The organism is Pseudomonas brassicacearum (genome assembly GCF_009601685.2).
GTDB lineage: Bacteria > Pseudomonadota > Gammaproteobacteria > Pseudomonadales > Pseudomonadaceae > Aquipseudomonas > Aquipseudomonas kilonensis_B.
On the sequence record NZ_CP045701.2, the window covers coordinates 2121817 to 2233784 of the forward strand.

At 59.6% G+C, this 111968-nt stretch carries 104 protein-coding genes, 3 tRNA genes and 5 pseudogenes (2 of these 112 only partly in view); 53 read left to right on the forward strand and 59 right to left on the reverse strand.

Annotated features, from left to right (window positions below; all coding sequences use genetic code 11):
* Positions 1 to 1666, reverse strand: the beginning of a protein-coding gene (mfd, locus tag GFU70_RS09250; RefSeq protein ID WP_153387907.1) for a transcription-repair coupling factor. The gene continues 1784 nt to the left of window position 1, outside the view; only the first 1666 of its 3450 coding nucleotides appear in the window; the start codon lies at positions 1664 to 1666; the stop codon falls past the left edge of the window.
* Between the two features lie 168 nt (positions 1667 to 1834).
* Here mfd and GFU70_RS09255 point away from each other — a divergent pair, with 168 nt between their 5' ends.
* Positions 1835 to 3298 (forward strand): glyceraldehyde-3-phosphate dehydrogenase, encoded by a 1464-nt coding sequence (locus tag GFU70_RS09255; RefSeq protein WP_058544124.1) that lies wholly within the window; start codon positions 1835 to 1837, stop codon positions 3296 to 3298.
* A gap of 105 nt (positions 3299 to 3403) precedes the next feature.
* On the opposite strand, the gene GFU70_RS09260 is transcribed toward GFU70_RS09255, so the two are convergent.
* The gene (locus tag GFU70_RS09260) at positions 3404 to 4702 is read right to left on the reverse strand and encodes an MFS transporter (RefSeq protein WP_058544123.1); all 1299 of its coding nucleotides are present in this window, start codon (positions 4700 to 4702) and stop codon (positions 3404 to 3406) included.
* 286 nt (positions 4703 to 4988) lie between these two features.
* On the opposite strand from GFU70_RS09260, the gene GFU70_RS09265 reads away from it, so the two are divergent.
* Together GFU70_RS09265 and sthA are read left to right on the forward strand one after the other, a co-directional pair.
* Positions 4989 to 5978, forward strand: coding sequence for an FAD:protein FMN transferase (locus GFU70_RS09265; protein WP_153387908.1), 990 nt, complete (start codon positions 4989 to 4991; stop codon positions 5976 to 5978).
* 211 nt (positions 5979 to 6189) lie between these two features.
* A complete protein-coding gene (sthA, locus tag GFU70_RS09270; RefSeq protein WP_058544121.1) occupies positions 6190 to 7584 on the forward strand; it encodes a Si-specific NAD(P)(+) transhydrogenase in 1395 nt (464 codons plus the stop codon).
* A gap of 42 nt (positions 7585 to 7626) precedes the next feature.
* On the opposite strand, the gene GFU70_RS09275 is transcribed toward sthA, so the two are convergent.
* Together GFU70_RS09275 and GFU70_RS09280 are read right to left on the reverse strand one after the other, a co-directional pair.
* A complete protein-coding gene (locus tag GFU70_RS09275; RefSeq protein ID WP_058544120.1) occupies positions 7627 to 8349 on the reverse strand; it encodes a glycerophosphodiester phosphodiesterase in 723 nt (240 codons plus the stop codon).
* Positions 8346 to 8942 (reverse strand): PilZ domain-containing protein, encoded by a 597-nt coding sequence (locus GFU70_RS09280; RefSeq protein WP_058544119.1) that lies wholly within the window; start codon positions 8940 to 8942, stop codon positions 8346 to 8348. The genes GFU70_RS09275 and GFU70_RS09280 overlap by 4 nt, the downstream gene beginning before the upstream one ends.
* Positions 8943 to 9036: 94 nt before the next feature.
* Between GFU70_RS09280 and GFU70_RS09285 the strand changes: the two genes are divergently transcribed.
* The 3 genes from GFU70_RS09285 to GFU70_RS09295 all read left to right on the forward strand — a co-directional run bounded on the left by GFU70_RS09285 (position 9037) and on the right by GFU70_RS09295 (position 12286).
* The gene (locus GFU70_RS09285; RefSeq protein ID WP_003199675.1) at positions 9037 to 10287 is read left to right on the forward strand and encodes a lipoprotein-releasing ABC transporter permease subunit; all 1251 of its coding nucleotides are present in this window, start codon (positions 9037 to 9039) and stop codon (positions 10285 to 10287) included.
* Positions 10280 to 10978: a lipoprotein-releasing ABC transporter ATP-binding protein LolD gene (gene lolD, locus GFU70_RS09290; RefSeq protein WP_058544118.1), complete on the forward strand. Its 699-nt coding sequence runs from the start codon at positions 10280 to 10282 to the stop codon at positions 10976 to 10978. The genes GFU70_RS09285 and lolD overlap by 8 nt, the downstream gene beginning before the upstream one ends.
* Positions 10979 to 11041: 63 nt before the next feature.
* Positions 11042 to 12286, forward strand: coding sequence for a lipoprotein-releasing ABC transporter permease subunit (locus GFU70_RS09295; protein ID WP_058544117.1), 1245 nt, complete (start codon positions 11042 to 11044; stop codon positions 12284 to 12286).
* A 193-nt stretch (positions 12287 to 12479) separates the two neighbouring features.
* On the opposite strand, the gene GFU70_RS09300 is transcribed toward GFU70_RS09295, so the two are convergent.
* Both GFU70_RS09300 and GFU70_RS09305 read right to left on the reverse strand, forming a co-directional pair.
* A complete protein-coding gene (locus GFU70_RS09300; RefSeq protein ID WP_153387909.1) occupies positions 12480 to 13832 on the reverse strand; it encodes a heavy metal sensor histidine kinase in 1353 nt (450 codons plus the stop codon).
* Positions 13829 to 14509 (reverse strand): heavy metal response regulator transcription factor, encoded by a 681-nt coding sequence (locus tag GFU70_RS09305; RefSeq protein WP_153387910.1) that lies wholly within the window; start codon positions 14507 to 14509, stop codon positions 13829 to 13831. The genes GFU70_RS09300 and GFU70_RS09305 overlap by 4 nt, the downstream gene beginning before the upstream one ends.
* Before the next feature lie 157 nt (positions 14510 to 14666).
* On the opposite strand from GFU70_RS09305, the gene GFU70_RS09310 reads away from it, so the two are divergent.
* Positions 14667 to 15197 carry a plastocyanin/azurin family copper-binding protein gene (locus GFU70_RS09310; protein WP_116643797.1) on the forward strand — a complete coding sequence of 177 codons (531 nt, stop codon included), beginning with the start codon at positions 14667 to 14669 and terminating at the stop codon, positions 15195 to 15197.
* Positions 15198 to 15258: 61 nt separating this feature from the next.
* On the forward strand, positions 15259 to 16089 hold the full coding sequence (queF, locus tag GFU70_RS09315) for an NADPH-dependent 7-cyano-7-deazaguanine reductase QueF (protein ID WP_058544114.1): 831 nt from the start codon (positions 15259 to 15261) through the stop codon (positions 16087 to 16089).
* A gap of 106 nt (positions 16090 to 16195) precedes the next feature.
* On the opposite strand, the gene GFU70_RS09320 is transcribed toward queF, so the two are convergent.
* Together GFU70_RS09320 and GFU70_RS09325 are read right to left on the reverse strand one after the other, a co-directional pair.
* Complete coding sequence (locus GFU70_RS09320) at positions 16196 to 16459, reverse strand: DUF4404 family protein (protein WP_058544113.1); 264 nt, start codon at positions 16457 to 16459, stop codon at positions 16196 to 16198.
* A 109-nt stretch (positions 16460 to 16568) separates the two neighbouring features.
* The gene (locus tag GFU70_RS09325) at positions 16569 to 17189 is read right to left on the reverse strand and encodes a hypothetical protein (RefSeq protein WP_064106772.1); all 621 of its coding nucleotides are present in this window, start codon (positions 17187 to 17189) and stop codon (positions 16569 to 16571) included.
* A 201-nt stretch (positions 17190 to 17390) separates the two neighbouring features.
* On the opposite strand from GFU70_RS09325, the gene GFU70_RS09330 reads away from it, so the two are divergent.
* The 3 genes from GFU70_RS09330 (at position 17391) to rssC (ending at position 20089) form a co-directional block, all read left to right on the forward strand.
* Positions 17391 to 18080, forward strand: a complete 690-nt coding sequence (locus tag GFU70_RS09330; protein WP_058544994.1) for a VacJ family lipoprotein — start codon at positions 17391 to 17393, stop codon at positions 18078 to 18080.
* A 345-nt stretch (positions 18081 to 18425) separates the two neighbouring features.
* Positions 18426 to 19607: a two-component system response regulator RssB gene (rssB, locus tag GFU70_RS09335; protein WP_058544995.1), complete on the forward strand. Its 1182-nt coding sequence runs from the start codon at positions 18426 to 18428 to the stop codon at positions 19605 to 19607.
* A complete protein-coding gene (gene rssC, locus GFU70_RS09340) occupies positions 19607 to 20089 on the forward strand; it encodes an anti-sigma factor antagonist RssC (protein WP_058544996.1) in 483 nt (160 codons plus the stop codon). Before rssB ends, rssC begins: the two co-directional genes overlap by 1 nt.
* 186 nt (positions 20090 to 20275) lie before the next feature.
* Here rssC and tal read toward each other — a convergent pair whose 3' ends face one another.
* The 3 genes from tal to GFU70_RS09355 form a co-directional block, all read right to left on the reverse strand.
* Positions 20276 to 21202 (reverse strand): transaldolase, encoded by a 927-nt coding sequence (tal, locus tag GFU70_RS09345; protein ID WP_153387911.1) that lies wholly within the window; start codon positions 21200 to 21202, stop codon positions 20276 to 20278.
* A 178-nt stretch (positions 21203 to 21380) separates the two neighbouring features.
* A complete protein-coding gene (gene dusA, locus GFU70_RS09350; protein ID WP_153387912.1) occupies positions 21381 to 22367 on the reverse strand; it encodes a tRNA dihydrouridine(20/20a) synthase DusA in 987 nt (328 codons plus the stop codon).
* A 139-nt stretch (positions 22368 to 22506) separates the two neighbouring features.
* A complete protein-coding gene (locus tag GFU70_RS09355; RefSeq protein WP_116642820.1) occupies positions 22507 to 22770 on the reverse strand; it encodes a CopG family ribbon-helix-helix protein in 264 nt (87 codons plus the stop codon).
* Positions 22771 to 23040: 270 nt separating this feature from the next.
* Between GFU70_RS09355 and GFU70_RS09360 the strand changes: the two are divergent.
* From GFU70_RS09360 to GFU70_RS09370, 3 genes and pseudogenes are all read left to right on the forward strand, one after another.
* Positions 23041 to 23812, forward strand: a pseudogene (locus GFU70_RS09360) (DNA adenine methylase).
* Positions 23813 to 24048: 236 nt separating this feature from the next.
* Positions 24049 to 24963, forward strand: a complete 915-nt coding sequence (locus GFU70_RS09365) for a hypothetical protein (RefSeq protein WP_153387913.1) — start codon at positions 24049 to 24051, stop codon at positions 24961 to 24963.
* Complete coding sequence (locus GFU70_RS09370; protein ID WP_153387914.1) at positions 24939 to 25499, forward strand: AAA family ATPase; 561 nt, start codon at positions 24939 to 24941, stop codon at positions 25497 to 25499. The genes GFU70_RS09365 and GFU70_RS09370 overlap by 25 nt, the downstream gene beginning before the upstream one ends.
* Here GFU70_RS09370 and GFU70_RS09375 read toward each other — a convergent pair.
* The 8 genes from GFU70_RS09375 to GFU70_RS09410 all read right to left on the reverse strand — a co-directional run bounded on the left by GFU70_RS09375 (position 25496) and on the right by GFU70_RS09410 (position 32360).
* On the reverse strand, positions 25496 to 26236 hold the full coding sequence (locus GFU70_RS09375) for a methyltransferase domain-containing protein (RefSeq protein WP_153387915.1): 741 nt from the start codon (positions 26234 to 26236) through the stop codon (positions 25496 to 25498). The two genes, GFU70_RS09370 and GFU70_RS09375, sit on opposite strands and share 4 nt — an antisense overlap.
* An 18-nt stretch (positions 26237 to 26254) precedes the next feature.
* Positions 26255 to 27439 carry a DNA methyltransferase gene (locus GFU70_RS09380; RefSeq protein ID WP_193034285.1) on the reverse strand — a complete coding sequence of 395 codons (1185 nt, stop codon included), beginning with the start codon at positions 27437 to 27439 and terminating at the stop codon, positions 26255 to 26257.
* A complete protein-coding gene (locus GFU70_RS09385; RefSeq protein ID WP_193034286.1) occupies positions 27426 to 28730 on the reverse strand; it encodes an HD domain-containing protein in 1305 nt (434 codons plus the stop codon). The genes GFU70_RS09380 and GFU70_RS09385 overlap by 14 nt, the downstream gene beginning before the upstream one ends.
* A 746-nt stretch (positions 28731 to 29476) precedes the next feature.
* Positions 29477 to 30184, reverse strand: coding sequence for a hypothetical protein (locus GFU70_RS09390; RefSeq protein ID WP_153387918.1), 708 nt, complete (start codon positions 30182 to 30184; stop codon positions 29477 to 29479).
* Positions 30185 to 30281: 97 nt separating this feature from the next.
* Positions 30282 to 30497 (reverse strand): hypothetical protein, encoded by a 216-nt coding sequence (locus GFU70_RS09395; RefSeq protein ID WP_153387919.1) that lies wholly within the window; start codon positions 30495 to 30497, stop codon positions 30282 to 30284.
* Between the two features lie 278 nt (positions 30498 to 30775).
* Positions 30776 to 31498, reverse strand: coding sequence for a metallophosphoesterase (locus GFU70_RS09400; protein WP_153387920.1), 723 nt, complete (start codon positions 31496 to 31498; stop codon positions 30776 to 30778).
* 92 nt (positions 31499 to 31590) lie between these two features.
* Positions 31591 to 32190, reverse strand: coding sequence for a putative adenosine monophosphate-protein transferase Fic (locus GFU70_RS09405; protein WP_116642818.1), 600 nt, complete (start codon positions 32188 to 32190; stop codon positions 31591 to 31593).
* Positions 32190 to 32360: a YhfG family protein gene (locus tag GFU70_RS09410; protein WP_003199786.1), complete on the reverse strand. Its 171-nt coding sequence runs from the start codon at positions 32358 to 32360 to the stop codon at positions 32190 to 32192. Before GFU70_RS09410 ends, GFU70_RS09405 begins: the two co-directional genes overlap by 1 nt.
* Positions 32361 to 33002: 642 nt before the next feature.
* Here GFU70_RS09410 and GFU70_RS09415 point away from each other — a divergent pair.
* The 3 genes from GFU70_RS09415 (at position 33003) to GFU70_RS09425 (ending at position 34654) form a co-directional block, all read left to right on the forward strand.
* Entirely contained in the window at positions 33003 to 33278 is a 276-nt protein-coding gene (locus GFU70_RS09415; RefSeq protein WP_018610006.1) for a hypothetical protein, read from the forward strand.
* Between the two features lie 238 nt (positions 33279 to 33516).
* Positions 33517 to 33804: a metal-sensing transcriptional repressor gene (locus GFU70_RS09420; RefSeq protein WP_058542815.1), complete on the forward strand. Its 288-nt coding sequence runs from the start codon at positions 33517 to 33519 to the stop codon at positions 33802 to 33804.
* 7 nt (positions 33805 to 33811) lie between these two features.
* A complete protein-coding gene (locus GFU70_RS09425; protein ID WP_153387921.1) occupies positions 33812 to 34654 on the forward strand; it encodes a nickel/cobalt efflux transporter in 843 nt (280 codons plus the stop codon).
* A gap of 10 nt (positions 34655 to 34664) precedes the next feature.
* Here the strand turns inward: GFU70_RS09425 and GFU70_RS28700 are convergent.
* The 5 genes and pseudogenes from GFU70_RS28700 to GFU70_RS09445 all read right to left on the reverse strand — a co-directional run.
* Positions 34665 to 34802, reverse strand: a pseudogene (locus GFU70_RS28700) (LysR family transcriptional regulator); the annotation flags it as partial.
* Between the two features lie 125 nt (positions 34803 to 34927).
* Positions 34928 to 35068: pseudogene (locus GFU70_RS09430) on the reverse strand (AraC family transcriptional regulator); the annotation flags it as partial.
* A gap of 103 nt (positions 35069 to 35171) precedes the next feature.
* Positions 35172 to 35312 (reverse strand): annotated as a pseudogene (locus GFU70_RS09435) (AraC family transcriptional regulator); the annotation flags it as partial.
* A 103-nt stretch (positions 35313 to 35415) separates the two neighbouring features.
* Positions 35416 to 35556 (reverse strand): annotated as a pseudogene (locus GFU70_RS09440) (AraC family transcriptional regulator); the annotation flags it as partial.
* A 103-nt stretch (positions 35557 to 35659) separates the two neighbouring features.
* Complete coding sequence (locus GFU70_RS09445) at positions 35660 to 36568, reverse strand: AraC family transcriptional regulator (protein ID WP_153387922.1); 909 nt, start codon at positions 36566 to 36568, stop codon at positions 35660 to 35662.
* A gap of 186 nt (positions 36569 to 36754) precedes the next feature.
* Here GFU70_RS09445 and GFU70_RS09450 point away from each other — a divergent pair, with 186 nt between their 5' ends.
* From GFU70_RS09450 to GFU70_RS09460, 3 genes are all read left to right on the forward strand, one after another.
* Positions 36755 to 37804: an NAD(P)-dependent alcohol dehydrogenase gene (locus tag GFU70_RS09450; protein WP_116642813.1), complete on the forward strand. Its 1050-nt coding sequence runs from the start codon at positions 36755 to 36757 to the stop codon at positions 37802 to 37804.
* A gap of 128 nt (positions 37805 to 37932) precedes the next feature.
* Complete coding sequence (locus GFU70_RS09455; protein WP_153387923.1) at positions 37933 to 39150, forward strand: MFS transporter; 1218 nt, start codon at positions 37933 to 37935, stop codon at positions 39148 to 39150.
* 153 nt (positions 39151 to 39303) lie between these two features.
* Positions 39304 to 39540: a hypothetical protein gene (locus GFU70_RS09460; protein ID WP_175360461.1), complete on the forward strand. Its 237-nt coding sequence runs from the start codon at positions 39304 to 39306 to the stop codon at positions 39538 to 39540.
* Between the two features lie 46 nt (positions 39541 to 39586).
* On the opposite strand, the gene GFU70_RS09465 is transcribed toward GFU70_RS09460, so the two are convergent.
* The 3 genes from GFU70_RS09465 to GFU70_RS09475 all read right to left on the reverse strand — a co-directional run bounded on the left by GFU70_RS09465 (position 39587) and on the right by GFU70_RS09475 (position 40820).
* Entirely contained in the window at positions 39587 to 40075 is a 489-nt protein-coding gene (locus tag GFU70_RS09465; RefSeq protein ID WP_116642811.1) for a hypothetical protein, read from the reverse strand.
* A 140-nt stretch (positions 40076 to 40215) separates the two neighbouring features.
* Positions 40216 to 40503: a helix-turn-helix domain-containing protein gene (locus GFU70_RS09470; protein WP_058545613.1), complete on the reverse strand. Its 288-nt coding sequence runs from the start codon at positions 40501 to 40503 to the stop codon at positions 40216 to 40218.
* Positions 40504 to 40505: 2 nt separating this feature from the next.
* Positions 40506 to 40820, reverse strand: coding sequence for a type II toxin-antitoxin system RelE/ParE family toxin (locus tag GFU70_RS09475; RefSeq protein WP_114731147.1), 315 nt, complete (start codon positions 40818 to 40820; stop codon positions 40506 to 40508).
* A gap of 131 nt (positions 40821 to 40951) precedes the next feature.
* Here GFU70_RS09475 and arsN2 point away from each other — a divergent pair, with 131 nt between their 5' ends.
* Positions 40952 to 41383: an arsenic resistance N-acetyltransferase ArsN2 gene (gene arsN2 / locus GFU70_RS09480; RefSeq protein ID WP_153387924.1), complete on the forward strand. Its 432-nt coding sequence runs from the start codon at positions 40952 to 40954 to the stop codon at positions 41381 to 41383.
* Here arsN2 and chrA read toward each other — a convergent pair.
* On the reverse strand, positions 41380 to 42738 hold the full coding sequence (gene chrA, locus GFU70_RS09485) for a chromate efflux transporter (protein WP_153387925.1): 1359 nt from the start codon (positions 42736 to 42738) through the stop codon (positions 41380 to 41382). The two genes, arsN2 and chrA, sit on opposite strands and share 4 nt — an antisense overlap.
* A 195-nt stretch (positions 42739 to 42933) precedes the next feature.
* On the opposite strand from chrA, the gene GFU70_RS09490 reads away from it, so the two are divergent.
* The 6 genes from GFU70_RS09490 to GFU70_RS09515 all read left to right on the forward strand — a co-directional run bounded on the left by GFU70_RS09490 (position 42934) and on the right by GFU70_RS09515 (position 51788).
* Positions 42934 to 43593: a ribonuclease T2 family protein gene (locus GFU70_RS09490; RefSeq protein ID WP_058545617.1), complete on the forward strand. Its 660-nt coding sequence runs from the start codon at positions 42934 to 42936 to the stop codon at positions 43591 to 43593.
* A gap of 389 nt (positions 43594 to 43982) precedes the next feature.
* Entirely contained in the window at positions 43983 to 45554 is a 1572-nt protein-coding gene (locus tag GFU70_RS09495; protein ID WP_058545618.1) for a GGDEF domain-containing protein, read from the forward strand.
* Between the two features lie 207 nt (positions 45555 to 45761).
* The gene (locus GFU70_RS09500; protein ID WP_153387926.1) at positions 45762 to 48338 is read left to right on the forward strand and encodes an EAL domain-containing protein; all 2577 of its coding nucleotides are present in this window, start codon (positions 45762 to 45764) and stop codon (positions 48336 to 48338) included.
* 69 nt (positions 48339 to 48407) lie between these two features.
* A complete protein-coding gene (gene xth, locus GFU70_RS09505) occupies positions 48408 to 49202 on the forward strand; it encodes an exodeoxyribonuclease III (protein ID WP_153387927.1) in 795 nt (264 codons plus the stop codon).
* A 117-nt stretch (positions 49203 to 49319) separates the two neighbouring features.
* Positions 49320 to 50144 (forward strand): arylamine N-acetyltransferase family protein, encoded by an 825-nt coding sequence (locus tag GFU70_RS09510; protein WP_153387928.1) that lies wholly within the window; start codon positions 49320 to 49322, stop codon positions 50142 to 50144.
* Between the two features lie 123 nt (positions 50145 to 50267).
* Positions 50268 to 51788, forward strand: a complete 1521-nt coding sequence (locus GFU70_RS09515) for a nucleobase:cation symporter-2 family protein (RefSeq protein WP_058545622.1) — start codon at positions 50268 to 50270, stop codon at positions 51786 to 51788.
* 288 nt (positions 51789 to 52076) lie between these two features.
* Here the strand turns inward: GFU70_RS09515 and GFU70_RS09520 are convergent, their stop codons facing one another.
* Complete coding sequence (locus tag GFU70_RS09520) at positions 52077 to 52427, reverse strand: hypothetical protein (RefSeq protein ID WP_058545623.1); 351 nt, start codon at positions 52425 to 52427, stop codon at positions 52077 to 52079.
* Positions 52428 to 52688: 261 nt separating this feature from the next.
* Between GFU70_RS09520 and GFU70_RS09525 the strand changes: the two genes are divergently transcribed.
* Positions 52689 to 53510: a shikimate 5-dehydrogenase gene (locus GFU70_RS09525; RefSeq protein WP_153387929.1), complete on the forward strand. Its 822-nt coding sequence runs from the start codon at positions 52689 to 52691 to the stop codon at positions 53508 to 53510.
* Positions 53511 to 53647: 137 nt separating this feature from the next.
* Here the strand turns inward: GFU70_RS09525 and GFU70_RS09530 are convergent, their stop codons facing one another.
* Entirely contained in the window at positions 53648 to 54295 is a 648-nt protein-coding gene (locus tag GFU70_RS09530) for a YceH family protein (protein ID WP_058545625.1), read from the reverse strand.
* 130 nt (positions 54296 to 54425) lie between these two features.
* Here GFU70_RS09530 and GFU70_RS09535 point away from each other — a divergent pair, with 130 nt between their 5' ends.
* A complete protein-coding gene (locus tag GFU70_RS09535; protein ID WP_058545626.1) occupies positions 54426 to 54935 on the forward strand; it encodes a DUF1993 family protein in 510 nt (169 codons plus the stop codon).
* Between the two features lie 137 nt (positions 54936 to 55072).
* Here GFU70_RS09535 and sstT read toward each other — a convergent pair whose 3' ends face one another.
* A complete protein-coding gene (gene sstT, locus GFU70_RS09540) occupies positions 55073 to 56305 on the reverse strand; it encodes a serine/threonine transporter SstT (RefSeq protein WP_058545627.1) in 1233 nt (410 codons plus the stop codon).
* Between the two features lie 280 nt (positions 56306 to 56585).
* On the opposite strand from sstT, the gene GFU70_RS09545 reads away from it, so the two are divergent.
* Entirely contained in the window at positions 56586 to 57737 is a 1152-nt protein-coding gene (locus GFU70_RS09545) for an MFS transporter (RefSeq protein ID WP_058545628.1), read from the forward strand.
* On the opposite strand, the gene nhaR is transcribed toward GFU70_RS09545, so the two are convergent.
* Positions 57734 to 58630 (reverse strand): transcriptional activator NhaR, encoded by an 897-nt coding sequence (gene nhaR, locus GFU70_RS09550; RefSeq protein ID WP_153387930.1) that lies wholly within the window; start codon positions 58628 to 58630, stop codon positions 57734 to 57736. The two genes, GFU70_RS09545 and nhaR, sit on opposite strands and share 4 nt — an antisense overlap.
* 139 nt (positions 58631 to 58769) lie before the next feature.
* On the opposite strand from nhaR, the gene GFU70_RS09555 reads away from it, so the two are divergent.
* Positions 58770 to 59021, forward strand: a complete 252-nt coding sequence (locus GFU70_RS09555) for a hypothetical protein (RefSeq protein ID WP_058545630.1) — start codon at positions 58770 to 58772, stop codon at positions 59019 to 59021.
* Positions 59022 to 59048: 27 nt separating this feature from the next.
* Positions 59049 to 59798 carry a TerC family protein gene (locus GFU70_RS09560; RefSeq protein ID WP_116642804.1) on the forward strand — a complete coding sequence of 250 codons (750 nt, stop codon included), beginning with the start codon at positions 59049 to 59051 and terminating at the stop codon, positions 59796 to 59798.
* A gap of 68 nt (positions 59799 to 59866) precedes the next feature.
* Here GFU70_RS09560 and GFU70_RS09565 read toward each other — a convergent pair whose 3' ends face one another.
* Positions 59867 to 60031, reverse strand: coding sequence for a hypothetical protein (locus tag GFU70_RS09565; RefSeq protein ID WP_003199851.1), 165 nt, complete (start codon positions 60029 to 60031; stop codon positions 59867 to 59869).
* A 222-nt stretch (positions 60032 to 60253) separates the two neighbouring features.
* On the opposite strand from GFU70_RS09565, the gene GFU70_RS09570 reads away from it, so the two are divergent.
* Both GFU70_RS09570 and GFU70_RS09575 read left to right on the forward strand, forming a co-directional pair.
* The gene (locus tag GFU70_RS09570; protein WP_058545632.1) at positions 60254 to 60931 is read left to right on the forward strand and encodes a hypothetical protein; all 678 of its coding nucleotides are present in this window, start codon (positions 60254 to 60256) and stop codon (positions 60929 to 60931) included.
* Between the two features lie 101 nt (positions 60932 to 61032).
* Positions 61033 to 61233 carry a DUF6021 family protein gene (locus GFU70_RS09575; RefSeq protein WP_058545633.1) on the forward strand — a complete coding sequence of 67 codons (201 nt, stop codon included), beginning with the start codon at positions 61033 to 61035 and terminating at the stop codon, positions 61231 to 61233.
* 180 nt (positions 61234 to 61413) lie between these two features.
* On the opposite strand, the gene pbpG is transcribed toward GFU70_RS09575, so the two are convergent.
* Both pbpG and folD read right to left on the reverse strand, forming a co-directional pair.
* Complete coding sequence (gene pbpG, locus GFU70_RS09580) at positions 61414 to 62352, reverse strand: D-alanyl-D-alanine endopeptidase (protein ID WP_116642803.1); 939 nt, start codon at positions 62350 to 62352, stop codon at positions 61414 to 61416.
* A gap of 314 nt (positions 62353 to 62666) precedes the next feature.
* Positions 62667 to 63521 (reverse strand): bifunctional methylenetetrahydrofolate dehydrogenase/methenyltetrahydrofolate cyclohydrolase FolD, encoded by an 855-nt coding sequence (gene folD, locus GFU70_RS09585; RefSeq protein WP_039589132.1) that lies wholly within the window; start codon positions 63519 to 63521, stop codon positions 62667 to 62669.
* A 281-nt stretch (positions 63522 to 63802) separates the two neighbouring features.
* Between folD and GFU70_RS09590 the strand changes: the two genes are divergently transcribed.
* The 10 genes from GFU70_RS09590 (at position 63803) to GFU70_RS09635 (ending at position 74352) form a co-directional block, all read left to right on the forward strand.
* Positions 63803 to 63879 (forward strand) — tRNA-Arg (locus tag GFU70_RS09590).
* Positions 63880 to 63920: 41 nt separating this feature from the next.
* A tRNA-His gene (locus GFU70_RS09595) sits at positions 63921 to 63996 on the forward strand.
* Between the two features lie 58 nt (positions 63997 to 64054).
* Positions 64055 to 64139: transfer RNA gene (locus tag GFU70_RS09600), tRNA-Leu, on the forward strand.
* A gap of 422 nt (positions 64140 to 64561) precedes the next feature.
* Positions 64562 to 65872 (forward strand): trigger factor, encoded by a 1311-nt coding sequence (tig, locus tag GFU70_RS09605; RefSeq protein ID WP_116642801.1) that lies wholly within the window; start codon positions 64562 to 64564, stop codon positions 65870 to 65872.
* A gap of 93 nt (positions 65873 to 65965) precedes the next feature.
* Complete coding sequence (gene clpP, locus GFU70_RS09610) at positions 65966 to 66607, forward strand: ATP-dependent Clp endopeptidase proteolytic subunit ClpP (RefSeq protein WP_003183177.1); 642 nt, start codon at positions 65966 to 65968, stop codon at positions 66605 to 66607.
* A gap of 107 nt (positions 66608 to 66714) precedes the next feature.
* Positions 66715 to 67998: an ATP-dependent Clp protease ATP-binding subunit ClpX gene (clpX, locus tag GFU70_RS09615; RefSeq protein ID WP_024778305.1), complete on the forward strand. Its 1284-nt coding sequence runs from the start codon at positions 66715 to 66717 to the stop codon at positions 67996 to 67998.
* 161 nt (positions 67999 to 68159) lie between these two features.
* Complete coding sequence (lon, locus tag GFU70_RS09620) at positions 68160 to 70556, forward strand: endopeptidase La (protein ID WP_058545636.1); 2397 nt, start codon at positions 68160 to 68162, stop codon at positions 70554 to 70556.
* A 148-nt stretch (positions 70557 to 70704) separates the two neighbouring features.
* Positions 70705 to 70977, forward strand: a complete 273-nt coding sequence (locus GFU70_RS09625) for an HU family DNA-binding protein (protein ID WP_002552737.1) — start codon at positions 70705 to 70707, stop codon at positions 70975 to 70977.
* Between the two features lie 224 nt (positions 70978 to 71201).
* A complete protein-coding gene (locus GFU70_RS09630) occupies positions 71202 to 73073 on the forward strand; it encodes a SurA N-terminal domain-containing protein (RefSeq protein WP_153387931.1) in 1872 nt (623 codons plus the stop codon).
* Positions 73074 to 73473: 400 nt separating this feature from the next.
* The gene (locus GFU70_RS09635; protein ID WP_153387932.1) at positions 73474 to 74352 is read left to right on the forward strand and encodes a DUF2242 domain-containing protein; all 879 of its coding nucleotides are present in this window, start codon (positions 73474 to 73476) and stop codon (positions 74350 to 74352) included.
* 304 nt (positions 74353 to 74656) lie between these two features.
* Here GFU70_RS09635 and GFU70_RS09640 read toward each other — a convergent pair whose 3' ends face one another.
* From GFU70_RS09640 to GFU70_RS09650, 3 genes are all read right to left on the reverse strand, one after another.
* The gene (locus GFU70_RS09640) at positions 74657 to 75694 is read right to left on the reverse strand and encodes an AraC family transcriptional regulator (protein ID WP_153387933.1); all 1038 of its coding nucleotides are present in this window, start codon (positions 75692 to 75694) and stop codon (positions 74657 to 74659) included.
* Between the two features lie 2 nt (positions 75695 to 75696).
* Positions 75697 to 76827 carry a carbon-nitrogen hydrolase family protein gene (locus GFU70_RS09645; protein ID WP_116642798.1) on the reverse strand — a complete coding sequence of 377 codons (1131 nt, stop codon included), beginning with the start codon at positions 76825 to 76827 and terminating at the stop codon, positions 75697 to 75699.
* A gap of 172 nt (positions 76828 to 76999) precedes the next feature.
* On the reverse strand, positions 77000 to 78217 hold the full coding sequence (locus tag GFU70_RS09650) for a DUF3422 domain-containing protein (protein ID WP_058544050.1): 1218 nt from the start codon (positions 78215 to 78217) through the stop codon (positions 77000 to 77002).
* Positions 78218 to 78451: 234 nt separating this feature from the next.
* Between GFU70_RS09650 and GFU70_RS09655 the strand changes: the two genes are divergently transcribed.
* A complete protein-coding gene (locus GFU70_RS09655) occupies positions 78452 to 80491 on the forward strand; it encodes an FAD-dependent oxidoreductase (protein ID WP_153387934.1) in 2040 nt (679 codons plus the stop codon).
* A 126-nt stretch (positions 80492 to 80617) separates the two neighbouring features.
* Positions 80618 to 81526, forward strand: a complete 909-nt coding sequence (locus GFU70_RS09660) for a 1-aminocyclopropane-1-carboxylate deaminase/D-cysteine desulfhydrase (RefSeq protein WP_153387935.1) — start codon at positions 80618 to 80620, stop codon at positions 81524 to 81526.
* 6 nt (positions 81527 to 81532) lie between these two features.
* On the opposite strand, the gene GFU70_RS09665 is transcribed toward GFU70_RS09660, so the two are convergent.
* Positions 81533 to 82081 carry a cytochrome b gene (locus tag GFU70_RS09665; protein WP_153387936.1) on the reverse strand — a complete coding sequence of 183 codons (549 nt, stop codon included), beginning with the start codon at positions 82079 to 82081 and terminating at the stop codon, positions 81533 to 81535.
* Between the two features lie 126 nt (positions 82082 to 82207).
* Positions 82208 to 83614: a type VI secretion system Vgr family protein gene (locus GFU70_RS09670; RefSeq protein ID WP_153387937.1), complete on the reverse strand. Its 1407-nt coding sequence runs from the start codon at positions 83612 to 83614 to the stop codon at positions 82208 to 82210.
* A gap of 219 nt (positions 83615 to 83833) precedes the next feature.
* On the opposite strand from GFU70_RS09670, the gene GFU70_RS09675 reads away from it, so the two are divergent.
* Positions 83834 to 84538 carry a YebC/PmpR family DNA-binding transcriptional regulator gene (locus tag GFU70_RS09675; protein WP_058544045.1) on the forward strand — a complete coding sequence of 235 codons (705 nt, stop codon included), beginning with the start codon at positions 83834 to 83836 and terminating at the stop codon, positions 84536 to 84538.
* Between the two features lie 191 nt (positions 84539 to 84729).
* On the opposite strand, the gene GFU70_RS09680 is transcribed toward GFU70_RS09675, so the two are convergent.
* The 8 genes from GFU70_RS09680 to GFU70_RS09715 all read right to left on the reverse strand — a co-directional run bounded on the left by GFU70_RS09680 (position 84730) and on the right by GFU70_RS09715 (position 93048).
* Positions 84730 to 86073, reverse strand: a complete 1344-nt coding sequence (locus GFU70_RS09680; protein WP_153387938.1) for a leucine-rich repeat-containing protein kinase family protein — start codon at positions 86071 to 86073, stop codon at positions 84730 to 84732.
* A 303-nt stretch (positions 86074 to 86376) separates the two neighbouring features.
* Positions 86377 to 87438 (reverse strand): ABC transporter substrate-binding protein, encoded by a 1062-nt coding sequence (locus GFU70_RS09685; RefSeq protein ID WP_058544043.1) that lies wholly within the window; start codon positions 87436 to 87438, stop codon positions 86377 to 86379.
* An 18-nt stretch (positions 87439 to 87456) separates the two neighbouring features.
* Positions 87457 to 88572: an NAD(P)/FAD-dependent oxidoreductase gene (locus GFU70_RS09690; protein ID WP_116642792.1), complete on the reverse strand. Its 1116-nt coding sequence runs from the start codon at positions 88570 to 88572 to the stop codon at positions 87457 to 87459.
* Complete coding sequence (locus tag GFU70_RS09695) at positions 88569 to 89924, reverse strand: NAD(P)/FAD-dependent oxidoreductase (protein WP_153387939.1); 1356 nt, start codon at positions 89922 to 89924, stop codon at positions 88569 to 88571. Before GFU70_RS09695 ends, GFU70_RS09690 begins: the two co-directional genes overlap by 4 nt.
* Positions 89925 to 90057: 133 nt before the next feature.
* A complete protein-coding gene (locus tag GFU70_RS09700; RefSeq protein WP_058544040.1) occupies positions 90058 to 90348 on the reverse strand; it encodes a (2Fe-2S)-binding protein in 291 nt (96 codons plus the stop codon).
* Between the two features lie 7 nt (positions 90349 to 90355).
* Entirely contained in the window at positions 90356 to 91150 is a 795-nt protein-coding gene (locus GFU70_RS09705; RefSeq protein WP_058544039.1) for an ABC transporter permease, read from the reverse strand.
* A 6-nt stretch (positions 91151 to 91156) separates the two neighbouring features.
* Entirely contained in the window at positions 91157 to 92026 is an 870-nt protein-coding gene (locus tag GFU70_RS09710; protein ID WP_116642790.1) for an ABC transporter permease, read from the reverse strand.
* On the reverse strand, positions 92023 to 93048 hold the full coding sequence (locus GFU70_RS09715; RefSeq protein ID WP_116642789.1) for an ABC transporter ATP-binding protein: 1026 nt from the start codon (positions 93046 to 93048) through the stop codon (positions 92023 to 92025). Before GFU70_RS09715 ends, GFU70_RS09710 begins: the two co-directional genes overlap by 4 nt.
* A 244-nt stretch (positions 93049 to 93292) precedes the next feature.
* On the opposite strand from GFU70_RS09715, the gene GFU70_RS09720 reads away from it, so the two are divergent.
* Complete coding sequence (locus GFU70_RS09720; RefSeq protein WP_116642788.1) at positions 93293 to 94129, forward strand: IclR family transcriptional regulator; 837 nt, start codon at positions 93293 to 93295, stop codon at positions 94127 to 94129.
* Between the two features lie 76 nt (positions 94130 to 94205).
* On the opposite strand, the gene GFU70_RS09725 is transcribed toward GFU70_RS09720, so the two are convergent.
* Together GFU70_RS09725 and GFU70_RS09730 are read right to left on the reverse strand one after the other, a co-directional pair.
* Entirely contained in the window at positions 94206 to 94958 is a 753-nt protein-coding gene (locus GFU70_RS09725; protein WP_058544035.1) for an anti-sigma factor family protein, read from the reverse strand.
* Positions 94955 to 95461, reverse strand: coding sequence for a sigma-70 family RNA polymerase sigma factor (locus GFU70_RS09730; protein WP_058544034.1), 507 nt, complete (start codon positions 95459 to 95461; stop codon positions 94955 to 94957). Before GFU70_RS09730 ends, GFU70_RS09725 begins: the two co-directional genes overlap by 4 nt.
* A 168-nt stretch (positions 95462 to 95629) precedes the next feature.
* Between GFU70_RS09730 and GFU70_RS09735 the strand changes: the two genes are divergently transcribed.
* Both GFU70_RS09735 and GFU70_RS09740 read left to right on the forward strand, forming a co-directional pair.
* Positions 95630 to 96712 (forward strand): catalase family peroxidase, encoded by a 1083-nt coding sequence (locus GFU70_RS09735; RefSeq protein WP_058544033.1) that lies wholly within the window; start codon positions 95630 to 95632, stop codon positions 96710 to 96712.
* Positions 96709 to 97245, forward strand: a complete 537-nt coding sequence (locus GFU70_RS09740; RefSeq protein WP_058544032.1) for a cytochrome b — start codon at positions 96709 to 96711, stop codon at positions 97243 to 97245. The genes GFU70_RS09735 and GFU70_RS09740 overlap by 4 nt, the downstream gene beginning before the upstream one ends.
* Before the next feature lie 193 nt (positions 97246 to 97438).
* Here the strand turns inward: GFU70_RS09740 and GFU70_RS09745 are convergent, their stop codons facing one another.
* Complete coding sequence (locus GFU70_RS09745) at positions 97439 to 98590, reverse strand: M14-type cytosolic carboxypeptidase (protein WP_058544031.1); 1152 nt, start codon at positions 98588 to 98590, stop codon at positions 97439 to 97441.
* A 491-nt stretch (positions 98591 to 99081) separates the two neighbouring features.
* Entirely contained in the window at positions 99082 to 99423 is a 342-nt protein-coding gene (locus GFU70_RS09750; protein ID WP_058544030.1) for a DUF6124 family protein, read from the reverse strand.
* A gap of 131 nt (positions 99424 to 99554) precedes the next feature.
* Here GFU70_RS09750 and GFU70_RS09755 point away from each other — a divergent pair, with 131 nt between their 5' ends.
* Positions 99555 to 100202: a LexA family protein gene (locus GFU70_RS09755; RefSeq protein ID WP_058544029.1), complete on the forward strand. Its 648-nt coding sequence runs from the start codon at positions 99555 to 99557 to the stop codon at positions 100200 to 100202.
* A 29-nt stretch (positions 100203 to 100231) separates the two neighbouring features.
* On the opposite strand, the gene GFU70_RS09760 is transcribed toward GFU70_RS09755, so the two are convergent.
* Genes GFU70_RS09760 through GFU70_RS09775 form a run of 4 tightly spaced genes read right to left on the reverse strand, consistent with a single transcriptional unit; the run spans position 100232 to position 105792 of the window.
* Entirely contained in the window at positions 100232 to 102181 is a 1950-nt protein-coding gene (locus tag GFU70_RS09760; RefSeq protein ID WP_153387940.1) for an acetyl/propionyl/methylcrotonyl-CoA carboxylase subunit alpha, read from the reverse strand.
* A complete protein-coding gene (locus GFU70_RS09765; protein ID WP_027912592.1) occupies positions 102178 to 102996 on the reverse strand; it encodes a gamma-carboxygeranoyl-CoA hydratase in 819 nt (272 codons plus the stop codon). The genes GFU70_RS09760 and GFU70_RS09765 overlap by 4 nt, the downstream gene beginning before the upstream one ends.
* A 13-nt stretch (positions 102997 to 103009) precedes the next feature.
* Positions 103010 to 104617 carry a carboxyl transferase domain-containing protein gene (locus GFU70_RS09770; RefSeq protein ID WP_153387941.1) on the reverse strand — a complete coding sequence of 536 codons (1608 nt, stop codon included), beginning with the start codon at positions 104615 to 104617 and terminating at the stop codon, positions 103010 to 103012.
* 11 nt (positions 104618 to 104628) lie between these two features.
* On the reverse strand, positions 104629 to 105792 hold the full coding sequence (locus tag GFU70_RS09775) for an isovaleryl-CoA dehydrogenase (protein WP_013692666.1): 1164 nt from the start codon (positions 105790 to 105792) through the stop codon (positions 104629 to 104631).
* Between the two features lie 372 nt (positions 105793 to 106164).
* Here GFU70_RS09775 and GFU70_RS09780 point away from each other — a divergent pair, with 372 nt between their 5' ends.
* Positions 106165 to 107862 carry an AMP-binding protein gene (locus GFU70_RS09780; protein ID WP_058544026.1) on the forward strand — a complete coding sequence of 566 codons (1698 nt, stop codon included), beginning with the start codon at positions 106165 to 106167 and terminating at the stop codon, positions 107860 to 107862.
* A 654-nt stretch (positions 107863 to 108516) separates the two neighbouring features.
* Here GFU70_RS09780 and GFU70_RS09785 read toward each other — a convergent pair.
* The 3 genes from GFU70_RS09785 to GFU70_RS09795 all read right to left on the reverse strand — a co-directional run bounded on the left by GFU70_RS09785 (position 108517) and on the right by GFU70_RS09795 (position 111051).
* Positions 108517 to 109416: a hydroxymethylglutaryl-CoA lyase gene (locus GFU70_RS09785; RefSeq protein WP_058544025.1), complete on the reverse strand. Its 900-nt coding sequence runs from the start codon at positions 109414 to 109416 to the stop codon at positions 108517 to 108519.
* Between the two features lie 92 nt (positions 109417 to 109508).
* The gene (locus tag GFU70_RS09790; protein ID WP_057447765.1) at positions 109509 to 109910 is read right to left on the reverse strand and encodes a MerR family transcriptional regulator; all 402 of its coding nucleotides are present in this window, start codon (positions 109908 to 109910) and stop codon (positions 109509 to 109511) included.
* 208 nt (positions 109911 to 110118) lie between these two features.
* Positions 110119 to 111051 (reverse strand): LysR family transcriptional regulator, encoded by a 933-nt coding sequence (locus GFU70_RS09795; RefSeq protein WP_018611524.1) that lies wholly within the window; start codon positions 111049 to 111051, stop codon positions 110119 to 110121.
* Between the two features lie 177 nt (positions 111052 to 111228).
* On the opposite strand from GFU70_RS09795, the gene GFU70_RS09800 reads away from it, so the two are divergent.
* Positions 111229 to 111968, forward strand: partial view of an acyl-CoA dehydrogenase gene (locus tag GFU70_RS09800; protein ID WP_058544024.1) — the 5' portion only. It continues 490 nt past the right edge of the window; only the first 740 of its 1230 coding nucleotides appear in the window; the start codon lies at positions 111229 to 111231; its stop codon lies beyond the right edge, outside the window.

The following is a 111968-nucleotide window of genomic DNA, read 5'->3' on the forward strand; positions in this document are numbered from 1 at the left end:
TGGCTTTCTGCCAGGTTTCCGAACCCAGGCGATGCAGCGGGGCCAGGGCGTCGTCGCTGCCGGTGTAGCGGGCGATCAGGTGCAGGTTCGCCACCGGTACATAGAGCTTGGCACCCTCGGCGTATTCGAGGGTCAGGAACTCGGCGGCCTGGTTGTCGATTTCCAGTGTCGCCAGGCCCAGGTAGCGGCCCACGCCGTGGTCGATGTGCACCACGGGCGCGCCTTCGCGCAGTTCGGTGAGGTTCTTGATGACCGCGTCGTTGGCGGCGTCGGCGCGTTTCTCGCGACGACGGCGCTGCATGACGCGCTGGCCGAACAAAGGACTTTCGGCCACCAGTGCCAGGGCCGGGTCATCCAGGACCAGCCCGTCGTTCAGTGGCGCGATGGTAATCGCCAGGCGATCCTTGCCGGCGACGAAGTCCGGCCAGCTGTCCACCGTCTTCGGTCGCAGCTTCAGGCGCTCAAGCAGCTCCAACAGCACTTCGCGACGACCTGCGGATTCAGCGGTGAACAGCACGCGGCCGGGGAATGCATCGAGAAAGCCTGCCAGCGCCGCCAGGGGCTGCGTGGCCTTGGCTTCGATGGCCAGGTCCGGCAACGCCTTGGCCGGGAAACGTTCACGGCCGACGCCGGTTTCCACGTCTTGCTGGCTGGCCACCACTCGTGGCCAGCCCTTGAGGCGGGCAAAGCAGTCTTCCACCGGCAGGAACAGTTCGGCCGGAGGTAATAAAGGACGGGAAGGATCGACGCGACGCTCTTCGTAGCGGTTGCGCACGTCGTTCCAGAAGTTTTCCGCCGCCTGCTCAATGCCCGGCAGGGAAAACACCTGGGTGTCCTGGGGCAGGTAGTCGAACAGGGTGGAGGTTTCTTCGAAAAACAGCGGCAGGTAGTACTCGATGCCGGCGGGGGTGATCCCGCTGCTCAGGTCCTGGAAGATCGGGCAGCGCCGGAAATCCACATCGAAGCGCTCGCGAAAGCGGGCCTTGAAGCGGGTCACGGCGTCTTTCTGCAGCGGGAACTCCTTGGCCGGCAACAGGCGGATCGACTGCACTTTGTCGATGGAGCGCTGGTTTTCCGGGTCGAAGGTGCGCAGGGTTTCGATTTCGTCATCGAACAGGTCGATGCGATACGGCAGTTTGCTGCCCATCGGGAACAGGTCGATCAATGCGCCGCGTACCGCGAACTCGCCGTGTTCGTAAACGGTGTCGACACAGCGATAGCCGCTGGCCTCAAGGCGGGTGCGCATTTGCTCGACATCGAGCTTCTGGCCGATGTCCAGCACCAGGCTGCTGCCAAGCAGGAATTGGGTCGGTGCCAGGCGATGTAGGGCCGTGGTGATCGGCACTACCAAAACGCCATGACTGAGCTCCGGTAGCCGATAAAGGCTGGCGATTCGCTGGGAAATGATGTCCTGGTGCGGCGAAAACAGATCGTAGGGCAGGGTTTCCCAGTCCGGAAAATGCAAGACCGGCAAATCCGGAGCGAAGAAACTCAGCTCCTGTTCCAGCCGCTCGGCGCTTTGGCTGTCGGCGGTCAGCAGCAGGGTGAAGCGCTTTGCAGCGCTGGCAGCCTCGGCGATGGCCAGGCTCAGGGCGGCACCGGGCAGGTTGCCCCAGTGCTGTTTACCTGCCGCGGCAGGGAGAAGCGGAAGACGCAGAACGGGCACGGAAGGTTGAGCTCCAGCGTTGCGACAAAGTCGACAATTGTAGCGGGGGAAGGGGGCTGCTGTCAGTTGCAGACTACCCAGGCCGACAGGAAAACCACGGTGCGACAGGCGCGCATTGCTCCGCCGAGGACTCGGCGGCATAATGTAGCCCCTTTTTTCAGCCCCTACATGTGGAAGGTTACCGTGACTCAGAAGCCCGACCAGTGTCTTGGTGAATGGATTGATCGTGAAGCTCTCGCAGAAGCGATGATCCCTCTCATCGGTCAGCTCTACCGCAATAACAACGTGGTGAGCTCGATCTATGGCCGCAGCCTGATCAACCAGTCTGTCATCGCGATCCTCAAAGCCCACCGCTTTGCTCGCCACCGTTCTTCCGACGACAGCGAACTCTCCGTCCACGAAACATTCCCCCTGCTCAAAGCCATGAGCGAGCTCAAGCTCGGCGCGGCTTCGGTGGACCTGGGCAAACTGGCATTCAAATTCCGCAACGAAGGCAATGGCCGTAGCGCCGAGCAGTTCGTCCGTGAAGAGATGGCTGATGTGGTTGGCCAACAGAACGCTTCGCCTCGCAAAGGCACTGACGTGGTCCTGTACGGCTTCGGTCGTATCGGCCGTCTGCTGGCGCGCATCCTGATCGAAAAAACCGGTGGCGGCGATGGCCTGCGCCTGCGTGCCATCGTGGTGCGCAAGGGCGCCGAGAACGATCTGACCAAGCGCGCCAGCCTGCTGCGTCGTGATTCGGTCCATGGTTCGTTCAATGGCACCATCATCATCGATGAAGAAAACAACACCATTCTCGCCAACGGCAACCTGATCCAGGTGATCTACGCGAAGAACCCGACCGAGGTGGACTACACCCAGTACGGCATCAAGGACGCGCTGCTGGTGGACAACACCGGCGTATGGCGTGATGCCGAGGGCCTGGGCCAGCACCTGGCCTGCCCGGGCATCGACCGCGTCGTGCTGACTGCGCCTGGCAAGGGCAAGCTGAAGAACATCGTTCACGGCATCAACCACGGCGAAATCACCGCTGACGACAAGATCATCTCCGCCGCTTCTTGCACCACCAACGCCATCGTGCCGGTGCTCAAGGCCGTGAACGACAAGTTCGGCATCATCAACGGTCACGTCGAAACCGTTCACTCGTACACCAACGACCAGAACCTGATCGACAACTTCCACAAGGGCGACCGCCGTGGCCGTAGCGCCGCGCTGAACATGGTCATCACCGAGACCGGTGCTGCCACCGCCGCTGCCAAGGCCCTGCCTGAGCTGGCTGGCAAGCTGACCGGCAACGCGATCCGTGTGCCGACGCCAAACGTGTCGATGGCCATCCTCAACCTGAACCTTGAGAAAGCCGCCACTCGCGAAGAGATGAACGAGTACCTGCGCTACATGGCGCTGCATTCCGACCTGCACAAGCAGATCGACTTCGTTAATTCGCAGGAAGTGGTGTCCACCGACTTCGTGGGCTCGCGCCACGCCGGTGTAGTGGATGCTGAAGCAACCATCTGCCAAGACAACCGCGTTGTTCTGTACGTCTGGTACGACAACGAGTTCGGTTACAGCTGCCAGGTGGTTCGCGTGATGGAAGACATGGCCGGTGTAAACCCGCCTGCATTCCCGCGCTAAGCCTTAGCTGCTTATGAAAACGCCCCGACTTGTCGGGGCGTTTTTGTATCTGGAGTTTGTGCTGCCTGGGCTTGCTCCGGGCGGCGATCCGACGAAGGCAATCTATCAGGCGCCGCTCACCATCGAAGCTTGCGCGGTCCGCAGTTCATGACGATTACCCTTGAACAACACCAAGGTAGCAATCAACCCCAATATGGCCGCGCCACTGAGCCAGATCCCCGGCGCGGCCTTGTTATCCAATACATGAATCAGATAGGTACAAGCCGCCGGGGTAAACCCGCCGAACGTCGCTGTCGCCAGGCTGTAGGCCAGGGAGAAACCGGTGGTGCGCACCTCGATCGGCATGATTTCCGTCAAGGCCACGACCATTGCACCGTTGTACGATCCATACAGGAACGACAACCACAGCTCGACGATCAGCAAATGGCTGAAGCTGGGATTCGCCACCAACCAGGACAGCGCTGGATAGGCGGTGAGGATCGCCAGGACAGTCGCACCGAGCAGCAGGGGTTTGCGTCCGATCTTGTCGGAAAACGCCCCCATCACGGGCAGCCAGAAGAAATTCGACAAACCGATGCACACCGTGACCAGCAGCGCATCGAGGTCTGAGAGGTTCAGCTCGGCCTTGCCGAAGGTTGGTGTGTAAGCGGTGATCAGGTAGAACGACACGGTGGTCATCACCACCAGCGCCATACCGGCCAAGACAATGCCGAAGTTCTGACCGATGGAGCGGACAATGTCCGACAGGCTGGGACGATGTTTCCTTGCTTGGAACTCGGGTGTTTCCTCCAATGAGCGACGGATCACGAATATCGCCGGCACAATCATGCACCCCACCAGGAACGGTACGCGCCAGCCCCAGTCGCCCATTTCCTGGGGGCTCAGCCAGTGATTGAGGCCCACCCCCAGCAGGCCGGCAAACACCACGGCAGCCTGTTGGCTGGCGGATTGCCAACTGACAAAGAAACCCTTGCGCCCCGGTGTGGAGATTTCCGCCAGGTAAACCGACACGCCGCCCAGTTCCACGCCCGCGGAGAAGCCTTGCAGCAAACGACCGAGCAGCACCAGCAAGGGAGCCGCCACGCCCAGGACGGCGTAGCCCGGCACGCAGGCGATCAGTATCGTGCCCATGGCCATCATCGCCAGCGTGATGATCAAGCCTTGGCGACGACCGTGGCGGTCGATGTAGGCACCGAGAAAAATCGCCCCGAGGGGACGCATCAGGAACCCGGCACCAAACGTGGCCAGGGACAGCATCAGCGAGGCGAAAGCGCTGTCGGCAGGAAAGAACGTCTTGGCGATGGCCGTGGCGTAGAAGCCATAGACCATGAAGTCGAACATCTCCAGGAAGTTGCCGCTGACAACGCGAAAAATCGCCTTGCCGTTGCTCGTTTGGGAAGACATGGGTAGCTACTCGTTCTGGTAAATCTTGTATGAAGGTGCTGCACCCCTGTGGGAGGCTTGCAGGAACCTTGGAACCTTGGAACCTGTGGGAGCAAAGCTTGCTCGCGATGAACGATGACTCGGTCTTGCAGTTGAACCGTATCGCCTGGATCGCGAGCAAGCTTTGCTCCCACAGGGCTCCATTGGCTGGCTCCCACAGGGTTTTTTGCGTGCGCTGGCGTTCATAATGGCGGGCGCGGTTTTGAGGGGGGATGAAGATTTGTTAACTGGACGATGGATTGGGCTTATGGTGCTGGCCGGTGTGTTGTCGGGTTGCGGCAACGGCGACACCCTGGAGCGCTTCGACGGCCCGACCATGGGCAGCCACTATTCGATTCAATACGTCAGACATTCCGCCGGCCCCGCTGCGAAAACGGTGCAGACCGAGGTGGAAATCATCCTCGCCGAAGTGGATCGGCAACTCTCGACCTATCGCAGCGACTCGGACATCGAGCGTTTCAATGCGCTACCGGCCAACAGCTGTCAGGTCATGCCTGGCCCGGTCCTGGAGTTGGTCCGCGTAGGTGAGCGGTTGTCGGTTCAAAGCGACGGCTCGTTTGACCTGACCGTGGAGCCGCTGCTGAACCTGTGGGGCTTCGGGCCCCAGTCCCGAGAAGAGAAAGTGCCGACTGCAGAAGATTTGGCCCTGATGCGGCAACGCGTCGGTCATGGTCATTTGCGCATCGAGGGCGAGCGGTTGTGCAAGGACGCCGCGGTGGAAGTCGACTTCAACAGCGTCGCCGCCGGTTATGCCGTCGACCGCATCGCCACCAGGCTACAAGCCCTGGGCATCGACAGTTACCTGGCCGAAGCTACCGGTGAACTCAAGGCTGCGGGGCGCAAGCCAGATGGTTCGGCCTGGCGTATCGCCTTGGAAGAGCCCCGGGACGACCGGCAAGTGGCCGAGCGTGTCATCGAGGTCAACGGCTACGGGGTTTCCACCTCGGGCGACTACCGTAAATATTTCGAACAGGGCGGCAGGCGTTATTCCCACACGTTTGACGCCCGCACCGGCACGCCGGTCCTACATAACCTGGCGTCAGTCACGGTGATTCATCCTTCGGCGTTGATGGCCGATGGACTATCGACGCTGTTGCTGATTCTGGGGCCTGAACGGGGTTGGGACTATGCCCAGAAACATGACGTCGGGGTATTTTTCGTGTTGCGGGAGGGGGAGCGGTTCGTCGTTCGCACCAATGAAGCATTTGAACGGATGACTGGCGGAAAAACCCAATGATGACAGCGCTGTGAAAGCATACCTGTGGCGAAATAGCACAGGCAAAACTAGCCTACGACGCGACCAAGGGGTAATGTGCGCGGCGTTGACGCTTCTATAGACTGTGGCCGGGCTCGTGAACCGGCCCCAAATTGTTCCTTCATGCCGCAGGCCGGCATGATTTAGCCGTCGGTGCCAAGTGAGGCGCCACGGCCTGTTCTGAGGAGTACGCATGGCTGTCTACAACTACGACGTGGTGGTACTGGGCTCTGGCCCAGCGGGGGAAGGCGCGGCAATGAACGCGGCCAAGGCAGGGCGCAAGGTGGCGATGGTCGACAGCCGTCGGCAGGTCGGCGGCAACTGCACCCACTTGGGTACCATCCCGTCCAAGGCCTTGCGTCACTCCGTCCGGCAGATCATGCAGTTCAACACCAACCCGATGTTCCGGGCCATCGGCGAGCCGCGCTGGTTCTCCTTCCCGGACGTGCTCAAGAGCGCCGAGAAGGTGATCTCCAAGCAGGTGGCCTCGCGCACCGGCTACTACGCCCGTAATCGCGTTGATGTGTTCTTCGGCACCGGCAGCTTTGCCGACGAGCAGACGGTCGAAGTGGTCTGCGGCAATGGCGTGGTCGAGAAGCTGGTGGCCAAGCACATCATCATCGCCACCGGTTCGCGCCCGTATCGTCCAGCCGATATCGATTTCAACCATGCACGTATCTACGACAGCGACACCATCCTGAGCCTGGGTCACACCCCGCGTAAGCTCATCGTCTATGGCGCCGGCGTGATCGGTTGCGAATACGCCTCGATCTTCAGCGGCCTGGGTGTGCTGGTGGAACTGGTGGATAACCGTGGCCAGTTGCTGAGCTTCCTGGATTCGGAAATCTCCCAGGCCCTGAGCTATCACTTCAGCAACAACAACATCACCGTGCGCCACAACGAAGACTACGACCGCGTCGAAGGCGTCGACAATGGCGTGATCCTGCACCTCAAGTCCGGCAAGAAGATCAAGGCCGACGCCTTGCTCTGGTGCAACGGCCGTACCGGCAACACCGACACCCTGGGCCTGGAAAACATCGGCGTGAAGGTCAACAGCCGCGGTCAGATCGAAGTCGACGAGAACTACCGTACTTGCGTGACGAACATCTACGGCGCCGGTGATGTGATCGGCTGGCCGAGCCTGGCCAGTGCCGCCCACGACCAGGGCCGTTCGGCCGCCGGCAGCATTGTCGACAACGGCAGCTGGCGCTTCGTCAACGACGTGCCGACCGGCATCTACACCATTCCGGAGATCAGCTCGATCGGCAAGAACGAGCAGGAGCTGACCCAGGCCAAGGTGCCGTACGAAGTGGGCAAGGCCTTCTTCAAGGGCATGGCGCGGGCGCAGATCGCCGGCGAGCCGCAAGGCATGCTGAAGATCCTGTTCCACCGCGAGACCCTGGAAGTGCTGGGCGTGCACTGCTTTGGCTACCAGGCGTCGGAGATCGTGCACATCGGCCAGGCGATCATGAACCAGCCGGGCGAACTGAATACGTTGAAGTACTTCGTCAACACCACGTTCAACTACCCGACCATGGCAGAAGCCTATCGGGTAGCGGCCTATGACGGGCTCAACCGGCTTTTTTGAGCGGCTCCGGCCGGTGGCCTGAGCCGGCCGGGGAGACCGATTTCAGCCATTCTCGAGCGTGGCGGTGGCCAAACCGGGAAAGTCTGTAATCAGGCTGTCAGCGCCAAAGTCGGCGAGCCTGCGCATCAGCGCGGGCTCGTTGACGGTCCACACCGACACATGCAGCCCCTGTCGCTGCGCCTTGATCAGGCGTTCCGGCGTGCACAGGGTCCAGTTCAGCGCCAGAATCTCGCAGCCGTAACTCTGGGCGACCTTCAACGGATCGAGCCAGGCGTATTCGGCCACCAGCCCGCGGGAGATATCCGGGGTCAGGTCCAGGGCGGCCTTGAGCACTTCCCGGGAACTGGACGTGATGGTGATCTTGTCCAGTAGCCCGAAACGCTGGGCCATTTCGCGGATGCCCAGCACCGTGGCGGCGGCGCGGGTGCGCGAGGCGCTCTTGACTTCCAGTTGCCAGTGCTCGAAATCACACTTCTCGAACAGCTCCTCCAAGCGTGGGATCGGGCACGGCTTGATCCAGCCCGGGCCACCCTTGCGCGCATCGTAGGTCACCAACTCGGCGGCGGAATGCTCCACCACCTTGCCGCGCCGGTCCGTGGTGCGCTTGAGGGTCGGGTCGTGGATCACCATCAACTCGCCGTCCATGGACAGGTGCAAGTCCAGCTCGCAACGGCGTACGCCGTGCTTGAGGCACTCCTGAAAACCGGTCAGGGTATTTTCCGGCGCTTCGCCCTTGGCGCCGCGGTGGCCATAAATGAGGGTCACGGTTCTTCCTTATCGATACCTGATTCGTTCTGTTCCCGGGCCAGGCGCCGCTCTTGCGCCTGTTTCTGCAGGATGTAGCGGGCCAGCAACTGGCGCTGGGCGTCGGTTGGGCGTTCGAACTCGGTGCCCACGTCGTAGCCGTCGCCCTTGGGGTCGCAGTGGGTGACCCGCGCGCGAAGCAACAGGCCGAGGGCCTGGGGCATCAGCACCAGTTTGATTGACAAGTGGCTGCCGACCGCGATCGGCGTAGGGTGTTGGAAGTCGACGCCGCCTTCGGAAATGATCACCGGCTGCGGTTCGCCGATTTCGCCGAGCACCGTCAGGGCAATGACCTGGCTGAGCAGGTCGATGCGTTTGTTCATTGCCTTGAGATACGCCACGATGCTGCGTTCGCGCTCGCTGATCTGGCGCAGCAGGTGCTGTGACTCGAATTCGCTCAGGTGCAATTCACTGAGCAGATTGAACAATGGAGATGCATCCTGCAACACATCCTGGCCAGCAGCTTCAGGAATGGACAGGGGCCGAATTTCCAGTGCGATCGTGTCCTCGATACGGTAGTATTCGCGGCGATCTTCTTCATCTAATGTCGACATGGCGAACCCATGGTAGCGGCGGTGGTCTGAGTGTAAAGCTGGTTTGTGACCCCCGCCACAAGGACGTTCCTTTTCCCTCCGAACAAGCCCCGACATGTTCAGACCTCTCTTCGTATTTATCGGCACGCGTTATACCCGTGCAAAGCGTCGCAATCATTTCGTATCGTTCATTTCCCTGACGTCCATCATCGGGCTGGCCCTTGGCGTGGTCGTGATGATCGTCGTGCTTTCGGTGATGAACGGCTTCGACCATGAGATGCGCACCCGCGTGTTGGGCATGGTGCCCCACGCGACCCTCGAATCCGGCGAAGCCATCAGCGACTGGCCGAGCCTGGCCGCCAAGGTCAAGCAGAACCCGCAGGTGCTGGCCGTTGCGCCGTTCACCCAGATGCAGGGGCTGCTGACCAACGACGGCAAGGTGTCCAAGGTCTTGCTCAATGGCATCGACCCCGGGCTCGAGCGGCAGGTATCGATCATCGATAACTTCATGCAGCAGGGCAAACTCGACGACCTGGCGCCAGGCAGTTTCGGCATCGTCATCGGCGACAAGGCCGCGGCCAAGCTCGGCGTTGCCATTGGCGACAAGCTGACGTTCGTCGCCCCGGAGGTCACCGTGACCCCGGGCGGCATGTTCCCGCGCATGAAACGCTTCACCGTGGTCGGCATTTTCCATGTCGGCGCCGGCGAGCTGGACGGTTACCTGGGCGTCACCAACCTCCAGGACCTGGCACGCCTGCATCGCTGGAAGCCGGATCAGGTCCAGGGCCTGCGGTTGAAGTTCGATGACCTGTTCCAGGCACCGCGCGTTGCGTGGACCATCGCCCAGCAACTCGGCGAAGATCGTTACTACGCCCGGGACTGGACCCGTACCCACGGCAACCTGTACCAGGCGATCCGCATGGAAAAAGCCATGATCGGCCTGCTGCTGTTGCTGATCGTTGCCGTGGCGGCGTTCAACATCATCTCCACGCTGGTGATGGTGGTGAACGACAAGAAGGGCGACATCGCGATCCTGCGCACCCTCGGCGCCACGCCGGGGCAGATCATGCGCATCTTCATGGTCCAAGGCACGGTCATCGGCGTGATCGGTACGTTCGTCGGCGCCCTGGTCGGGATGTTCGCCGCGCTGAATGTCAGCGCCGCGATTGCCGCCCTCGAAGGCCTGATCGGGCACAAGTTTCTCAACGCCGACGTGTACTTCATCGATTACCTGCCATCGCAATTGCAGGCCGATGACGTGTTGATGGTCTGCGGCGCCGCGTTGGTCCTGAGTTTCCTCGCCACCCTGTATCCTGCCTGGCGTGCCGCGCGCACCCAGCCTGCGGAGGCGTTACGTTATGAGTGAGTCGGGCATGAGTGAACAAGCAATCTTGAGCTGCCGCAACCTGGGCAAATCCTACGAGGAAGGTCCTGAGTCGGTGGTGGTGTTGTCGGGCCTGCAGCTGGAGCTGCATCCTGGTGAGCGCGTGGCGATTGTCGGCACTTCCGGGTCGGGCAAGAGTACCTTGCTCAACCTGCTGGGCGGCCTGGATACGCCGACCGCCGGCAGCGTCTGGCTGGCGGGCGAAGAACTTTCGGCGTTGAACGAGAAGGCCCGTGGCCTGCTGCGCAACCGATCCTTGGGCTTCGTCTACCAGTTCCACCATTTGCTGCCCGAATTCACCGCGCTGGAAAACGTCTGCATGCCGCTGTTGATCGGCCGCACGGCGATTCCAGAGGCCCGACAGCGGGCCACGGCGTTGCTGGAGCGGGTAGGGCTGGGGCATCGCCTGGAGCACAAGCCGGCCGAACTGTCCGGTGGTGAGCGCCAACGCGTAGCGATTGCCCGGGCCCTGGTCAACAAGCCTGGCCTGGTGATGCTCGACGAGCCGACCGGCAACCTCGACGCCCACACGGCCCAGGGCATCCAGGATTTGATGCTGGAGCTCAGCACGTCGATGCGCACCGCGTTCCTGGTGGTGACCCACGACATGAACCTGGCCCGGCAGATGGACCGTGTCCTGCACTTGCAGGAAGGTTGCCTGACGCCCATCTGACCAACCGAAACCCGGTGCTTGAAACAAGTGCCGGGTCTTTTATTTTCATACGGTGCCCCGCGAATGTTCAGACCGTTATCGATCTTTATCGGCACGCGCTATACCCGCGCCAAGCGCCGCAATCGCTTTGTTTCGTTCATCTCCATGACCTCGATGATCGGCCTCGCCCTGGGTGTGCTGGCGATGATCGTGGTGTTGTCGGTGATGAACGGCTTCCAGCGCGAAATGAGCTCGCGCATCCTCGGCATGGTGCCCCACGCCACTATCGTCGGCGTCAATCCGATCGACGATTGGCAGCCGGTGGCCGCCGCGGCGCTGAAAAACCCTGAAGTCACCGCCGCCGTACCTTTCACCGAGATGGAAGGCATGCTCAGCTATAAGGGTTCGATGCAGCCGATCCAGATCAGCGGCGTTGACCCGGCCCAGGAAGGCAAGGTGTCCATCGTCGCCCAGCATATCGTCCAGGGGCGTCTGGATGCCTTGAAACCCGGAGAGTTTGGCGTGGTGATCGGTGAAATCACCGCCCGTCGCTTTCGCCTGAACGTCGGCGACAAAATCACCTTGATCGTGCCGGAAATCAGCAGTGCCCCTGGCGGCATTACCCCACGGATGCAGCGGCTGAACGTGGTAGGTGTGTTCAAGGTGGGTGCCGAGCTGGACGGCTCCATGGCGCTGATCCACCTGGCCGACGCCGCGCAGATGCAGCAGTGGCAGCCCAACCAGGTGCAAAGCGTGCGCCTGGCGGTGAAAGACTTGTACGCGGCGCCGAAGGTCTCCGCTGATATCGCCGCCAGTCTTGGCGCGGCCTACAAAGCCGACGACTGGACCCACACCCAGGGCAGTCTGTTCAGCGCCATGAAAATGGAAAAAACCATGATTGGCTTGCTGTTGCTGATGATCGTCGCGGTGGCGGCGTTCAACATCATCGCCACGCTGATCATGGTGGTGAATGACAAGGGTGCGGACATTGCGATCCTGCGCACCATCGGCGCCACGCCGCGGCAGATCATGGCGATCTTCATGGTCCAAGGCACGGTGATCGGCGTCGTCGGCACGCTGATTGGCGGCGTGCTGGGGGTGATCGCAGCGCTGAACGTCAGTGCGCTGGTGGGCTGGCTGGAACGGGTCAGCGGCCAGCACATTTTCAGTTCCGATGTGTACTTCGTCAGCAACCTGCCCTCGGAGCTGCAGCGCGGTGATGTGCTGCTGATCTGCTCGGCCGGGTTCATCCTGAGCTTCCTCGCCACCGTGTACCCGGCGTGGCGTGCGGCGAAGGTCGAGCCGGCGCAGGCGTTGCGGTATTCCTGAGGTTGTCGCGGACTCTGAATCCCCCTGTGGCGAGGGAGCTTGCTCCCGCTGGGCTCTGTAGGAGCTGGCGAAGCCTGCGATCTTTTGATCTTGATCTTGATCTTTCGCTTGAGACTCAAATGTCTGGGGAAAGATCGCAGCCTCGTTGCACTCGTCAGCTCCTACAGGACTCTCCCCACCGGGGGCGTCGGGCTCAATCCCCCTTCGGCAATTCGATCAGGAATCGCGTCCAACCATCGGCCGACTCACAGCGGATCTGCCCGCCGTGGGCGCGGATGATCGAGCGGGTGATGGCCAGTCCGAGCCCCGCGTGTTCGCTGCTGCCCTCCTGGCGGGCCGGGTCGGCGCGGTAGAAGCGGTCGAACAGTCGCGGCAGCAAATCCGCTGCAATCCCCTCGCCACTGTTCTCCACGCTTATGTTCACCCCTTGAGCCTCATCGATAATGCGCACCCGCACTTCGCCGTCAATCGGGGTGAAGCGCAGCGCATTGTCCAGCAGGTTGGAAAGGGCCCGGCGCAGCATGTTGCGGTCACCCTCGATGCGGCTCTCGCCCTCGCGGCTCAGGCGTACGTTGGCGTCTTCGGCCAGGGGCGCGAAGAAGTCCAGCAGCGCGTCCACTTCTTCGGCCAATTGCAGCGGTTCGCGATTGAGCGCCAGCAGGCCGTGGTCGGCCTTGGCCAGGTACAGCATGTCGTTGACCAGTTGCGCCATCCATTGCAGTTCTTCGAGATTGCTGTGCAGCGCCTCGCGGTAATCCTCCAGCGGGCGTTCGCGGGTGAGCGTGACCTGGGTGTGGGTCAGCAGGTTCGACAGCGGCGTGCGCAATTCATGGGCGATGTCGGCAGAAAACGCTGAGAGCCGCTGAAACGCATCGTCGAGGCGTCCGAGCATGGCGTTGATGCTGTGGGCCAATTCCGCCAGTTCGGCGGGCATTTGCTCTTCGGGCAGTCGAGCGTTGAGGGAGCGGGCCGAGACGCTGCCGGCAATGGCACCCATGCGTCGCAAGGGGCGCAAGGCCCGCCGGGCGGCCCAGGCGCCAAGCAGGGCGGTGGCCAGGGCCGAGAGGCCGACGGTCAGCCAGATCAGGCGCTGCATGCGTTGCAGGAAGTGCTGGTGGTGGGTGATGTCGAGCAACAGGGTCAGCTGCGGCGAATTGGTTCGATCGGGATACAACGGCGCATTCAACACCCGGTAATCGGTGTCGGCATCGCTGAGGGTCGACAGGCCGGGACGCTCCGGCAATTGAGCTGGAATCCGGATCGAGCTGTCGTACCAGCGCACACCATCGCTGCCCTTGATGCGCAGCGCCAGGTCGGCCTGACGGCTCAGTTCATCTTCCAGGCGAGCCTGGGTCTGCTCGGCGTCGAGGTCTTGCAGGGCTCGGCGCAGGCCGATCAGCTTGCCTTCGAGCAGTTGCTGGTCCAACTCGATGAAATGCGCCTCGCTGCCACGGCTGAACAACACCCCGGCGAACAACGACACCACAGCGGTGCAGGCGGCGAACAGCAGCGCCAGGCGACTGCTCAGCGACCACCGGCCCCTCACAGGCTGCGCTCTTCAAGCACATAGCCCATGCCCCGCACGGTGTGGATGAGTTTGCTGGGAAAGTCATCGTCAATCTTGATTCGCAGGCGTCGTATCGCGACTTCGATGACGTTGGTGTCGCTGTCGAAATTCATGTCCCAGACCTGGGACGCGATCAGCGATTTGGGCAGTACTTCGCCTTGGCGGCGCAGGAGCATTTCCAGCAGGGCGAATTCCTTGGCGGTGAGGTCGATGCGCCGACCGCTGCGTTCGACGCGACGGCGGATCAGGTCCAGGCGCAAGTCGGCCAGTTGCAGGCTGGTTTCCTGTTGCGTCGAACTGCCTCGACGCAACAGGCTGCGCACTCGCGCCAGCAGCTCGGAAAAAGCAAAGGGCTTGACCAGGTAGTCATCGGCGCCCAGCTCCAGGCCGTGTACCCGATCCTGTACCGCATCCCGCGCGGTGAGAAACAGCACCGGTGTATCCAGCCCGGCGCCGCGGACCGCTTGCAGGATCTGCCAGCCATCGCGGCCGGGCAACATCACGTCGAGGATCAGCAAAGCGTATTCACCGCTCAAGGCCAGTTGCTGGCCGGTGACGCCATCGGCCACCAGGTCGGCGTTGAACCCGGCTTCACCCAGGCCTTGGCGCAGGTATTGGCCGGTTTTGGTTTGGTCTTCGACGATCAGCAGTTTCATGGGCAGCTCAAGGCATGGTTTGAACGTGGGCGTTATACCGCGACGGCCGTGGCCGTGGCACAACCTGACAGAGTTGTAATGCAGTTGTCAGTCAATTGGCAGCCGCACCCATCTAGAGTCCTGGGCAAGTTGAACCTTACCTTGTCGGAGTATGAACATGTTGATGGTAAACCGTCTGATCCTGGCCGCCTCTGCGTGGGTATTGAGTACCGCGTTGTGGGCATCGCCCGGTGAGCACTTTGATTTCGGCCAGCCCACGCCAGCGGCCAAGGCCAGTCGCACCATCGAGGTGGTGATGGGCGACATGTCGTTCAATCCCGGCGCGCTGGATATCAAGGCGGGCGAGACGGTACGGTTCGTACTGATCAATAAAGGCCAGTTACTGCACGAATTCAACCTCGGTAACGCTGCGATGCATGCCCAGCACCAGCAGGAAATGCTCAAGATGCAACAGAGCGGCATGTTGACGCCGACCGGGATGAAGCCAGGAATGGAGCATGCCTCGATGGGGCACGGTGGCAAAGGCGGCATGATGCGCCACGACGACGCTAACAGCGTGCTGGTTGAGCCGGGTAAGTCCGCGGAGTTGACCTGGGCTTTTGACAAGGCCACCCGGCTGGAATTTGCCTGCAATGTCCCCGGTCATTACCAGGCCGGGATGAAGGGCGACCTGACAGTCAGTCAGTAAGCACTCAAAGGCTGCGGCAAAGGCTGATAGAATCGGCTGATTCTTCAGTCAGGTTTCCGTCATGCATCCCGCAGCCGAACATTCGCCGCTGGGCAAATCCAGCGAATACATCGCCACGTACACGCCGTCACTGCTGTTCCCGATCCCGCGCGCCGCGAAATGGGCGGAACTGGGCCTGACGGCCGAGACCCTGCCGTACAAGGGCGTGGATTTCTGGAACTGCTTCGAGCTGTCGTGGCTGCTGCCGTCCGGCAAGCCGGTGGTGGCCATCGGTGAGTTCGCGATCCCGGCGGATTCGCCGAACATCATCGAGTCCAAATCCTTCAAGCTGTACCTCAACTCCTTGAACCAGACGCCGTTCGCCGATACCGCGAGCCTGGAAACGACCCTGCGCCAGGACCTGTCGGCGGCTGCCGGCAAAGCAGTGGGTGTGCGGATCCGCAGCCTCAAGGACGTGGAGCGTGAAGGCATCGTGGCGCTGCCCGGTACGTGCATCGACGATTTGGACATCAGCGTCGACTCCTACGCGCACCCGCGTCCGGAGCTGCTGCGCTGCGATGCTTCACGCATTGTCGAGCAAAGCCTGCACAGCCACCTGCTCAAGTCCAATTGCCCGGTGACCAGCCAGCCCGACTGGGGCAGCGTGGCGGTGGAATATCGCGGCGCGGCCCTGGACCCGGCCAGCCTGCTGGCCTACATCGTCAGCTTCCGCCAGCATTCCGATTTCCATGAGCAATGCGTGGAGCGGATCTTTCTCGACCTGCAGCGCTTGCTCAAGCCGGAAAAACTGACGGTGTATGCACGGTATGTGCGTCGGGGCGGGCTGGATATCAATCCGTATCGCAGTACTGAAGACGTTCAACTGCCGAACCATCGCCTGGTCCGCCAGTGAGTCTCTGATGTGGGAGCGGGCTTGCTCGCACAATGGATTGCATTTCAGATTGCCGACATTAAAAAGCCCCGCTAGCGATAGCAGGGCTTTTTTGCATTTGAAGGGTTCAGATCCCCATGTTGCCCAAGGCTTGCACGATGTTGCGCAAGGTCCCGGCAAGGGTGGGGTGTTCCACCTCGAAGCGCTCGACAGCCAGGTTCACATTGTCGGCGAGGTTGTTGTCCGGCGTTTTGGTTTCCAGCTCAAGTTCAAACTCGATCTGTTCCATCAGCGTCCGTAGATCATCACGCTCGGCTTCGGAAAGCGGCGGGTTCTGGTCCAATTGCTCGCGCAGTGTATTGAGCTGTTCTTGCAATTCGCGGGCAGGCATTGGCGTACTCCCTTTATTGATAGGCACAGCCATGGACCGCGACAGCGTGTCAAAAGTCCGTGGCTTACCTTAAGAGTAATCTACCCTCGCGCTCCCTGCATGATCCCGGTCATGGCTTCTCGCCTTTGAGTCGGCGCAGGCTGATGTCCGCCAGGCAAGTATCAAGTTCGCCCAGGTGATCGATCACTGAATGCACCCCCAGGCCGAACAATTGCACGGTGGCCTTGGCACGCTTGGTTTCCCGTTCCTGTTGGCTCAGCGCTTGCCATTCGTCAGGCGCCAGGCCACACAGCGAGCCGCAGGACGCCAGGCCGATGGTCCACAAACCGGCGTTGAGGCCTGACTGCAACAACCGGGGTTCGCCACTGACCAACACGCAACCGTCCAGTTGCTGGACGTTCAGCGCCATCAGGGCCTGCCAGCAGGCATGCGGTGCCGGCCAAGGATTATTTGTTGCGGGAAGTTGCGGTGGTTTGATCCACGTTGGCAATGACGCCGCCAAGGCATGGCTGACGGCAGGTGGCAATTCGTCGAGCCAGGCGCAAGGGATTTCCTGGCGCTGCAACTGGTGCAAGCTCTCAAGGGCGCCAGGTGTTGGCTGTGCATGCTCGACGGGCTCTGCGCCTGGCTGACGGATGCGCGCGCCGAAATCCACCAGGCATCCGCTCAGGCCAAACAGTACGGCGGTCAGGCTAGGGGCGGGGAGGGGCAGGGCTTCGGGGCGGGGCATGGGAACATCCTTGAAATAACCACCAGCCTAAAGGGCCTCGATGACAGTCCGGTGACAGTGAAATGAAGGACGCCGGTCGTGGAAACGTCCTACAGCCTACGTGTTTTTCGGTGCTGCCTATCCACGCGTTCCGTCTTATACTAGCCAGCTTACCGCCTGGGCTCGGCGCCCTTGCCTGAACAATCCAAGGAGTTTCCCCCTATGCGCTGGAGCCATCGTCTAGCTCAGCTATGTTTGTCTGCCAGCGTCCTGCTGGTTCCGTTCGTTGCCCAGGCCGCGACGGAAGAAGATCCTTGGGAAAGCATCAACCGTCCAATCTTCATCTTCAATGACACCATTGACACCTATGCGCTCAAGCCACTGGCCCAGGGTTATCAATACGTGACGCCGCAGTTCCTTGAAGACGGCATCCACAACATGTTCCGCAACATCGGCGACGTGGGCAACCTGGCCAACAACGTGCTGCAGGCCAAGCCGGCCGCGGCCGGGGTCGACACTGCCCGGTTGATCTTCAACACCACCTTCGGCCTGCTGGGCTTCTTTGATGTGGGCACCCAGATGGGCCTGCAGCGCAGCGACGAAGATTTTGGCCAGACCCTGGGCTACTGGGGCCTGGACAGCGGGCCGTATGTGATGTTGCCGCTGCTGGGGCCAAGCACCCTGCGTGACGCGCCGGCCAAGCTGGTCGATGACTACACGGCCCCGTATCGTTATATCGATAACGTCTCGGTGCGTAACTCTATTCGAGGCCTGAACATCGTCGACACCCGCGCCAGCCTGTTGTCGGCCGAGAAGATGGTGCGTGGCGACAAATACGTCTTCATCCGCAATGCCTACCTGCAAAACCGCGAATTCAAGGTCAAGGATGGCCAGGTCGAAGACGATTTTTAATTTCGACCTGTAAAACCAGGAAGGCGGCCCAGAAGGCCGCCTTCTGTGCTTTGGCGTCGTGTTTGAACAGGTTTGATCCTTCCATTGAGTTACGCTTCGCTCGGTTCTTATAACTCTCTGTGCTTTGACAAATAAAGACGGCAAGCGGCTATCTGCATGAGCTTGAAACGCCCCGCGGATGGGAGTACCGTCTGCGCCTTAGAAGGGCACCTCTGATGTAGTTGCGTGTAGGGCAAAGACCTGAAACCTGTACGACAGAGAGGCTAGAAAGCGAATCCAGTAGTGCGTGCAAGGCCAGACGGCCCAGCCCGCTACGCCAACCTAATTCTGGCGCCGTTTGCCCACATGCCAAAAACCAGTGCCACGCTGCTGATAATCGATGATGACGAAGTGGTGCGAGCCAGTCTCGCAGCCTACTTGGAAGACAGTGGTTTCAGCGTCCTGCAGGCCAGCAATGGCCAACAGGGTCTTCAGGTATTCGAGCAAGACAAGCCCGACCTGGTCATCTGCGACCTGCGCATGCCGCAGATGGGCGGACTCGAACTCATTCGCCAGGTCACCGAGATTTCCGCGCAGACCCCGGTGATCGTGGTTTCGGGCGCCGGCGTGATGAACGACGCGGTCGAGGCATTGCGCCTGGGCGCGGCAGATTACCTGATCAAGCCCCTTGAAGACCTCGCGGTGCTCGAGCACTCGGTGCGCCGGGCCTTGGACCGTTCGCGGCTGTTGTTGGAAAACCAGCGCTACCGCGAAAAGCTGGAGACCGCCAACCGCGAGCTGGAAGCCAGCCTGAACCTGTTGCAGGAAGACCAGAACGCCGGGCGCCAGGTGCAGATGAACATGCTGCCGGTCAGCCCCTGGGCCGTCGACGATTTCCGTTTTGCCCACCAGATCATCCCGTCGTTGTACCTGTCGGGCGATTTCGTGGACTATTTCCGGGTCGATGAGCGGCGAGTGGCGTTCTACCTGGCGGATGTTTCCGGCCATGGTGCTTCTTCGGCATTCGTGACGGTGCTGTTGAAGTTCATGACCACGCGCCTGTTGTTCGAGTCCAAGCGCAACGGCACGCTGCCAGAGTTCAAGCCTTCGGAAGTCCTTGGGCATATCAACCGAGGCCTGATCAGTTGTAAGCTGGGCAAACACGTCACGATGGTCGGTGGAGTCATCGACGAGGAGACGGGTTTGTTGACCTATAGCATTGGCGGTCACCTGCCTTTGCCTGTGTTGTATACGCCAGACAGTGTGCGTTACCTGGAAGGACGTGGTTTGCCGGTGGGCCTGTTCAACGAGGCCACCTACGAAGACCACGTACTGGAATTGCCGCCGACATTCAGCCTGACGCTGATGTCTGATGGCATTTTGGACCTTTTGACAGAACCTACACTCAAAGAGAAAGAAGCGGCCTTGCCTGAACGGGTGAGAGCAGCGGGCGGCAGCCTGGAAGGCTTGCGTCAAGTGTTTGGATTAGCCACGCTAGGGGAGATGCCGGATGATATCGCCCTGTTAGTGTTGAGCAGGAACCTTTGATGAGTACCGGTAGAATCCAGTTCGCCGAGCAGGACGGCACCTTTGTCCTGAAGTTTGTCGGTGAAGTGCGCCTGACCCTGTGTTCGGCGCTGGATGCGACGATTGAGCGGATCTTCACTGCGCTGAACTTCAGCGCCATCGTGATCGACCTGACCGAAACCCGCAGCATCGACAGCACCACATTGGGCCTGCTGGCCAAACTGTCGATCCTGTCGCGGCAAAAGGTCGGTCTGCTGCCGACTGTCGTCACCACCCACAACGACATCACCCGTCTGCTGCAATCGATGGGCTTCGACCAGGTGTTCAACATCGTGAGCGACCCTGTGCCGTGCCCGGAATGCCTGGACGACCTGCCTGACCAGGACCAGTCCGAAGAAGAAGTGCGGATCAAGGTGCTCGAAGCCCACAAGATCCTGATGGGGCTCAACGATTCCAATCGTGAAGCCTTCCATGACCTGGTGAATGCGCTAGAGGGGCCTTGATCCCTGGGTTTTGCTTAGGCTGACCGCCCTCATCGCGAGCAAGCTCGCTCCCACATTGGAATGCATTCACCTGTGGGAGATTGCTCGCGATAGTGTCTATCGATCCGCCACATCCCTCAGGCCAAGCCACATAAAAAAGGGCGAACCCACCAAGGTTCGCCCTTTTTGCATGCCTTGTGAATCAGCTCAAAGCTTGGCTTGCAGCAACGCCTCCAGTTTCTCCTGGTCCCGGGCAAACTGACGAATACCTTCGGCCAGTTTCTCGGTCGCCATGGCGTCCTCGTTGGACAACCAGCGGAACTGCGCTTCATTGAGGTTCAAGCGCGCCTCCCCGGCTTGCCCTGGCGCCAACTTGCGCTCCAGCTTGCCTTCGTCGGCGGCCAGTTTTTCCAGCAGGTCCGGGCTGACGGTCAGGCGGTCGCAGCCGGCCAGTTGCTCGATCTGGTTGAGGTTGCGGAAGCTCGCGCCCATGACCACGGTCTTGTAGTCATTGGCCTTGTAGTAGTTGTAGATGCGCGTCACCGACTGCACGCCCGGATCATCCGCGCCGGTGTAGTCGTTGCCGTTGGCTTTCTTGTACCAGTCGTAGATACGGCCCACGAACGGCGAAATCAGGAACACCCCGGCATCGGCACAGGCAGCGGCCTGGGCGAAGGAGAACAGCAGTGTCAGGTTGCACTGGATGCCTTCACGCTCCAACTGCTCGGCAGCGCGGATACCTTCCCAGGTGGAGGCGATCTTGATCAGCACGCGCTCGCGGCCAATGCCGGCCTTTTCGTACAGATCGATCAGACGATGCGCACGCTTGAGCATGGCCTCGGTGTTGAACGACAGGCGCGCATCCACTTCAGTGGAAATGCGCCCTGGGATCACTTTCAGGATTTCTTGCCCAACCGCCACGGCAAAACGGTCGCTGGCCAGGCCCACGTCGCCCTTGCAGTCCGCCACGCAGGCGTTCAGCTGCTCGGCATAACCTTGAATGGCCGAAGCCTTGAGCAGCAGGGAAGGGTTGGTGGTAGCGTCCACGGGCTTGACGCGGGCGATGGCCTCGAAGTCGCCGGTATCGGCCACGACGGTGGTGAATTGCTTGAGTTGTTCCAGCTTGGAAGTCATGAGTATGCTCTGTCCTATGGGTCCGTTGACATTACCCGAGGGCCGGCAGCCACTCAAGGGCGCGAAGGGGGATCGACGGGCCCCAGCGGCAACAACCTGAAAACGGTTGTTTGAAAGGCCGGGGCGGTATCGGTAGATACGATGCCAAAACAGCGTGCAGGTTCAAAGCAAGTGACGGTTAACGCCCTTCCAGCAGTTGCCCCGCCTGATCCAGCAGCGCCAATGGGTCCTTGGTCTTGTGGATGTCCACCGACAACAACTGCCGAAACCGCCGCGCTCCCGGGAAACCGGTGCCCAGCCCCAACACGTGACGGGTGATGTGATGCATCGCGCCGCCAGCGGCCAGGTGATCGGCGATATAAGGTCGCAACTGCGCCAGCGCCTCGGCCCGGGTGATGACCGGCGCGGTGCTGCCGAACAATTGCTGATCCACTTCAGCCAGCAGATATGGGTTGTGATAAGCCTCGCGCCCCAGCATCACACCGTCGAAGGTCTGCAGATGTTCGTGGCACGCCTCCAGCGTCTTGATCCCGCCGTTGAGCACAATCTCCAACTCCGGAAAATCCGCCTTCAACCGCGCGACCACGTCATAACGCAGCGGCGGGATGTCGCGATTCTCCTTCGGCGACAACCCCTCCAGAATCGCAATCCGCGCATGCACGGTAAAACTCGTACACCCGGCCTCACGCACCGTCCCGACAAACTCACACAATTGCTCGTAACTGTCCCGCCCATTGATCCCGATGCGATGCTTGACCGTCACCGGAATCGACACTGCATCGCGCATGGCTTTCACGCAGTCAGCCACCAACCCCGGATGCCCCATCAGGCAGGCGCCGATCATATTGTTCTGCACCCGATCGCTGGGGCAGCCGACGTTGAGGTTCACTTCGTCGTAACCATGCTCCTGGGCCATACGGGCGCAGGCGGCCAGGTCGGCCGGGACACTGCCGCCTAGTTGCAGGGCTAGCGGGTGTTCGGCTTCGTGGTGGCGCAGGAAGCGTTCGTGGTCACCATTGAGGAGCGCGCCGGTGGTGACCATTTCGGTGTAGAGCAGCGCGTGCTTGGAGAGGATGCGTAGGAAGAAGCGACAGTGGGCGTCGGTCCAATCCATCATCGGGGCGACGGAGAAGCGGCGGGAGAGCGGGGCAGTTTGTAAGGGCATTGGGAATCTGAATCAGCGAGGCGGATGGCACAGTTTATCAGGGAAGGGCAGGAGGTGTTGGGAGAGCAATATTGCGCCGACTTCACCATTTGTGCGGGGACATTGTCGAGTGAGAAATACGCCGAGGATTTGAAGGCGATTACCGTGTACGCGATACGGAGTCCGCGCCAATTTGATTCCCTCGCCGGGCACGCATCGCTGCCACTTGGTCATCGGAAGCGAATTTGCCTTGGTCAGCTTCCTTTACCGCAAGTTCGATCTTTGTGGTCATCGCTTTTTCACGTTCGATGTAGTCGCGAAGAACGTCCATTGCCAGGTAGCTCGCACTTTGCCCGTTGGTCTTGGCCAGGTCGGCGAGGGAGTTCGATAGGTCTTCGGGCAGATTCAGGGATATGCCGGACATGGCAGCCTCGATGGTGGACGTTTTCGGGCATCTTACACCGTTGACCGAGCGCTTGAATCAGCAGGCCTTCGCAAGGTGTGTCTCGACGTGAATTGTTTCCCTCCTGCACAGATCTGAAAAGCCTCACCGACGCCGCCGTCGAAGGGTACATTTCTGCGGGTGAATCTGGTTTGGGCTAGGCCTGTGCAGTGACTACAAATTGCTCGGCTCTTACTCTTATTGCCTTCTTGATAGAAAATTTAATGAATCTGTCCCATTTCTTTCGCATGGATGGGCGGAAAATACCGTCTAGCCGACCCGCCTCATTCCGCTTTTTCCGCCTCACGAATGCTATGTCGAAGTCTTTGCCGGCGGTGCCGCGCTTTACTTCATTCGACCCCAGGCCTCCCCGGTTGAAGTCCTGAATGACATCAACGGCGACTTGGTGACGCTCTATCGCGTCGTGCAGAACCACCTGGAAGAATTCGTGCGCCAGTTCCAATGGGCGCTCAGCTCCCGTCAGGTGTTCGAGTGGCAGAAAATAACCCGTCCCGAAACCCTCACCGACATCCAGCGCGCCGCCCGGTTCTTCTACCTGCAGCACCATGCCTTCGCCGGCAAGGTCACCGGGCAGACGTTCGGCACCGCGACCACTGGTCCGGCCATCAACCTGCTGCGAATCGAGGAGAACCTCTCGGCCGCGTGGCAGCGACTGTCCGGCACCTACGTCGAAAACCTCCCCTGGCTTGAATGCGCTGAACGCTACGACCGTGCCCACACCTTCCACTACATGGACCCCCCTTACTGGCAGACCGCGGGCTACGGTGTGGACTTTCCGTTCGAGAACTACGAGCGGATTGCCGACTTCATGCGCCGCTGTAAAGGCAAGGTGATGGTCAGCATCAACGACCACTCTGACATCCGCCGTGTGTTCAAGGGCTTTCACTTCGAGACTTTGGACATCCGCTACAGCAGCACCAATCAGCGGCAAGGGAAAACTGAGATCAGTCAAGAACTGGTGATCATGAATTGGGATCCGGTATCCTCTGGAGGATTATTTTAGAAGGCGTAACCAGGGTGGTTGGGCACGCACCGTGCATGACCGGCAACCAGTGAATACGGTGCCTGGAGGCTAATTGCGTTCGCAAAGAAGATCGGCATCCGGTAATGTTAGATAAGCATTGCCTGCCATCGCAGTCGTATTGGATGCATGAGTTTCGATGAAGCACTGTGTGGCGGCTCAATACATTAGCCAGCCAAAGCTATTTGTATAATTCTAGCTAATTCAAAGGAATGTCTATGAGTAATTCGGCCCAAAGTGGTAATGCAAACTTGAATAATGGTACTAGTCAAAATGAACTTAGACGAACATTCATTGCAATGTTGTTTGCCCTGGTTGCAGCGACAATAGCTCAGCAAATAGCTGAGCTATTATTTGTAGTTACCGGCGGTTGGGATTTGGCTTCTAGTCCACCGAAGATGTGGGAAAATTTACTTTCCGGCAATGGGCTGCTTTTTGCATCGCTTACGCACTCTTTTCTGGCGTTGCTTATGGTATCAATGAGCTGGGTTATGTGGTCTAAGTCTCAAGCTGCCGGCCATAAGACTGAGATTGCACATATTTTTTCAAAGGAGTTTGTGCTTTTATTAATCGAAGTATTTCTTGTTGTTCTGTATTTTGCTATTGCCAAAACAATGGAGCAAAATTTTACGGAGTATATGAAGGATAAGCAGATATCTAAATATGTTGGAGTGGCGTCTGCTCGTCCCGAAGCACTCCAAATGATGTGGGTGTTTTCCGTCTTCTTTGTCTGGGACGTGATTGTAGATGTTATCTATAGTCCACGCACCCCCCATCCTGTTCTTATCCGCGAAAGGTTTTACTCTTTCATTCAAGGGCTTTTGACATACTGCTCTATCTCATTGCTCTGTGTTTTCGCTGCTTGGATGGTTAGCCGGGCAGCGCCATCTGCGGGTACTCCATACGAAGCTCTATGGGGCGACATATCGCTAATTGCTCTTCTTTTGTTTTTCGCATTGGGTAAACAGCTCGAATACTTCGCGATCAAATTTTTCCCAGGCGAAGATAGCCGGAAAAATACTAGGCGTGACCATCCGCCTTCAACTAAGGCGGCGGTAATGATGGTTTTCCTTTCTGCCGTTTATATTTATTCGATGATGGTGTTGATATGGCCGCCGAGCTTCCTCAAATAATTGGCTTAGTAGGGCCTATCAGGGCCGGTAAAACGACGATTACAAAATACCTGGTTGAGAAATACGGGTATATATCCGCTTCCAACTCTGACGTGCTTAGGGAAATATTAGAAGGTATGGGGATACCTTCTGATCGGGAAAGATTGGGAAGGTTGGGTAACTCGATTTTTAAAGTTTTGGGGAACGACATTATCGCAAGGTATCGCCTCGATAACCTTCACTTGGGGCGGATAGTTGTCGATGGCATTCGCTATCCAGAGGAGATAAAACGGTACTCTGAAGTTGCGAGTTTTAAACTTTTGGCTGTCACAGCAGATCCGGATGTGCGTTTTGATAGGACCTTAAGAGACCGGACAGAATTGAAGGATGTAGGAATTTCTCGTGAAGCGTTTGATGGTTTAGTACTGTCGAGAAGTGAACTAGATGTTCCTCAGCTCGTGTCAATAGCGGATGAGGTAATTGTAAATGAAAAAGGTTTTGAGAGTCTAAAGCAAAGAGTTGATCAGATTCTGAAAAAATGGAGTTCTGACTCTTAAGGAAGGCCTAGAAGTTGTTTTAAAGTGTTTGCGCAGGCCTCCATCTGCGCATCGCTTTTACCAAATATCCAATATTCGTGATTTAGACATAAATCACTTGAGTCATGGATTCTAAGTATCTTAAAACCGCAGTCTTGTATGTCTGAAGCGAGCTTTTCTCTGGCAGCGATGCTGCGCCGATATACGTTGGCGACAATGACTCCCGTTGCTTTCAAGGTCCTGCTTAGCTCGGTTAGTTGAGCTTTGTAAAATGGGAAGTGCAATACAAATACGGCAATCACCATTTCGAAATAGCCCTCTTCATAAGGAAGAGTGTATGTGGTGTCAGAGAAAACATAGCAGTCGAGATCGTTGCTCGAATGGGATTTGACTACTATCTCATCTGCATCTGATAGGACGTAATGCATTCCCAGCGTAGCATTGACTTTAAATACCGGGTTTTTGCCTGCGCCGATTTCTAGAAGGCTGGAGGGTGCGATTTTAATAGCTAACGATTCAAATAAAGAGCGGACTTTACCATTTGCGGGGCTTATTAATTCAGGGAATTGGGCGCGAGCGCGGCATAGATTGCTGACTTCTATTGGCTTCAGCTCGTCGAGGTGTTCAATATGAGTGTAGAAGTAATCCATGAATCTGAAATATTTGGTTCCTTGATATATCGTCTCACTTGGTCCTTTCTCATTTTTTTTATATTTGAGAACACCAGGTTCGATCATCTCAAAATCTTCTTCGTTCATGCTCCACTCCCTCGGATCCTAATTTTTTATAAATACTAGAATGTCTTCGCATTTAACTTTTGCCATTAAGCGTCTGCGACTTATTTTTATGTTTCTTTCTTTCCTTAGCGCGAGAGTGAACCCCTGATTGATTGCAGAAAATATTAAATCGTCAGTAGTTGAGGCTCTTGCCTGAGATTCACCCACTACTAATGCCATAGATGAGCCTTGTTTAAGTATGCGAAAGCTCTGTTTGAAAAAGCTAGCCATGAAGCTCATATATAATTCATGGCTGTTTTTTCTAGAACGATTTGACCTGGCCCCAGACTCGGCTGAGCGAAGCTTCTCAAAATCTCTAAAGCCCAGCCGTTCAGCAGCAAGCTCGTCTTTATCAAACCACAAGTAACTGAGTCGTTGTGACTTTACATAATCGGCCACGCCGTAATAAGGCGGGGAGGTCATGATGAAGTCAATGTGATCGTTCGGAATAGACTCCATGTTCGCTACGCAGTCACCGGCAAGCAGTTTGTAACGAGATCGAGTTTGTTTTCTCGTTTCCTTCTCTACGTGAACTTGTACCGCCTTGTGAGAAAGCTGAGTTAATTTAAGATATTCGTTAGTAGCATTGCGAAATGTTAATAGTGCATCTTTTGGAACTATTTCGGACGGCTTTGGTTTTACGTTATCGCAAACCCATCCCCAATGACGACCCTGTGAAGAGGTGTTTTTCAGTATTCCGGAGAAAATCGCAAGCAAACATTTTTTAAGTTGAAGGCTTTTGGTTTCAAGTATGGAAGATAATAAACGGTTTAATGTGAAAAGTGTGTCCGGGTGATACCAAGCACGAAGTTCCTCTTCATGAGGATGAGGTTCTGCTAGTTTTGTTCCAAAAAGATTTTCCGATTCGTTGATAATAATATCAATTTGCTTTCGAAGGCTGTTTGGGTCAGGGAAGTAGAGCTTTGCTTCGCTCATAAGTAACGCAATTGGGTTTGTGTCTATCCCAATAAAATTTCTACCTAGTCTAACTGCCTCTACTCCAGTTGTTCCGGACCCGTTAAAAGGATCTAAAACAATATCGCCTTTTTGCGTAAAAGCAGGAATTAGCGTGCCGGGAATCGCTGCAATATAGGTTGCTGGATACCAATGGAGTGAGTGGATTCCCGAATTGCTGAGATTTGGGAAAGACCAATCTATATTTTCTAGATGCTCAGTTAAGTTCAAATGGGAATTCATCCGTTTCGGCGTAGAAGCTTCCTTTATATGTTTCCGGGAATTCAGCTTCAAAAATATCGACTTCAAAAAGGTCACAGAATGCAGTCGTAACCTTTTTTCTCCATTCGATTATATCTGGCAATAACATTTTAGGTTTGCCTGGTGTCTTCTTAATCAGCGAAATCATACAGCTAGTAGAGTTTTCGCCGAGAATTACTGTCCCCTTGTCATTGTCAAGAGGGACCTTAATTTCACGGCAAATTAGACCTTTTTCATTCCATACGAAATAGGTCGGATCATTGAACGGTACATCCACACGATGTGAAATGTATTCAGCAATCTCCGCGTTCTTAAGTTTTTTTGAAGTGTGAAAGTTTTTAAACCATACGTAATCAATAAGATGATATTCGCATCCGGAAATGAGCTGCTGTGCCAAAGTTGCTGTGCTCGGGTGTTTGCGAAGTTTCTCTTCAAACTCCGGCTCAGTCATATGCCAATTTTCAAGTGTGATAACTTCATTCTCAACTGCTCGACGAACTAAATCCGTTTGGAGCGCGTTGTATGGAATGCATTCAGGGTGTGCAATTATCATTGTGTAGATGCGCTGCCTGAAATCTATCCACTTTTTTAGCGGTTCAATAGCTGCTTCGCTAAAGATAAGTCCAGATTTTTCGTTCAACTTCATGCATTTGCGCAGTTTAACTATGTTTTCTCTAGCATAGTCCCATCCAAGCATCGCTGCCATTCGATGAACGTTGTCGATGTTATCGATATCAATGTCCGCAGACACAGCGCTGTGGAGTCCAGGTTTCGGACAAACTAGATTAATCACCGCATCTTGATTGACGTTGTGTTTGCGCAAAATCTTCTCAAGTTGCAACTGCTTGCCTGGAACAATTTCTAGATACGCATTATCTTTGTTGAGCGTTCCGCTAATTAAAGCTGACAGCGTTTCTTCATGATTAAAGTTAGGGGCGACACGTTTGAGTTCCGATTCCACGAGATGGCCATACGGTGGAATGGCTGCATCATGTAAAATCGCTGCGGCGAGTAGTGCCTTTGTTGCATCTATACTTAAATTGCTTTTGTGTGCTAATTCTACAGCAAGATAAGTTACCCCAATCGAGTGAGGGAGGCGTCTGGATCTTCCGAGTTCTTGGATAAGAGGCACATCAAAATTCATTTGACGCATGTTTCGTAGCCGGTGAATCTCCGGGCTATCTATGAGATCGGCGAGTAACGAAGTTAGGCTTTCATCTGAAAACCTCATGAGCCCATGCAAGATGTCGTGGAATTCCATATGGCCCTTCATTTCAAACGTAGCGGGGCGTAAACCCAAATTGGTCAATTGTACACGCTAACGGTGCGTATATCACATGCCACTCAAGCGATCCCCATGCTGCCAGGGACGCTGCACCCATGACTGACCGATTTGCACCCTTGATTTCGACATCTTTGGTCAGCACTGTCAGTGCCAGACCAAGCAAGGCCCGCCTGAACAAGGGTCTGTAAATCCTTCCAGATATCTAGGTGGCTTTTCCCCGGCAGCGGCAGACCGCATAGAGGCCGTACCTTCGTAGATGAGACGTTGAAGTCCAAGCGCCCGAATGTCTACCCGGTCAAGATCACCTCGCAAGCTTGGAGGGCCGAGCGCCCTTGACGGCGACTTAGCTGCAGTTGCTCGCCTATACAAGATACTTTTTTCATCGGGATGCATTGCGCTCCGGTGAGGGGACACCACCAATCGAGGGGCCTCAGATACCCAAATGTTTCGTTTAAGCAGAGTGACTGGCTGATTTTTTAGCGCAAATTTAGGGCGAAACGCAGGCCGTTATAGGCCCTTGCCGGCCTTTCAAATGAGGCATTAACCTCATCAATAGTGGGCTATAGCGGCCTGCGGTCTCGCCTGATCGGGTTCGAGTCCCTAACCATAGCGACTGAATTGCTGTAGTGGACAAAATACTGCCATTTGCAATAGGCAGCTATCACCACTAAATGGACATCTGGCTTTTGAAGTTTGTGTGATTTGGCTAGCGGCCTGCTACGTCAACGGCTCCAGAACGCCGCGCTCGCATTTTTCAGTTGCGCATCGAGCGATTCCCATGCGAACCCGGCGTTTCGGGTAAGCATCTCGATGATCTCCACGAGGCGTTGCATCTGCTCTACAGTTGTTTTGATGTCACCCCATTTGATGCCTAACGTGCTGATGTCAACAAACTGGTATTTATCTGCTAAATAGCGCACTTCTGTATGTGCAGATACCTTGTCACGAATGGTTCTGAATGACTTAATTGTTGCACTAGTTGATAACACCGCCCATAGTTTGCTGGCCTCGCAATACAATTCATCGAATTGGGATCCAAGCTGAGCTTCTTCGCGCAGCTCCAAGCGTCTCAGGGCCTCAAGTATTTCGGTGTCGGTCACATCTTTGTCGTTAGGTATTTTCCAGTTAGCAAACTGTTCACGTAGTGTTTGTCGAAGAGCGTCGTCAGTCAGTGCTTGAATACTATTGTTTAAGCTTGGTGTTCGCGGATCATCATCGAACGTCAGTTTTGCTATGTCCTGCGCACATGAGAGGAATAATGAGTGCTTAAGAATGCTAAACCCCATAGCTCGTTCTCCGGAGCCAAGGGTGGTCACGACAGTTTCATCGAAAAGCATCGGGTCTAGGATCGAATACCTCTGACGCATTTCAATAAATGCATCGAGTAAATGAGATGCATGAGCCTGAATTTTTTCAAGCGAGGTAGGCATGATTTGTGCCTCTATTAACCTTGTAAAACAGATCCTGCCGTCTTCGTCCAAGAGCGGCCCAAAAACTTGAATTCGGAAACGGCATAGCCGATCGACTCTAGCCAGCGGTCTTTCCCTTCAGCCTGGCCAACCCCTGCGTTATGTGCCCGGCGTTCTCACCAATCGTCCATAAAGCCCCGCGAACGTTTTCCCCAACCTCTGCCAGACGTTGCTTTTCAGCATGAAGCGTCAGCTCCATCAGGGCACCCTCCAATCCGAGCTGATTTTCATACACCCTTTCCAGCACGTCCGCTAGCGAATATTTGTCTGACATGGCATCGACTTCTTTCGAAAAAGGAAAGAGTAGTACCGGTAGTGCATCTCGTAGGCGGTAATCGCTGCATGCTTAGAAATTGCTACAAAGCAATGTGTTCTCGAGCGGGTGGCCAGACTGGTCGGGGTTCAACGTGCCGGCTACGCCCAATCCATCATCGGTACGACGGAGAAGCGGCGGTAGAGCGGGGCAGTTTGTAGGGGCATTGGGAGTCTGAATCAAAATAGCATGACGTTGAGCTCACACCGAGGATCAAAGCAAATGCGACTGCCCCATTCTCACTGCCCCATGCTTACGCTGATTATGGTTTCGGTTTGGATGTCTACCAAGCTCAATGCACCGTCGGAAAATGAGCAGCCAGTGTCGATATAAACGACGTTGCCCAGGCGTATGATGCTGGGTACTGTTGAGTGCCCAACATAGAGCCGGTCTATTCCTCTGATGGAAGTGTGGTCTTGTTGCTCGATTTTCTCTCTTGCATACAGTGCTGTTTTCAAGGCGTGCCGCTGATGTGGCTCCCCAGAACTTCCAGTGATAGCGTCTTTGGCTTCCTGCCAGCCATCGTCACTTCGGATGACAGGAACTTCGGCATGGACTATTCCAATTGTTTGATCGCTTGGTAAATTGATTTCGATGATCAATGGAAGTGCTTGCAAGGCTTTTAAAAGCTCATGCTGGATGGTGGGCTGTAATTCGTACAACCAGGCTCCACCATTTCGGATATGTCGGGGTATGTCGCCATGGCCGGAGATACAGTCAATAAGCATCTGCTCATGATTGCCGCGCACGGCATGGAACCACGGTTTCTCTAGCCAGTTCAATACGTCTATGGAGTCGGGACCTCGGTCGATGAGGTCTCCCACGGAAAAGATGCGATCCAGCTCTGTGTTGAAGTCTAGTTCGTTTAAGGCTGCTGTTAGAAGTTTGAAGTGTCCGTGGATGTCGCCCACCACAAAGTCGCGACCTTTTTTATTGGGTGGGAATGATTTCGTCTTGTACATTTATAGTGCTTCAACAGATGTTGAGTGGCGGTGACTGTATCACTTGGCGAAATGAACGGTAAGACGCTGAGTGGGGGGATAACGTTGTACGGTCAAGCTTGAATCGCCTGCCCAATACACTTCTCAAAAACCTGCTCCATAGGCTCCATAACGCAGTTGTAAGCCGCGATATTGGCATAGATCCACTCGTCCTTTTCAATCCCCCACCAACTGATCTCAAACCCGGCATTCATGATGAGGTGTTCAAACAGGATGCGCTGGGCACGGCCATTGCCTTCGCGGAAGGGGTGTACGACGTTGATGTCGGAATAGGCCTCTGCCACAGCGACTATCAGCTCAACCCGCTCCATGCCCTCGAACCAGTTTGCCGCGGCCATGTTGGCGAAGATCTTATTGGCTTCTTTCTCCATGTACTCAGGTTGGCAGAAGCGGGTGGCTTGTTTGGACATTCCAACGGTACGCAGCTCTCCGGCCCATTCGAACAGGTCGGAAAAGAGAATTCGATGAATGTTTTGAAGGTAAGCCAGGCTGTAGGGAGGAGGGCTGAATTCGACGTTGTCCGCGGCGATGGCCGAGAGTTGTTGTTCGGCTTCGCTTAGGGTCGGTTCGTCTCGAATATCGAGTTTGTTGCGAAGGACGGTGGAGCCGGGATAGCAATAAGCGTCCTCGCCGACTCCATATTTGTCAGGCATCAGGTTCTGGTCTGGGTGAAGGCCTTCAAGACCTCTTCACGCGTTGGCATTTTGCGTTCGCCGTCCGCGAAGGTCGTTTTGAAACCTTCCAGACGGAGGCTGGCCGCGTAGTTGGATCTACGCGTCCTGGCGGCATAGGCCTTTTTGGTTTCAAGGCTGACATTGCCCATGGGCTGGACCTCAAATCGCGCTGGTGGGCGGATTATAGCCCATCCTGTTGGCGTGGCCTATGTTGCGGCCTGGACGAAAAGCGTTGGGCGCATTCGTTTCGAGATTTGTCCTTGTCGCCCATAGCTGCGCTGCCCAATCCATAGCCGGACACTCTCATCGGAAATTTCCCTCAAGCCGCGTCGCTCCCCGCTGACTATCCACCCAGTCACCCCGTGCGCTAAGTTTTCTCCGTCGCTGCAAATTCAGCGGCAGGGTGTGGAAGCCCTTACTCAAAGGCGCGTAGCGCCGCAAAATTTAAAGCAGACACTTTTCTTATGTCTGCTGTTAAATTACGGCGGCTGTACGCGGGGCGTCCTAGGGCGCGCCGGGTTCCTGAGTGCCGGTCTTCCACACCCGCGTACAGCTGCCACCCATCATGTGGAAGTGATGCTGGCAGATATTTCTCTTACTCAGGAAGTTAGCCAATGAAAAAGCTCACCCCCAACCCTCCGAAAACCACAGCCAATCCAAGGTGGTTTTCGTCTAGCGTCACCCAAGAATATCTCCTGCCAAATATCCGAATCTCGATCCCTGATTCGCTCCCTTTGCCTGCGGCATCCCAATCCGCCACTGGCCTTTCATCCCCGCAGGAGTAACCCCTCATGTCCCGCTACATGCCTATCACTGGTATCGAAAACAATTTCCACGCGCTCCTGATCGACACAGAAGCGCCGCTGGACGTGCTGCACGACACCGCCGCTTACCGCATCGCCGCTGTCACTCAGTTGCTGGAAAACCTCGCCATGCGTTCCGACATCAGTACGGACGCCGTGATACTTCATGATTTTGCCCAAGTGCTAGCGATCCCCCTGCGCGATGGGTGTGATTTGCTGGATGTGATTGGGCGGCGATTGCAGGCGCAGGTCTTGGCTTTGTAATGGAAGTGGGCGATCTCATAAGGTCGCCTGCCTGACTCATCATCCCTTGCAGCCAGCGATTGTGGGAGCGAGCCTGCTCGCGATAGCGGTGGGTCAGTTTGCAGGATGCTGGCCGTGCTGATGCCTTCGCGAGCAAGCCCGCTCCCACAGGTTAGTCGGCGTTTCGATGAGTTTGCTTATATCCCCCCTGGGGGGATAGGATGGCGGGGTAAATTCATCGAAACCCAAGGCTCAAACCATGACTGAGCACGACCACGAACATCCCCACCAAAGCCATGCGGCGATCATCAAGCGGCTCAAGCGCGCGGACGGTCATTTACGCAGCATTATCACGATGATCGAAGAGGGGCGTGAGTGCGTGGATATCGCCCAGCAGTTGCATGCGGTGGAGAAAGCGGTGTGCCAGGCCAAGCGGACGTTGATCCAGGATCACATCGATCACTGCCTGGAGGACACCGTTTCGTCGTTGCATAAAGGCGAGCGCGCGCCGCTGGAAGCCTTCAAACAAATCACCAAGTATCTCTAGGCCCGACATGCCCAATTTTGCTGAATTGCTGCAACAGGGTGGCACTCACGCCTGGTTGTATTTCCCCAGCGCTATCTTGCTGGGCGCCTTGCATGGCCTGGAACCGGGTCATTCGAAAACCATGATGGCGGCGTTTATCGTGGCCATTCGGGGCTCGGTCAAGCAGGCGGTGTTGCTGGGCTTGGCGGCGACGCTGTCCCACACCGCGGTGGTGTGGTTGGTCGCCATCGGCGGCATGTACCTGGGCCAGGGGTTGGACGCCGAAACCTCCGAGCCATATTTCCAGCTGGCCTCTGCCGCGCTGATCATTGCCATTGCGCTGTGGATGCTGTGGCGTACCTGGCGCGGCGAGCAGATGTTCAGGTTCGCGCAAAGTCATGAACACCATCATCACGATCACGATCATCACCACCACGAACATGACCACGGGCATCCCGAACCCAAAGGCCTGGTGCTGTCGCTGGAGGGTTATCAGGACGCCCACGAACAGGCGCATGCCAACGACATCCGCAAGCGCTTCACCCATCGGGAGGTCAGTACGGGCCAGATCATAATGTTCGGCCTGACGGGCGGCCTGATTCCTTGCCCCGCGGCCATTACCGTGCTGCTGCTGTGCCTGCAAGTCAAAGAGGTCGCGCTGGGCGGCCTGCTTGTTCTGTGCTTCAGCATCGGCCTGGCGATGACCCTGGTGACCGTGGGGGCTGCAGCGGCCATTGGTGCAAGGCAGGCGTCCAATCGCTGGCCTTGGCTGGGCACCGTTGCGCGTCGGGCACCTTACCTGTCCAGCGTGTTGATCATCGGCGTCGGTCTCTACGTGGGTTTCCACGGCTGGATCGGCTTGAGCGCGTAGCCTCCACCGATCAGTTCGCACCTTCTGGCGCAGAGGGTGCGCTGCCCAGCCGCTGCAAAGAAGCGCCTTCCAAGGTCTTCCACAGCTTACGCATCGTTGGGTTGCGATTGGCAATCGCACAGTACGAGCGAATCTCCAGGCGCGTTGAAGTGCGTTGCGTTGGCGCAAAAGGCACCGCTCTGTGGGAGCAAGGCTTGCCCGCGATGAAGCTGACGCGGTCTTCCGAAGGCCAAGGTGTCTGCATCGCGAGCAAGCTTTGCTCCCACGGATGAATCAACCAGCCTTGGCCGGCCTGCGCAATGCCGCAATGTCCCGCTTGGGCGGCACGCCAAACAAGCGGGCATATTCGCGGCTGAACTGGGAAGGGCTTTCATAACCCACCTTGAAGGCGGCACTCGCCACGTCCATGTGCTCGGCACCGCTCTGTGGGAGCAAGGCTTGCCCGCGATGAAGCTGACGCGGTCTCCCGAAGGCCAAGGTGTCTGCATCGCGAGCAAGCTTTGCTCCCACGGATGAATCAACCAGCCTTGGCCGGCCCGCGTAATGCCGCAATGTCCCGCTTGGGCGGCACGCCAAACAAGCGGGCATATTCGCGACTGAACTGGGACGGGCTTTCATAACCCACCTTGAAGGCGGCACTCGCCACATCCACGTGCTCGGCACCGCTCTGTGGGAGCAAGGCTTGCCCGCGATGAAGCTGACGCGGTCTCCCGAAGGCCAAGGTAACGGCATCGCGAGCAAGCTTTGCTCCCACGGATGAATCAACCAGCCTTGGCCGGCCCGCGCAATGCCGCAATGTCCCGCTTGGGCGGCACGCCAAACAAGCGGGCATATTCGCGGCTGAACTGGGAAGGGCTTTCATAACCCACCTTGAAGGCGGCACTCGCCACGTCCATGTGCTCGGCACCGCTCTGTGGGAGCAAGGCTTGCCCGCGATGAAGCTGACGCGGTCTCCCGAAGGCCAAGGTGTCTGCATCGCGAGCAAGCTTTGCTCCCACGGATGAATCAACCAGCCTTGGCCGGCCCGCGCAATGCCGCAATGTCCCGCTTGGGCGGCACGCCAAACAAGCGGGCATATTCGCGGCTGAACTGGGACGGGCTTTCATAACCCACCTTGAAGGCGGCACTCGCCACGTCCACGTGCTCGTTGAGCATCAAGCGTTTTGCTTCGTTCAACCGCAGCCACTTCTGGTATTGCAGCGGGCTCATCGCCGTGAGCTGGCGGAAGTGATGGTGAAACGTCGGCGCGCTCATTTGCACCCGCGCCGCGAGGTCGTCTACGCGCACGGGTTCGGTGTAGTTCAATTTCAACCAGTCGATGGCCTTGGCGATCCGGTAGCCCTGGCTATCGACCGAAACGATCTGCCGCAGTCGGGCGGCCTGGTCGCTGAGCAGCAGCCGGTAGTGAATCTCACGCTGGATCAACGGCGCCAGTATGGGGATGGCTTCGGGTTCATCCAGCAGCCCCAGCAGGCGTGCGAATGGCGCCAGCAGGTCAGGCGTCGCGGTGCCGATTCCCGCGCCGATCCCGACCGCTCGATCACGCGGCGGCGGCAGGCTGCCTTGGGCGATCAGATCGGCCACCATGCGCAAGTCGAGCCTCAGGACCAGGCCCAGGCAGGGCTGTTCGGGGCTGGCCTGCATCACCTCGGAATTGGCCGGGATGTCCAGGGAAGTCATGAGGAATCGCCCGGTGTCGTAGCCATAGGCTTCGCCACCGATCCACACCTGTTTCTCGCCTTGAGCCACCAGCACGATGCTCGGTTCGATCATGCAAATCACTGGCGGCGCCGGGGCGTCACGCCGAAAGAAGACGAGGCCGGCGATGGGCGTTTCAAAGTCGCCCGGCTGTGAGGTCCGGGCGCCGATGATGGCGGCCAGAGTCTCTTGTACGGATCTGCGTTGGGTGGCCATGTCGGTTCCGGGTGTCATCTCGGCTCAAGCGCTATAGGCAGAACATTAACTCGCCAAGCGAAGCGCTGCCTATACGCGATAGAAACACTCATAGGATCAGGCAAGCATCTCAGCGTAATGCACTACCGGCCGGCTGGGCCGAGCCCTGAAGATACAACCTCATTCAATCCAGCAAGGAGTCCTCTGATGCGTGTACAAGCCTATGGCGCTCACGCGGGCGACAAGCCCCTTGAACCCCTGCAGATCACTCGTCGCACGCCGGGCGCGCACGACGTCCAGATCGACATCGCTTTTTGTGGTATCTGCCATTCGGACCTGCACCAGGTGCGTGCCGAGTGGGCGGGTACCCAGTTCCCTTGCGTGCCGGGCCACGAAATCGTCGGCCGGGTCGCGGCGGTCGGCGCCCATGTGTCCGGCTTCAAGGCCGGCGACCTGGTGGGCGTTGGCTGCATTGTCGACAGCTGCAAGCACTGCGACGACTGCAACAGCGGCCTGGAAAACTATTGTGACGGGATGATCGGGACCTACAACTTTCCCACCCCGGATGAGCCCGGTTGGACGCTGGGTGGCTATTCGCAGAACATCGTGGTGCATGAGCGCTATGTGTTGCGCATTCGTCACCCCGAAGCCCAGCTTGCCGCCGTCGCGCCGCTGCTCTGCGCAGGCATCACCACCTATTCGCCGCTGCGCCACTGGAACGTCGGGCCGGGCAAGAAAGTCGGCGTGGTCGGCATCGGCGGCCTGGGCCACATGGGCATCAAGCTCGCCCATGCGATGGGGGCTCACGTCGTGGCATTCACCACGTCCGAGTCCAAGCGCGAGGATGCCAGGCAGTTGGGGGCCGACGAGGTCGTCGTGTCGCGCAATGCTGAAGAAATGGCCGCGCACACCAAGCGTTTCGATTTCATCTTGAACACCGTGGCGGCCCCTCACGATCTGGACGCATTGCTGGTACTGCTCAAGCGCGACGGCACGATGGCCCTGGTGGGCGCCCCGGCAACTGCGCATCCTTCGCCGAATGTCTTCAACCTGATCATGAAGCGGCGCACCCTGGGCGGGTCGATGATCGGCGGCATCCCCGAGACCCAGGAGATGCTCGATTTCTGCGCAGAACACGGCATCGTCGCCGACATCGAACTGGTCCGGGCCGAGCAGATCAACGCGTCCTACGAACGCATGCTCAAGGGCGATGTGAAGTATCGCTTCGTGATCGATAACGCGACTTTGGCCGGCTGAAGACAGACGTCAACGGCCCGCTTGCCAACTGCTCGCGAAAGCGGTCTGCCAGAGACGGTGATGTTGGATGAGCTGCCGTCATCGCGAGCAAGCTCGCTCCCACACAAGAAACACAGGATTGTCCTCCAATGACCGATAACCCCTTGCCACAAGGCCAGCCCGCCTGGGGCGCGGTGCTTGCCATGGCCCTCGCCGCATTCGTGCTCGTTGCCTCGGAGTTCATGCCAGTCAGCTTGCTGACGCCGGTAGCGGCCGATCTTCACGTCAGCGAAGGGCAGGCCGGCCAAGGCATTGCCGTCTCTGGCGCCTTTGCGCTGATCACCAGCCTGTTCATCGCATCGCTCGCCGCCCGGGTCGACCGCAAATGGCTCCTTCTGGGGCTGACATTGCTGATGATCGTTTCAGGCACCGTGGCGGCGTTTGCACCAAACTATGCGGTATTCATGCTCGGTCGCGCGTTGATCGGCGTGGCGATTGGCGGCTTCTGGTCGCTGTCGGCAGCCACCGCCATGCGGCTTGTGCCGGACGATCAGGTTCCGCAGGCACTGGCCATCGTCAATGGCGGCAATGCCTTGGCGACGGTGGTCGCTGCGCCGCTGGGCAGTTTCCTGGGGGCGATCATCGGTTGGCGTGGCGCGTTTTTCTGCATCGTGCCCGTCGCCGCCATCGCCCTGGTCTGGCTGCTGTTACGCCTGCCCTCCATGCCTTCGCAGGGGAAGCAGGGCAGCACCAATGTCTTCAAGTTGATGACCCGGGCACCGGTCGCACTCGGCATGCTGGCGGTCAGCACGTTTTTCATGGGCCAGTTCATGTTGTTCACCTACCTGCGACCGTTCCTTGAAACGGTGACGCAGGTGAACGTTTCCATGCTGTCCTTCATGTTGCTGGTGATCGGTGTGGCGGGTTTGCTGGGCACCTTCCTGATCGGCGCCTGCTTGAAAAACAACCTCTATCGGACGCTCATCGTCATCCCGCTGTTGATGGCCGCGATTGCCATTGCCCTGGTGGTGTTCGGTGGCTCGGTAACGATCACGACCGTCCTGCTCGGCCTTTGGGGCTTGGTGGCCACGGCGGCGCCCGTAGGTTGGTGGACCTGGCTTTCGCGGACGCTGCCGGAAGATGCCGAAGCCGGCGGCGGCCTGATGGTGGCGATCGTCCAACTCGCCATCGCCGCGGGCGCGACAGTGGGTGGCCTTCTGTTCGACCTGAGTGGCTATCGCGCGACCTTTGAAACCAGCGCGGCGGTGTTGGGCGTTGCCGCTGTTCTTGCGGTGCTGGCTGCTCGGTCAGCGCTCCGGGAATCTTCATCGACTACGCAAGCAACGCCCTATGGCTCGGTGGGTTGAGGCGAGCCGTGTAAGCCAAAGAAGGTTGAAAGGACGACCGTTGGGCGCTTCAGGTTGGTGGCATATTGATGGCTTGTTATGCTCTTGGTTTGTTATCCATCACGTTGGTTGATTGTGACTACCGAGCGAATTTCCCAATTAGAGCAAGCCCTTATGGCCGTTATCGCCGCCGCCGGGAAGAGGGGGATCAACAGCGATGAACTGTGTGCACACGCCGTGGGCGGGCTGATCTCCGATCCGTACTGGAGCTGGGCGGATACCCGATACGCGCAAGGTGCGGCTGACGAAATCGACAATGCCTTGCATAAACTCGTGGGCAGACCGGCGCAAGAACTGACGCCACCGGTGCCCGGGAACGATCCAACACTCGAATCAGCGCCGCAGTTCTAGTGTGTTCTCCAACGAAATGGGCGACCTCAAGGGTCGCCCATTTGCGTTAAAGCCCCAGGCCTTGCTCTACCAGCGCGAGCAAGGTGTCCTCGTCCAGCATGGCGGGTTCAGGATGCGGTTGTGCGGACAGGCGCAGTGCCTGGATATGCCAGAGCGATTCACCATGTTCGCCGAGTGTGCGCACGATGCAGTGTTCCTGCCCCTTCATATGGACTTCAATGCAGCCTTCGCCCTTGGACGAGAAACGCGCAATCGGGTCGAATGAAATGCGCTGGTGATTGCCTTCGATCACCAGTTGATCGATGGCGTAGCTGTACGTCGAACCGCTGGAATGACTTTCAAATACATGGGTGGGGTTACGCCGAATGTCCAGGCCTGCCTCGCACACGGGCGCCAACCAGGTTTCGATCTGGCGATACAGTTCGTAGACCTGGGCGGGCCAGTGCTCGATCGCCAGGTCGGCGCAGTTGTCGGTATCCGCGCGGGTTTGCTGGGTTTTCCTCAGTTTGGCCGCTAGCTCGTCTGCCTTGCTCATGTCGATTCCCTGTCGTGATGATAGGTTGAGCTTAGCTGATGGGCTGGGGTGTTCATTTGCGCTGGGTCATGGGGTGGGGGAGCAAGCGCCTTCACAACATGGAAGCGGTGCCTGAGAGGTTCTGTTCATTTCGGTAACGCTTAAACTGCCAAGGCGCTGATCACGTGTTTCGGATCATTATGAATCGCCCGCAACAGCGCTTTAGCGGGACCGGTTGGCTCGCGTCGTCCTTGCTCCCAATTGCGAAGCGTGCCCAATTGGACGTCGATCAGTGCTGCAAATTTGGCTTGGGTCAGGCCGGTAGCCTTGCGTATTTCTTTCACCTGCAGCGCATCGACGATGAACTCCCGGGACGGCTGGCGCTCGCCTCGAACGATTTCATCCATCTGTTGTACGCTTTCCATCAGCTCATCGAAAAATTTGCTCATGGTTATCTCCAGTGCTCGACAATCATTTTTAATGCTTTGCGTTGATCGACAGTCAAATCTTGCTGTTCATTTTTCGGGTATATCATCAACAGCGCGATCCGCGAAGCATGGACGAAGTGGTAGTAGATCACCCTGGCCCCACCCCGTTTGCCATGGCCTTTGGCTGCGATGCGGATCTTTCGGATCCCCCCGGTGGCTTCCATAACATCACCAGCGGAGGGGTTGCACACCAATAGTTTCTGTAGGACAGCGAAATCATCGTCATCCATCAGTTCTTTGACTCGCCGGGTAAAAATTGGAGTTTCAATAAAAATCATTGCTAATGTACGCCAGTGGCTTACTTTTGAGCAATCCTATTGAACTTCACCTTCCGATTCACCCCGTGAGTTGTAACCAAATTCGGGAATGCCCCGATGATCAGGACAGGACACAGGACCGAGCACCAACCATGCGCATGACAACACTGAGCAATAACGACCTGGGACCGTTGCGCGATGCGCTCACCCTGGCCGGTCTTCCCGTGGACGACCTGACGTATCCCGGTCGACAGTTCTTCAGCTTCAGCCACCAAGATGTTGTTGTGGCGTTTGGTGGCATCGAGGGGGAGGGGGCTGACCGGTTGCTGCGCTCACTGGTTGTTCTTGAGGGGCAGCGGGGGAAGGGCGCTGGCTCGGCGGTGCTGGCCGCTATCGAAGCGTTTGCCAAACGTGAGGGTGTAGAGCAGCTCCATCTGCTGACCGACAGCGCCGCCGTGTTTTTTACCGGCCAGGGCTATCAGGCACAGGACCGCTCGCTGGCGCCTGCTTCGATCAGTGCGACGGCCCAATTCAAAACCTTGTGCCCGGCTTCTGCGACGTACCTGAGCAAACGCCTCGTCTAGCGCAGCAGGTGCACCGCCAGCCCAGCCAGCCCGCACGCCAGCAACACCTGGATCACCCCCAGCTTGTAGCGAAACAGCGCAACGGCCGCCCCGATGGCGATGATTGCCGACGGCCAGTCCAGAGCACCGGCAAAACCGTTGGGCCAGAGTACGTGGTAACCGAAGAAGCACGCCAGGTTGAGGATCACCCCGACCACCGCCGCGGTGATCGCCGTCAGTGGCGCGGTGAATTTCAGCATGTTGTGCGTCGATTCCACCAGCGGGCCGCCGGCGAGGATGAACAGGAACGAGGGCAGGAACGTGAACCAGGTCACCAGCGTGGCCGCGACGGCCCCGGCGAGAAAGGCCTGTTCGGGACCAAACACCTGCATCACGTAGCCTCCGACGAAACCGACGAAGGCCACGACCATGATCAGCGGCCCGGGGGTGGTTTCGCCCAGGGCCAGGCCGTCGATCATCTGTGCCGGCGTCAGCCAGCCGAAGTGTCCGACGGCACCCTGGTACACGTAGGGCAAAACCGCATAGGCGCCGCCGAACGTCAACAATGCAGCCTTGGTGAAGAACCAGGCCATTTGCGTCAGCGTGCCTTCCCAGCCGAACACCGCGGTCAGCAGGCCCATTGGCAATGTCCACAACAGGACGCCGATGATCGCCAGCCGGGCGAGCCTGAAGGTGCTGAACCGGACGTGGTCCGGGGGTGGGGTGTCATCGTCGATTAATGCCGGGCCGAAGGATTGGTGCTTGCCATCATGGCCGCCCAGGCTGAATTTTTCCGGTATCCAGCGACCGCCCAGGTAACCGATGAGGGCGGCACCCAGCACGATCAGCGGAAAGGGCACGTTGAAGGCAAATATTGCGGTGAACGACGCTGCGGCGATCGCCCACAGCCAATTGTTCTTGAGTGCGCGGGAACCGATCCGGTGGGCGGCATGCACGACGATTGCCGTCACGGCCGGCTTGATGCCATAGAAAATGCCCGCCACGACCGGCACTTCGCCAAAGGCGACGTACAGCCAGGACAATGCGATGAGAATGAACAGCGAAGGCAGCACGAACAGCGCCCCGGCGATCACCCCGCCCCAGCTTCGGTGCATCAGCCAACCCAGGTACGTGGCCAGTTGCTGGGCCTCTGGCCCCGGCAGCAACATGCAGTAATTAAGCGCATGCAGGAATCGTCGCTCGGAAATCCAGCGTCGGCGCTCTACCAGCTCCTGATGCATGATCGAGATCTGCCCCGCAGGGCCGCCGAAGCTGATGAAGCCCAATTTGAGCCAGAACCAGAAAGCCACGCGCAGGCTGACGGCGACGGGTCTGGTCAGGGGCTGTTCGTCGTCGGTTGGGGTCGGTTTGCTCATGGGGGACGGGGCACGTAGAAGTCAAAGGCGATCTACGGTATGGGGCGTTACGCAATTTGGATAGCCCCCCGGCAAGGTTTGCTTGTAAAAAGGTTTGCTTGTAAAAAACAGCCCTTCAAACAGTTGAAACACAAGGTTGAAACAATCATCGCCGGATCATTGCGCTTTCGCACAATCGCCCCAAGGAGTGGGTCAATGAAACAACGTCTTGCCATTGTCGTGCTGATCGTACTGGCATTGGGTTCCATGGGCGCGGCCAATGCCCGCCAGTCCGGTGACGCACGGGCGCAATCCGTGGCCGGGGTGTTCGACTACTATTTGCTGGCGCTGTCCTGGTCACCGACGTTCTGCCTGACTCACCAGGCGGATGCGCAGTGTTCCGGCAAAGGCTACGGCTTTGTGCTCCATGGCCTCTGGCCGCAATACACCCGCGGCGGCTGGCCGCAATCCTGTGCGCCCCAGGTGCCGTTGACGGCGGCGGAGCAGAAGAAGGGGTTGGCCTTGTTTCCTACTCGCAAGTTGATGGCGCATGAGTGGTACAAACACGGCACTTGCAGCGGCTTGGGCGCCATGGGCTACCTGGAGGTTGCCGACAAAGCCTTGGGCGCGGTGAAAATTCCATCGCAGTTGCAGCCGTTCAATTCCTCGTATTATTTCCAGGCGGATGAAATTGTCCGGTTGTTTCGCCAAAGCAATCCAGGCATCGGGCCTGACGGCATTGCGGTGATTTGCAGCGGGCCGCAACTGTCGGAAGTGCGGGTGTGCATGGACAAGGATTTAGAGTTCGCCGCGTGTGGCAGGGGCGTCAGGACACAATGCCGAGCCGGGGAGATCCGGGTGCCGCCGGTACGGTGAGGGCCATAACCTGACCCGTGGCCGAGGGACCTGGCTCCCGCTCGGCTGCGCTGTAGGAGCTGTGTAGGAGTTGTGTAGGAGTTGTGTAGGAGCTGTGTAGGAGCTGTCGAGTGCAACGAGGCTGCGATCTTTCCCCAGACACTTGAATCCCAAGTGAAAGATCAGATCAGATCAAAAGATCGCAGCCTTCGGCAGCTCCTACATGGGTAATTTCATCGTTCTGATGAGGGTATTTTTGTTGGCTCCTGGGCGGGTTTTTGGATCCACTGCAGCCACCCATCGGCTCTGCTGCATAGGCAAATTGCCGCCTCACAAGCGGTAGGCTAAGCTCACGAATATTAGGGGCTTTGAGCGAATTCGCTCATGTTTTGCCCCCTTCAGGAATTCGCTTGCCTATCCCTATTTTCGATCCTTTCCATGTCCCGGGTGGTGCCTTGAAGCGCCTGCCGTTGCTCAAGGCAGCGGTGACGTTTATCGCGGCGGTGTGCCTGTGCCTGTGCGGTTTGCTTTACCTGCAACTGCAGCAGTCGCGCAGTCACGACCTGGAGTCGGCCCGCGTCGCTTCGGCGACCCTGACCCGGGCCATGGCCCAGCAGGCCCAGGACACCTTCCTCCAGGCTGATCTGGTGTTGGCCAGTCTGGCAGATTGGATCCAAATAGATGGCCTCGGCCCCGCCGTACAGCCGCGCTTGCAGCAAACCTTTGCCCGACGTGTGCAATCGCTTGAGCAATTGCATGGCCTGTTCCTGTTCGACAAGCACGGTCACTGGGTGGTGACCTCCTTTGACGACCTGCACAGGGGCGCGGGGGTGGCGGATCGGGAGTATTTTGCTTTCCATCAACAGAATGCCTCCTTGGTCGCCCATATCGGCCCGGCGATCCGCAGCCGGCAAAACGGCGAATGGATCATTCCCGTTTCCCGGCGTTTGAATGATCAGGATGGCCACTTCCAAGGCGTGTTGATGGCCGGCATCAAAATGTCGTACTTCGACCGATTCTTCAAAAGCTTCAGCCTGGATGAGCAAGGCGAGATGGCCCTGGCTTTGTCTGACGGGACACTCTTGGCCCATCGCCCCTTCGATGAGGGGCGGATCGGTCACCCCTTGGCCCAGGAAAGTATTTACAACCATGCCCTGGCCAGCGGGATGTCTGGCGATGCACTCATTCGTTCGGCCTTCGACGGTGTCGTCAGGCTGTATGGGCACCAACATCTGCAGGCTTATCCGCTGGTGGTCACTGCCGCGATGTCTGAAGATGCGATCCTGGCGGGGTGGCATGACAGGGCTTTCCAATCCAGCCTCATTGTCGGCCTGGTGGTGCTGGGCATTTGCTTGTTCGGCTGGGTATTCGTGCGCCAGGTACGTACCAGCGAACGGATCGAGGCAGACTTGCGCAAGGCTCAAGAAGCGTTGGAGCTGATTGCCACCCATGACAGCCTCACCGGGCTGGCGAACCGGCGTCTGTTCGAACGGGCCCTGGACATTGAGTTCGGCCGGGGGGCTCGTCAGCGCAGCCCCTTGAGCCTGATCATGCTCGATATCGATTGCTTCAAGCGCTACAACGACGCCTATGGGCACGTGGCAGGCGATCATTGCCTGGCGGAAGTGGCCAAGGTGCTCAAGAGCTGCTGTCATCGCAAGGCCGATCTGGCGGTGCGTTATGGCGGCGAAGAGTTTGCGGTCCTGTTGCCCGATACCAATATTTCGGGGGCCATGGCGTTGGCCGAGCAGATCCGCCGCAGCGTCATCGACAAGCACATCACCCATTCCGGTTCCCCGACCGGCTACCTCACGGTGAGCCTGGGCTGCTATGCCTTTGTGCCCAGCAGCCTGGACAGCATCGAGGTCTTCATCCAGCGGGCCGATGCGGCGCTTTACCAGGCCAAGCACAGCGGCCGCAACCGTGTGGCGGTGTTATCGACGGAAAGTGGGCTCGATACGCTGGCGCGCTCGGATCGTTGAAGATCGGTTGGAATCATCGGCAACGTGTCACGGTCCATTGTTCAGACACTGCGCTGGCGGCATACACGAGGTGCGTAGGTTCTTTCGCAAAAAGCCGTGGGCTCGCCAACCGATCAGGTAGCGGGTGCTAAGGTTGGGAACACGACTGGCTCTGGATCTCACCGTTCTCGACACCGAAGCCAGCGTTGACAGGATAGGAGCAGGTCAATGGATTCCACTGCCGATAGCCCTTCGAACACTGCGCGTCACACACCGATTACCCGTCGCCTGGTCGTGGCGCTCGGGGCGATGTTTGTCCTGGGCGTCCTGGTGGCGGTTGCCGCATTGTTCAATATTGCGCAAAAGCTGGACGCCGAGGATGTGCGCAAGACGCATTTCTATATCGAGCGCGCCCTCGAGAATCGCATCACCGCCTCAAAAAACTACATCGCCAGTTACGCCTATTGGACCACGGCCTACGACCACCTCAACGGCGAGGTCGACGTGCAATGGGCCTACGCCGAACAGAACATGGGCAAGACCCTGTTCACCAATGATGAATACGAGGGTGTGTTTGTCATTGATCGGCAACGCACCAAATATGCCGTGGTGCGCGGGCGCAATGTCCAGGATGAAGCTGCGGTTTATATGAATGCGCCGCTGACGGACCTGGTGGACCAGCTCCAGGCGCAGCCTGACCTGACAAAGTCGACGATCCGCTACACGTTGTTCGAGGGCTGGCCGGCCATCGTCACGGCTTCGGTGATTCTGCCCAACGACGAACGGCCCCAGGTCGAGTCCAAAGGCACCTCGGTCCTGCTGTTCGTCGACCAACTGACGCCCGTCAAGCTGCGCAAGCTGGGCAAGAGTTATGGCCTCACCGACTTGAATCTCAAGAAAGACACCGCGCTTGAGCCCGGCCAGCCGGCGGTGCCGCTGGACAGTACTGGCTTTAGTCTGGTGTCGCGCCTGGAGCGACCGGGCCAGCAATTGCTCTGGTCCCTGGTGCCGCCGTTGGGTGGTGCATTGCTGATTCTGGCACTGCTGACTGCCTACTTTTTTCGCTATGCATTGCGCACGGCACGGCATGTGGACGCCAGTTACGACAGCCTGGAACAGTCGGCGCATGCCCTCGAGGCCAGCGAAGAGCGCTTCCGGGCCGTGGCCGAGGCGGCCTCCGACTGGATATGGGAAATCGACGGCCAGCAACGCATCACTTATCTGTCGGGGCGTTTCAATACGGTCACCGGTTTTTCCGACCAGCAATGGCTGGGGCAGGACATCGAGCAACTGCTGTATTGCGACACCACGCCGATTGCCCGCTGGCTGGGCAAGTTGACGGAGGAACAGAACAACAGCAACTTGCGCTGTTCCTACCGCGATTACTCCGGGCAATTGCGCTTCTGCCGTGTATCGGCACGCCCGATCTACAACAAGACCGAGGTGGTGGGCTATCGCGGCACCGCCAGCGACATCACCGATGAAGTGGCGGCCCATGCCCAGGTCCAGCATCTGTCGATGCACGATGCGCTGACCGGCCTGCCGAACCGTAACAAGTTGGCGCGGCACCTGGATGATGCGCTGGTGGCCAAGGAGCATTCCGCGCCGCTGACCTTGCTGATGGTCGACCTGGACAACTTCAAGCCGATCAACGACTCCCTCGGCCACCCGGCCGGCGACGCGGTGCTGCTGGAAGTGGCCCAGCGACTGCGCGACTGCACCCGTGAGCAAGACCTGGTGGCGCGCCTGGGGGGAGACGAGTTCGTGTTGGTGCTCAACGGGATGGAGCACACCACTGAGATCGATCGATTCTGTGAGCGGCTGATCGACAGCCTGCAGCAGCCGATCCTCTACGAAACCCATTCGTTGCACATCGGCGCCAGCATTGGTATCGCTGTCAGCCGTCGCCAGGGTTATGTGCCCGGAGAACTGATCCGCTGCGCTGACATTGCCTTGTACCAGGCCAAGTCCGAGGGCAAGAAAACCTGGTGCTATTTCGCCTCGCAGATGAACGATCAGATCCAGCACCGGCGCCAACTGGAAAGCGACCTGCGCCAGGCTGTGAAGAAAAACGAATTCGTCCTGCATTTCCAGCCGCGCTACACCGTCGATGGTCGGGAGATCGTGGCGGTCGAGGCGTTGGTTCGCTGGCAGCATCCGACCCAAGGCTTGTTGAGCCCCGACGCCTTCATCCCATTGGCCGAGCAAACCGACCTGATTGTCCCGCTTTCGCGATGGGTATTGCGCGAGGCCTGCGAAACCGCACTGACCTGGCCGGGACAATTGATGGTCTCGGTGAATCTGTCACCGGCGCAGTTCGAGCGCAGCGATGTCGTGGAGGATGTGCGACAGGTGTTGGTCGAAACCCGTTTCCCGGCGAGTCGCCTGGAACTGGAGATCACTGAAAACGTGATGCTCAATGACGTTGATGGCGCTCTGCAGGTCATGAATGCCCTCAAGGAGCTGGGCGTGCGCTTGAACATGGACGATTTCGGTACCGGTTATTCGTCCCTCGGTTATCTGCGCACCTATCCATTCGATGGCATCAAGATCGACAAGCGCTTCATTGCTTCGATGAGCAACAGCAGCAACGACCGCGCCGTGGTACAAGCGATCATCAACCTGGGCAAGGCCATGGGGCTGACTGTGACTGCCGAGGGCGTGGAGACCCTGGCCCAGCTCGGTTCATTGGGCTCGGACCAATGCCACGAAGTGCAGGGTTATTTCCTCAGCCGGCCGATCGACAAGCAAGCCTTTGCGCGCTTGTTGGAGAAAGGCCAGCCCTTGTCGAAAACGGGTTCCTGAAAACCTGTTGCAACCACCCAGCCCGTTTGTCGGTCTCAACTGTGACTTGGCCTTTCGAGTTCTGGCGCTATGAAAAACCTTCGGATCGCGACCTTCAACATCAATGGCATCCGGGCCCGGCTGCCCAACCTGCTGGATTGGTTGGAGCGGGAAAAGCCCGACATTGCCTGCTTGCAGGAGCTCAAGGCCGTGGACAAGGATTTCCCGGCGGCGGAGCTGGAGTCGGTGGGGTATGGGGCGATCTGGCATGGACAGGCGTCCTGGAACGGTGTCGCGATCCTGGCCCGTGACGCGCAGCCGCTGGAGAGCCGCCGAGGCCTGCCCGGCGGGGAGGATGACAGTCACAGTCGCTATCTGGAGGCGGCGGTGCATGGCGTGCTGGTGGGCTGCCTGTACCTGCCCAACGGCAACCCCCAACCGGGGCCGAAGTTCGACTACAAGCTGGCGTGGTTCGAACGGCTCATTGAATACGCCCAAGGGTTGCAGGCCAGTGATCATCCCGTGGTGCTGGCCGGTGACTACAATGTGGTGCCCACCGACATGGACATCTACAACCCGCGCTCCTGGCTCAAGGATGCGCTGTTACAGCCCGAAAGCCGCGCGTGCTATCAGCGGCTGCTGGACCAGGGCTGGACCGATTCGTTGCGCCACCTGTATCCGGACGAGCGGATCTACACCTTCTGGGATTACTTTCGCCAGCACTGGCAGAAAAACTCCGGGCTGCGCATCGATCACCTGCTGCTCAACCCGGTGGCCAGCGCCTACCTGAGCGAGGCCGGTGTGGACGCCTGGGTCCGGAACCAACCCCACCCCAGCGACCATGCGCCTACGTGGATCCGGCTGGCGTCACGCAAGCGGCGGTGACCAGGCGAGGCATCTCGGTCGATTGTTGTCTCTGTGAGGGGAATGCCTTATATCTGGCGGCCAATAGCCGTGCGCTTGTCGTGAGCGCAGCGCCGACCCTGGAAAAGGACACCCCTCATGAGTCATCCCCAACTGAGCGACACGGCCCGCTATCTGCGGCGCCTGGGTTTCGACGCCCCCCCAGCGCCGACCCTCGACACGTTGCGTCAACTGCAGCAGCGCCATACCGCCGAATTCCCTTTTGAAACCCTGTCGACGTTGCTGCGTCAACCCGTGCCCATCGATCTTGAATCGGTCGAACGAAAAATTTTCGAACAAGGGCGCGGCGGCTATTGCTATGAACTCAACCAATTGTTCCTGGCGTTGTTGCAGGCGCTGGGTTTCGACGCTCGCGGCATCACCGGGCGCGTGGTGATGAACGCGCCCGAAGGCACCTGGGCTGCCCGAACCCATCGGTTGAGCCTGGTGACGTTCGACGGTGTGCGCTACATCACCGACGTCGGCTTTGGTGGCATGGTGCCCACTGCGCCGTTGCTGCTGGACAGCCGTGAAGCACAAGTCACGCCCCATGAGCCGTACCGCATCGATACCCATGCGGACGGTTACCTGTTGCGCGCCAACGTCGCCGACGAATGGCGGCCGATGTACTTGTTCGATCTGCAACGCCAGGAAGACATCGACTACACCCTCGGTAATTGGTACGTCAGCAGCCACCCGGAGTCCCCGTTCATGGGGCGGTTGATGGTCGCCCGCACCGGCGATGGGCTGCGCAAGACCCTGAACGGCAACAGCTATGCGGTGCACCGGATGGGGCAGGAAAGCGAGCGCCGGTTGATCACCGACACCGATGAGTTGATCGACTTGCTGGAACAAGAATTTGGCTTGCGCGTACCGCCGCGCGAGCTGTTGCAGCTGGCGATCGTGGGGTTGCTCCAGGCATAGAAAACAGTTGGCCGGGGGATCCTGTTCCTGCGAATGGCAACAAGTTGTATACAACTCTATGGACATTTGTCCTGAGTTTTGAATACAGTGTGCCCATAACAAAAAACAGGGAATCCCCGAACCATGAAAACGCCCCATGTTTCACTCCCACGGCCCGAGGACGAAAACCTTGGCGTCGGCGCGAATATGGCTTACGGCCTGCAACATGTGTTGACCATGTACGGTGGCATCGTCGCCGTGCCATTGATCATCGGCCAGGCGGCCGGGCTCTCGCCCGCGGACATCGGTCTGTTGATTGCCGCGTCATTGTTCGCGGGGGGCCTGGCAACGTTGCTGCAAACCCTCGGCCTGCCGTTTTTCGGCTGCCAGTTACCCTTGGTGCAGGGCGTATCGTTCTCGGGCGTCGCGACCATGGTGGCGATTGTCGGCAGCGGCGGGGAGGGCGGCTTTCAAGCCATCCTCGGCGCGGTGATCGCCGCGTCCCTGATTGGTCTGCTGATCACCCCGGTGTTTTCCCGCATCACCCGGTTCTTTCCGCCACTGGTCACTGGCATCGTGATCACCACCATCGGCCTGACCCTGATGCCGGTGGCGGCGCGATGGGCCATGGGAGGTAACAGCCACGCCGCTGATTTCGGCAGCATGGCCAATATCGGCCTGGCCGCGGTGACCCTGGTGCTGGTGCTTGTGCTGAGCAAAATGGGCAATGCAACCATCTCGCGGTTGTCGATTTTGTTGGCGATGGTCATTGGTACTGTCATCGCCGTGTTCCTCGGCATGGCGGACTTCTCATCGGTCAGCCAAGGCCCGATGTTCGGCTTCCCGACACCGTTCCATTTCGGTATGCCGACTTTCCACATCGCCGCGATCCTGTCGATGTGCATTGTGATCATGGTGACCCTGGTGGAAACCTCCGCCGACATCCTGGCCGTGGGCGAGATCATCGACACCAAAGTCGACTCCAGGCGTCTGGGCAACGGTTTGCGGGCCGACATGCTGTCGAGCATGATCGCGCCGATCTTCGGCTCCTTTACCCAGAGTGCCTTTGCCCAGAACGTCGGGCTGGTGGCGGTGACCGGGATCAAGAGCCGTTTCGTAGTGGCGACTGGCGGGGTATTCCTGGTGGTGCTCGGCCTGCTACCGTTCATGGGCCGGGTGATCGCGGCGGTGCCGACCTCGGTACTGGGCGGTGCCGGCATCGTGCTGTTCGGTACGGTGGCTGCCAGTGGTATTCGCACGCTGTCGAAGGTCGATTACCGCAACAACGTCAACCTGATCATCGTCGCCACCTCCATTGGCTTTGGCATGATTCCTATCGCCGCACCGAACTTCTATGACCACTTCCCGAGCTGGTTTGCGACCATCTTTCATTCGGGCATCAGTTCTTCGGCAATCATGGCGATCACGCTGAACCTGGCGTTCAACCACTTCACCGCGGGCAACTCCGACCAGCAATCGGTTTTTGCCGCTGGCACCGAGCGGGTGCTGCGCTACCAGGACCTGGCTGCGCTGCGTGAAGGTGATTACTTCAGCGATGGCAAGCTGCACGACTGCGATGGCAACGAGATTCCCGTGGTGGCTGAGCCTGTTCACGGGGCGGCGGAGCATGCGCCGGTACGACTCAAAAGCAGCGAGCACGTCTGACGAGTACACCGTGGCGAGGGGAGCTTGGTCCCGCTGGGCTCTGTAGGAGCTGGCGAAGCCTGCGATCTTTTGATCTTGATCTTGATCTTGATCTTGATCTTTCGCTTGAGATTCAAGTGTCTGGGGAAAGATCGCAGCCTCGTTGCACTCAACAGCTCCTACATAGCTCCTACATAGCTTCTACGGCGTAGACCAGGAGCAGGCGCCCTCGCCACAGGGTTAGCCAGCGAATACAAAAAAGCCTGTGATCATTGATCACAGGCTTTTTTGTAGCACGCGGGAGGCTGATTACCAGCGACCGTAATGACCACGAGGCGGGCCATAGTAGTAGCCTCGTGGTGGCCCGTAATACACCGGCGCTGGGCGATAGTAGATCGGCCGCTCCACGTAAACCGGCTGTGGCTGGTAATAGACCGGCGGTGGTTGTTGCACATAGACCGGCTGTGGCTGGACGTAGACCGGTTGCTGCACATACACCGGACGATCACGGTTGATGAGGGCCGAGCCAACGATGGCCGAACCGACAATGGCGCCAAACACTGCGGGCCCCTCCCAACCACCACGACCGTGGGCGGATGCCTGGCCGGTGACCGCGAGTGCCCCCATGAGCAGGGCGATGATGGGAAGTTTACGATTCATGGCTGTTCCTCGTTTCGGCCCCGACGCTTGTGGCCTGCAACAGACCCGATGAGGGTCGCGGGGATACTTGCTCTGACAACGATTTTCTCAGGATTTGCGGCGCCGTTGGGTAAATATTGTGTAAGGTCTGTAGCGCTTTTCTTTACCGCACCGCGTTATCCAGGCGCCTTAGACCTGGCTGGGGCTGGCGGTATCATCATCGAATAAAGCCTTCGCAGCGGTGATTCCGTCTGTCCGAAAGTGAATTGCAAGGAGACACGCATGCAGATCAATCCCAACAAAGACACCCAATTGTGCATGTCGCTATCGGGGCGTCCCGGAAACTTCGGCCTGCGCTTTCATAATCACCTGTATGAACAATTGGGCCTGAATTTCTATTACAAGGCGTTCAGCAGCCAGGACCTGCCTGGCGCCGTGGGCGGTATCCGCGCCCTGGGTATTCGTGGATGCGGCGTGTCGATGCCGTTCAAGGAAGCCTGCATTGCCCTGGTGGACGAGCTGGACCCTTCCGCCGCCGCGATCCAGTCCATCAACACCATCGTCAATACCAACGGCCATCTGAAGGCCTACAACACCGACTACATCGCTATCGCCCAGTTGTTGCAAAGCCACGCCGTGCCCAAGGAATCGACCTTTGCCCTGCGCGGCAGCGGCGGCATGGCCAAGGCTGTGGCCAGTGCCTTGCGCGATGGCGGCTACAAGAACGGGCTGATCGTTGCCCGCAATGAAGCCGCCGGGCAGGCCCTGGCCGAGTCCCTGGGGTATGAATGGCAAGCTGACCTGGGTACCCGACGGCCACAGATGCTGATCAACGTCACGCCGATCGGCATGACTGGCGGCCCGGAGGCCGACCAGTTGGCGTTTGAGCCCCAGATCATCGCCACGGCCGAGACCGTGTTCGATGTCGTGGCGATCCCGTCGGAAACGCCACTGATCGTGCGCGCCCGGGCCGAAGGCAAACGGGTCATCACCGGGCTGGAAGTCATTGCGATCCAGGCCTTGGAACAGTTCGTGCTGTACACCGGCGTGCGGCCCAACCTGGAGCAATTTGAAAAAGCCGTGGCCTTCGCCCGGTCCATGTAGCAGCTGTCGAAGGCTCGGGCCGCGTTCGGACGATCTTTTGATTTTGATCTTTCGCTCTCGACTCAATTGTCTGGAACAAGATCGCAGCCTCGTTGCTCTCGACAGCTCCTACACAGCGCTACTGGCGATTCCAGCAATTATTCCAGCCGCGCCAGGCGTTCTTCCAGGGCCGCGATCCGGGCTTCGAGTTCTTCGATGCGTTCGAGCGAGACACCGCTGCCGGCACCGCGCTCCACCGGGTGCTGGCGGGCGGCGAGAATCGCTTCGATGTCCGCCGGGTCGCCCATGGCGTGCACATAGCGGTCTTCGCGCTGGCCGGCCTGGCGTGGCACCAGCAGTGCCAGCCCACGGGCGATCAGGCGTTCAAGTTGGTGCACCACTTGTTCGGCGTCTTCGAAGTCGTGCATCCGCCCGCTACGGGTCAGTAGCTCATTGACCGTTTGCGGACCACGCAGGAACAGCAGGCCCATCAGGACCACCTGGGCGGGTACCAGCTCCAGGGCTTTGTCGACCCGATGCTCCCAGCGGTCGGCGCGGCTGCCCATCACCAGTTTGGTAAAGCCGCGACCTTCCAGTGCCCGCAGGCTCTGGCCGACCTGGCCCGGATTGAGGTTCATCACCGGTTCGCGGCTGGTTTTCTGGTTGCAGGCCAGTACCAGGGCGTTGAGGGTCAGCGGGTAGGTCTCGGGGTTGGTGGCCTGCTTCTCGACCAGCGCGCCGAGGATGCGGATTTCCGTGCTATTGAGCCGCGGTTCTTCAGCCTGGTGTTGTTCTTCGATGCTCATCGCGCGTTCCCTATGCTGTGGAAGCCGCCTAGCCTAATCCTTGCGCAATAAAAGACAAGCCGTGCAACACGCCGTGGCTATAATCGCAGCCGTTTGATTGATTCTTTCCTGTCACCTGCAAGAGATCGCCATGACTATTTCCCTGTACGCCGCTTCCGTCCCGGTTTTCAAGCAGATGCTCAACGCGTTGAGCGACGTTCTGAACAAGGCCGAAGCCCACGCCACCGCGAAGAACATCGACCCGAACGCCTTCCTGCAAGCTCGCCTGTACCCGGACATGTTCCCGCTGGTGCGCCAGGTGCAGATCGCGGTGGACTTCGCCAAAGGTGTGTCTGCACGCCTGGCCGAGATCGAAGTGCCGAAGTATGACGACAGCGAGACCACGTTCGCCGAGCTGCAAGCCTTGATCGCCAAGGTCCTGGCTTTCATCGACGGCATCCGCCCTGAGCAGATCGATGGCAAGGAAGGCATCGAAATCGTTACCCGTCCAGGCACGCCGAAGGAAAAGCGCTTCAGCGGCCAGAACTACCTGCTGACCTACGGCCTGCCGCAGTTCTTCTTCCACGTCACCACCGCCTACGCCTTGCTGCGCCACAATGGCGTGGAAGTGGGCAAGCGCGACTACATGGGCGCGTTCTAACCCCGCAGGCATGAAAAAGCCCGGGACGGTGTGGGCCGTTCCCGGGCTTTTTTGTGGCTGTCTGGCACATCCTTGGCCGATGTGCCACCGCTATCGCGAGCTTGCTCGCGATAACAATCCAATAGCCACCGCAGTTGTTACGCCGTACGCGCGAGCTTCTCTTCCTCACCCAGGCATGCCGCCGCCGTGAACAGCACATCCGTAGACGAGTTCAGCGCCGTCTCCGCCGAGTCCTGCAGGACGCCGATGATGAAACCTACCGCGACCACTTGCATGGCGATTTCGCTGGGAATGCCAAACAGGCTGCACGCCAGGGGAATCAGCAGCAGCGAACCGCCGGCCACCCCGGAGGCGCCGCATGCGCTAACGGCTGCCACAATGCTCAACAGCACAGCCGTTGGCATATCCACTGCAATACCCAGGGTATGCACGGCCGCCAGGGCCAGCACGGTGATGGTAATGGCGGCGCCTGCCATGTTGATGGTCGCGCCCAGCGGGATCGACACCGAATAGGTGTCCTCGTGCAGGCCCAGGCGTTTGCTCAGTTCCAGGTTCACCGGAATGTTCGCCGCCGAGCTGCGGGTGAAAAACGCCGTGATGCCACTCTCGCGCAGGCAGGTGAATACCAGCGGATAGGGGTTGCGACGCAGTTTCCAGAATACGATCAGTGGGTTGACCACCAACGCCACGAACAGCATGCAGCCGATCAGCACGGTGAGCAGGTGCAGGTAACCGAGCAGCGCGCCGAAGCCGGAGGTGGACAGCGTCGAGGCGACCAGCCCGAAGATCCCCAGCGGTGCGAAGCGGATCACCACGCGCACGATGACAGTCACGCCGTGGGACAGGTCTTCGAGCACGGTACGGGTGGTCTGGCCGGCATGACGAATGGCGACGCCCATGCCGATGGCCCAGGCCAGAATGCCGATGAAATTACCGTTGAGCAGGGCCCGGACCGGGTTGTCCACCACGCTCAGCAGCAGGCTTTGCAGCACCTCGCTGATGCCGCCAGGTGCCGTGATCGCGACGTCTTGGGTCGACAGCACGAGGCTGGATGGAAACAGCGTACTGGCAACCACCGCGACCACCGCCGCGGCGAAAGTGCCCAGCAGGTAGAGGAACAGAATCGGCCGGATATGGGTTTGCTGGCCATGCTTGTGGTTGGCGATCGAGGCCATGACCAGCACGAACACCAGGATCGGTGCCACGGCCTTGAGCGCGGACACGAAGACCTTGCCGATGAATTCGGTGGACTTGGCCAGGTCGGGCGCCAGCCATGCCAGGACGATACCGGCGATCAGACCGATGATGATTTGCGTCACCAGGCTGGTGCGTTTGAGGCGTTGCATAGGGGTAACGGACGAAGCTGTCATAGCGGCATCTCTGATTTTATTGTGTGCGACGGTCGACGAGTCAGGGCAACAAGCGGGCAGGCCACATGAGCGGACCGAGAGAAAGTACGGCGTTTGCAGGCCGCGGACTTTATCACAGCCCGATGAAAAATCTGACGGACCTGTGACGATCCGTCACTCGGGTGTTCAAGCGCGTTTTGTCTGGTGAACGCATTCTGTTAGGCTTGCCGTCATCACCTTTCTATATCCGCCAGCGAGCCCTTGGGCTGACGCTGGTGTCGTCGTTTTGCCGGAGTTCTGCATGTTGTTACCCATTTTCCTGTTGTCGGCCGCCGGTTTTACCGTGCTGACCACGGAATTCGTCATCGTTGGCCTGTTACCTTCCATCGCCCGCGACCTGCACGTCAGCATTCCCCAGGCCGGGCTGCTGGTGACATTGTTCGCGTTTACCGTGGCGGCGTTCGGACCATTCCTGACGGCCTGGTTCGCCCGCTTCGAGCGGCGCAAGTTGTTTATCAGCGTGCTGGTGATGTTCGGCCTGGCCAACATGCTCGCTGCCTTCGCCCCCAACATCTGGGTGATGGCCGTTGCCCGGTTGATTCCGGCCCTGGGCCTGCCGGTGTTCTGGGCGCTGGCCAGCGAAACGGCGGTGGACATTGTCGGGCCCCAGTTGGCCGGGCGGGCCATTGCCCGGATCGGCTTCGGCATCGTCTGTGCCACGGTGTTCGGCATTCCCGTGGGCACGTTGATTTCCGATGCGTTTGGCTGGCGCAGCGCGTTTGCGATCCTGGCAGTCATCGCCTTCGCCAAGGCGTTGCTGCTGTTTATCTACTTGCCGAAAACCAACCTGCACCAGCATCAGGTGAGCTTTCGTTCGCAATTCAAGATCCTGCGCAGCCCGTTGATGCAAGGGCATGTGCTGTTATCGATCCTGGTGTTCAGCGGCATGTTCACCGCCTACACCTATCTGGCGGACATCCTCGAACGCCTCGCCGGGTTCGATGGCACCCTGGTGGGGTGGTGCCTGATGGGCTTCGGCGCCGTCGGGCTGCTGGGCAACTCCCTGGGCGGCCGGGCGGTGGACCGGCATCCGTTGATTGCGTCGATGGTGTTCTGCCTGTTCCTGATCGGCGGCATGGTGGCGTTGGTGCCGAGCATTCATTCGCCTCTCGCGCTGGCGGCGGCGATGGGCATTTGGGGCGTGACCCAGGCGGCCTTGTTCCTGGTCAGCCATGTGCGGCTGATGAAGGCGGCCCCGCAGGCCCCGGCCTTTGCCGCTTCGTTGAACATTGCCGGGGCCAACCTGGGGATTGGCTTGGGGGCGATGGTCGGTGGCCGGGTCATCGATACCCTGGGCCTGGGCAGTGTCGGGTTTGCGGCGGCCGGGTTCATCTTCGTATCGATCCTGCTGGCGTTGCTTTTGATGACCTTCAAACCTCGTGTCACCTGCTAAGCGCTGAACAACTCGCGACGCGCGCCTTCGGCAATCGCGACGATGCCAGGGTGGCTGACCTTGCGCTCCACGGAAATGGCGTAGAAGGATTCGCTCACCGCATCGGTCTGGCCAATCACCTCTACGCCGCATTGGCGCTTGACCTCTTCGGCGATCACGCTTGGGCCGATGAAAATCCCGCTGCCTGATTGACCGAAGGCCTGCATCAATGCGCTGTCGTCGAACTCGCCGATGATGCGCGGCTGGATCTGTTGCTCGGCGAACCAGCGCTGCAAGCGGCTGCGCACGACAGTTTCCGGCCCGGGAATCAGCAGCGGAGCGTCATGCAGGCCATGGGGAAAATCCGGCCCGTAGCGTTCGGCCAGCGCGGCGGTGGCGAAAAAGCTGATCCCGCATTCCCCCAGCTTCTGGCTGTAGCCCTTGATGTCCAGGTGAGTTGGCATCGGGCTGTCGGAAATCACCAGGTCCAGACGCTGGATCGCCAGGTCCGCCAGCAACCGTTCGAGCTTGTCCTCGCGGCAGGTGATGCGCAGCGGCTCACTCAACTCCATGGTCGGCGCCAGCAGCCGGTAGACAATGGATTTGGGCACCACATCCGCCACCCCGACCCGAAACAGGGTTTGCTGCTCGTTGGGCTGGGCTCGCAGCATCAATTCCAGCTCACCGCCCAACTGGAACATGTGTTCGGCGTAGGGCAAGGTCTGGCGGCCGGCCTCGGTCAGTTCCAGCTGTCGTCCGACGCGGCGAAACAGCTTGATGTTATAGGTCTGCTCGAACAGGGAGATCTGCCCGCTGATGGTCTGTGGGGTCAGGTTCAACTGCTCGCACGCGCGCACGATGCTGCCGGTTTTCGCTACCACCCAGAAGTAATGCAATTGTCGGTAATTGAGCATGGGTTCACGCGGATTCGTAAAAACCGAAGTATAACCGCTGAAAATACGAATTTTCCTGAAGTATCCGCCTCTCTAGAATGCCTGGCCATTGGCGGGCCACTTTCGTGCGCCTTCTATTCTCTCAAGAGGCATTGATTCCATGACGTACAAATCCCTGGGGCTTGCAGCTCTGTTGGTGATATCTGCAGCGACACTGGTGGGCTGTGAACAGGCTGAAAAAAGTGCCCAGCAATTGATGGGGCAGGCAGCACAAACCGCCAAGCAGGCCATCGACGACACCCACAAGGCCGCCGAACAGGCGATCAGCGAAGCCTCCGGCGGGTTGATCAGCCCGAAGAAAGAGCCAGCGGACGAAGCTGACGAAACACAAACCCCGACCAAAACCATCTAACGCGTCACATTCAGTCAGGACTGACCCATGGATTATCTTTTACAGCTCGCCGCCAGCCCCACCGCGTGGATCGCCCTGGCGACTCTGGTCGTGATGGAAATCGTGCTTGGCATCGATAACCTGATCTTCATTTCGATTCTGACCAACAAGCTGCCCCAACAGCATCGTGCCAAGGCGCGGCGCGTCGGTATCGGCATGGCGCTGATCCTGCGCCTGGGCTTGTTGAGCACCATTGCCTTCATTGTGCAGTTGACCGAACCGGTCATCGAAATCTTCGGCCAGGCGTTCTCTTGGAAAGACATGATCCTGATCGCCGGTGGCCTGTTCCTGCTGTGGAAAGCGACCACTGAAATCCACCACAGCATGGACCCCGCACCGGACGACCCCAAGTCGGCCACGTCCGGCGTGACCCTGGGTTTTGCCGCGGCAATCGGTCAGATCCTGATGTTGGACCTGGTGTTCTCCATCGACAGCATCATCACTGCCGTAGGCATGACCGAGCATTTGCCGATCATGATCATCGCGGTCGTCGTGTCGGTGCTGGTGATGTTGTTGGCGGCCGAGCCGTTGTCCAAGTTCATCAATGACAACCCGACGGTGGTGATGCTGGCCCTGGGCTTCCTGATCATGATCGGCATGACGCTGATCGCCGAAGGCTTCGGTGCCCATGTGCCCAAGGGCTATATCTACGCGGCCATGGCGTTCTCGGCGGCGATCGAGGTGTTGAACATGTTGTCCCGTCGGGCCAGGGAAAGGGCGTTGGCTGACAACGCCTGATACCAGGCAGACAGAAGCCACCCGGGTCGAGGCCCGGGTGGCTTTTTTTTCGATTGAATAGCGAGTGGTCAGTGTGCGGTGGCGTGGCGTCGGGCGGATTTCGTGGTTTTTTCCGATTGCGCAGGTGGCGCGTGATGATGGCGCCGAGTGATCCGAAGCACCCCCCACAGCATGGCCGTGGCTACGCTCAGCCAGCCGAATATCAGCATCAGAATTGTCGTTGTCAGGCTCATCTGTGCCTCCTTTTATCCCAATCCGGGATAACGCACCTAATACATGGACAGTCTAGTCGCTCAAGTGTTTCAGGCAATTGATCCGTAGCGGTTGGGCACGGATCGGTTCGCTCTATCGCGCTCGTAAAACTGTCTTTATGGCTATACCCAGGACTGTGCGCACCTTATGATCGTCGACCCAAGCCTGGCCCGGATGCCGGGCGCCTGAACAAGAGAGTCATCATGTCGCCAGTCATTTCATTTTTTCGATCACTGGTCCTGACGCTGTCCTGCCTCGTCGCCCTGGTGGGGTGTGCCGGTAGCGTGTCGCCGCAGATCCAGCGCCTGCCCGAGCGGGTGGAACTCAACAGCGTGCCGTTCTTTCGTGGCGAAATGTACCAGGGCGCCCCGCAGTCCCTGGCGGCCCTGCTGACGCTGCAAGGCACGGTGATCACGCCGGGGCTGCTGGAAAAGCCGTTGCACCTGCCGGGTGGCGAAGCCGGTTTGCAGCAGAATATGCAAACCCTGGCGCGCGAATACGGGCTGTTGGTGTATCCGCTCGACGCCAGGCTGCCCGCGTTATTGGAACAGGTTGCGGCAGGCTATCCGGTGCTGGTGCGCTATATCGACGGTTCGGCGTTCTGGGCCGAGCCTCGGTATGGGATTGTCGCCGGCTACAATCGTCAGAAGCAGACGGTATTACTACGCTCGGGCATGAGCCGGCGGCAGTCGATGAGCTTCAGTGCCTTCGAATCGGCCCTCAAGAGCGCGGGCGGCTGGGCGGTGCTGGTCCAGCGCCCCACGCAGCTTCCGGCCAATGTCGACTCGCAGCGGTGGCTCAAGGCTGCGGCAGAATTGGCTGGGGCAGGGCAGGAGCAAGCGGCGGCACGGGCCACCAAGACCTTGGGCGCGGCGCATTGATCGTTCATCCCGTTCGTCACTTGCCGGGCACAACCCGGAAGGCCTGAGGCTCTTATCGTCAGGGTTGGGCATTTTCCGACCGTGATTGGAGGAGGACACGCATGGCACAGTCGAAAACACCTACGGGGCCACATTCGTCAGAGCATTCCAGCGGTGATGACTTGGGGTTTGATCCGGATTCGCCGGACCTTGAGGATCCTCAGGTTGATCCGGTAGGGCCGGCCAAGGCGCCGCTGGACAAGAAGGATGAGCGCAAGCCTGAGCCCAAGCCTTATGATCCGCTGGGTGACCTGAAGGTCTAGGGATTATCTGTTCCGAGAGGTGTGGGTTGGTGTGTATATCCGTTACCGCAGCAACGGATATACACACCAAAACAAGTACCGCAAAAAACCAAAAAAACGGCGCTTCCCATTTCTGAAGAAGCGCCGCTTTTTCTAAGTGAACAGCATCACGAACGAGTCAGGGCTTTTAGGGTTCGTGGATTACTTGGAAGCTTCCACCACACCACTCTGGCGGCTCTTGAGATTCTTGGCCGCCTTGTATTGCAGGGCCACCGCCGGCACAGCGGCGCTTTTTCCGGTTTCCACCCAGCTACGAATCCGGCTGGCATCGGCGAAGTGCGTGTACTTGCCGAACGCGTCGAGGATCACCAGCGCCATCGGGCGGTTGCCCATCTTCGTCACCAGCACCAGGCAGTGGCCGGCCTCGTTGGTGAAGCCGGTCTTGGTCAACTGGATATCCCAGTTGGCCTTGTGGACCAAGTGATCGGTGTTGCGAAAACCCAGGCTATACACAGGCTTGCGGAAGGTAACGGTCTTTTCCTTGGTGGTGCTCAGCTCGCTCAGCAGTGGGTACTTGCGCGCGGCGATCAGCAGCTTGGTCAGGTCCCTGGCGGTCGAGACGTTGTGGATCGACAGGCCCGTCGGTTCGACGTAATGGGTGCTGGTCATGCCCAGCGCCTTGGCCTTGGCGTTCATGGCGGCAATGAACGCCGCGTAGCCGCCCGGATAGTGGTGGGCGAGGCTGGCGGCGGCACGGTTTTCCGAAGACATCAGGGCGATCAGCAGCACGTCCCGGCGCGACAGTTCGCTGTTGAGCTTGACCCGGGAAAACACGCCCTTCATCTCTGGGGTGTTGGCGATGGTGATGGAGATGTATTCATCCAGGTTCTGTTTGGCATCCAGCACGATCAGGCCGGTCATCAACTTGGTCACCGACGCGATGGGTACCACCACATCCGGGTTGCTCGAATAGACGACTTTATCTGTCTGCAGGTCCAACAACATCGCGCTGCCTGAGGCGACTTGTAGCTTGGCTGTATTCCGTGGGGGCGCGATGGTTTCCTGTGCTGCGACATTTTGCGTGATAAAGCTGCCTGTGAAAGCGATGAACAGGCTGATGATCGAAAGACGGATTTTCACGCGAGTAGGCTCGATAGAGTTAAAGGTGCCGTTGAGCAACGACTTTTAAAAAAACGTCGCATTCTAGGAGTATGGGCGACAGCAGCGCTATATGCCTGTGCCGCCAAGGCTTGCGAATAAATAAAGTTTAATGAAAGGGGGATTTTGGCGAGGCGAATCTGAGGAATTTGTAATTTGGCGGCTAAAGTCCGGTCGCCAGAAACACCTGTGGGAGCGCGCTTGCTCGCGATAGCGGTGTGTCAGTCAACTGGATGTTGGCTGGTCCATCGCTATCGCGAGCAGGCTCGCTCCCACAGGGTTTTTGTTGACGTGTATCAGCTGTGCAGCGTTTCGGCCGCATACAACGTGTTTTCCAGCAGGCAGGCGCGGGTCATCGGGCCTACGCCGCCGGGCACCGGCGTGATCCAGCCAGCGCGGGGCAGGGCGGTCTCGTAGACCACATCGCCCACCAGCTTGCCGTCATCCTGGCGATTGATGCCCACGTCGATGACGATGGCGCCTTCCTTGATCCACTCGCCCTTTACCAGGCCGGGTTTGCCGGCGGCCACCACCACCAGGTCCGCGCGACCGACATGGCCGGCCAGATCCTTGGTGAAACGATGGGTCACGGTCACGGTGCAGCCGGCCAGCAGCAGCTCCATGGCCATCGGCCGGCCAACGATGTTGGACGCACCCACCACTACGGCGTCCAGGCCATACAGGTCAACGCCAGTACTTTCCAGCAGCGTCATGATGCCTTTCGGGGTGCAGGGACGAAGCAACGGGATACGCTGGGCCAGGCGACCGACGTTATAAGGATGGAAGCCATCGACGTCTTTGTCCGGGCGGATACGCTCCAGCAGCTTGGAGGCGTCGAGGTGTTCAGGCAGCGGTAGCTGGAGCAGAACGCCGTCGATGTTCGGGTCATCGTTCAGGCGATCGATCAGATCGGCCAACGCTTGCTGGGTGGTTTCGGAAGGCAGGTCGTAGGCCTGGGAAAGGAAGCCGACCTCTTCACAGTCTTTACGCTTGTGCGAGACATAAACCTGAGAGGCAGGATCGCTGCCGACCAGGATCACCGCAAGGCCGGGCGTGCGCAAGCCTTGCTGGCGGCGCTCGGTGACTCGTTGGGCGATCTGCTGGCGCAGGCTGGCGGCGATCGATTTGCCGTCGATAAGTTGTGCAGTCATTGCGCGTGGTTAACCATCGAGAGGGGAAAAAAAGAGAACGTATTCTCGCATGCCGGGGCGTGAGGGCAAAGGCGCTTGGTCTGCAAATTCCCCTAACCCCTTTAATTAAATGAATTTTTTTTAAAAAAGAGTTGACGACCTATCAGGCCGTCTATAACATTCGTCGCACTTGTCGGGCACAGCCTAGCACTGGTTAAGAAGGTGGAGCAGAGTTGGTTGTTTCAACTCGGCAAAACTGAAAGCACTTAGTTTGTAATCGTCCAAGAATACAGATTAAAAAGGCGCCCGTAGCTCAGCTGGATAGAGCATCCGCCTTCTAAGCGGATGGTCGCAGGTTCGAGTCCTGCCGGGTGCGCCAATTAGGCAGCTTTGGCACAAGTAAGGCAACAAGGCAATATGGTGGGCGTAGCTCAGTTGGTAGAGCACGGGATTGTGACTCCCGTTGTCGTGGGTTCGATCCCCATCGTCCACCCCATATTCTAGAGAGGCGCCAGATCTAACAATCTGGCGCCTTTGCTTTAAAAGCTTGATACGCGGATGTGGTGGAATTGGTAGACACACTGGATTTAGGTTCCAGCGCCGCAAGGTGTGAGAGTTCGAGTCTCTCCGTCCGCACCATACAAGTCGCTATTTAAATAGCAAAAAACGGCGCAGTACCTGAAAAGGGCTGCGCCGTTTTTGTTTTCAGTGGTTCTGTGTTTGGCGTCGGCGCTGTTCTTGGGGTTGTGTGCCGCGCTCGGTTCGTCGCGAATGTGTTTCGTGATGATGCGCGACATGTCCGTCGGTCTCCTTGTGGGGGCGGGCGTCGCGCGATCGGACAAGTCGCTTCTATATATAGAAGCGTCGGTGCAGAGCCCTGGGATGAATCGACTGTATTTGCAATCCGGGTGGGGCATGACCGTTTGTCCCGTCCTAAATCCGGCGCCTGTTTCCAGCGCGTTTTCAGTAGGGTGACTTCTTGAGTTTGACCTACTAGAATGCATGCCCTTGATTCTGGGGTCGGAAACGCCCGGCCAACGTCTGTGCAACGAGGAATATCCATGCAAGTTTCTGTTGAAAATACTTCTGCTCTTGAGCGCCGCATGAGCATCACCGTGCCGGCTGAGCGCATCGAGACTCAGGTCAACAAGCGTCTGCAGCAGACTGCCCAAAAGGCCAAAATCCCAGGTTTCCGCCCAGGCAAAGTGCCAATGAGCGTGATCCGTCAGCGTTACGAAGCTGATGCGCGTCAGGAAGCCGTGGGCGACGTGATCCAGTCTTCGTTCTACGAAGCGGTCGTCGAGCAAAAGCTGAACCCGGCCGGTGCTCCGTCCGTCGAGCCTAAAGTGCTGGAAAAAGGCAAGGACCTGGAATTCGTCGCCACGTTCGAAGTGTTCCCTGAGTTCACGGTTGCCGGTTTCGAATCCATCGCCGTCGAGCGCCTGAGCGCTGACGTGTCGGATGCCGACCTGGACAAGATGCTGGACATCCTGCGCAAGCAGAACACCCGTTTCGAAGTGACTGAGCGTGCTGCCCAGAACGAAGATCAACTGAACATCGATTTCGTCGGCAAGGTCGACGGTGAAGTGTTCGCGGGCGGTTCCGCCAAGGCTACCCAGCTGGTGCTGGGCTCCGGTCGCATGATTCCTGGTTTCGAAGACGGCCTGGTTGGCGCCAAGGCCGGTGAAGAGCGCGTTCTGAACGTGACCTTCCCTGAGGACTACCAGAACCTGGACCTGGCTGGCAAAGCCGCCGAGTTCACCGTGACCGTCAACACTGTTTCCGAGCCGAAACTGCCTGAGCTGAACGAAGAGTTCTTCGCCCAGTTCGGCATCAAGGAAAGCGGTCTGGAAGGTTTCCGCACCGAAGTTCGCAAGAACATGGAGCGTGAACTGCGCCAAGCCATCAAGTCCAAGGTCAAGAACCAGGTCATGGACGGTCTGCTGGCGTCCAACCCGATCGAAGTGCCAAAGGCCCTGCTGGACAACGAAGTGAACCGTCTGCGCGTGCAGGCCGTTCAGCAGTTCGGTGGCAACATCAAGCCGGATCAACTGCCTGCCGAACTGTTCGAAGAGCAAGCCAAGCGCCGCGTCGTGCTGGGCCTGATCGTCGCCGAAGTGGTCAAGCAATTCGAGCTCAAGCCTGACGAAGCCCGCGTTCGCGAGCTGATCCAGGAAATGGCCTCGGCTTATCAAGAGCCTGAGCAAGTCGTGTCCTGGTACTACAAGAACGACCAGCAACTGAACGAAGTCCGTTCGGTTGTGCTGGAAGAACAAGTTGTGGATACTGTTCTGCAGAAAGCTAGCGTGACCGATAAAGCGGTCTCTTACGAAGAAGCGGTCAAGCCGGTGGAAGCTCCACAAGCCGATTGATGGTTCTGCGGTAAGAAATAAACACCCATAAGCCAGCCTTCGCGCTGGCTTATGCGTATTCAAGACATAACTATTTGGGAGTGACTGCGAGACATGTCCCGCAATTCTTTTTATCAGCAGAGCTCTGACATCCAGGCCGCAGGCGGCCTGGTCCCGATGGTTATCGAGCAGTCCGCCCGCGGCGAACGTGCCTATGACATCTACTCGCGTCTGCTCAAGGAACGCGTCATCTTCCTGATCGGCCCCGTTGAAGACTACATGGCCAACCTGGTCGCGGCGCAGCTGTTGTTCCTTGAAGCGGAAAACCCGGACAAGGATATCCATCTGTACATCAACTCACCTGGCGGTTCGGTGACTGCGGGCATGTCGATCTACGACACCATGCAGTTCATCAAGCCTGACGTTTCCACCATCTGCATCGGCCAGGCCTGCAGCATGGGCGCCTTCCTGCTCGCCGGCGGCGCAGCGGGCAAGCGTCACTGCCTGCCTAACTCGCGGATGATGATTCACCAGCCATTGGGCGGCTTCCAGGGCCAGGCGTCGGATATCGACATCCATGCCAAGGAAATCCTCCACATTCGTTCGCGCCTGAACTCGTTGCTGGCCCATCATACCGGCCAAAGCCTCGAAACCATTGAGCGTGACACCGAGCGTGACAACTTCATGAGCGCCGAGCGTGCAGCCGAATATGGCCTGATCGACTCCGTGATCAACAAGCGTCAAATGCCTGCCTAAGCCGCTCAAAATGCAGGTGGTTGGGATGACCGGCCGCCTGCGGGCTTGAAAAAGCCCGCAATTGCCTTCATCTTGTGTTGCAAGCCTATCGGATTTGGATCGATCGAATGACTGACACCCGCAACGGCGAGGACAACGGCAAACTGCTTTATTGCTCCTTCTGTGGCAAAAGCCAGCATGAAGTGCGCAAATTGATTGCCGGCCCCTCGGTCTTCATTTGCGACGAGTGCGTCGACCTGTGCAATGACATCATCCGCGAGGAGGTGCAGGAAGCCCAGGCCGAGAGCAGCGCGCATAAATTGCCTTCGCCTAAAGAAATCAGCGGCATCCTTGATCAGTATGTGATTGGTCAGGAACGTGCAAAAAAGGTACTGGCCGTAGCGGTGTACAACCACTACAAGCGCCTGAACCAACGTGACAAGAAGAATGACGAGGTCGAACTCGGCAAGAGCAACATCCTGCTGATCGGCCCGACAGGCTCGGGTAAGACCCTGCTTGCCGAAACCCTGGCCCGCTTGCTGAACGTTCCGTTCACCATCGCCGACGCAACCACCCTCACCGAGGCTGGTTATGTAGGTGAAGATGTCGAGAACATTATTCAGAAGTTGTTGCAGAAGTGCGACTACGATGTGGAAAAGGCCCAGATGGGCATTGTCTACATCGACGAAATCGACAAGATTTCCCGCAAGTCCGACAACCCGTCCATCACCCGGGATGTTTCCGGTGAGGGCGTGCAGCAGGCCTTGCTCAAGTTGATCGAAGGTACGGTCGCTTCCGTTCCACCCCAAGGTGGTCGCAAGCATCCGCAGCAGGAATTCCTGCAAGTCGACACCCGTAACATCCTGTTCATCTGCGGTGGTGCGTTCTCCGGCCTGGAAAAGGTTATTCAAAACCGTTCCACCCGTGGTGGCATCGGTTTCAACGCCGAAGTGCGCAGCAAGGAAGAAGGCAAGAAAGTCGGTGAATCCCTGCGTGAAGTCGAGCCTGACGATTTGGTCAAGTTTGGCCTGATCCCGGAATTCGTCGGTCGTCTGCCGGTCCTGGCGACGCTGGACGAGCTGGATGAAGCGGCGTTGATGCAGATCCTGACCGAGCCGAAAAACGCCCTGACCAAGCAGTATGCCAAGCTGTTCGAAATGGAAGGTGTAGACCTGGAATTCCGTTCCGACGCGCTGAAATCGGTCGCAAAACGTGCCCTGGAGCGCAAGACCGGTGCCCGTGGATTGCGTTCGATTCTCGAAGGCGTATTGCTCGACACGATGTATGAGATCCCCTCGCAGTCCGAGGTGAGTAAAGTCGTGATCGATGAAAGCGTTATAGAAGGCAAGTCCAAGCCACTGTATATCTATGAAAACAGTGAGCCGGCTGCCAAGGCCGCACCGGACGCTTAAGCGTCCCGCTGCCGGAACAAAGAAGGGGCCTTCGGGCCCCTTTGCTTTTAGCGCGTTTTAGACGTGTCTTAGCGCTTGTTTTTTTTCAAGGCTGCCCCCATCTTGGTTTCAAGCTTACTTCCATCTGTTTCCGGCCCGAGGGCCGCCGTAGAGGCGAAATCATGAAGACAACCATCGAATTGCCTCTCCTGCCATTGCGCGATGTCGTGGTGTATCCGCACATGGTTATCCCGCTGTTCGTGGGGCGCGAGAAGTCCATCGAAGCCCTTGAGGCTGCGATGACGGGTGACAAGCAGATTCTGCTGCTGGCTCAGAGAAATCCAGCCGACGATGATCCCGGCGAAGACGCACTGTATCGCGTAGGTACGATTGCAACGGTTCTGCAATTGCTCAAGCTGCCCGACGGCACCGTCAAGGTCTTGGTCGAAGGCGAGCAGCGCGGTGCTATCGAGCGTTTCAGCGAAGTGGACGGCCATTGCCGGGCCGAGGTGTCGCTGATCGAAGAGGTCGATGCGCCCGAGCGTGAATCAGAGGTGTTTGTCCGCAGCCTGCTGTCGCAGTTCGAACAATACGTGCAACTGGGCAAGAAGGTGCCTGCAGAGGTCCTGTCGTCGCTTAACAGCATCGATGAGCCGGGACGGCTGGTTGATACGATGGCGGCCCATATGGCCCTCAAGATCGAGCAGAAGCAGGAAATTCTCGAAATCATTGATTTGTCGGCCCGTGTCGAACACGTGCTGGCACTGCTCGACGGCGAAATCGATCTGTTGCAGGTCGAGAAACGCATTCGCGGTCGTGTGAAGAAGCAAATGGAGCGCAGTCAGCGCGAGTACTACCTGAATGAGCAGATGAAGGCCATTCAGAAAGAGCTGGGCGATGGCGACGAAGGCCACAACGAAATCGAAGAGCTGAAAAAACGCATCGATGCCGCCGGCTTGCCCAAGGATGCACTGGCCAAGGCCCAGGCCGAGCTGAACAAGCTCAAGCAAATGTCGCCGATGTCTGCTGAGGCCACCGTGGTGCGCTCCTACATCGACTGGTTGGTCCAGGTGCCGTGGAAAGCCCAGAGCAAGGTGCGTCTTGACCTGGCGCGTGCCGAAGACATCCTCGACGCCGACCATTACGGCCTGGAAGAGGTCAAGGAGCGCATCCTTGAATACCTCGCCGTGCAGAAGCGCGTGAAGAAGATTCGTGGCCCGGTCCTGTGCCTGGTCGGTCCTCCCGGGGTTGGTAAAACCTCCCTTGCGGAGTCGATTGCTCACGCAACCAACCGTAAATTCGTACGCATGGCCCTTGGCGGCGTGCGCGACGAGGCGGAAATTCGTGGTCATCGCCGGACCTACATCGGTTCGATGCCGGGAAGATTGATTCAAAAAATGACAAAGGTCGGCGTGCGCAATCCGCTGTTCCTTTTGGACGAAATCGACAAGATGGGCAGCGACATGCGCGGCGATCCTGCCTCTGCGTTGCTCGAAGTCCTCGATCCTGAGCAGAATCACAATTTCAACGATCACTACCTGGAGGTCGACTACGACCTGTCGGACGTGATGTTCCTCTGCACCTCCAACTCCATGAACATTCCGCCAGCATTGCTGGATCGGATGGAGGTGATTCGTCTGCCGGGCTACACCGAGGACGAGAAGATCAACATCGCCGTGAAGTACCTTTCGCCCAAGCAGATCCAGGCCAACGGCCTGAAAAAAGGCGAGCTGGAATTCGACGAGGAAGCGATTCGCGACATCATCCGCTACTACACCCGCGAAGCCGGTGTACGTGGCCTGGAACGGCAGATTGCCAAGGTCTGCCGCAAGGCGGTCAAGGAACATGCGCTGGAAAAACGCTTCGCGGTCAAGGTCACTTCGGACCTGCTGGAGCACTTTCTGGGCGTGCGCAAGTTCCGCTATGGCCTCGCCGAGCAACAGGACCAGATCGGCCAGGTGACTGGCCTGGCCTGGACCCAGGTCGGCGGTGAGTTGCTGACCATCGAAGCGGCCGTGGTGCCGGGCAAGGGTCAACTGATCAAGACCGGTTCCCTGGGCGACGTGATGGTCGAGTCCATCACTGCGGCGTTGACGGTGGTTCGCAGCCGCGCCCGGAGCCTGGGCATTCCCCTGGACTTCCATGAGAAGCGCGACACGCATATCCACATGCCTGAAGGGGCTACGCCCAAGGACGGCCCAAGCGCCGGTGTAGGCATGTGCACGGCGCTGGTCTCGGCACTGACCGGTATTCCGGTGCGCGCCGACGTCGCCATGACGGGTGAAATCACGCTGCGTGGCCAAGTCCTGGCGATTGGCGGCCTGAAGGAAAAATTGCTGGCGGCACACCGTGGTGGGATCAAGATCGTGATCATTCCTGAAGAGAATGTCCGCGATCTGAAGGAAATTCCTGACAACATCAAGCAAGATCTTCAGATCAAACCCGTTAAATGGATTGACGAGGTCCTGCAAATTGCGCTGCAATACGCGCCGGAGCCCTTGCCGGATGTGGCTCCTGAGATTGTCGCGAAGGAAGAAAAGCGAGAGTCTGACTCTAAGGAAAGAATTAGCACGCATTAATACGCATTTGCCTGGGGGGCTTCCTTGACAGTTTTTTAGAGCCCTTGTTATAAAGCGGCTCTTAAGTGTCTGCAGGCCATTCAGCACTCGTTTTTGCTTTCACCAAAAAAACTTAGAATCATCTCAAATAGATATAAGGGGACTTAGAGTGAACAAGTCGGAACTGATTGATGCTATCGCTGCATCCGCTGATATCCCGAAAGCTGCTGCTGGCCGTGCGCTGGACGCTGTAATCGAATCCGTCACTGGCGCTCTGAAGGCTGGCGACTCTGTTGTTCTGGTTGGTTTCGGCACCTTCTCCGTGACCGATCGTCCTGCTCGTATCGGTCGCAACCCGCAGACCGGTAAGACGCTGGAAATCGCTGCTGCCAAAAAGCCAGGCTTCAAAGCTGGTAAAGCGCTGAAAGAAGCCGTTAACTAAGGTTTCGTTGAGTTTATCCGGGTCGGGGTCATGCCTGGCTTGGCAGCGGAGCGGTAATACGGCCGGTTGCAACCGGTCTGGCACACCAGGGCTTGCAGGTTAGAGTCCGGTCCGCTCCGCCAGTTACGAGAAGGCGCATCCTCGGATGCGCCTTTCTTCTATCCGGATTCTACCCACGCTCCACGGTTGCCTAAATTTGAAGTTCAACCGTTTCTGGGGGACGCATGCTGCAGAATATCAGGGACAATTCACAAGGCTGGATTGCCAAGACCATCATCGGGGTCATCGTCGCATTGATGGCGTTGACCGGTTTCGATGCCATTTTCAAAGCCACTACCAACAGCAACGAAGCGGCCAAGGTCAACGGCGAAAACATCAGCCAGAACGAGCTGAGCCAGGCGGTCGACATGCAACGCCGTCAGCTCATGCAACAGTTGGGCAAGGATTTCGACGCCTCCCTGCTGGACGAAAAAATGCTGCGCGATTCAGCGCTCAAGGGCCTGATCGACCGCAAGTTGTTGCTGCAAGGCGCACACGATGCGAAATTCGCTTTCTCCGAAGCCGCGCTTGATCAAGTGATCTTGCAGACGCCTGAGTTCCAGGTCGATGGCAAATTCAGCGCCGAGCGTTTCGATCAGGTCATTCGCCAGTTGGGCTACAGCCGTATGCAGTTCCGCCAGATGCTGGCTCAGGAAATGCTGATCGGTCAGTTGCGCGCCGGCCTGGCAGGCAGCGGTTTTGTCACCGATGCCCAAGTGCTGGCATTTGCCCGCCTGGAAAAACAGACGCGTGATTTCGCCACCTTGAACATCAAGGCCGACCCGGCCTCCGTCAAGCTGACCGATGATGAGGTCAAGGCATACTACGACCAACACGCCAAGGAATTCATGACGCCTGACCAGGTGGTCATCGATTACCTCGAGCTGAAGAAAGCTTCCTTCTTCGATCAGGTCAGCGTGAAGGACGAAGACTTGCAGGCGGCCTATCAGAAAGAAATCGCCAATCTGTCCGAACAGCGTCGGGCTGCGCACATCCTGATCGAAGTGAACGACAAGGTGACCGAAGCCCAGGCCAAGGCGAAGATCGAAGAGATCCAGGCTCGCCTGGCCAAAGGCGAGTCGTTTGAAGCGTTGGCGAAGGAGTTTTCCCAAGACCCGGGTTCGGCCAGCAACGGCGGCGATCTAGGCTACGCTGGTCCTGGCGTTTACGATCCGGAATTCGAAAAGGCCTTGTACGCCTTGAACAAGGACCAGGTTTCGGCTCCGGTACGCACCGATTTCGGTCTGCACCTGATCAAGCTGCTGGGTGTCGAGGCGCCTGAAGTGCCTACGTTTGCCAGTCTCAAGGACAAGCTGACCCGCGAGCTGAAGACCCAGCAGGTGGAGCAGCGTTTCGTTGAGGCGACCAAGCAACTGGAGGATGCCTCGTTCGAAGCGTCCGACCTGGCGCAACCGGCCCAGGACCTGAAGCTGACCATCCACACGTCGGCCCCTTTCGGTCGTGAAGGCGGCGAAGGGATTGCGGCCAATCGTGCCGTGGTTACTGCTGCGTTCAGTCCGGAAGTGCTGGATGAGGGTGCCAACAGCACCGCTATCGAGCTGGACCCGGAAACCGTCGTGGTGCTGCGTGCCAAGGAGCACCGCAAGCCTGAGCAACTGCCGCTGGAAAGCGTGGCAGGGCCGATTCGTGCTCAATTGACCAAGGAGCACGCCAGCGCGGCAGCCAAGACCCGGGCCGACGAGTTGATCGCCAGCCTGCGCGACGGCAAGGCAGCACTGGACAAGCCGGTCGACGGCCAAGACTGGAAAGCCACCCAGGCGGCAACCCGCAACCAGGAAGGCATCGAACCGGCGGTGCTGCAAGCACTGTTCCGCATGCCCAAGCCTGAGTCCAAGGACAAGCCGACGTTCACCAGCGTGACCTTGCCTGATGGCAGCCTGGTGGTTGTGCGTCTGAACGGCGTGAACGAAGCGGCGGCACCGACTGACGAAGAGAAGGCGGAGTATCGCCGCTACCTCGCGTCCCGTGTTGGTCAGCAGGACTTTGCGGCGTATCGCAAGCAGTTGGAGAGCCAGGCGGAGATCAAGCGTTTCTAATTGCTTGATGCTTTTTCAAACCTGGTTGTGATGCTGTTCAGTTAGAAAAAACGGCGCTTCTTTTAGAAATGGGGAAGCGTCGTTTTTTTTGGCTTGGGTTTTGGGTTTTGGGTGTATATCCGTTTCTGCGGTAATGGATATACACACTGAACTACGCCGCTCTGAACGTGATATCAAAATCTTCATTAACGGCGCGACTGAACAGCATTAAGCTAAATCCCGGATTTTTTTGTGTCTGCTTGTTGCTCGGGGCGGGTGTTCGTCGATCTATCAGGCTGGCGTCTTTTTCCTGCAAACAACCCCCAGTAGACTTGTAACCCCCTTGAAACAAGATTAGCCACGCTGCCAAGTCGCGTTCTGTTGCACAATACGCCCCGGACCGTTTTTCTCAGGATGTTCAATGTTCAAATCATTTCACATGCGCACCGTCGGGCTTGCACTGGTGCTGGCCGTCGCAGCCGGTTGCTCGTCGAAGAAAACCGCCATTTACGAGCACGAGAACTTCGATGATTCCGGCACGTTTTCGCGCACTTACCCAGTGAGCGATGCGACGACCTGTGAGGCCGGGCGTAGGGCATTGCTCAGCCAGGGCTACATCATCACCAGCAGCGATCCGAAGCTGGTCAGCGGTCACAAGAGTTTCCAGCAAACCGGCGACACCCACATGGAGATCAGTTTCAACCTGGTCTGTGCCGAAGATGGCGGCGCTGGACACCGTGCGACCATGTTCGCCAACGCCTTGCAGGACCGTTATGCCCTGAAGAAAATCAACAACTCCGCCAGCCTGGGCGTGGGTGTGCTGGGTTCGGTATCGATGCCGATCGGCTCCTCGGATGATTCGATGGTCAAGGTCGCCAGCGAAACCGTGTCCGCGGCCAAGTTCTATGAGCGTTTCTTCGCCTTGGTGGAGCTGTTCCTGCCTCCCGAGGCGAAGAAAGCTGCCGAGAACGCCGAGAACGCAGAGAAACCGAAAGCTGAACTGGGCGTTCCGGAGTCCAAGGTCGAGCCGGCTGCCCTAGTGGCCGCTCCAGCGCCCGCACCGGAGCCTGCCCCGGAGCCTGTCGCCCCCGTGCCAGCCACCCCGGTAGAGGAGGCCGCGCCGGCCCCCGTCGAAACCGCTCCCACGGTGTTGGAGCCCGTCGTACCGCCGAGCGAGCCCGCGCCGATTGCGCCCGAGTCGTTCGAGTCTGCGCCGACGACCGAAACCGTTACGCCGCCACCACCGTCCAGCTCATTGCCGGCCCCGACCGAGCCGATCCAGCCGCTTCCGGCATCCTGAAGTCCAGTGGCAGGGAGTAACGCCCTGTCACGCTTCACACGGTAATTTTGCGCCCCTGTGCTACGTTTAATTCATGAAGCCTTTGCTTCATGTTTTGTTCATAAAGCAGCTTTATGCTGATGCCAGCGCCATCAGGTATTGGTTTCAATGACAGGGGAAGGACACGTAATGGATGATTATCAGGAAGAGCTGCTGGAATACCAGGCGTATGAACTGGACACGTTGGAACCCGCCGAAGATGCGACGGAGTTGTAAGCTTCGCTACAAGCTATAAGTAGTAAGCGCAAAACCAGGCTCTGGAGGTTCAAACCCCTCTGTGGCTACGACGAAACTCCCCAGGCGTCTGGTTGTTCCAGCGCTTGAAGGCCCGTTGAAATGCCTCGGCTGAGGCGAATCCCAATAGATAGGCGATTTCGCCGAACGCCAGTTCGGTATCGCGTATGTACGTCATGGCCAAGTCGCGACGAGTGTCGTTGAGGATGGCGCGAAACTGCGTGCCTTCCTCGGCCAGCTTGCGACGCAGGGTCCAGGTCGGCAGCTTCAGGCGGGCCGCCACTTCTTCCAGATCGGGTTCCCGGCCGCCGTTGAGCAACGGTCCCAGCAGTTGGATGATGCGCTCGCGCAGGCTACGGGTGCGGGTCAGTTGTTCCAGTTCCCGTTCACATAACTGAACCAGGTGATGCCAGGTGCTGGGGCAATGCTGTGGATTGCGCAGGGCGAGGCTGTCCAGGCCCAGGCGCAGTTGATTCTGTTCGGCGCCAAACTGGATCGGGCAGTCACCGAGCGTGCGGTAGGCCTCCACGTACGCCGGCTCCTCGAATTCGATTTCGATGCGTTCGGGTCGCAGCGCGATGCCGCTGACGCTGGACAGTTGCGCAAGCCAGCCGGCAATGATCGAATCCACGACGAAGCGGTTGTAGGCGTTATACGGGCTGATGGAATAGAACCGTAGCCAAGCGCCCCGGGCATCTTCATGGAAGCTCGATTGGCCGCGATAGTTGGAGCCATACAGCGGCTCGAAGCGGATCATGCAGCGGGCGGCCTCGCGCACGGTTGGCGCCTGGGCCGCGGTGACGCCTGCCAGCCCGGCCTGGCTCAAGCGGCCGAGTTGGCCCATGCGCAGGCCCAGGGCCGGGTCCTGGGTCTGTTGAATCGCGGCGTGGCCCAGGCGCATGTAGCGTGGGATCGACAGCCGTGCCCCGGGCTCGGCCATGCGCGCGGCATCGAGACCATACTGCTCAAGCAAAGGTTGTGGGTCCTGTCCATGGCTGGCGACTGCATCAGCCAGGCTATGGACGAAGCCCACTGACAAATTCCCCAGGCGCATCGGCTGCGGTTTCATGCTCACAACCACAGGTTCAGCAGGCGGGCGCCACGGGCGTTGCCATCGGGGAAGTGTTGGCCGTTGTGGCTGATGAAACTCTGGCCGGCGCTGCCTCTGTCCCAGAACTGGCCACGCAGGAACACGCTGACGCCGTTGCGGGCCTGGCTGATGGGCAATTGACCGGTCAGTGTCAGGCGATGCCAGGCTTGGCCCTCACTCACCTCACCCGGTTTGAGGCTCACCTCGCTCGGCGTGGACAGGCCTTTATAACCGCTCCAGGGTTTATTCCACGTATCGCGACCCATGATGAAGGCGGGCACCGCAATCAGTTGCGCCCCCTGCTCGTTGAGTTGCCGGTAGTGGAGCGGGTACCAACTGTCGCTGCCGATCAGCACGGCCAGGCGTCCGGCGGGGGTGTCGATGACTTGGAAAGCGGTCGGTCGGTCGGCTTCAAGCACATCGCGCTGTTCAAACACGGGATGTCGTTGGCGTTGTGGTTGGCCGATCGGCCGGCCATCACTGCCGAACACCAGGCTGCTGTTGTACAGCGCGCCGCGACCGATCCTCAGTTCACCGTCGCTGACACTGGGCTCGGGAAGCACGATGGAGCCGGCCACCAGGGTGATACCGAACTCCTTGGCCAGCCCACCGAACAGCGCTTGATAGTCATGGGCCATGCGCTCGGCTTTCATGCGCAGGTAGGCATCGTCCAGTCGGCTATCGCCTTGAGCGCTGACCAATGCCTGGATAAACGCCAGCGGATTACTGACCGCCAGCCAGTTCATGGCTTCCTTCAAGGTACTGGCCTGGTACAACTCGTCTTTTTCGCCGCCGACCATCAACCAGGTGCCGATGTGCTCGGGCAGGACCACCACGGTCTTGGCATTGAGAAAGCCCTGGTCGCGAGCCGTCTGCAGATAGGCCGCCAGTTTGCGATGCAGGCGCTCGGGGCTCTGGTAGTCGGTGGGGAACAATTCGGGCTGGATGCCCAGCAGGTTGCCGCGGTCGGCGGGCGTGCCCTGGTCGACCGCCAGGCTGATGCGCAGGTCGGACAGGTAATGACCCGCCGGACGATCCGTCGTCCACAGGGCGTAGGTGATCAGTGCGGCAATCAAGGCCAAGGAAAACAGCAGGTACAGAAATTTGCGCATGGGAGAACAGTCAGCGGCCGTGTGCAGGTTCGTGATTTTTCATCAGGAGTCACGGGGCAGGGTACGGTAAAACAAGGGATTAGCGAAGGGCGGGCGCTGATTGTTAATCACGCTCGGCAAACGCAAAGGCGTCCATGGAACCCTTGGACGCCCTCTGCGCTGGCAAGGCGCACTAGTGACTTTTGGCCTTCCTGATCCGGATCAGAATCAGCAGCAGGATCAACAGCACCGGTGGCGTCATGCCCAGCAGTGCCTCGCGGGCCGAGAGGTTTGCGCCCAAGGTGTGCAGCCCGCTGTAGACCAGTTTGAACAGATTGATCAGGTAGTAGGTGATGGCAATGATCGACAGGCCTTCCACCGCGCGCTGGATCTTGATCTGAGCATCGGCGCGGGCATTGAGGCTGCGCAGGATCTCGGCGTTCTGGTCTTCCATCTCGACCTGCACGCGGGCTTGCAGCAAGTCACCCAGGTTGGCGACGCTCATGGCCAGTTGTTCGAGGCGTTGTTCGGTGGCTGCGCAATAACGCACCGTGGGTTTGAAACGCCGTTCGATGAACACGCCCAGCCGCTGGCAATCCCCCAGGTGACTTTCGCGCAACTCCCCCAGGCGCTCGAACACCAGTTGGGCGTAGGCGCGGGTGGCGCTGAAACGGTGGCGATTCCTGACCGTACTGCTGACGACCTGGCGAGACAGCAGGGCGATGTCTTCCAGCAGGGCCTTGGCATGCACGCCGCTGGCATTGGCGTTGCGTTCGGACAGGCTCACCAGGGTGCGATCGAATTCGTTCAGTTGCGGGTCCAGTGCCTTGGCGGTGTTGAGCGACAAGGACGCCATCATCCGGTAGGTCTCGATTTCCAGCAGGCGCCGGATCATGCGGCCCTGGCGATAGGCGTTGAGCCGTCGGTTGATGAACAGCAGGCGATTGGTGCCATCCTCGGTCAGGCGAAAATCGCTCCAGACCACCGCATCGCCACCGCCCACGCAAGAGCCGCAAGGGTCCTTGAAACCGTAGCTGGGCAGGTCGAGACCGGCTTCTGCGCGCACCACCACCTGAACGGCATTGATCAGGTGCTGGGAATGACCTTCGATACCCTGGGCAAGGCATTCGGGCAGCGTTGTCCAGTGCAGTTCATTGGTGCTGGCAGGCACGACCAGGGTCAGGGTGAAGAACTCGGCGTGGCGCTCCCACTTGAGCGGATGTCCTTCAAGGCGGGTGATGCCTTGTGCCGCCTCTGCTGCGACGGTTTCAGGGCACAGTCGCGCGAGCAGCGCGTTGCACTGGGCATTGTCGCCCAGAAACGCCAGGTGGAAGACGTGGGCCGGTTCGTCGAAATACAGCGACGGGCGGGCGTGCAACTCGTTGTGCAGCATTTTTCGTTGGGGATGCATGCAATGACGACTCTGTATTAGCGTTATTTTTGGGTTTGAGCACGTGAGCCAGCGTTGATAGGACTGACCCATCCCTCTGGGAGTCACGCACGACTGCGCCCTGCACGTTTTGATCATTAAGTTGTCAGTTACGGTCATTGAGCGCCCGCATCCCGACTCTTACGCTGTGGGTCATGACAGACGCAAGCCGCAGAGCTTGCGCTTTTCCCGTGATCGCCCGTTGTGGAGTTACCGATGACCGCCTCTCATTACCCGCACCTGCTGGCCCCGTTGGACCTGGGTTTCACCACCTTGCGCAACCGTACCCTGATGGGCTCGATGCACACTGGTCTGGAAGAGAAACCCGGCGGCTTCGAACGCATGGCGGCGTATTTTGCCGAGCGCGCCCGGGGTGGCGTAGGCCTGATGGTCACGGGTGGAATCGGGCCGAATGACGAAGGCGGTGTTTACTCCGGCGCGGCCAAGCTGACCACCGAAGAAGAAGCGCTCAAACACCAGATCGTTACCCGGGCCGTACACGAGGCCGGTGGCAAGATCTGCATGCAGATTCTCCATGCCGGGCGCTACGCCTACAGCCCCAAGCAAGTGGCTCCGAGCGCGATCCAGGCGCCGATCAACCCGTTCAAGCCCAAGGCGCTGGACGAGGAGGGTATCGAGAAACAGATCAGCGATTTCGTCACCTGCTCGGTCCTGGCCCAGAAGGCCGAATATGACGGGGTCGAGATCATGGGCTCGGAAGGTTATTTCATTAACCAGTTCCTGGCGGCCCACACCAACCACCGTACCGACCGTTGGGGCGGCAGCTATGAAAACCGCATGCGCCTGCCGGTGGAAATCGTCCGTCGAGTGCGCGAGGCGGTGGGCCCGAATTTCATCATCATTTTTCGTCTGTCGATGCTCGATCTGGTGGAAGGCGGCAGCACCTGGGACGAAATCGTCCAGTTGGCCAAGGCCATCGAGCAGGCCGGCGCGACGATTATCAACACCGGGATCGGTTGGCACGAAGCGCGAATTCCTACCATCGCCACCAAGGTTCCGCGGGCGGCGTTCAGCAAGGTCACGGCCAAGTTGCGTGGTTCGGTGAGCATCCCGCTGATCACCACCAACCGCATCAACACCCCGGAAGTGGCCGAGCAGATCCTCGCCGAAGGCGACGCCGACATGGTCTCCATGGCCCGGCCGTTCCTGGCCGATCCGGAGTTCGTCAACAAGGCCGCTGCCGGTCGCAGCGATGAAATCAACACCTGCATCGGTTGCAACCAGGCGTGCCTGGACCACACCTTCGGCGGCAAGCTCACCAGTTGCCTTGTCAACCCGCGGGCCTGTCACGAAACCGAGCTCAACTATTTGCCGGTAACCCAGGTGAAGAAAATCGCCGTGGTCGGTGCCGGCCCGGCCGGCTTGTCCGCTGCCACGGTGGCGGCCGAGCGTGGGCATCAGGTGACGCTGTTCGATTCGGCCAGTGAAATCGGTGGCCAGTTCAACGTCGCCAAGCGCGTGCCAGGCAAGGAAGAGTTCTTCGAAACCCTGCGCTACTTCAAGCGCAAATTGCAGACCAGCCATGTCGAGTTGTGCCTCGACACCCGGGTGGATGTTGCGCAGTTGGTGGCTGGCGGTTACGACGAGATCATCCTCGCCACGGGCATCGCGCCGCGCGTGCCGGCGATTCCCGGGGTGGAGCATGCCAAGGTGTTGAGCTACCTGGACGTGATCCTGGAGCGCAAGCCGGTGGGCCGCAGCGTCGCGGTGATCGGCGCCGGCGGTATCGGCTTCGACGTGTCGGAGTTCCTGGTTCACCAAGGCGTTGCCACCAGCCAGGACCGCGAGGCGTTCTGGAAGGAGTGGGGTATCGACACCCACCTCGAGGCTCGTGGCGGCGTCGCCGGGATCAAGGCCGAACCTCATGCACCGGCGCGCCAGGTGTTCCTGTTGCAACGCAAGACGTCCAAGGTCGGTGACGGCCTGGGCAAGACCACTGGCTGGATCCACCGCACGGGCCTGAAGAACAAGCAGGTGCAGATGCTCAACAGTGTCGAGTACCTGAAGATCGACGACGACGGCCTGCACATTCGCATCGGCGAAACCGGCGAGCCACAGGTGCTGGCCGTGGACAACATCGTGATCTGCGCCGGCCAGGATCCGCTGCGTGAATTGCAGGAAGGCCTGGAAGCGGCGGGGCAGAGCGTTCACCTCATCGGCGGTGCCGACGTGGCGGCGGAACTGGACGCCAAGCGGGCGATCAACCAGGGTTCGCGGTTGGCGGCGCAGTTGTAACACACCCCCCAAGGAAACCCCTTGTGGGAGCGAGCAAGCTCGCTCCCACAGGGGGATGTGGTGAACCTGAAATCACCCGCTGCCAAGCTGTTAAGATGCCGGCCTATTTCCCCCTGGCCTGCTGCCATGCTGCTTCCTGCCCTCGACTGGCATCCCCAACCCCGGCTCGAACCCCTTCACCTGGACTGGCTCGCCCGCGCCGGTGTTGAGGTGGCGGTGTTGCGCCTGGACCGGATCGATCCGCTGATCAGTGGCAACAAGTGGTTCAAGCTGATTCATCATTTGCGCGCCGCCCATGAGGCCGGTGCCGAGGGGGTCATTAGCCTGGGTGGGGCCTATTCCAACCATTTGCATGCGTTGGCGGCGGCGGGCAAGCGCTTCGGGTTTCCCACGATGGGGCTGTTGCGTGGTCACCCCCAGGACACGCCGACAGTGCGCGACCTGAAAGCGTTTGGCATGGACCTGCACTGGCTGGGGTATGGCGGATACCGAGAGCGACACGCGCCGGGTTTCTGGGCGCCGTGGCAGATGCGCTATCCACATTTGCATCCGGTGCCCGAGGGCGGTTCGGGGTTGCCTGGCGCACAAGGTTGCATGGCCTGGGCAGCCAGTGTCGGTGAGCAACTGGCGACGTTGGGCTGGGCGGACTTTCACGGTTGGTGGCTGGCCTGCGGTACCGGAACGTCGCTGGCTGGGCTGGTACTGGCTGAAGCGGGGCAGCGTCCGGTCTATGGCGTGCTGGCGGTGCCCCAGGACCATGGCGTGGCGCAGCAAGTCGAAAGCATCGTGGGGGAGGCGGGCCTTTGCAGTGCGCTTTATGAATTGTTCGACGGCAGCCGTGGTGGTTTCGCCCGGGTCGATGCCGAACTCACCGAGTTCATCGAAACCACGGCGGCCATCGAACTGGAGCCGTTGTACACCGGCAAAGCCTTGATGGTGCTTAAAGCGCGGGTCGAGGCCGGAGGGATTGCCCCTGGCACCCGTTTGATCTTCGTCCACACCGGCGGTTTGCAAGGCCGCCGAGGGTTCGAGTAACGGCGATCAACCGCGTTTGGGCATCATCCGCAGCAGCGTGTTATCCCGTACCACATAGTGGTGGTACAGCCCCGCCAAGGCATGCAAGCCAATCAACCAATAGCCGATGGTGCCGCCCAGCACATGCCAGCCTTCCAGCTGCTTGGCAAACGCCTTGTCCTGATCGATGAGCAAGGGCAGGTCGAAACCGTAGAACATCACCTGATGCCCTTCGGCGCTGGTGATCAGCCAGCCCAGCAGCGGCATGGCGATCATGAACAGGTACAGCGCCCAGTGCATCAGGCGAGCCAGGAGGGTTTGCCACACAGGCGAGGCCGGGAAAGTCGCCGGAGCCTTACCCATGCTGCGGGCGAACAGGCGTAGACAGACCAGGAGGAGCACTGTCAGGCCGAGCATGAAGTGCGCTTCCTTGATCAGGGTCCGGCCATCGCTGCCCTTGGGGAAAATTCCCCGGAATTCGATGCAGGCATAAACCACGGCCAGCAGCACCAGCATCAGCCAATGCAAGGTCACCGTGACGGTACTGTAGCGGCTTTCTGAGTTCTTCCAGGGCATTGCAGGGATCTCCAACGATCAGGGTAGAGCGCCGTCTAGCGCGGCGTTGTCTATTTACTGTAAGCCCGTTTCGTTGAATTGGCATGAGCCAGATCAGTTTTGCCGGCATCAAGCCACCGGGTTGGGTCAGGGCGTGAAGTCCGGCGGATTGAGCAGCCAGTCCAACAGCAGCCCGGCATCATGATTGCCACGGGGCGATTTCGGGCGCGTGGCGGTATGGCCTGCGCCGGTATCGACAGCCCCTGGGCACAGCACCGGTCGATCGGGGTCGCCATCGAGAAAGCTCACCAGCACTTCGCTGCCGGCCAAAAGGCTGGGGCTGCCACCCAACGTCAGCCGCGACACGGGCAGCGTGATGCCGTCCTGGTCCGGCGCCCACAGGCTGACACACACCTGGCCACGTTCATCGGGGGTGGCTGGTTGGCCGGCGCGGCCGAGTACATGGGCCAGGTGGTATCCGGGGATGCAGGGCTTGGGATGCTTGAGGGCCGGCCTGAACACAGTGGACCAGGGAATGGCGGTGAACCGGTTGCGGTAGCCACGGGCCGACGGTGCGGCGGGCAAGTCCGGTTCCAGGATCGAAAACTGCCGCCCGCGATGCTGGACTTCGGTGATCAGCCATTGATCGTTGAAGGTGGAAACCGGGTGCTCGCAGATCTGCACGATGTCGCCGCCGTGCAGGGCCGCTTGGGTGCTGTGGCCATGGATTTCCCGTTGCCGGCAGCGCAGCCGTTCAAGGTGACGGCGACCAGCCTGGTAACGGTGAGCCAAGGCCGGGTTGCCGCGCATGCCTTCGTGATCGATCCGTTCAAGGGGTTGATTCGTCGCCGAGGCTTGGGTGTCGGACGAGGCCCGGTCGCTGAACCCGACGGGCAGGCCTGGCATGATCGGATGGTGACGCAAATACAAGCGCTTGACGGCCGGCAGCAGGCTGTCGTTCGGGCGCAGGGACAGTTCGATGGGGCGCGCGGGAAAGCTCTTGGGGTCTTCGGCAAACACCAGGACATGGCCCTGGGGAGTGTGTTCGAAGTGGTAATGAATGCCTTCTTCCTCGCACAGTCGTTGCAGGAGGGTCAGGTCGCTTTCGTCGTACTGGATGCAAAACGGGCGACACGGATACTGCCCATGGGGCAGTTCGAAACGGTAACTGTCGACAGGCAGCGCATGTTCTTCCAGCAGGCGTTGCAGCACCTGCACCACGCTGAGCCGATGGAAAACCCGGCGCCGCGGGCCTTGCTCCAGTTGCTGGAGGTAGGGGACCAACGTCAAGCGATAGCCGATGCGCCGCGGCGCCAGGGCACTCAGGCTGACGCTGTGGACAACCCCATGGACGCCCGATTCGCCGTCCAGGCGCAGGAAGGCCGGATGCCCCAAGAGCAGGTCGGGGGGTATCGGTGGGGCCAGGCCGATCAGTTCGAGGTCAAAGCGGTATGGCTGGTTGAGGGCTTCGCGGCCATTGAACCGCAAGACTTGCAGTTGCAAGTCGCTTTGCGTGAGCGTCAGGCTGAAGGGGCTTTCCGTGTCGTTGCGCATCGCAGCTCCTACTGGCGGGGAGAGAGGCGCAGAGGGTACGAAACCGCGAGGGGAAACGGTGCTTGTGAATCGCTATTTCAGAAACGCCCTACAACACGCTGTGAAAATGTCGATCCGGCAGGGTGAATTTTTTGGTCGATCAGCCGGTTTAGGCCGTATAAACTTGCGCCACAGCGCCGGCCGGCAGATGTCTCGGCGCGTCAGACAAGAGAGTGAGTAATGGGCGCACAGTGGAAGGTTAAACACAAAGAAGCGGCTGCCAACGCCAAGGGCAAGATCTTCGGCAAATTGGTGAAGGAAATCACCATTGCCGCGCGCAACGGCGCTGATACCGCTACCAACGCGCACTTGCGACTGGTGGTCGAACAGGCGAAGAAGGCCTCGATGCCCCGCGAGACCCTGGAGCGTGCGATCAAGAAAGGTTCTGGCCAGCTCGGTGAAACCGTGCAATACCACCGCGTCACCTACGAAGGGTTCGCGCCGCACCAGGTGCCGCTGATCGTTGAATGCGTGACCGATAACATCAACCGTACCGTTGCCGAAATTCGCGTCGCGTTCCGCAAGGGCCAACTCGGCGCCTCGGGTTCGGTGGCGTGGGACTTCAACCATGTCGGCATGATCGAAGCCGCGCCGGACAGCCCGGACGCCGATCCGGAAATGGCCGCCATCGAGGCCGGTGCCCAGGATTTCGAGCCGGGCGAAGAAGGCGCGACGCTGTTCATCACCGATCCTGCCGACCTCGATGCGGTACAGAAGGCTTTGCCGGAGCAGGGCTTCACCGTATTGTCGGCCAAGCTGGGCTATCAGCCGAAAAACCCGGTCAGCGGCCTGACCGACGAGCAGATGGCTGAAGTCGAAGCGTTCCTCGAAGGCCTCGACAACCACGATGACGTGCAGGACATGTTTGTCGGGTTGGCGGGTTAAGCGAAGTACAGGCAATCCCCTGTGGCGAGGGAGCTTGCTCCCACTCGGCGGCGCATAGGCGCTGTGTAGGAGCTGTGTAGGAGCTGTGTAGGAGCTGTCGAGTGCAACGAGGCTGCGATCTTTCCCCAGACACTTGAGTCTCAAGCGAAAGATCAAGATCAAGATCAAAAGATCGCAGGCTTCGCCAGCTCCTACAGAGTCCAGCGGGAGCAAGCTCCCTCGCCACGGTCACGCAGTAAACCTTCGATCTCATCAAACCCCGGTCGCGCCAGCACATCCGACTGACAGCAGCGCGCCTGCAAATCCTGCAGCCACGCAAGATCCTGCGCACCGAGCGCCGGTTCGATCCGCGCCAGCAATTCCCCCAGCAGAATCCCGAAGGCCCGCACTTCGATGCGTTGCAGTGCGCGGGTTTGAAGGTTGTCCGTGGTGGCGTGGAACGACGCGGCGCCAAAATCCCCCAGCAGGCAATCGCCCTGGTCATTGCACAGGATATTGTGCCCGTAGAGATCCCCGTGGGTGATGCCCTGGCGGTGCAGGTGCGCCGCCACCGAGGCGATGCCATGGGCGATGCGCAGGGCCGCTGGGGCGCTGAGGCGCAGCTCATCGGCATACACGTCGCGGCTGCACGACGCCAGGCTCGGCAGCCCGGCGAGGTTACGGTAGCTGGGCTCGATCAGCGCCATCACCAGCCCGGCCTGTTGCTCGGGGTGTCCGGCAACCTGGCCCAGCACCTCAATCAGGTTCGGGTGTCGACCGGCAGTGATGCAGGCATGCATCTCATGCAGGGGCGAGCCGTCGCTGGTCATCTGGCCTTTGTACAGCTTCACTGCGACCTTTTGCGCCACCTGGCCGGGCGTCCGCCAGAGCGCCTGATGAATTACCCCCGACGCGCCTTCGCCCAGTGGCTGTTGCAGTTCCAGATGCGCCCAGGCGATAGGCGTTGTGCTATTCAGGGCCGCCGCTTCTGCCTGGGCTTGCAGCGGGTTGCCAGCGTAGGCCAGCCAGCTGAGGCTTGGCAGCTTGAGCAACCATTGCGGCAGTTCGGTCAGTTGGTTGGCGGCGATGCGTAGCAGTTCGAGTCGATGACACTGACCCAGGCTCGCCGGCAGCTGCTGCAAACGGTTGCCGGCCAGCATCAGTTTCTGCAGAGAGGGGCGTTGGCCCAGTTCATCCGGCAATTGGTTGACGCAGTTGTCGGTCAGGATCAGCCAGCGCAGCCGTGGTGGCAGCGCGGCGCCCGTGACGCGCGCGATGCGGTTGGCCTTGAAACCGACCATGGTCAACGCGCTGCAACGGCCCAGGCATTCGGGCAGTTCGGTGAAGCGGTTGTCCGAACAGAACAGCACGCGCAGGCGAGTCAGCCGATGCAGGTCGTCGGGCAGCGTGTCCAACTGATTGCCGCTGAGGTTGAGAATCTCGAGGGAATCGGCCAGGTCGAAGATTTCCCTGGGAAACTCCGTCAAGCCGCAGGCCAGGTCCAGCCGAGTAATGCCTGAGAGCTGGCCGGCGCGTAGTTGGGCGAGGGTGTGCATGGAGAGGTTCGCTATTGATCAAGAAAAAAGAGCGCGAAAAAAAACTGTGGCGAGGGTGCTTGCTCCCGCTCGGCGGCGCTGTGGGAGCTGCGTAGGAGCTGTGTAGGAGCCGTGTAGGAGCTGTGTAGGAGCTGTCGAGTGCAACGAGGCTGCGATCTTTCCCCTAACACTTGAATCCCAAGCGAAAGATCAAGATCAAAAGATCGCAGGCTCCTACAGAACCCAGCGGGAGCAAGCTCCCTCGCCACAGGTCATCTGTTCAATTCATTGTGAGTAGGCCGCATGATAACTGCAAAGCGCGCGCTAGCGCTCGATGCTGCGGTTCCAGCGGGCGTTCCAGGCCGGGCGTTGTTCGTTGACCTGGTCCCAATCCACCGCAATCGCTGTTTCCAGGTATTGCTTCATCGCTTCCACCTGGCCGCGGGTCTTGTCGGTGGTCGGGGTGTTGGGGTTGGACGGGATCTGGTCGCCTTCTTCCAGGGCGATGGCCTGGGCTTGCGGGGTCAGCAGGAAAGCCGCGAGCTTTTGCGCCAGCTCCGGTTGAGTGTTTTGGGCGATGGCGCATTCGGCGACGTTGAGGACCACGGCGCCTTCCTTCGGCTGGGCATATTCGACCGGCATGCCCTTGAGTTTCAACGCGGTCACCTGGGTCGGCGTCAGCGGGAACAGCGCGGCTTCGTCGGTCTGCAGCATTTCGGATATCTTCGCCGAGCTCGGGATGTACTCCAGCACGTTGCGTCCCACTGTATTTGGCCACGCTTTGAAGCCCGGCTCGACGTCGGTTTCGCTGCCGCCCTGGATCCGGTTGAACATCAGGAAACCGTGCAGGCCGAATGTGGACGAGGCCATCGACTGGAACACCACTTTGTCCTTGAAGCGCGGATCGGCCAGGTCCATCCATGAAGTGGGCGTATTCCAGCCCTTCTCCTTGAACAGCCGAGTGTTGTAGGCCAGCCCCGTCACCCCGAGGCTGACGGCCACGGCTTGATCCTTGATGCGTCCCTTGGCCGGGATCTGCGCCAGGGGCGGGCTGTCTTCGAGCTTGTCGCACAAGCCCATGGCGATGGCGCGATACATGATGCCGTCATCGAGGAACATCACATGCATCTGCGGGTTGCCTTTGCTGGCCTGGACTTTGGCCAGGATGTCGGCGGAGGTGCCGGGCACGATGACCACTTTGACGTTGTTGGCTTTCTCGAAGGCCGGCAAGACCTTGTCGGCGTAGAGCCGCTCCATGGTTCCGCCGTTCATGCCCAGGTAAAGCGTCGGCTCGGCCAACGCCTGGGTGAGCGGGAGCAGGGTGCCCAGGCAAGCGGAACCCAGCGAGCAGAAACCGAACAGTGCACTGCGTTTGACGTTATTCATTGGCGCGACCTTCCTCTATCAAGCAACGGAGATGGAGTGAAACCGGGTGATGGAAAACGCATCCAGCGGCGTGGTCGAAGCCCCGCTGCAGATGATCTCGGTAAGCGCCTGGCCCACCGCCGGGCCGATCTGGAAGCCCGCACCGGCAAAGCCGAACGCGTGCAACAGACCGGGCTGGGTGCTGCTGTGGCCGATCACCGGCTGGCGATCGGGCAGGTAACCTTCGGTGCCGCTCCAGGTACGAATCGCCTGGGCGCCTTCCAGGAATGGGTAGAGTTCGACCGCCTGGTGCAGGATTTCCAGCACCGCATTCTGGCCGGGTCGGGCGCGAGCGGCGTCCAAGGCAAAACCTTGGCCGCCGCCCAGCACGCAATTGCCGCGTGAAACCTGGCGGGCATAGATGCCGCCGCCTTCGACGCCAGTGCTGGCGTCCATGACCAAGGGCAAGGGCTCGGTGACCAGCATCGCCGGATGCCCGGCGTGCATCGGCACCGCTTCGCCGAACTGCGCGGCGAACTGACTCGCCCAGGCACCGGCGCAGTTCAGCAGCCAGGGCGCATGGAACGTCAGGCCCGTTGCGGTATGTACGGCAAAGCGCTGGCCGTCGTGTACCACGTTGCTGACGGCGCACTGTTCGTGGACTAGCGCGCCCTGCCGGCGAGCGGCCTGGGCAAAGGCAGGCGATACCAGGCGTGGATTGGCGTGGCCGTCGTCCGGGCACAGCGACGCTCCGACCGCGACAGTGCCGACCCACGGAAAACGGGCGCGCAACGCATCGCGATCGAGCAGTTGCAGATCCAGGCCAAACCCTTGGCTGGCGACGGCGTAGTCGTGCAGCGCTTGCAGATCTTCAGCGCTGCGGGCCAGTTTCAGATGACCGCTGCGCTGGTACTCACCATCGATGCCGATCAATTGTGGCAACTGGCTCCAGATTTCATGGGCCCGTTGCGACAAGGGCAATTGCGACAACGGTCGGCCCTGGCGGCGCACACCGCCGTAGTTAACGCCGCTGGAGTGCGAACCGCAGAAGTCGCGCTCCAGCAACACCACCCGGCGTCCGGCCTTGCTCAGGAACAACGCGGCCGAGGCACCGACGATGCCGCCGCCAATGATCACTGCATCCACTTCGATCATGGCTCGACCTCCAGGCCGAACGGCATGGGCTTGATCGGCGCCTGGGCCCGCAAACGGCCGATGCTGGAAACGGTGCGGCCACTTTCGCGGGCGATGATTTCCGCCGCGGCGGCACCGCACATTCGTCCCTGGCAGCGGCCCATGCCGACCCGGCAATGCGCCTTGACCCGATTGATTTCCCAATGGCCTTCACCCACCACCTGGCGGATGTCGCCGGCGCTGACTTCTTCGCAGCGGCAAATCATCAGGTTATCGGCAGCGGCGGCGGCCCACTCTTCAGGAAAGGCAAACGCGCGTTCCAGGCCCTGTCGGAAATGGCCGATGCGTTCCAGCGATTGTTCCAACTGAGTGCAACGCTGCGGGTCGATCAGATAACCGCTGTCTTCGAGCAAGGCCAGGGCTGCCCGTTCGCCGGCCATTTCAGCCGCGTCGGCACCCATGATTCCGGCACCGTCACCGGCCAGGTAAATCCCCGGCACGCTGCTGCGCCCGGCGAGGTCCCGTTGGGGCAGCCAGGCGCGATTGAGGGCGTTCCAGGTGAAGTCACAGCCCAGCAAGTCGGCCAGTTGGGTTTCGCTGCGCAAGCCGTGGGCGAAGGCCACCGCATCGCAGTCGAGGGTGTGTTCGCCGCGTGCATTGCGCCATTTCAGTGACTGCACCCGGCGTGCTCCGTCGAGACGCGACAGGCTCGCGCCTTGATGCACGGCGATGCCATGGGCGGTCAGCCAGGCGCGGTAGTAGAGGCCCTTGGCGAGGGTGGCCGGTTGCGCCAGCAGGCCGGGCAGGGCGCGGACCTGGGCGCTAAAGGGCGAACTGTCGAGCACCGCGACCACGTTGGCGCCGGCCCGGGCGTATTGATAGGCCACCAGATACAGCAAGGGGCCGCTGCCGGCGAACACCACCCGTTCACCGATGGCGCACCCCTGGAACTTCAGCGCGATCTGCGCCGCGCCCAGGCTGTACACCCCGGGCAGGGTCCACCCCGGCACAGGCAGGACCCGGTCGGTGGCGCCAGTTGCGACGATCACGCTGGCGTACTCGAGACGGTCGGCGCGGCCTTCATGCAGGGTATCGAGCAGGCCGGCCTCGGCGTTCCACACCAGGGTGTCGGGACGATAGTCGAGCTGTTCGCGCAATGCGTCGAGCGTCTGGTGGATGGCGTTGGCCTTGTGCGCTTCGAAGCCATAGAGCTTGCCCGGCGAGCGCTTGAAATTGGCCGGTTGGCGCCGATAGATCTGTCCGCCACCGCGGGCGGCTTCGTCCAGCAGAACCGGGTATAGGCCGTGGGCGACCAATGTCTGCGCAGCACGGATACCGGCCGGGCCGGCGCCGATGATGGCTATCGGTTTCATCGCCACCTCATTGGCCGGGCCGGGGGATTTGTGCTGCTGTTGGAGCCGTCATCGCGAGCAAGCTTTGCTCCCACAGTTTTTTTGCGGCGGGAGCAAAGCTTGTTCGCGAAGAGGCCATGCCTGTCGACAGTGTTCATAGCTGGCGCCCCGGTTCGCGGGTGATGTGCTGGCCGGCTTCGAGCAGGGTCGAGCAGGCGCGGACGCGGCGGCCATCGCCCAGGCGCACCCAGCAGTCCTGGCAGGCGCCCATCAGGCAGAAACCGGCCCTGGGTTCGGCGCTGAAGTCGCTGCCGCGCAGGTGTTCGCTGCAGGTCAGCACGGCGGTCAGCAGCGTGTCTCCCAACAGGCCGATGGCAGGCTGGCCGTCGAGGGTAAAGTCCAGGGCCGGGCGGTCGCCTTCGGCCAGTCGTTTCAGCAGCGCCATGGTGCCCTCATTGTTTGCCTACCAGGACCCGATCCAGGCCATAGACCCGGTCGAGCACAATCATGGTCAGCGCGGTCAGCGCGATGACCAGTGCCGACACCGCTGCCATCATCGGGTCGATGGATTCGGTGGCGTACACGTACATGCGCACCGGCAAGGTTTGTGTGGCCGGCGAGGTGACGAAGATCGACAGCGTGACTTCATCGAAACTGTTGATGAACGCCAGCAGCCAGCCCCCGGCCACCCCCGGCAGGATCATCGGCAAGGTGATTTGCCGGAACAGCGTGAAGCGCCCGGCCCCTAACGATTGCGCAGCCTGCTCGGCGCTGCGGTCCAGGCCGATGGCCGAGGCCAGCACCAGGCGCAGCACGTAGGGCGTGATGACCAGCACATGGGCGAAGATCAGCCAGGCAAAGCTGCCGTTCACGCCCATCAGCGCAAACAGGCGCAGCAACGCCACGCCCAACACCAGGTGCGGAATGATGATCGGCGACAGGAACAGGCCATTGAAGAAGTCGCGGCCGGGAAACTCGAGCCGGGTGATCGCCAGGGCTGCCGGCACCGCAATCAGCGTCGCCAGCGAGGCCGCGCTGAACGCCAGGACCAGGCTGTTGTAGAAGGCATCGACAAAATCCGCGCGTTCGAACACGGCGCGAAACCAGCGCAGGGAAAACTCGGTGGTCGGCAGGCTCAGGGTGTTTTCCGGGGTGAAGGCGACGAGGCAGACCACCACCAGCGGCGCGAGCATGAAGGCCACCAGCAGGGCGTGAAACAGCAGCGCGAAAGGACCGTTTCTAGACATGACCCATTACCCCAATGACTTCTTGTAGCGGCCTTCGATCATCCGGTTCCACGACAGCATGATCAGCAGGTTGAGCAGCAGCAGCGCGACAGCAATGGCCGCGCCCATGGGCCAGTTCAGCTCCGACAGGTATTGGTCGTAGATCAACGTGGCGACCATCTTCAAGCGCCGTCCGCCGAGCAGGCCGGGGATCGCGAAGGAACTGGCGGCGAGACCGAACACAATCAGCGTGCCGGACAGCACGCCGGGCATGATTTGCGGCAGCACCACTTTGCGGATCACCGTGAACTGGCTCGCCCCCAGGGACAGCGCGGCCTGTTCGGCGGCTGGGTCGAGTTTCTGCAGCGAGGTCCAGACCGGAATGATCATGAACGGCAACATCACGTGGACCAGGGCGATGACCACGGCGAACGGCGTATAGAGCAGCTTCATCGGCGCGCCACCGAAGGCCTGCAGGACCTGGTTGACCAAGCCGTCGGCGCCGAGCAACAGGCTCCAGCCAAAGGCCCGCACCACCACCGAAATCAGCAGCGGCGTGAGAATCAGGATCAGGAAAATCGAGCGCCACGGTGCGCCCATGCGGCTGAGGATGTACGCCTCGGGCACGCCGATCAGTACGCACAAGAGCGTGGTCAAGGCGCTGATCCAGAACGTGCGCCAAAAGATCTCGTAGAAGTACGGGTCGCCCAGCAGGCTGGTGTAGTGCTCGAAGGTATAGGCGTCGCCGTTGATGCCCGAACTGTAGTCGAAGACGTTGAACGACAGGACCAAGGTCAAGCCCAAGGGAATGACGAGCAAGCCCAGGTACAAGGCCAGGGCCGGCGCGGACATCAGGTAGCCTTGGCGACCGCGGCGCATCGCATCGATCAGCTTCATGCCGGCACCTCGTCCGCACTCAGCACCCGCAGCAGTGCCGGATCCCAGTCCAGGCCCACCGCCGTGCCTTCGACCAAGGGCGCCGAGCCGTCGTTGCGGCGCACCACGCACAGTTCACCCAGGCTGGTCGAGACGCCGTACAGCCATTGGCTACCAAGGAAGAAGCGGTTGACGAGGGTGCCTTGCAATCGCCCAGAACCGGCCTCGCACAGGTCGATTTTTTCCGGGCGCAGGCTCAGGGTCAGTCCCCCATCGCCTCGGGTGCAGGCTTGAACGACGCCTGCGCTGTTGCGCTCGCCGGGCAGAAGGTTGGCTTTGCCGACGAAACCGGAAATGAATTCGGTGCGCGGGTGCTCGTAAAGGGTATACGGCGCGTCGATCTGGGTAATGCGCCCGGCCTGCATCACCACGACCCGGTCACTGATCGACAGGGCTTCGGACTGGTCGTGGGTCACCATCAGCGTGGTGATCCCGACTTCGCGCTGGATGCGGCGGATTTCGTATTGCATCTCTTCGCGCAGGTTGGCGTCGAGGTTGGACAGTGGCTCGTCGAGCAACAGCACTGGGGGTTCGATCACCAAGGCCCGGGCCAGTGCCACGCGCTGGCGCTGGCCGCCCGAGAGTTCTCGCGGATAGCGGTCGGCGTGGCGGTCCAGGCGTACCAGTTTCAACACCCGGTCCACCCGTTGTTGCAGTTCGCTATTGGCCACTTTGCGCATGCGCAGGCCGAAGGCAACGTTGTCCTTGACGGTCATGTGGGGAAATAGCGCGTAGCTCTGGAACACCACACCCAAGCCACGGCTGGCGGGCTTGGCGTGGGTAATGTCGCGACCGTCCAGCAGGATGCGCCCGCTGCTGACTTCGACGAAGCCGGCGATCATCTGCAGGGTCGTGGTTTTGCCGCAGCCGGAAGGTCCCAGTAGCGAGACGAACTCGCCTTTTTCCACCGACAGGTTGGTGGCGACCACGGCGTCGATATCGCCGTAACGTTTGCCAAGTCCTTCAAGTTGCACAAAAGCCATAGCTGCGCTCCACCTGGGATTGTTATGCGTCGCCGCAAGGCGCGCTTTTTTATGGGCAGATACGAAAGGATGCTGCTGGGGTGCGTTGGCGCTCGACTTCAAGTCGGCTGCCGCTGTTGTTCGAATCGCCCCTGTCTGGACGAAGAGTAGGACGAAGAATAGGATGGGCTCAATGGACTATTTCACTGAAGCGAAGACTATTTTCAGTTTCATTCAGTGAATAAATTTAATGATGAGAAATAGCATGTCTAATTCCACTGATCGGAATAATGAGAAAGGCGAGGTGGGTGTCGGTGCGGTTTCCAGGCTGTTTGCCGTGTTACGCAGCCTGGGTGACACCGCCGAGGGTGGCGAGCGGGTGACACAATTGGCCCAGCGCATCGGCCTGTCCCAGCCCACCACGCATCGCTTGTTGCGTAGCCTGATGGACGAAGGCATGGTCGAGCAGGACGCACGCAGCAAACGCTACCGCCTGAGCCTGGAGTTCTTCGCCCTGGCCGCCCGCGCGGGCAACACCGGCAACCTGCGCGAACTGGTGCGCCCGGCGATGCTGCGGTTGTCGGCTTCTCTGGGGGACTCGCTGTTTTTGCTGGCGCGCAGTGGTTTCGATGCGGTCTGCCTGGACCGCAGCGAGGGACCGTTTCCGATCCGCACGTTCACCGGCGACATCGGTGGTCGCGTGGCGTTGGGCGTGGGGCAGGGCAGCCTGGCGATCCTGGCGTTTCTGCCGGAGCAAGAGCGCGACACGGTGATTCAATACAACCTGCCGCGGCTCAAGGATTTCCATTTGTACGACGAAGTGTTCCTGCGTTCGGAAGTGGAGAACGTGCGCACGCTGGGCTACGCCGGGCGCAACACTGGCGTATTGCAAGGCATGGCCGGGGTCGCCGTGCCGATCCTGGACCGTGATGGCCGGGCCGTGGCCGCCTTGAGCGTGGCAACGGTGAGTGACCGCCTGGGGCCCGATCGCCTGCCGACGGTGGTGGATATGCTCAAGCGCGAGGCGGCCCTGATCGGGCCGCGGATCAACCCGTTCGACCCGTTGCTGCGCAGGCCTTCGCTGGTGTTTGGACAGGGGTGAATACACTCTCAAGCGCAGCCCATATCCTCTGTGGGAGCGAGCAAGCTCGCACAGAGATTTACACAGGGTAAGGGGCTCAGAAATTCAGGGTTTGCTTGAGCCGCTGCACCGTCGGCGTATCACTGGGTATGACCATCGCATAGTTGTAGCCGGGCCCGGACCAGTACTCGGCTTGCAACTCGCCCTCACGGCGACTGCCCCGTGGTAGCAGGAAGTTTTTCGGGCCGGGCGGGCGCACGTAGAAGCTGATTTTCTGACCGCTCGGGTCCTGGTAGACCACCATCGCCGCTGCGCCTTGTTCGGTGCTGAGCAAGCGTCCGCTGACGGGCTTGAAACCGGCGCCCGACAGGTCTGGCAGGCGGTCGGCCTGGGTGAAGTAACGGTCGAGCCAGCCTTGCATGCTCTGCTCGTCACCCGTCTGGTAGTCGGCCGGAAGGATGCCCTGCTGGGCAATCAAGCGGTATGCCTGCAAGGCATCGGCCATGGGGGCTGCGGTGCTGAGCAGGGTCATTTGCCGCGCTTGCCAGCCGCCGAAGCCACCCACGCTGACGGCCAGCAGCAACACCGCGGCGTTGGCCAGGTGGCGGCGGGAGCGCTGTTTCAGGCGCTGGCGAATCATGGCCGGGTCGAGATCCGGATTGGGCGGCTGTTGCAAGGCGCCGCTCAGGGCCGTGCGCAGGTGCTGCGCGTCCTGTTGCCAGGCGCGGACCCGGGCGGCGACTTCCGGCTGGTTGGCCAGGTAGGCCTGCACCAGGCGCTGGTCGGCCTCGCTCAGTTGGCGATCGACGTAGGCGTGCAGGTCGCTGTCGCTGGGGGGCATGCTGATCATTTGAGTATCCGCAGGGTGGGGCGGGTGATTTCGCCGTCGCTGAGTTGGCGCAGAGCCTGTCGAGCGCGCGACAGACGGGACATTACTGTGCCGGTCGGCACGCCGAGGATGTCGGCGACTTGTTGGTAGCTCAAGCCTTCCACCGACACCCACAGCAACAGTGCACGTTGTTCCGTCGTGAGCTGATCGAACGCTTGCAGGGACGATTGCGCGATCACGCTGCGCTCGGCCGAAGGGTGGGCATCGTCGCGGCCGGTGAAAAACTCCAGCATGCGTGCATACCGTCGGGAGCGGCGGTGGCCGTCGATAAACTGCCGATACAGAATCGAAAACAGCCAGGCCCGCAGATCGCCGTCCGGGCGTTTGTCGTTCCATTTGGACAACGCTCGCTCCAGGCACGCCTGCACCAGGTCATCGGCGTTGCTCGGGTTGCGCGTCAGCGACACGGCAAAACGCCGTAGCCTGGGGATGAGTTCGCGCAACTGTTCGTCGAATGCGTTCATAAGGGTGTGGCTTCTGTAGGCGGTCGCTGCGCCGGGACTGGAAAGACGACCCTCGAACGAGATTATTCCAGTGCAGGAAAAATAAATACGAGGCGTGGGAATAAACCTGCCGGGCCTTCGTCTGACGGGTTCTTTCCAACAAATGGCCCCGAGCCCTGGAGCGTTCTCATGGTTGATCCTTCACCCTCGTCGAGCCGGCCACCCTTGAGTGCCGCCGGCCTGACACTGCGCCTGAGCGGCATCGCCGTGATTGTTGCCGCGCTGGCCGGCGCGTTTGCCTACGTCAATGGCAGCCTCGACCCACAGCGCCTGACACCGCAGGCGTTGGTCAATGTACTGGAAAAAAACAACGGCGTTCACCCGGGCTTTCGCCGCAACCACTCAAAAGGTATCTGCGTCGCGGGCTATTTCCAAAGCACGGGCGAGGCCAGCGCCTATTCCAGTGCCCAAGTGTTCTCGCAGGCGCAAACGCCAGTGGTTGGGCGGTTCGCCTTGCCCAGCGGCAACCCCTATGCACCGGACAGCAGTGTGCCGATTCGCAGCCTGGCGCTACGCTTTACCCAGGCCAACGGCCAGCAATGGCGCACCGGCATGAACAGCATGCCGGTGTTTCCGGTGGGCACGCCCGAAGCCTTCTACCAACTCCTGCAAGCCCAGTCGCCGGACCCTGCCACAGGAAAACCGAACCCTGCGGCCGTACCGGCGTTCTTTGCCGCGCACCCCGAAACGGCGCCGTTCCTGCAATGGATCAAGACCGCCAAGCCGTCGGCCAGCTATGCCACCGAAACCTACAACGGTATCAACGCGTTCTACCTGGTCAACCCCGCCGGGCAGCGCCAGGCGGTGCGCTGGGGCGTGGTGCCGATCAGCCAGGACGCTGCGGATGCGACGCCCCCCCAGGGGGCCGACTTCCTCGAGCAAGACTTGGTGAAGCGTCTCGCCGCCGGGCCGTTGCGCTGGCAGTTGAACATCACCCTGGCCAACCCGGGGGACCCGGTGAACGATGCCAGCAAGGCCTGGCCTGCTGACCGCAAGGTACTCAATGCCGGCACGTTGGTGCTGGAGCGCACCCAGGCGCAGGACAACGGTGAATGCCGCGACATCAACTATGACCCGCTGATCCTGCCCCAAGGGATCGAGGGTTCCGAAGACCCACTACTGGCCGCGCGCTCCGCCGCCTACGCCAGTTCCTATCTGCGCCGTACCAGCGAAGTGGGCCAGTTGCCCGCCAAACAGGAGTCCCGCCCATGAGCGCCCCTCGTCACTTTGCACCGCTGGCCCGGCTGCTGCACTGGCTGATGGCCGTGATGATCATCGCCATGCTGTTCATCGGCGCAGGCATGGTCGCCTCGGTGTCCGAACGCCATGAATGGCTGCTGCAGTTGCACAAGCCATTGGGTATCGCGATTTTGCTGCTGGTGATCGTCCGTCTGATGGTGCGTTTTACCACCCGTCAACCGCCGTTGCCGGCCGATCTACCGGCCTGGCAGGTGCTGGCGGCAAACGCCTCGCATGTGCTGTTGTACACCTTGATGCTGGTCCTGCCGCTGTTGGGCTGGGGCATGATTTCGGCGGCGGGAGACCCGGTGATGCTCGGCGACTCGCTGCAACTGCCTTCGATTCTGCCAGCGCACGCCCAGACGTTCGCACTGCTGCGCAAGGCCCACGGGTACCTGGCTTACCTGTTGTTCGTGACGGTGCTGGTGCATCTGGCGGCGGCGTTGTTTCACGCATGGGTGCGCCGGGATGAGGTGTTGGACAGTATGTTGCGTGGCAAGGACTGATGAAATCATGGCAAGGGTGCTTGCTCCCACCGGGTGGCGTCTGTAGGAGCTGCCGAGCGAAGCGAGGCTGCGATCTTTTCAGTTGACACTTGAGTCTCCAGTGAAAGATCAAAAGATCGCAGGCTTCGCCAGCTCCTACATCACCGAGCGGAGCAGGTTCCCTCGCCACGGTGGATCTGTTCAGGTCGCTGGATCAGCGCAATTCGTCAACCATGGCCTCAATGGTGCTCAACACATCCTTGCCCAGTTGCATCGAGCGTTTGCCAGACCAACCGGTGATCGGGTTCGGATGATCGTCATGATCCTTGAACGGCATTTCCAGGGTCAGGGACAGGCAGTCATATTTCTGGCCGACCGCGTTACAGGCCAGGGTCATGTTGGCCTGGCCCGGTTCGTCGCGGGTGTAGCCGTGAGTGGTCTGGAAGTCTTTGGTCTGGTGCTTGAGATGGCTGCGAAAGCGCTCTTCGAGCTCGGCAATGCGTGGTGTGTAGCCCGGGTTGCCTTCGCAACCGGCGGTGAAGACGTGGGGAATTTCCTCATCGCCATGAGCATCGAGGAACAGATCGACGCCGTACTTTTCCATTTGCTGCTGGACGAAAAAGACCTCGGGGCTGATTTCCGGGCTGGCGTTCTGCCAGGCACGGTTGAGGTCCTGGCCCATGGCGTTGGTCCGCAGATGCCCGTGGAACGCGCCGTCGGGGTTCATGTTCGGCACCAGGTACAGATCGGCTTTGGCGAGCAATTGGTTCAGTTGCGTATCGTCATGCTGCTGGAGGCGTTCGATCACGCCCTCCATGAACCACTCGGCCATGTGCTCGCCGGGATGCTGCTGGGCGATGATCCAGACTTTGCGCCGGCCTTGCGCACCGCTGCCCTTGCGCAGCAGTTGAATGTCACGACCTTCCACGCTTTTACCAACGGCCAATAGTTCGGTGCCGGCCTTGTGCTGCGCTTGCTCGATCAGCCAATCATGCCGGCCGCGACTGTAGGGTTCGAAGTAGGCGAACCAGGCGTTGGGTTGTTCGGTCTCCAGATAAAAGCGCAGGGCGTCGCCTTCAAATTGGGTCGGAATGCGGAACCAGTTGACGTGATCGTAGGAGGCAACGGTCTGGTAGCCCGTCCAGGCCTTGTTGTAAGACGACTGACTGGCGTTGAGCAGGCGGAAGGAATACTCCTGGCCAACGTGCAGGCCGCTGGCCTTGAAGTGGAACCACTGGAAATGGGGGCTGCGGGTGTCGGGCCTGATCTTGAGCAACGACTGCAACGGGTTGCTGATGTCGACGATCTCGATGTTGCCGCTGTCGAAATTGGCACTGATATCAAAGGAAGATTTAGCCACGGTCACGATTCCTGGAAAGGATTTTCATGGCCATTACTGTACACGCAAGAAGGGGGGGCCGAGACGATTTACGTCACGTAAACGAGGGGGCGTCCTCCCTGGACGCCGAGCCAGCTTAGAGAGTCTGCAATTGATTCTCAAGTGCTGGTTGTCGATTGTTCTCGCCTGTGTGGCGGGGGCTCTTGTAAACAGATATTCATTTGCTATCATCGCCGCCATCGAATTGGCAGCACCCAAAAGACTTCATTAGCCTGAAGCCATAAGCCGAAAATCGGCAAAAAAAAGACCCGGCAAAAAGCCGGGTCAAAAACCGTGATTAGCCTGATGAGGAGATATTCCAGAAGTCCGACCTAAGGTCTTCTGATCTATCGACTGATCTCGCGACCAGCTGATGCAATAATAATCATTATCATTTGCAAGTCAAATGGTTTTATCGCATCGATTGGAAAATTCATGCTTGTCGTGCGCGTTCGCGGCGACATTCCCAAGCGTTACCCCTAGCGAGTCGGGTAGCCATCCAGGGATCGGTCAAGCATCACCTTGACCAGATCAATCATGTGCACCACCGAAAATGCCAGGTCACGGCTCGAACCATTCAACTGGTTGGCAGACTCGTGAGCGGTCGCCGCTGCACAGCGCAGCAGGTCGCATGCGTGAACAAGGGCTTCTTCTGCGCTGACGTTGTGGTTGACGTCGAAGAAGCGATGTTCTGCCTGTGCCTGCGAAACACCCGGTTTCAAGTAGTAGTCGAGGGCTCGTTTGGCTGCCGGGCAATCCTGTAATGAAGGGAACGTGCTGTCGAAAGGGCTGCCGGGCTGGTCTTTACTGGGTGTATCCATAGTGATGAAAATCTCCGTGTGTGGGGCTGAACTCCTGAATCCAGAATAGTACTTATCGTAATTGTGACGATAATTTAAATACTACAATTTGTGTTTTGAATGGCCGGAGTCATCCACGTATCGTGCCGCACATGGATAAATGGATAGAGTTGGTCAAGGCCAAGATGAAGGAGCTGCGCATCACGCAAGTGGTGCTCGCAGAACGGTTGGGGATGTCCCAGGGCGGCGTCGGCCATTGGCTGACCAGGCGCCGGCAACCCAGTGTCGAAGACATGAACCGGGTCCTGCGGGAGTTGGGGCTGGAGTTCCTGGAAGTGGCGATGGTGATTCGCGAGCCGGACACCTCCACGGACGAAGGCATGACCCTGGCGCAGAAGTACAACCCGTACTTCCGCTACCCGGTCAGTGAATGGCACGAGGTTGGCGAGGTTCGCGAAGGCGATCCTGGCGCCTACAGCCAGGCGCGCTACGAACTGACGGACTACCACGCCTTGGGGGCCGCGTTCTGGCTGGTGGTGGTGGGCGACGCGATGACCGCACCCAGTGGGCTGAGTATTCCCGAGGGCATGTCGATCCTGGTGGATCCGGCTATCGAGGCGGTGCCTGGCAAACTGGTGGTCGTCTGCTTGCCCGGTAGCAGTGACGCGACCTTCCGCAAATTGATCGAAGAGAGCGGCCAGCGTTACCTGGTTCCGCTCAATCCGACTTACCCGAAAAACCTGTACACCGAGCAATGTCGCCTCATCGGTGTGGTGGTGCAGGCCACCATCAGGTTCTGACTGGATCGGCCCTGGGAGCGGGCCGATGCCTATTCTTCGAATGCCACCAGGGCACTGCCTTCGCTGACCATTTCGCCTTCCTGGCAATACAGCGCCTTGATCACCCCGGCCTTGGGCGCACGAATGCTGTGCTCCATTTTCATGGCCTCCAGCACCACCAGTTGAGCTCCGGTTTCCACCGTCTGGCCGACACTCACCAATACCCGGACGATACTGCCGTTCATGGGCGCGGCCAGGCCGCCTTGATGGCTGTGGCTGGCCTCGGCTTCGGCTAATGGGTCGTACAGGTCGATCCGGTGCAGGTCTCCCGCCCATTGCAAATACAGGCTGTCGCCCTGGCGAATCGCTCGATGACTGCGGCGCAGGCCGTGGTGCTCGATCACCAGTTGCTCACCCTTGAGTTCCGCGCAATGGGCGCTAGCGTCCAGTGTCAGCGCGCGATCCTGGCCTTCGCAGCTCAGGTGCAAGGTGGTTTCCCTGGGCAGCCCCAGACGCAGCCCGGTGGTGCTGGCCCAAGGCGAATCGGCATCATCGCAGCGCACGCGCGGTGTCAGGCTCAAGGCGAATCCCTGGGCGGCTGCGAACCAGAACGCGTCATCCAGTTCGCCTGGCTCTGGCAGCAATTGCGCCTGGTAACGTGGGATAAATCCGGTGTCCAGTTCTGCCGCCGCGAAGGCGGGGTGGGCCACGATTCGGCGCAGGAACCCGATGTTGGTTTTCAGTCCGCCAATGGCAAATTCGTCGAGCATGCTCAACAGCCGCAAGCGCGCCTGTTCACGGTCTTCGCCCCAGGCAATCAGCTTGCCGAGCATTGGGTCGTAGAACGGCGAGATTTCATCGCCTTCTTCAACCCCGCTGTCGACCCGCCGCCCCGGCCCCTCGGCAGATTCGCGATACAACGCCAGGCGCCCGGTGGCCGGCAGGAAATCGTTGACCGGGTCTTCGGCATATAGCCGCACTTCGATGGCGTGACCGAGCAGCGGCACTTGTGCTTGAGTGATCGGCAAGGGTTCGCCTTGGGCGACGCGGATCTGCCAAGCCACCAGGTCAAGTCCGGTGATCGCTTCGGTGACCGGATGCTCGACCTGCAACCGGGTGTTCATTTCCATGAAGAAAAACTCGCCCCGCGCATCCAGCAGGAACTCCACCGTGCCCGCCCCGACGTAACCAATCGCCTGGGCTGCGCGCACGGCAGCTTCACCCATGGCCCGGCGCAGTTGCGGGGTCAAGCCGGGGGCGGGGGCTTCTTCCACCACTTTCTGGTGGCGGCGCTGGATCGAACAATCGCGTTCGTTGAGGTACAGGCAGTTGCCGTGTTGATCGGCAAATACCTGGATTTCCACGTGACGCGGCTTGAGCAGGTATTTCTCCACCAGCATCCGTGAGTCGCCGAACGAGGATTGCGCTTCACGCTGGGCCGAGGCCAGGGCTTCGGCCAGTTGGCTGACGTCCTCGACGACTTTCATGCCCTTGCCGCCACCGCCGGCCGTGGCCTTGAGCAATACCGGGTAGCCGATGCGCTCGGCGGCGTCGCGAAAGGTCTCCAGGTCCTGGGCTTCGCCGTGATAACCGGGCACCAGGGGCACCCCGGCGGTTTCCATCAGGGCCTTGGCCGCCGATTTGCTGCCCATGGCGTCGATGGCCGAGGCCGGTGGACCGAGGAAGATCAGCCCGGCGTTTTCAATCGCCCGGGCGAACCCGGCGTTCTCGGACAGAAAACCATAGCCGGGGTGGATGGCCTGGGCGCCGCTGGCTTTCGCTGCGGCGATCAGCTTGTCGATTTGCAGGTAGCTGTCGGCGGCCTTGCTGCCGCCCAGGTCGACGCGGATGTCGGCTTCACGGCTGTGGCGGGAATCGCGGTCAGTGGCGCTGTGGACGGCAACAGTGGTCAGGCCCATGGCCTTGGCGGTGCGCATCACGCGGCAGGCGATTTCGCCACGGTTGGCCACCAGCAATGTGGTGAGGGCAGGGGCGCTCATCGACGCGGCTCCTTGTTATTCGATTCGGCTTGCCAGTTCGGCGCACGCTTTTGCAGGAAAGCCCGCAGGCCTTCCTGGCCCTCCGGGCTGACGCGGATGCGGGCGATGGCATTTTCGGTGTAGCGCCGCAGCGCCGGGGTAAGGGCGCCGTTGCCGACTTCTCGCAGCAGTTCCTTGCTGGCGCGCATGGCCGCCGGGCTGTTGAGCAACAAGTTGTCGATCCACTGTTCGACCTGCTGGTCCAGGGCCTCGGCCGGGTAACTTTCCGACAGCAAACCGATCTCTTTCGCCCGTTGCCCGTCGAAGCGTTCCGCCGTCAGGGCATAACGACGCGCCGCGCGCTCGCCGATGGCTTGCACCACGAACGGGCTGATCACCGCCGGCGCCAGGCCAATGCGCACTTCCGACAGGCAGAACTGTGCTTCATCGGCGCCAATGGCCATGTCACAAGCGCTGATAAGCCCCAGTGCGCCACCGAACGCGGCGCCCTGGACAACGGCCAGCGTGGGAATCTTAAGCTTGGCGAGGTTGTACATCAGCTCCGCCAGTTCCCGGGCGTCATCGAGGTTGGTGTGGTAATCGAGTTCGGCCGATTGCTGCATCCAGGCCAGGTCGGCGCCGGCGCTGAAATGCTTGCCGCGACCGCGGATCAGCAGGAAGCGCAAGCTTGGATCGCTGCTGACGTGGTCCAGGGCCAGGATCAGTTCGCGGATCATTTCGGCGTTGAACGCGTTGTTTTTCGACTCGCGGCTGAGCCACAGGGTGGCAACGCCCCGTGGGTCGGTGTGCAGTTCGAGGGTGTTGAAGTTATCCATGGACATTCCCCGTTTACATCCGGAACACGCCGAAGCGGCTCGGTTCGATAGGAGCGTTCAGTGACGCGGACAAGGCCAGGCCCAGCACATCGCGGGTCTGGGCCGGGTCGATGACGCCGTCGTCCCACAGCCTGGCGCTGGAGTAATAGGGGTGACCCTGTTCTTCGTACTGGTCGAGGATCGGTTGCTTGATCTCGGCTTCCTGTTCGGCGCTGAAGGGATGGCCGCTGCGTTCGGCTTGTTCACGCTTGACCTGCACCAGTACGCCGGCCGCCTGCTCGGCACCCATCACGCCAATCCGCGCATTCGGCCACATCCACAGGAACCGCGGGTCGTAGGCACGGCCGCACATGCCGTAGTTACCGGCGCCGAAACTGCCGCCAATGATCACGGTGAATTTCGGCACTTTGGCGCAGGCCACGGCCGTCACCAGTTTTGCCCCGTGCTTGGCGATGCCGCCGGCTTCGTACTTCTGCCCGACCATGAAACCGGTGATGTTCTGCAGGAACAGCAACGGGATCTCGCGCTGGCAGGCCAGTTCGATGAAGTGCGCGCCTTTCTGCGCGGCCTCGGCGAAGAGAATGCCATTGTTGGCCAGGATCGCGATCGGGTAGCCGTGCAAATGAGCGAAGCCGCACACCAGCGTCGTTCCAAACAGCGCCTTGAACTCGTCGAACACCGAACCGTCCACCAGGCGCGCAATCACCTCCCGCACATCGAACGGTTGCTTGGCGTCGGCCGAAACCACGCCGTACAGCTCCTCGCCCGAGTAAAGCGGGGCAATCGGAAGGCGGTGCTGCAACTCGCCCTGCTTGCGCCAGTTGAGGTTGGCCACGCTGCGGCGGGCCAGGGCCAGGGCATGTTCGTCGCTGTCGGCGTAATGGTCGGCCACGCCGGAGATCTTGCAGTGCACATCGGCGCCGCCCAGGTCTTCGGCACTGACCACCTCACCGGTGGCGGCTTTCACCAACGGCGGGCCGGCGAGGAAAATCGTCGCCTGCTGGCGGACCATGATCGCCTCGTCCGCCATGGCCGGCACATAGGCGCCACCGGCGGTGCAGGACCCCATGACCACGGCGATCTGCGGGATGCCCTGGGCACTCATGTTGGCCTGGTTGAAAAAGATCCGGCCGAAGTGCTCGCGGTCCGGGAACACTTCGTCCTGGCGCGGCAGGTTGGCGCCGCCGGAATCCACCAGGTAAATGCACGGCAGGCGATTCTGCTGGGCGATGGTCTGGGCGCGCAGGTGTTTTTTCACCGTCAGCGGGTAGTAGGAGCCACCTTTGACCGTCGCGTCGTTGGCGACAATCATGCATTCGACGCCTTCCACGCGACCGATGCCGGCAATCACGCCGGCCGCCGGCACGTCTTCGCCATAGACTTCGTGGGCTGCCAATGGGCTGATTTCCAAAAACGGCGAGCCCGGGTCCAGCAGCCGGTTGATGCGTTCACGGGGCAGCAGCTTGCCTCGCGAGGTGTGCCGTTCCTGGGCCTTGGGGCCGCCGCCTTGGCGAATGTGCGCGAGCAAGGTGCGCAGGGCCTCGACGTGTCCGAGCATCGCATCGCGGTTGGCGATGAATTCCGGCGAGCGCGGGTTGAGCTGAGTGTGCAGCGTGGCCATGGTCAGCTCCGTTAGCGGGTTTCGTTGAACAGTTCGCGGCCGATCAACATCCGACGAATCTCACTGGTGCCGGCACCGATTTCGTACAGCTTGGCGTCACGCAGCAGGCGGCCGGCCGGGAATTCATTGATGTAGCCATTGCCGCCGAGGATCTGGATGGCGTCGAGGGCCATTTGCGTGGCGCGTTCGGCGCTGTAGAGGATCACCCCGGCGGCGTCCTTGCGGGTGGTTTCGCCGCGCTCGCAGGCCTGGGCCACGGCATACAGGTAGGCGCGGCTGGCGTTGAGCTGGGTGTACATGTCGGCGACCTTGCCCTGGATCAGCTGGAATTCGCCGATGCTCTGGCCGAACTGCTTGCGATCGTGGATGTAGGGCACGATCAGGTCCATGCAGGCTTGCATGATCCCGGTCGGGCCACCGGAGAGCACGACGCGCTCGTAGTCGAGGCCGCTCATCAGCACTTTCACGCCACCGTTGAGTGCGCCGAGGATGTTTTCTTCCGGCACTTCGACGTCATCGAAAAACAGCTCGCAGGTGTTGGAGCCGCGCATGCCGAGCTTGTCGAATTTGTTGCTGCGGCTGAAGCCTTTCCAGTCGCGCTCGACGATGAAGGCGGTGATGCCATGGGGACCTTTTTCCAGGTCGGTCTTGGCGTAGATCACGTAGGTGTTGGCATCGGGGCCATTGGTGATCCAGGTCTTGCTGCCATTGAGCACGTACTTGTCACCACGCTTGTCGGCGCGCAGTTTCATCGAGACCACGTCGGAGCCGGCGTTCGGCTCGCTCATCGCCAGGGCACCGATGTGTTCGCCGCTGATCAGCTTGGGCAGGTACTTGGTTTTCTGTTCGTGATTGCCGTTGCGGTTGATCTGGTTCACGCAGAGGTTGGAATGGGCACCGTAGGAGAGGGCGACCGAGGCCGAACCGCGGCTGATTTCTTCCATTGCCACCACGTGGGCCAGGTAGCCCAGGCCAGCGCCGCCGTATTCCTCCGGTACGGTGATGCCCAGCAGGCCCATGTCACCGAACTTGCGCCACATGTCGGCGGGAAACAGGTTATCGATATCGATCTGCGCTGCTCGCGGGGCCAGTTCGGCCTTGACGAAGGCCTGCACCTGGTCGCGCAACATGTCGATGGTTTCGCCGAGGGCAAAGTTCAGGGATGGGTAGCTCATGGGTCACCTTTGGCTTTTTTATCGGGTGCGGAGAGTGGCGGAATCGCTCTCACCTTTACGTTAACGTAAGCCTGCAACGAGAAGCTGTCAATCGCCCTTTACGTTAACGTCAACTTGAGCCAGAGTAAGCGCGCCTGGAAAAATCGGGGCGAGGGAGTTTGCTTCTGTCCGGCTGCGTAGGAGCTGGCGAAGCCTGCGATCTTTTGATCTTTTGATCTTTCGCTTGAGATTCAAGTGTCTTTGGAAAGATCGCAGCCTCGTTGCACTCGACAGCTCCTACGCAGCTCCTACACAGCTCCTACGCAGCCACGGCGGCATCTGTGCATGAGATTCCACCGCTACACCCACTAATAAAGACAAGAAGGGGGCGTCATGGATCAACCCGGTTCGCATTCGCAACACAGCTACACCCGTGGTTCCCAGGCCAAGGCTTTGCTGGCCCAAACCATCGGCGAGGTTTTCGACCAGACCGTGGCCCGCTATCCGGAGGACGAGGCGTTGGTGGTTCGCCATCAATCGCTGCGTTATACCTGGCAACAACTGGCCGAGACCGTCGATCTGCACGCCCGAGCCTTGTTGGCGCTGGGCTTGAAAACCGGAGATCGCCTCGGGGTGTGGGCGCCCAATTGCGCCCAGTGGTGCATCAGCCAGTTCGCCAGTGCGAAGATCGGCGTCATTCTGGTCAACATCAATCCGGCCTATCGCGTCTCTGAACTCGAATACGTGCTCAAACAATCCGGATGCCAATGGCTGGTATGTGCCGGGGCGTTCAAGACCTCGGATTATCACGCCATGTTGCAAGCGCTGGCGCCAGAGCTGGCGGAGCAATCGATCGGCCAGTTGCAGAGCGAGCGCTTGCCGGATTTGCGCGGTGTGATCAGCCTCGATTCCCAGCCCCCGACAGGCTTCCTGCCCTGGTCGCAACTGGCCGCCCTGGGTGCGGCGGTGACGCCTGCGCAACTGGCCGAGCGCCAATCCAGCCTGCAGTCCGATCAACCGGTGAATATCCAGTACACCTCCGGCACCACCGGCTTTCCCAAGGGCGCCACCCTCAGCCACCACAACATTCTCAATAACGGTTACATGGTCGGCGAAAGCCTGGGCCTGACGGCTGGCGACCGACTGGTGATCCCGGTGCCGCTCTACCATTGCTTCGGCATGGTCATGGGTAACCTGGGCTGCATGACCCATGGCAGCACCATGATCTACCCCAACGATGCCTTCGACCCGTTGCTGACGCTAAAGGCCGTGGCCGAGGAAAAAGCCACGGCACTGTATGGCGTGCCCACCATGTTCATCGCCCTGCTGGACCAGCCGCAGCGGGACGACTTCGACGTGTCCAGCCTGCGCACTGGCATCATGGCCGGGGCCACGTGCCCCATCGAAGTGATGCGACGGGTCATCAATGAAATGCACATGGCCGAAGTGCAGATTGCCTACGGCATGACGGAAACCAGCCCGGTGTCATTGCAGACCGGTCCTACAGACGAACTGGAACTGCGCGTGACCACTGTCGGGCGCACCCAGCCGCAACTGGAAAGCAAGATTATCGATGAGGCCGGCAATATCGTCCCGCGTGGCGCTATCGGCGAGTTGTGTACCCGCGGCTACAGCGTGATGCTCGGTTATTGGAACAACCCCAAGGGCACCGCCGACGCCATCGACCCGGATGGCTGGATGCACACCGGTGACCTGGCGACCATGGACGAGCAGGGCTACGTGCGCATCGTCGGACGCAACAAGGACATGATCATCCGGGGCGGGGAGAATATTTACCCGCGTGAGCTGGAAGAGTTCTTCTTCACTCACCCGGCGGTGGCGGACGTGCAAGTGATCGGCATCCCATGCTCGCGCTATGGCGAGGAAATCGTCGCCTGGATCAAGTTCCATCCCGGCCACAGTGCCTCCGAGCAAGAGCTGCAGGCTTGGTGCAAGGAGCGCATCGCCCACTTCAAGACGCCGCGTCATTTCAAATTTGTTGAAGAATTTCCCATGACGGTCACCGGCAAGATCCAGAAATTCCGCATGCGCGAAATCAGCATCGAAGAACTGCGCGAGGTAGAAGGCTGAGCAAGATCCCCTGTGGGAGCGAGTTTGCTCGCGAAGACGGCGGCATAGCCAACATCCATGTCGCTTGGCACACCGCCTTCGCGAGCAAGCCCGCTCCCACACGAAAAACCCAAACGCCAGACAGCACAAAGGGGAGCCGAAGCTCCCCTTTAATTTTGTCGTCGCGTGCTCTTTTTTTATTATTGAGGGGCGGCCTGTTGTTGTTATTGGCAGCCGTTGCCCTTTACCGCTGTTTTTGGCGATCCCCATCCGGGATCAAGAGCAAACGTATTTTTTTGAGCGCTGATCTGCTTTTTCGCTTTGCGATCCAACCGATTCGGGAGCTACCTGAAGGTAGTTTTATTGTTCTCTGCCCGGTTGCGGGTTGCTCCTGAAAGCACCCTGAAAAGCACATCCTCTCCAAAAAAATCTGTTAGCTGCGTCTCTGCCGTGTTGTTTTTGTTATGTCAGAGTCGTTTCGTCTTGTTTTTATTGGGTTTGCTGCGTTTTTTTATTCTTGTTATGCAAGAGATATAGCAGGTGGCGTGCCAACTTTTAAAATTCTATATAAATCAATTATTTATGTTTATTCGTCGAAAAAGCTGTCGCGCCGAACCTGACAAATTGTTTCCGTGTTACTCGTTTCACCGCTGTTACAAAGCCAGCGGTAACACCTCACTGTGCGCTACGGGCCTTGGCGACACGCGAACCGCTAGGGCGGCCGAGCACGTCGCAGATCTGCCGACCCGCGGCGATCAGGGCGTCCAGGTCGACACCGGTTTCGATACCCAACCCATCGAGCAGGTACAGCACATCTTCGGTGGCGACGTTACCGCTGGCGCCCTTGGCATAAGGACAGCCGCCCAGGCCGGCGATGGAGCTGTCGAACACCGCGATGCCTTCCAACAGACTGGCGTATACGTTGGCCATGGCTTGGCCGTAGGTGTCGTGGAAGTGTCCGGCGAGCTTGTCCCGAGGCACCTCGGCGCCCACCACTTCGAACATCCTGCGGGTGGCACCGGCGGTGCCCGTGCCGATGGTGTCGCCCAGGGAAACCTCGTAGCAGCCCATGGCATACAGCTCCCGAGCGACCCAAGCCACCTGTTCAGGCTTGACTGCCCCTTCATACGGGCAGCCCAGCACGCAGGACACGTAGCCGCGCACACTGACGCCGTGCTGCCTGGCGGCCTCCATGATCGGCGCGAAACGCTCCAGGCTGTCCTTGATGGAGCAGTTGATGTTGCGCTGGGAGAACGCTTCGGACGCGGCGGCGAACACCGCTACCTCTTTTACACCCGCCGCCAGCGCATCTTCAAAACCCCGCAGGTTCGGCGTCAGGGCGCCGTAGGTCACACCGGGCTTGCGCTGGATCTGCGCGAACACCTCGGCGGAACCGGCCATTTGCGGCACCCACTTGGGCGAGACGAAACTGCCGACTTCGATGTAGCCCAGTCCGGCGGCGCTCAACGCATCCACCAGGCGCACCTTGTCGGCGACGCTGATGGGTTGGGCTTCATTCTGCAGCCCGTCACGGGGGCCGACTTCAATCAGGCGTACAAAGGAGGGGAGGGACATGGGGATTGACCTGTAATGAGTTGCCAAAATGTCGAGAACGATGATGCCCCCCTGTGGGAGCGAGCAAGCTCGCTCCCACAGGGCATGTTGTGTTACTGGACGATTTCCTCGCCCTTGATCGTCTGCTCCAGCGCCTGGATGCAGCGTTCTTCGGCGGTGTCGAGTTCCAGCTTCATCTGTTCGATGTCCAGCAATTGCTGTTCGAGTTGTTCCCGGCGCTCGGCGATTTTCGCCAGCATGCTGTGCAACTGTTTCTGATTGCCGCTGGAGGGGTCGTAGAGTTCGATCAACTCGCGGCACTCGGCCAGGGAAAAGCCAATGCGCTTGCCGCGCAGGATCAGCTTCAGGCTGACCTTGTCCCGCGGCGAATAAATGCGCTCCTGACCCCGTCGCTCCGGGCTCAACAGGCCTTGTTCTTCATAGAAGCGGATGGCCCGGGTGGTGATGTCCAGTTCGCGGGCGAGGTCGGAGATGCTGTAGGTCTGGCTGCTCATGGAAGCGCTCGAAACGAAAGGGGCTGGCGCTAAGCTAAAGGCAGGTTGACGTTCGCGTCAAGCAGTCGCGGGTGTGTTGTCCAGGCGGGCCTCTTCGCGAGCAAGCCCGCTCCCACAGGTTCTGCGTCGCATACTAAATGTTGCGTGCGCTGCAAATCCAATGTGGGAGCGGGCTTGCTCGCGAAGAATGATGATGCGGTCTATCGCCTTACACCACCTTGTCGAGCTTCTTCTCATGGGCGGTCACCTGCTGGCACAGCTCGATCATCTGCTCGCGCATCCAGCGGTTGGCCGGGTCCTGGTCGGTGCTTTCGTGCCAGTAGAGGTGGGTTTCCACCGGCGGCACATCGTTGACCGGTAACAGGAAGGCGTGCAGATCATGACGACGGGCAAAGCGCTCGGGGACGGTCATGACCATGTCCGTTTGTTGCAGCACCTGGGAGGCCATCAGGTAATGCTGGGAGCGCAGGGCGATCTTGCGCTGGATACCCATCTTGCCGAGGGCCAGGTCGACATAACCCAGCCCGTTGCGGCGGCTGGAAATATGCACGTGGGTCTGGGCCAGGTAATCATCGAGGCTGATCTTTTCCTTGCCCGCCAACGGATGGCCCTTGCGCATGGCGCACACGTAGCGATCTTCCATCAACTTGACGTGACGCACCTGCGGGTCGGTGTTGAGCGGTGCGTCCACGGCGAAGTCGAGGCGGCCGGCGGCCAGCTCCTTGGTGGTTTCACGGCGCTTGGAGAGGAAGCTCTCGATCGCTACGGTCGGCGCCAGGCGGCGCAGGCGCTGGAACAGCAGCGGCAGAATTACGCCTTCGGTGAGGTCGGTCATGCTGATGCGGTAGGTCTTGACGGCCTGCAGCGGGTTGAAGATCCGGCTTTCCTGCACCGACACCCGCAGCAGCGACAGGGCGTTGCGCACCGGACCGATGATGTTCTGGGCCATGGGCGTCGGCACCATCCCTTGGGCGGTGCGCACGAAGAGCGGATCGTTGAAGGTCTCGCGCAGACGCGCCAGGGCATTGGACACGGCCGGCTGAGTGATGCCGACGATCTGCCCGGCACGGGTCAGGTTGGCTTCGGTGTAGATCGCATCGAAGACAATGAAAAGGTTGAGGTCGACCTTGCTCAGATTCATGGCGCTGCACTCTTGTTCTTGGGCTTGTTGTGAGGTGCCGGGAGGCGATGAGAATCAGTGAAACATATATCGGTGATGAATGTTAATACACGCCGAGAATAGGTTAGGTAAATTTTCGTAGCTGAACTAGCATCGATTTCATGACCTAAAACAACCTCTGCCAAGAAGGTGCTGCTCATGGATTTTGCCTATTCCCCCAAGGTTCAGGAACTGCGTGAACGCGTCACGGCGTTCATGGATGCCTACGTCTACCCGGCCGAAGCGGTGTTCGAACGGCAAGTGGCCGAAGGTGACCGCTGGCAACCCACGGCCATCATGGAAGAGCTCAAGGCCAAGGCCAAGGCGCAAGGCCTGTGGAATCTGTTTCTGCCTGAGTCCGAACTGGGCGCCGGCCTGACCAACCTGGAATACGCGCCGCTGGCAGAGATCATGGGCCGCTCGTTGCTGGGGCCGGAGCCGTTCAATTGCTCGGCACCGGACACCGGCAACATGGAAGTGCTGGTGCGCTACGCCAATGAAGAACAAAAGCAACGTTGGCTCGAGCCACTGCTGCGCGGCGAGATCCGCTCGGCTTTTGCCATGACCGAGCCGGACGTTGCTTCCTCGGACGCCACCAACATGGCTGCCCGTGCCGAGCGTGACGGCGACCAGTGGGTCATCAATGGCAAGAAGTGGTGGACCTCAGGGGCCTGCGACCCACGCTGCAAGATCCTGATCTTCATGGGCCTGAGCAACCCTGATGCGCCCCGCCATGCCCAGCACTCGATGATCCTGGTGCCGGTGGACACCCCCGGGGTCAAGATCGTCCGGCCGCTGCCGGTGTTTGGCTACGACGATGCGCCTCACGGGCATGCCGAAGTGCTGTTCGAGAACGTGCGGGTGCCGTATGAAAATGTTCTGTTGGGGGAGGGACGCGG

What these genes read in the sequence shown, in the direction of transcription:
- GFU70_RS09370 (WP_153387914.1), top strand. Translation starts at nt 24,939, where the DNA reads ATGGCCGCCGAGCTTCCTCAAATAATTGGCTTAGTAGGGCCTATCAGG.
- GFU70_RS09310 (WP_116643797.1), top strand. Translation starts at nt 14,667, where the DNA reads ATGTTGATGGTAAACCGTCTGATCCTGGCCGCCTCTGCGTGGGTATTG.
- GFU70_RS09295 (WP_058544117.1), top strand. Translation starts at nt 11,042, where the DNA reads ATGTTCAGACCGTTATCGATCTTTATCGGCACGCGCTATACCCGCGCC.
- GFU70_RS09285 (WP_003199675.1), top strand. Translation starts at nt 9,037, where the DNA reads ATGTTCAGACCTCTCTTCGTATTTATCGGCACGCGTTATACCCGTGCA.
- GFU70_RS09715 (WP_116642789.1), bottom strand. Translation starts at nt 93,048, where the DNA reads ATGGCTTTTGTGCAACTTGAAGGACTTGGCAAACGTTACGGCGATATC.
- lon (WP_058545636.1), top strand. Translation starts at nt 68,160, where the DNA reads ATGAAGACAACCATCGAATTGCCTCTCCTGCCATTGCGCGATGTCGTG.
- GFU70_RS09645 (WP_116642798.1), bottom strand. Translation starts at nt 76,827, where the DNA reads ATGCGCAAATTTCTGTACCTGCTGTTTTCCTTGGCCTTGATTGCCGCA.
- GFU70_RS09630 (WP_153387931.1), top strand. Translation starts at nt 71,202, where the DNA reads ATGCTGCAGAATATCAGGGACAATTCACAAGGCTGGATTGCCAAGACC.
- GFU70_RS09640 (WP_153387933.1), bottom strand. Translation starts at nt 75,694, where the DNA reads ATGAAACCGCAGCCGATGCGCCTGGGGAATTTGTCAGTGGGCTTCGTC.
- GFU70_RS09425 (WP_153387921.1), top strand. Translation starts at nt 33,812, where the DNA reads ATGCCCAATTTTGCTGAATTGCTGCAACAGGGTGGCACTCACGCCTGG.
- rssC (WP_058544996.1), top strand. Translation starts at nt 19,607, where the DNA reads ATGAGTACCGGTAGAATCCAGTTCGCCGAGCAGGACGGCACCTTTGTC.
- GFU70_RS09415 (WP_018610006.1), top strand. Translation starts at nt 33,003, where the DNA reads ATGTCCCGCTACATGCCTATCACTGGTATCGAAAACAATTTCCACGCG.
- GFU70_RS09420 (WP_058542815.1), top strand. Translation starts at nt 33,517, where the DNA reads ATGACTGAGCACGACCACGAACATCCCCACCAAAGCCATGCGGCGATC.
- GFU70_RS09775 (WP_013692666.1), bottom strand. Translation starts at nt 105,792, where the DNA reads ATGAGCTACCCATCCCTGAACTTTGCCCTCGGCGAAACCATCGACATG.
- GFU70_RS09575 (WP_058545633.1), top strand. Translation starts at nt 61,033, where the DNA reads ATGGCACAGTCGAAAACACCTACGGGGCCACATTCGTCAGAGCATTCC.
- chrA (WP_153387925.1), bottom strand. Translation starts at nt 42,738, where the DNA reads ATGAGCAAACCGACCCCAACCGACGACGAACAGCCCCTGACCAGACCC.
- tal (WP_153387911.1), bottom strand. Translation starts at nt 21,202, where the DNA reads ATGACTTCCAAGCTGGAACAACTCAAGCAATTCACCACCGTCGTGGCC.
- GFU70_RS09735 (WP_058544033.1), top strand. Translation starts at nt 95,630, where the DNA reads ATGGTTGATCCTTCACCCTCGTCGAGCCGGCCACCCTTGAGTGCCGCC.
- GFU70_RS09545 (WP_058545628.1), top strand. Translation starts at nt 56,586, where the DNA reads ATGTTGTTACCCATTTTCCTGTTGTCGGCCGCCGGTTTTACCGTGCTG.
- GFU70_RS09765 (WP_027912592.1), bottom strand. Translation starts at nt 102,996, where the DNA reads ATGGATAACTTCAACACCCTCGAACTGCACACCGACCCACGGGGCGTT.
- GFU70_RS09260 (WP_058544123.1), bottom strand. Translation starts at nt 4,702, where the DNA reads ATGTCTTCCCAAACGAGCAACGGCAAGGCGATTTTTCGCGTTGTCAGC.
- GFU70_RS09705 (WP_058544039.1), bottom strand. Translation starts at nt 91,150, where the DNA reads ATGTCTAGAAACGGTCCTTTCGCGCTGCTGTTTCACGCCCTGCTGGTG.
- GFU70_RS09785 (WP_058544025.1), bottom strand. Translation starts at nt 109,416, where the DNA reads ATGTCCCTCCCCTCCTTTGTACGCCTGATTGAAGTCGGCCCCCGTGAC.
- GFU70_RS09790 (WP_057447765.1), bottom strand. Translation starts at nt 109,910, where the DNA reads ATGAGCAGCCAGACCTACAGCATCTCCGACCTCGCCCGCGAACTGGAC.
- GFU70_RS09265 (WP_153387908.1), top strand. Translation starts at nt 4,989, where the DNA reads ATGGTGCTGGCCGGTGTGTTGTCGGGTTGCGGCAACGGCGACACCCTG.
- clpX (WP_024778305.1), top strand. Translation starts at nt 66,715, where the DNA reads ATGACTGACACCCGCAACGGCGAGGACAACGGCAAACTGCTTTATTGC.
- GFU70_RS09525 (WP_153387929.1), top strand. Translation starts at nt 52,689, where the DNA reads ATGCAGATCAATCCCAACAAAGACACCCAATTGTGCATGTCGCTATCG.
- GFU70_RS09710 (WP_116642790.1), bottom strand. Translation starts at nt 92,026, where the DNA reads ATGAAGCTGATCGATGCGATGCGCCGCGGTCGCCAAGGCTACCTGATG.
- GFU70_RS09635 (WP_153387932.1), top strand. Translation starts at nt 73,474, where the DNA reads ATGTTCAAATCATTTCACATGCGCACCGTCGGGCTTGCACTGGTGCTG.
- GFU70_RS09500 (WP_153387926.1), top strand. Translation starts at nt 45,762, where the DNA reads ATGGATTCCACTGCCGATAGCCCTTCGAACACTGCGCGTCACACACCG.
- GFU70_RS09325 (WP_064106772.1), bottom strand. Translation starts at nt 17,189, where the DNA reads ATGCCCCGCCCCGAAGCCCTGCCCCTCCCCGCCCCTAGCCTGACCGCC.
- GFU70_RS09475 (WP_114731147.1), bottom strand. Translation starts at nt 40,820, where the DNA reads ATGATTTTTATTGAAACTCCAATTTTTACCCGGCGAGTCAAAGAACTG.
- GFU70_RS09700 (WP_058544040.1), bottom strand. Translation starts at nt 90,348, where the DNA reads ATGGCGCTGCTGAAACGACTGGCCGAAGGCGACCGCCCGGCCCTGGAC.
- GFU70_RS09665 (WP_153387936.1), bottom strand. Translation starts at nt 82,081, where the DNA reads ATGCCCTGGAAGAACTCAGAAAGCCGCTACAGTACCGTCACGGTGACC.
- arsN2 (WP_153387924.1), top strand. Translation starts at nt 40,952, where the DNA reads ATGCGCATGACAACACTGAGCAATAACGACCTGGGACCGTTGCGCGAT.
- GFU70_RS09685 (WP_058544043.1), bottom strand. Translation starts at nt 87,438, where the DNA reads ATGAATAACGTCAAACGCAGTGCACTGTTCGGTTTCTGCTCGCTGGGT.
- GFU70_RS09305 (WP_153387910.1), bottom strand. Translation starts at nt 14,509, where the DNA reads ATGAAACTGCTGATCGTCGAAGACCAAACCAAAACCGGCCAATACCTG.
- GFU70_RS09410 (WP_003199786.1), bottom strand. Translation starts at nt 32,360, where the DNA reads ATGGGCAATGTCAGCCTTGAAACCAAAAAGGCCTATGCCGCCAGGACG.
- GFU70_RS09560 (WP_116642804.1), top strand. Translation starts at nt 59,049, where the DNA reads ATGGATTATCTTTTACAGCTCGCCGCCAGCCCCACCGCGTGGATCGCC.
- GFU70_RS09365 (WP_153387913.1), top strand. Translation starts at nt 24,049, where the DNA reads ATGAGTAATTCGGCCCAAAGTGGTAATGCAAACTTGAATAATGGTACT.
- GFU70_RS09455 (WP_153387923.1), top strand. Translation starts at nt 37,933, where the DNA reads ATGACCGATAACCCCTTGCCACAAGGCCAGCCCGCCTGGGGCGCGGTG.
- GFU70_RS09770 (WP_153387941.1), bottom strand. Translation starts at nt 104,617, where the DNA reads ATGGCCACGCTGCACACTCAGCTCAACCCGCGCTCGCCGGAATTCATC.
- tig (WP_116642801.1), top strand. Translation starts at nt 64,562, where the DNA reads ATGCAAGTTTCTGTTGAAAATACTTCTGCTCTTGAGCGCCGCATGAGC.
- GFU70_RS09755 (WP_058544029.1), top strand. Translation starts at nt 99,555, where the DNA reads ATGGATAAATGGATAGAGTTGGTCAAGGCCAAGATGAAGGAGCTGCGC.
- dusA (WP_153387912.1), bottom strand. Translation starts at nt 22,367, where the DNA reads ATGCCCTTACAAACTGCCCCGCTCTCCCGCCGCTTCTCCGTCGCCCCG.
- GFU70_RS09515 (WP_058545622.1), top strand. Translation starts at nt 50,268, where the DNA reads ATGAAAACGCCCCATGTTTCACTCCCACGGCCCGAGGACGAAAACCTT.
- GFU70_RS09795 (WP_018611524.1), bottom strand. Translation starts at nt 111,051, where the DNA reads ATGAATCTGAGCAAGGTCGACCTCAACCTTTTCATTGTCTTCGATGCG.
- GFU70_RS09355 (WP_116642820.1), bottom strand. Translation starts at nt 22,770, where the DNA reads ATGTCCGGCATATCCCTGAATCTGCCCGAAGACCTATCGAACTCCCTC.
- nhaR (WP_153387930.1), bottom strand. Translation starts at nt 58,630, where the DNA reads ATGCTCAATTACCGACAATTGCATTACTTCTGGGTGGTAGCGAAAACC.
- GFU70_RS09675 (WP_058544045.1), top strand. Translation starts at nt 83,834, where the DNA reads ATGGGCGCACAGTGGAAGGTTAAACACAAAGAAGCGGCTGCCAACGCC.
- GFU70_RS09730 (WP_058544034.1), bottom strand. Translation starts at nt 95,461, where the DNA reads ATGAACGCATTCGACGAACAGTTGCGCGAACTCATCCCCAGGCTACGG.
- GFU70_RS09405 (WP_116642818.1), bottom strand. Translation starts at nt 32,190, where the DNA reads ATGCCTGACAAATATGGAGTCGGCGAGGACGCTTATTGCTATCCCGGC.
- GFU70_RS09650 (WP_058544050.1), bottom strand. Translation starts at nt 78,217, where the DNA reads ATGCATCCCCAACGAAAAATGCTGCACAACGAGTTGCACGCCCGCCCG.
- lolD (WP_058544118.1), top strand. Translation starts at nt 10,280, where the DNA reads ATGAGTGAGTCGGGCATGAGTGAACAAGCAATCTTGAGCTGCCGCAAC.
- GFU70_RS09470 (WP_058545613.1), bottom strand. Translation starts at nt 40,503, where the DNA reads ATGAGCAAATTTTTCGATGAGCTGATGGAAAGCGTACAACAGATGGAT.
- GFU70_RS09720 (WP_116642788.1), top strand. Translation starts at nt 93,293, where the DNA reads ATGTCTAATTCCACTGATCGGAATAATGAGAAAGGCGAGGTGGGTGTC.
- GFU70_RS09385 (WP_193034286.1), bottom strand. Translation starts at nt 28,730, where the DNA reads ATGGAATTCCACGACATCTTGCATGGGCTCATGAGGTTTTCAGATGAA.
- GFU70_RS09750 (WP_058544030.1), bottom strand. Translation starts at nt 99,423, where the DNA reads ATGGATACACCCAGTAAAGACCAGCCCGGCAGCCCTTTCGACAGCACG.
- GFU70_RS09530 (WP_058545625.1), bottom strand. Translation starts at nt 54,295, where the DNA reads ATGAGCATCGAAGAACAACACCAGGCTGAAGAACCGCGGCTCAATAGC.
- GFU70_RS09695 (WP_153387939.1), bottom strand. Translation starts at nt 89,924, where the DNA reads ATGAAACCGATAGCCATCATCGGCGCCGGCCCGGCCGGTATCCGTGCT.
- rssB (WP_058544995.1), top strand. Translation starts at nt 18,426, where the DNA reads ATGCCAAAAACCAGTGCCACGCTGCTGATAATCGATGATGACGAAGTG.
- GFU70_RS09520 (WP_058545623.1), bottom strand. Translation starts at nt 52,427, where the DNA reads ATGAATCGTAAACTTCCCATCATCGCCCTGCTCATGGGGGCACTCGCG.
- GFU70_RS09670 (WP_153387937.1), bottom strand. Translation starts at nt 83,614, where the DNA reads ATGCGCAACGACACGGAAAGCCCCTTCAGCCTGACGCTCACGCAAAGC.
- queF (WP_058544114.1), top strand. Translation starts at nt 15,259, where the DNA reads ATGCATCCCGCAGCCGAACATTCGCCGCTGGGCAAATCCAGCGAATAC.
- GFU70_RS09280 (WP_058544119.1), bottom strand. Translation starts at nt 8,942, where the DNA reads ATGTCGACATTAGATGAAGAAGATCGCCGCGAATACTACCGTATCGAG.
- GFU70_RS09450 (WP_116642813.1), top strand. Translation starts at nt 36,755, where the DNA reads ATGCGTGTACAAGCCTATGGCGCTCACGCGGGCGACAAGCCCCTTGAA.
- GFU70_RS09660 (WP_153387935.1), top strand. Translation starts at nt 80,618, where the DNA reads ATGCTGCTTCCTGCCCTCGACTGGCATCCCCAACCCCGGCTCGAACCC.
- GFU70_RS09780 (WP_058544026.1), top strand. Translation starts at nt 106,165, where the DNA reads ATGGATCAACCCGGTTCGCATTCGCAACACAGCTACACCCGTGGTTCC.
- xth (WP_153387927.1), top strand. Translation starts at nt 48,408, where the DNA reads ATGAAAAACCTTCGGATCGCGACCTTCAACATCAATGGCATCCGGGCC.
- GFU70_RS09740 (WP_058544032.1), top strand. Translation starts at nt 96,709, where the DNA reads ATGAGCGCCCCTCGTCACTTTGCACCGCTGGCCCGGCTGCTGCACTGG.
- GFU70_RS09725 (WP_058544035.1), bottom strand. Translation starts at nt 94,958, where the DNA reads ATGATCAGCATGCCCCCCAGCGACAGCGACCTGCACGCCTACGTCGAT.
- GFU70_RS09395 (WP_153387919.1), bottom strand. Translation starts at nt 30,497, where the DNA reads ATGTCAGACAAATATTCGCTAGCGGACGTGCTGGAAAGGGTGTATGAA.
- GFU70_RS09375 (WP_153387915.1), bottom strand. Translation starts at nt 26,236, where the DNA reads ATGAACGAAGAAGATTTTGAGATGATCGAACCTGGTGTTCTCAAATAT.
- GFU70_RS09680 (WP_153387938.1), bottom strand. Translation starts at nt 86,073, where the DNA reads ATGCACACCCTCGCCCAACTACGCGCCGGCCAGCTCTCAGGCATTACT.
- sstT (WP_058545627.1), bottom strand. Translation starts at nt 56,305, where the DNA reads ATGACAGCTTCGTCCGTTACCCCTATGCAACGCCTCAAACGCACCAGC.
- GFU70_RS09400 (WP_153387920.1), bottom strand. Translation starts at nt 31,498, where the DNA reads ATGTACAAGACGAAATCATTCCCACCCAATAAAAAAGGTCGCGACTTT.
- GFU70_RS09445 (WP_153387922.1), bottom strand. Translation starts at nt 36,568, where the DNA reads ATGGCCACCCAACGCAGATCCGTACAAGAGACTCTGGCCGCCATCATC.
- folD (WP_039589132.1), bottom strand. Translation starts at nt 63,521, where the DNA reads ATGACTGCACAACTTATCGACGGCAAATCGATCGCCGCCAGCCTGCGC.
- GFU70_RS09390 (WP_153387918.1), bottom strand. Translation starts at nt 30,184, where the DNA reads ATGCCTACCTCGCTTGAAAAAATTCAGGCTCATGCATCTCATTTACTC.
- GFU70_RS09570 (WP_058545632.1), top strand. Translation starts at nt 60,254, where the DNA reads ATGTCGCCAGTCATTTCATTTTTTCGATCACTGGTCCTGACGCTGTCC.
- GFU70_RS09330 (WP_058544994.1), top strand. Translation starts at nt 17,391, where the DNA reads ATGCGCTGGAGCCATCGTCTAGCTCAGCTATGTTTGTCTGCCAGCGTC.
- GFU70_RS09460 (WP_175360461.1), top strand. Translation starts at nt 39,304, where the DNA reads ATGGCCGTTATCGCCGCCGCCGGGAAGAGGGGGATCAACAGCGATGAA.
- GFU70_RS09555 (WP_058545630.1), top strand. Translation starts at nt 58,770, where the DNA reads ATGACGTACAAATCCCTGGGGCTTGCAGCTCTGTTGGTGATATCTGCA.
- GFU70_RS09320 (WP_058544113.1), bottom strand. Translation starts at nt 16,459, where the DNA reads ATGCCTGCCCGCGAATTGCAAGAACAGCTCAATACACTGCGCGAGCAA.
- GFU70_RS09255 (WP_058544124.1), top strand. Translation starts at nt 1,835, where the DNA reads ATGTGGAAGGTTACCGTGACTCAGAAGCCCGACCAGTGTCTTGGTGAA.
- GFU70_RS09690 (WP_116642792.1), bottom strand. Translation starts at nt 88,572, where the DNA reads ATGATCGAAGTGGATGCAGTGATCATTGGCGGCGGCATCGTCGGTGCC.
- GFU70_RS09565 (WP_003199851.1), bottom strand. Translation starts at nt 60,031, where the DNA reads ATGAGCCTGACAACGACAATTCTGATGCTGATATTCGGCTGGCTGAGC.
- GFU70_RS09465 (WP_116642811.1), bottom strand. Translation starts at nt 40,075, where the DNA reads ATGAGCAAGGCAGACGAGCTAGCGGCCAAACTGAGGAAAACCCAGCAA.
- GFU70_RS09490 (WP_058545617.1), top strand. Translation starts at nt 42,934, where the DNA reads ATGAAACAACGTCTTGCCATTGTCGTGCTGATCGTACTGGCATTGGGT.
- sthA (WP_058544121.1), top strand. Translation starts at nt 6,190, where the DNA reads ATGGCTGTCTACAACTACGACGTGGTGGTACTGGGCTCTGGCCCAGCG.
- GFU70_RS09535 (WP_058545626.1), top strand. Translation starts at nt 54,426, where the DNA reads ATGACTATTTCCCTGTACGCCGCTTCCGTCCCGGTTTTCAAGCAGATG.
- clpP (WP_003183177.1), top strand. Translation starts at nt 65,966, where the DNA reads ATGTCCCGCAATTCTTTTTATCAGCAGAGCTCTGACATCCAGGCCGCA.
- GFU70_RS09655 (WP_153387934.1), top strand. Translation starts at nt 78,452, where the DNA reads ATGACCGCCTCTCATTACCCGCACCTGCTGGCCCCGTTGGACCTGGGT.
- GFU70_RS09760 (WP_153387940.1), bottom strand. Translation starts at nt 102,181, where the DNA reads ATGAGCGCCCCTGCCCTCACCACATTGCTGGTGGCCAACCGTGGCGAA.
- GFU70_RS09510 (WP_153387928.1), top strand. Translation starts at nt 49,320, where the DNA reads ATGAGTCATCCCCAACTGAGCGACACGGCCCGCTATCTGCGGCGCCTG.